Origin of the sequence: Streptomyces albiflavescens, from assembly GCF_014645835.1 — a bacterium.
In the GTDB taxonomy this organism is placed as follows: Bacteria; Actinomycetota; Actinomycetes; order Streptomycetales; family Streptomycetaceae; genus Streptomyces; species Streptomyces albiflavescens.
Window position 1 is genome coordinate 66449 of record NZ_BMMM01000022.1, and the last position, 93920, is coordinate 160368.

Annotated in this window: 98 protein-coding genes and 11 pseudogenes; 49 read left to right on the top strand and 60 right to left on the bottom strand. The window is 69.2% G+C overall.

Annotated elements, in window-relative coordinates; translation table 11 throughout:
- Positions 1–22: 22 nt before the first annotated feature.
- Positions 23–505: a VOC family protein gene (locus tag IEY95_RS41060; protein ID WP_189191349.1), complete on the bottom strand. Its 483-nt coding sequence runs from the start codon at positions 503–505 to the stop codon at positions 23–25.
- A 209-nt stretch (positions 506–714) separates the two neighbouring features.
- Between IEY95_RS41060 and IEY95_RS49705 the strand changes: the two are divergent.
- Positions 715–911: pseudogene (locus IEY95_RS49705) on the top strand (epoxide hydrolase); the annotation flags it as partial.
- Positions 912–1021: 110 nt separating this feature from the next.
- On the top strand, positions 1022–1453 hold the full coding sequence (locus tag IEY95_RS41065) for a (2Fe-2S) ferredoxin domain-containing protein (RefSeq protein WP_229703704.1): 432 nt from the start codon (positions 1022–1024) through the stop codon (positions 1451–1453).
- Positions 1454–1483: 30 nt separating this feature from the next.
- On the opposite strand, the gene IEY95_RS41070 is transcribed toward IEY95_RS41065, so the two are convergent.
- Entirely contained in the window at positions 1484–1840 is a 357-nt protein-coding gene (locus IEY95_RS41070; RefSeq protein WP_189191350.1) for a putative quinol monooxygenase, read from the bottom strand.
- 162 nt (positions 1841–2002) lie between these two features.
- Between IEY95_RS41070 and IEY95_RS41075 the strand changes: the two genes are divergently transcribed.
- Both IEY95_RS41075 and IEY95_RS41080 read left to right on the top strand, forming a co-directional pair.
- Positions 2003–2656 carry an ATP-dependent Clp protease proteolytic subunit gene (locus IEY95_RS41075; protein WP_189191351.1) on the top strand — a complete coding sequence of 218 codons (654 nt, stop codon included), beginning with the start codon at positions 2003–2005 and terminating at the stop codon, positions 2654–2656.
- A 1-nt stretch (position 2657) separates the two neighbouring features.
- Positions 2658–3260 carry a ClpP family protease gene (locus IEY95_RS41080; RefSeq protein ID WP_189191352.1) on the top strand — a complete coding sequence of 201 codons (603 nt, stop codon included), beginning with the start codon at positions 2658–2660 and terminating at the stop codon, positions 3258–3260.
- Positions 3261–3302: 42 nt separating this feature from the next.
- Here IEY95_RS41080 and IEY95_RS41085 read toward each other — a convergent pair whose 3' ends face one another.
- Positions 3303–3791, bottom strand: a complete 489-nt coding sequence (locus IEY95_RS41085) for a helix-turn-helix domain-containing protein (RefSeq protein WP_229703705.1) — start codon at positions 3789–3791, stop codon at positions 3303–3305.
- 210 nt (positions 3792–4001) lie between these two features.
- Entirely contained in the window at positions 4002–5456 is a 1455-nt protein-coding gene (locus tag IEY95_RS41090; RefSeq protein ID WP_189191353.1) for a DUF6777 domain-containing protein, read from the bottom strand.
- A gap of 162 nt (positions 5457–5618) precedes the next feature.
- Here IEY95_RS41090 and IEY95_RS41095 point away from each other — a divergent pair, with 162 nt between their 5' ends.
- Complete coding sequence (locus IEY95_RS41095; protein WP_189191354.1) at positions 5619–6926, top strand: streptophobe family protein; 1308 nt, start codon at positions 5619–5621, stop codon at positions 6924–6926.
- A 106-nt stretch (positions 6927–7032) separates the two neighbouring features.
- On the opposite strand, the gene IEY95_RS41100 is transcribed toward IEY95_RS41095, so the two are convergent.
- The 4 genes from IEY95_RS41100 to IEY95_RS41115 form a co-directional block, all read right to left on the bottom strand.
- Complete coding sequence (locus IEY95_RS41100) at positions 7033–8034, bottom strand: serine/threonine-protein kinase (protein ID WP_189191355.1); 1002 nt, start codon at positions 8032–8034, stop codon at positions 7033–7035.
- A gap of 69 nt (positions 8035–8103) precedes the next feature.
- Positions 8104–8724, bottom strand: a complete 621-nt coding sequence (locus IEY95_RS41105; RefSeq protein WP_229703706.1) for a hypothetical protein — start codon at positions 8722–8724, stop codon at positions 8104–8106.
- Positions 8725–8730: 6 nt separating this feature from the next.
- The gene (locus IEY95_RS41110; RefSeq protein ID WP_189191356.1) at positions 8731–11073 is read right to left on the bottom strand and encodes an ABC transporter ATP-binding protein/permease; all 2343 of its coding nucleotides are present in this window, start codon (positions 11071–11073) and stop codon (positions 8731–8733) included.
- Positions 11074–11183: 110 nt separating this feature from the next.
- Positions 11184–11594 (bottom strand): hypothetical protein, encoded by a 411-nt coding sequence (locus IEY95_RS41115; protein WP_189191443.1) that lies wholly within the window; start codon positions 11592–11594, stop codon positions 11184–11186.
- A 358-nt stretch (positions 11595–11952) separates the two neighbouring features.
- Here IEY95_RS41115 and IEY95_RS41120 point away from each other — a divergent pair, with 358 nt between their 5' ends.
- Positions 11953–12330 carry a nuclear transport factor 2 family protein gene (locus tag IEY95_RS41120; protein ID WP_189191357.1) on the top strand — a complete coding sequence of 126 codons (378 nt, stop codon included), beginning with the start codon at positions 11953–11955 and terminating at the stop codon, positions 12328–12330.
- An 80-nt stretch (positions 12331–12410) separates the two neighbouring features.
- Positions 12411–12698: a DUF1905 domain-containing protein gene (locus tag IEY95_RS41125; protein ID WP_189191358.1), complete on the top strand. Its 288-nt coding sequence runs from the start codon at positions 12411–12413 to the stop codon at positions 12696–12698.
- Positions 12699–12749: 51 nt separating this feature from the next.
- Here the strand turns inward: IEY95_RS41125 and IEY95_RS41130 are convergent, their stop codons facing one another.
- Complete coding sequence (locus tag IEY95_RS41130; protein WP_189191359.1) at positions 12750–13676, bottom strand: AraC family transcriptional regulator; 927 nt, start codon at positions 13674–13676, stop codon at positions 12750–12752.
- 99 nt (positions 13677–13775) lie between these two features.
- Between IEY95_RS41130 and IEY95_RS41135 the strand changes: the two genes are divergently transcribed.
- Positions 13776–14765: an oxidoreductase gene (locus IEY95_RS41135; protein WP_189191360.1), complete on the top strand. Its 990-nt coding sequence runs from the start codon at positions 13776–13778 to the stop codon at positions 14763–14765.
- A 10-nt stretch (positions 14766–14775) separates the two neighbouring features.
- On the opposite strand, the gene mgrA is transcribed toward IEY95_RS41135, so the two are convergent.
- Complete coding sequence (mgrA, locus tag IEY95_RS41140) at positions 14776–15765, bottom strand: L-glyceraldehyde 3-phosphate reductase (RefSeq protein ID WP_189191361.1); 990 nt, start codon at positions 15763–15765, stop codon at positions 14776–14778.
- Positions 15766–15890: 125 nt separating this feature from the next.
- Between mgrA and IEY95_RS41145 the strand changes: the two genes are divergently transcribed.
- The 3 genes from IEY95_RS41145 (at position 15891) to IEY95_RS41155 (ending at position 18902) form a co-directional block, all read left to right on the top strand.
- Positions 15891–16784, top strand: a complete 894-nt coding sequence (locus tag IEY95_RS41145; RefSeq protein WP_189191362.1) for a LysR family transcriptional regulator — start codon at positions 15891–15893, stop codon at positions 16782–16784.
- A gap of 99 nt (positions 16785–16883) precedes the next feature.
- Positions 16884–18374, top strand: coding sequence for a carotenoid oxygenase family protein (locus IEY95_RS41150; RefSeq protein ID WP_189191363.1), 1491 nt, complete (start codon positions 16884–16886; stop codon positions 18372–18374).
- 27 nt (positions 18375–18401) lie between these two features.
- On the top strand, positions 18402–18902 hold the full coding sequence (locus IEY95_RS41155) for a mycothiol transferase (protein ID WP_189191364.1): 501 nt from the start codon (positions 18402–18404) through the stop codon (positions 18900–18902).
- Between the two features lie 156 nt (positions 18903–19058).
- On the opposite strand, the gene IEY95_RS41160 is transcribed toward IEY95_RS41155, so the two are convergent.
- Both IEY95_RS41160 and IEY95_RS41165 read right to left on the bottom strand, forming a co-directional pair.
- Positions 19059–20129 (bottom strand): adenosine deaminase, encoded by a 1071-nt coding sequence (locus tag IEY95_RS41160; RefSeq protein ID WP_189191365.1) that lies wholly within the window; start codon positions 20127–20129, stop codon positions 19059–19061.
- Positions 20130–20183: 54 nt separating this feature from the next.
- Positions 20184–20576, bottom strand: a complete 393-nt coding sequence (locus IEY95_RS41165) for a VOC family protein (RefSeq protein WP_189191366.1) — start codon at positions 20574–20576, stop codon at positions 20184–20186.
- Positions 20577–20767: 191 nt separating this feature from the next.
- Here IEY95_RS41165 and IEY95_RS41170 point away from each other — a divergent pair, with 191 nt between their 5' ends.
- Positions 20768–21439 (top strand): dienelactone hydrolase family protein, encoded by a 672-nt coding sequence (locus IEY95_RS41170; RefSeq protein WP_189191367.1) that lies wholly within the window; start codon positions 20768–20770, stop codon positions 21437–21439.
- Between the two features lie 51 nt (positions 21440–21490).
- Here IEY95_RS41170 and IEY95_RS41175 read toward each other — a convergent pair whose 3' ends face one another.
- Positions 21491–21730 carry a hypothetical protein gene (locus IEY95_RS41175; RefSeq protein WP_189191368.1) on the bottom strand — a complete coding sequence of 80 codons (240 nt, stop codon included), beginning with the start codon at positions 21728–21730 and terminating at the stop codon, positions 21491–21493.
- Positions 21731–21780: 50 nt separating this feature from the next.
- Between IEY95_RS41175 and IEY95_RS41180 the strand changes: the two genes are divergently transcribed.
- From IEY95_RS41180 to IEY95_RS41210, 7 genes are all read left to right on the top strand, one after another.
- A complete protein-coding gene (locus IEY95_RS41180) occupies positions 21781–22365 on the top strand; it encodes a TetR/AcrR family transcriptional regulator (protein ID WP_189191369.1) in 585 nt (194 codons plus the stop codon).
- Positions 22366–22523: 158 nt separating this feature from the next.
- On the top strand, positions 22524–23510 hold the full coding sequence (sph, locus tag IEY95_RS41185) for a sphingomyelin phosphodiesterase (RefSeq protein ID WP_189191370.1): 987 nt from the start codon (positions 22524–22526) through the stop codon (positions 23508–23510).
- Between the two features lie 327 nt (positions 23511–23837).
- Positions 23838–25109, top strand: a complete 1272-nt coding sequence (locus IEY95_RS41190) for a hypothetical protein (protein ID WP_189191371.1) — start codon at positions 23838–23840, stop codon at positions 25107–25109.
- 454 nt (positions 25110–25563) lie between these two features.
- Positions 25564–26163, top strand: coding sequence for a sulfite oxidase-like oxidoreductase (locus IEY95_RS41195; RefSeq protein WP_189191372.1), 600 nt, complete (start codon positions 25564–25566; stop codon positions 26161–26163).
- The gene (locus tag IEY95_RS41200; protein ID WP_189191373.1) at positions 26133–26885 is read left to right on the top strand and encodes a ferredoxin reductase; all 753 of its coding nucleotides are present in this window, start codon (positions 26133–26135) and stop codon (positions 26883–26885) included. Before IEY95_RS41195 ends, IEY95_RS41200 begins: the two co-directional genes overlap by 31 nt.
- A gap of 106 nt (positions 26886–26991) precedes the next feature.
- Positions 26992–27264, top strand: coding sequence for a DUF6510 family protein (locus IEY95_RS41205; protein ID WP_189191374.1), 273 nt, complete (start codon positions 26992–26994; stop codon positions 27262–27264).
- A 31-nt stretch (positions 27265–27295) separates the two neighbouring features.
- Entirely contained in the window at positions 27296–27943 is a 648-nt protein-coding gene (locus tag IEY95_RS41210; RefSeq protein ID WP_189191375.1) for an RraA family protein, read from the top strand.
- A gap of 422 nt (positions 27944–28365) precedes the next feature.
- On the opposite strand, the gene IEY95_RS41215 is transcribed toward IEY95_RS41210, so the two are convergent.
- Positions 28366–29109, bottom strand: a complete 744-nt coding sequence (locus IEY95_RS41215; RefSeq protein WP_189191376.1) for an SDR family oxidoreductase — start codon at positions 29107–29109, stop codon at positions 28366–28368.
- 389 nt (positions 29110–29498) lie between these two features.
- Here IEY95_RS41215 and IEY95_RS41220 point away from each other — a divergent pair, with 389 nt between their 5' ends.
- Positions 29499–30881 (top strand): transposase, encoded by a 1383-nt coding sequence (locus IEY95_RS41220; RefSeq protein WP_189191377.1) that lies wholly within the window; start codon positions 29499–29501, stop codon positions 30879–30881.
- Positions 30882–30939: 58 nt separating this feature from the next.
- Here the strand turns inward: IEY95_RS41220 and IEY95_RS41225 are convergent, their stop codons facing one another.
- The 5 genes from IEY95_RS41225 to IEY95_RS49715 all read right to left on the bottom strand — a co-directional run bounded on the left by IEY95_RS41225 (position 30940) and on the right by IEY95_RS49715 (position 34305).
- A complete protein-coding gene (locus tag IEY95_RS41225) occupies positions 30940–31632 on the bottom strand; it encodes a lysophospholipid acyltransferase family protein (RefSeq protein ID WP_189191378.1) in 693 nt (230 codons plus the stop codon).
- Between the two features lie 140 nt (positions 31633–31772).
- Positions 31773–32426: a hypothetical protein gene (locus IEY95_RS41230; RefSeq protein ID WP_189191379.1), complete on the bottom strand. Its 654-nt coding sequence runs from the start codon at positions 32424–32426 to the stop codon at positions 31773–31775.
- 537 nt (positions 32427–32963) lie between these two features.
- A complete protein-coding gene (locus IEY95_RS41235; protein WP_189191380.1) occupies positions 32964–33857 on the bottom strand; it encodes a ClpX C4-type zinc finger protein in 894 nt (297 codons plus the stop codon).
- A 50-nt stretch (positions 33858–33907) separates the two neighbouring features.
- Positions 33908–34120 (bottom strand): MerR family DNA-binding protein, encoded by a 213-nt coding sequence (locus IEY95_RS49710; RefSeq protein ID WP_308429400.1) that lies wholly within the window; start codon positions 34118–34120, stop codon positions 33908–33910.
- Positions 34057–34305: a MerR family DNA-binding transcriptional regulator gene (locus IEY95_RS49715; protein ID WP_229703707.1), complete on the bottom strand. Its 249-nt coding sequence runs from the start codon at positions 34303–34305 to the stop codon at positions 34057–34059. Before IEY95_RS49715 ends, IEY95_RS49710 begins: the two co-directional genes overlap by 64 nt.
- A 63-nt stretch (positions 34306–34368) precedes the next feature.
- On the opposite strand from IEY95_RS49715, the gene merB reads away from it, so the two are divergent.
- Complete coding sequence (gene merB / locus IEY95_RS41245) at positions 34369–35373, top strand: organomercurial lyase (protein ID WP_229703708.1); 1005 nt, start codon at positions 34369–34371, stop codon at positions 35371–35373.
- A gap of 5 nt (positions 35374–35378) precedes the next feature.
- Positions 35379–35843 carry a DUF5990 family protein gene (locus tag IEY95_RS41250; RefSeq protein WP_229703709.1) on the top strand — a complete coding sequence of 155 codons (465 nt, stop codon included), beginning with the start codon at positions 35379–35381 and terminating at the stop codon, positions 35841–35843.
- A gap of 110 nt (positions 35844–35953) precedes the next feature.
- Here IEY95_RS41250 and IEY95_RS41255 read toward each other — a convergent pair whose 3' ends face one another.
- Positions 35954–36475: a DinB family protein gene (locus IEY95_RS41255; protein WP_189191382.1), complete on the bottom strand. Its 522-nt coding sequence runs from the start codon at positions 36473–36475 to the stop codon at positions 35954–35956.
- A 427-nt stretch (positions 36476–36902) separates the two neighbouring features.
- On the opposite strand from IEY95_RS41255, the gene IEY95_RS41260 reads away from it, so the two are divergent.
- Complete coding sequence (locus tag IEY95_RS41260; protein ID WP_189191383.1) at positions 36903–37181, top strand: SHOCT domain-containing protein; 279 nt, start codon at positions 36903–36905, stop codon at positions 37179–37181.
- A 254-nt stretch (positions 37182–37435) separates the two neighbouring features.
- On the opposite strand, the gene IEY95_RS41265 is transcribed toward IEY95_RS41260, so the two are convergent.
- From IEY95_RS41265 to IEY95_RS41315, 11 genes are all read right to left on the bottom strand, one after another.
- Positions 37436–38131 carry a DUF305 domain-containing protein gene (locus tag IEY95_RS41265; protein ID WP_373294652.1) on the bottom strand — a complete coding sequence of 232 codons (696 nt, stop codon included), beginning with the start codon at positions 38129–38131 and terminating at the stop codon, positions 37436–37438.
- Positions 38128–38784, bottom strand: coding sequence for a thioredoxin-like domain-containing protein (locus IEY95_RS41270; RefSeq protein ID WP_189191384.1), 657 nt, complete (start codon positions 38782–38784; stop codon positions 38128–38130). The genes IEY95_RS41265 and IEY95_RS41270 overlap by 4 nt, the downstream gene beginning before the upstream one ends.
- A 100-nt stretch (positions 38785–38884) precedes the next feature.
- Positions 38885–39304 carry a hypothetical protein gene (locus IEY95_RS41275; protein WP_189191385.1) on the bottom strand — a complete coding sequence of 140 codons (420 nt, stop codon included), beginning with the start codon at positions 39302–39304 and terminating at the stop codon, positions 38885–38887.
- A gap of 53 nt (positions 39305–39357) precedes the next feature.
- The gene (locus IEY95_RS41280; RefSeq protein ID WP_229703710.1) at positions 39358–41298 is read right to left on the bottom strand and encodes a copper resistance CopC/CopD family protein; all 1941 of its coding nucleotides are present in this window, start codon (positions 41296–41298) and stop codon (positions 39358–39360) included.
- Between the two features lie 150 nt (positions 41299–41448).
- Positions 41449–41670 carry a hypothetical protein gene (locus IEY95_RS41285; RefSeq protein WP_189191386.1) on the bottom strand — a complete coding sequence of 74 codons (222 nt, stop codon included), beginning with the start codon at positions 41668–41670 and terminating at the stop codon, positions 41449–41451.
- 21 nt (positions 41671–41691) lie between these two features.
- Entirely contained in the window at positions 41692–41943 is a 252-nt protein-coding gene (locus IEY95_RS41290; protein WP_189191387.1) for a glutaredoxin family protein, read from the bottom strand.
- Positions 41940–42620 (bottom strand): peroxiredoxin family protein, encoded by a 681-nt coding sequence (locus IEY95_RS41295; RefSeq protein ID WP_189191388.1) that lies wholly within the window; start codon positions 42618–42620, stop codon positions 41940–41942. The genes IEY95_RS41290 and IEY95_RS41295 overlap by 4 nt, the downstream gene beginning before the upstream one ends.
- On the bottom strand, positions 42617–43585 hold the full coding sequence (locus IEY95_RS41300; RefSeq protein WP_189191389.1) for a cytochrome c biogenesis CcdA family protein: 969 nt from the start codon (positions 43583–43585) through the stop codon (positions 42617–42619). Before IEY95_RS41300 ends, IEY95_RS41295 begins: the two co-directional genes overlap by 4 nt.
- 92 nt (positions 43586–43677) lie before the next feature.
- Positions 43678–44655 carry a M56 family metallopeptidase gene (locus IEY95_RS41305; protein WP_189191390.1) on the bottom strand — a complete coding sequence of 326 codons (978 nt, stop codon included), beginning with the start codon at positions 44653–44655 and terminating at the stop codon, positions 43678–43680.
- Complete coding sequence (locus IEY95_RS41310; RefSeq protein ID WP_189191391.1) at positions 44652–45023, bottom strand: BlaI/MecI/CopY family transcriptional regulator; 372 nt, start codon at positions 45021–45023, stop codon at positions 44652–44654. The genes IEY95_RS41305 and IEY95_RS41310 overlap by 4 nt, the downstream gene beginning before the upstream one ends.
- Positions 45024–45069: 46 nt before the next feature.
- Positions 45070–45708 carry a class I SAM-dependent methyltransferase gene (locus tag IEY95_RS41315; RefSeq protein ID WP_189191392.1) on the bottom strand — a complete coding sequence of 213 codons (639 nt, stop codon included), beginning with the start codon at positions 45706–45708 and terminating at the stop codon, positions 45070–45072.
- Positions 45709–45824: 116 nt separating this feature from the next.
- Here IEY95_RS41315 and IEY95_RS41320 point away from each other — a divergent pair, with 116 nt between their 5' ends.
- Positions 45825–46592, top strand: coding sequence for a cytochrome c biogenesis CcdA family protein (locus IEY95_RS41320; protein WP_189191447.1), 768 nt, complete (start codon positions 45825–45827; stop codon positions 46590–46592).
- 111 nt (positions 46593–46703) lie between these two features.
- Here the strand turns inward: IEY95_RS41320 and IEY95_RS50895 are convergent.
- Together IEY95_RS50895 and IEY95_RS41330 are read right to left on the bottom strand one after the other, a co-directional pair.
- Positions 46704–46871: pseudogene (locus IEY95_RS50895) on the bottom strand (tRNA-dependent cyclodipeptide synthase); the annotation flags it as partial.
- A gap of 72 nt (positions 46872–46943) precedes the next feature.
- The gene (locus IEY95_RS41330) at positions 46944–47615 is read right to left on the bottom strand and encodes a TetR/AcrR family transcriptional regulator (RefSeq protein ID WP_189191393.1); all 672 of its coding nucleotides are present in this window, start codon (positions 47613–47615) and stop codon (positions 46944–46946) included.
- A gap of 357 nt (positions 47616–47972) precedes the next feature.
- Here IEY95_RS41330 and IEY95_RS41335 point away from each other — a divergent pair, with 357 nt between their 5' ends.
- Positions 47973–49454, top strand: coding sequence for an MFS transporter (locus IEY95_RS41335; protein WP_189191394.1), 1482 nt, complete (start codon positions 47973–47975; stop codon positions 49452–49454).
- 85 nt (positions 49455–49539) lie between these two features.
- On the opposite strand, the gene IEY95_RS41340 is transcribed toward IEY95_RS41335, so the two are convergent.
- The 6 genes from IEY95_RS41340 to IEY95_RS41365 all read right to left on the bottom strand — a co-directional run bounded on the left by IEY95_RS41340 (position 49540) and on the right by IEY95_RS41365 (position 55902).
- On the bottom strand, positions 49540–50166 hold the full coding sequence (locus IEY95_RS41340; protein ID WP_189191395.1) for a TSUP family transporter: 627 nt from the start codon (positions 50164–50166) through the stop codon (positions 49540–49542).
- Positions 50167–50233: 67 nt separating this feature from the next.
- Complete coding sequence (locus IEY95_RS41345; protein WP_189191396.1) at positions 50234–52516, bottom strand: heavy metal translocating P-type ATPase; 2283 nt, start codon at positions 52514–52516, stop codon at positions 50234–50236.
- Between the two features lie 110 nt (positions 52517–52626).
- Entirely contained in the window at positions 52627–52920 is a 294-nt protein-coding gene (locus IEY95_RS41350) for a heavy-metal-associated domain-containing protein (RefSeq protein WP_189191397.1), read from the bottom strand.
- A gap of 264 nt (positions 52921–53184) precedes the next feature.
- A complete protein-coding gene (locus IEY95_RS41355) occupies positions 53185–54054 on the bottom strand; it encodes a DUF5134 domain-containing protein (protein WP_189191398.1) in 870 nt (289 codons plus the stop codon).
- A 91-nt stretch (positions 54055–54145) separates the two neighbouring features.
- The gene (locus IEY95_RS41360) at positions 54146–55360 is read right to left on the bottom strand and encodes a L,D-transpeptidase (protein WP_189191399.1); all 1215 of its coding nucleotides are present in this window, start codon (positions 55358–55360) and stop codon (positions 54146–54148) included.
- Between the two features lie 251 nt (positions 55361–55611).
- Positions 55612–55902: a BlaI/MecI/CopY family transcriptional regulator gene (locus tag IEY95_RS41365; RefSeq protein WP_229703711.1), complete on the bottom strand. Its 291-nt coding sequence runs from the start codon at positions 55900–55902 to the stop codon at positions 55612–55614.
- Between the two features lie 244 nt (positions 55903–56146).
- Between IEY95_RS41365 and IEY95_RS41370 the strand changes: the two genes are divergently transcribed.
- Both IEY95_RS41370 and IEY95_RS41375 read left to right on the top strand, forming a co-directional pair.
- Complete coding sequence (locus IEY95_RS41370) at positions 56147–56782, top strand: class I SAM-dependent methyltransferase (RefSeq protein WP_189191401.1); 636 nt, start codon at positions 56147–56149, stop codon at positions 56780–56782.
- 49 nt (positions 56783–56831) lie between these two features.
- A complete protein-coding gene (locus IEY95_RS41375; protein ID WP_189191402.1) occupies positions 56832–57482 on the top strand; it encodes a DUF2218 domain-containing protein in 651 nt (216 codons plus the stop codon).
- Between the two features lie 79 nt (positions 57483–57561).
- On the opposite strand, the pseudogene IEY95_RS41380 reads toward IEY95_RS41375, so the two are convergent.
- Both IEY95_RS41380 and IEY95_RS49720 read right to left on the bottom strand, forming a co-directional pair.
- Positions 57562–57792, bottom strand: a pseudogene (locus IEY95_RS41380) (ATP-binding protein); the annotation flags it as partial.
- Positions 57776–57925, bottom strand: a pseudogene (locus IEY95_RS49720) (helix-turn-helix domain-containing protein); the annotation flags it as partial. The pseudogenes IEY95_RS41380 and IEY95_RS49720, both read right to left, overlap by 17 nt.
- 173 nt (positions 57926–58098) lie before the next feature.
- Between IEY95_RS49720 and IEY95_RS41385 the strand changes: the two are divergent.
- On the top strand, positions 58099–59349 hold the full coding sequence (locus tag IEY95_RS41385; RefSeq protein ID WP_373294653.1) for a DUF418 domain-containing protein: 1251 nt from the start codon (positions 58099–58101) through the stop codon (positions 59347–59349).
- Between the two features lie 58 nt (positions 59350–59407).
- Here the strand turns inward: IEY95_RS41385 and nicT are convergent, their stop codons facing one another.
- From nicT to IEY95_RS41415, 6 genes are all read right to left on the bottom strand, one after another.
- Positions 59408–60529 (bottom strand): Nickel transporter NicT, encoded by a 1122-nt coding sequence (gene nicT / locus IEY95_RS41390; protein WP_189191403.1) that lies wholly within the window; start codon positions 60527–60529, stop codon positions 59408–59410.
- 174 nt (positions 60530–60703) lie between these two features.
- Positions 60704–61360 carry a TetR/AcrR family transcriptional regulator gene (locus tag IEY95_RS41395; protein ID WP_189191404.1) on the bottom strand — a complete coding sequence of 219 codons (657 nt, stop codon included), beginning with the start codon at positions 61358–61360 and terminating at the stop codon, positions 60704–60706.
- Positions 61361–61476: 116 nt separating this feature from the next.
- Positions 61477–62346, bottom strand: coding sequence for a F510_1955 family glycosylhydrolase (locus IEY95_RS41400; protein ID WP_189191405.1), 870 nt, complete (start codon positions 62344–62346; stop codon positions 61477–61479).
- 32 nt (positions 62347–62378) lie between these two features.
- Positions 62379–63404 carry a C40 family peptidase gene (locus tag IEY95_RS41405; RefSeq protein ID WP_189191406.1) on the bottom strand — a complete coding sequence of 342 codons (1026 nt, stop codon included), beginning with the start codon at positions 63402–63404 and terminating at the stop codon, positions 62379–62381.
- A 157-nt stretch (positions 63405–63561) separates the two neighbouring features.
- The gene (locus tag IEY95_RS41410) at positions 63562–64473 is read right to left on the bottom strand and encodes a M56 family metallopeptidase (protein WP_189191407.1); all 912 of its coding nucleotides are present in this window, start codon (positions 64471–64473) and stop codon (positions 63562–63564) included.
- Positions 64470–64838, bottom strand: coding sequence for a BlaI/MecI/CopY family transcriptional regulator (locus IEY95_RS41415; RefSeq protein ID WP_189191408.1), 369 nt, complete (start codon positions 64836–64838; stop codon positions 64470–64472). The genes IEY95_RS41410 and IEY95_RS41415 overlap by 4 nt, the downstream gene beginning before the upstream one ends.
- Before the next feature lie 293 nt (positions 64839–65131).
- Here IEY95_RS41415 and IEY95_RS41420 point away from each other — a divergent pair, with 293 nt between their 5' ends.
- Entirely contained in the window at positions 65132–65545 is a 414-nt protein-coding gene (locus IEY95_RS41420; protein WP_229703713.1) for a DUF6153 family protein, read from the top strand.
- Positions 65546–65633: 88 nt separating this feature from the next.
- The gene (locus tag IEY95_RS41425; RefSeq protein ID WP_189191410.1) at positions 65634–66278 is read left to right on the top strand and encodes a DUF305 domain-containing protein; all 645 of its coding nucleotides are present in this window, start codon (positions 65634–65636) and stop codon (positions 66276–66278) included.
- A 66-nt stretch (positions 66279–66344) separates the two neighbouring features.
- On the opposite strand, the pseudogene IEY95_RS41430 reads toward IEY95_RS41425, so the two are convergent.
- Both IEY95_RS41430 and IEY95_RS41435 read right to left on the bottom strand, forming a co-directional pair.
- Positions 66345–66866, bottom strand: a pseudogene (locus IEY95_RS41430) (MFS transporter); the annotation flags it as partial.
- A gap of 290 nt (positions 66867–67156) precedes the next feature.
- The gene (locus IEY95_RS41435; protein ID WP_189191411.1) at positions 67157–67561 is read right to left on the bottom strand and encodes a putative type II toxin-antitoxin system PemK/MazF family toxin; all 405 of its coding nucleotides are present in this window, start codon (positions 67559–67561) and stop codon (positions 67157–67159) included.
- 166 nt (positions 67562–67727) lie between these two features.
- On the opposite strand from IEY95_RS41435, the gene IEY95_RS41440 reads away from it, so the two are divergent.
- Positions 67728–68966, top strand: coding sequence for an IS701 family transposase (locus IEY95_RS41440; protein ID WP_189191449.1), 1239 nt, complete (start codon positions 67728–67730; stop codon positions 68964–68966).
- Here the strand turns inward: IEY95_RS41440 and IEY95_RS41445 are convergent.
- The 3 genes and pseudogenes from IEY95_RS41445 to IEY95_RS41455 form a co-directional block, all read right to left on the bottom strand.
- A pseudogene (locus IEY95_RS41445) lies at positions 68951–69730 on the bottom strand (MFS transporter); the annotation flags it as partial. The gene IEY95_RS41440 and the pseudogene IEY95_RS41445 sit on opposite strands and share 16 nt — an antisense overlap.
- Positions 69727–70881, bottom strand: a complete 1155-nt coding sequence (locus IEY95_RS41450; RefSeq protein ID WP_189191412.1) for a PLP-dependent cysteine synthase family protein — start codon at positions 70879–70881, stop codon at positions 69727–69729. The pseudogene IEY95_RS41445 and the gene IEY95_RS41450, both read right to left, overlap by 4 nt.
- Positions 70882–70997: 116 nt before the next feature.
- A complete protein-coding gene (locus IEY95_RS41455; protein WP_189191413.1) occupies positions 70998–71378 on the bottom strand; it encodes a hypothetical protein in 381 nt (126 codons plus the stop codon).
- 407 nt (positions 71379–71785) lie between these two features.
- Here IEY95_RS41455 and IEY95_RS41460 point away from each other — a divergent pair, with 407 nt between their 5' ends.
- The 3 genes and pseudogenes from IEY95_RS41460 to IEY95_RS50485 all read left to right on the top strand — a co-directional run bounded on the left by IEY95_RS41460 (position 71786) and on the right by IEY95_RS50485 (position 73640).
- On the top strand, positions 71786–72334 hold the full coding sequence (locus tag IEY95_RS41460) for a hypothetical protein (RefSeq protein WP_189191414.1): 549 nt from the start codon (positions 71786–71788) through the stop codon (positions 72332–72334).
- A gap of 123 nt (positions 72335–72457) precedes the next feature.
- Positions 72458–73024: pseudogene (locus tag IEY95_RS50480) on the top strand (NAD(P)-binding domain-containing protein); the annotation flags it as partial.
- A 250-nt stretch (positions 73025–73274) separates the two neighbouring features.
- Positions 73275–73640, top strand: a complete 366-nt coding sequence (locus tag IEY95_RS50485) for a hypothetical protein (RefSeq protein WP_308429401.1) — start codon at positions 73275–73277, stop codon at positions 73638–73640.
- Positions 73641–73946: 306 nt separating this feature from the next.
- Here the strand turns inward: IEY95_RS50485 and IEY95_RS41470 are convergent, their stop codons facing one another.
- Positions 73947–74624 (bottom strand): histidine phosphatase family protein, encoded by a 678-nt coding sequence (locus IEY95_RS41470; protein ID WP_189191415.1) that lies wholly within the window; start codon positions 74622–74624, stop codon positions 73947–73949.
- A 35-nt stretch (positions 74625–74659) separates the two neighbouring features.
- Here IEY95_RS41470 and IEY95_RS41475 point away from each other — a divergent pair, with 35 nt between their 5' ends.
- From IEY95_RS41475 to IEY95_RS41485, 4 genes and pseudogenes are all read left to right on the top strand, one after another.
- On the top strand, positions 74660–74848 hold the full coding sequence (locus IEY95_RS41475; RefSeq protein ID WP_189191416.1) for a hypothetical protein: 189 nt from the start codon (positions 74660–74662) through the stop codon (positions 74846–74848).
- Positions 74849–74965: 117 nt separating this feature from the next.
- Positions 74966–75149 (top strand): annotated as a pseudogene (locus IEY95_RS49725) (response regulator transcription factor); the annotation flags it as partial.
- A gap of 191 nt (positions 75150–75340) precedes the next feature.
- Positions 75341–75982, top strand: a complete 642-nt coding sequence (locus tag IEY95_RS41480; protein ID WP_229703714.1) for a class I SAM-dependent DNA methyltransferase — start codon at positions 75341–75343, stop codon at positions 75980–75982.
- A gap of 234 nt (positions 75983–76216) precedes the next feature.
- Positions 76217–76513 carry an ArsR/SmtB family transcription factor gene (locus IEY95_RS41485; protein WP_229703715.1) on the top strand — a complete coding sequence of 99 codons (297 nt, stop codon included), beginning with the start codon at positions 76217–76219 and terminating at the stop codon, positions 76511–76513.
- 127 nt (positions 76514–76640) lie between these two features.
- Here the strand turns inward: IEY95_RS41485 and IEY95_RS41490 are convergent, their stop codons facing one another.
- From IEY95_RS41490 to IEY95_RS41505, 4 genes are all read right to left on the bottom strand, one after another.
- A complete protein-coding gene (locus IEY95_RS41490) occupies positions 76641–78044 on the bottom strand; it encodes an FAD-dependent oxidoreductase (protein WP_189191418.1) in 1404 nt (467 codons plus the stop codon).
- Between the two features lie 89 nt (positions 78045–78133).
- The gene (gene trxB / locus IEY95_RS41495) at positions 78134–79126 is read right to left on the bottom strand and encodes a thioredoxin-disulfide reductase (protein WP_373294654.1); all 993 of its coding nucleotides are present in this window, start codon (positions 79124–79126) and stop codon (positions 78134–78136) included.
- A gap of 5 nt (positions 79127–79131) precedes the next feature.
- Positions 79132–79551, bottom strand: a complete 420-nt coding sequence (locus tag IEY95_RS41500) for an arsenate reductase ArsC (RefSeq protein ID WP_189191420.1) — start codon at positions 79549–79551, stop codon at positions 79132–79134.
- Positions 79552–79602: 51 nt separating this feature from the next.
- Positions 79603–80238 (bottom strand): arsenate-mycothiol transferase ArsC, encoded by a 636-nt coding sequence (locus IEY95_RS41505; RefSeq protein ID WP_189191421.1) that lies wholly within the window; start codon positions 80236–80238, stop codon positions 79603–79605.
- Between the two features lie 76 nt (positions 80239–80314).
- Here IEY95_RS41505 and IEY95_RS41510 point away from each other — a divergent pair, with 76 nt between their 5' ends.
- The 3 genes from IEY95_RS41510 to IEY95_RS41520 are packed head-to-tail and all read left to right on the top strand — an operon-like array spanning position 80315 to position 82540.
- Positions 80315–80629: an ArsR/SmtB family transcription factor gene (locus tag IEY95_RS41510; protein WP_189191422.1), complete on the top strand. Its 315-nt coding sequence runs from the start codon at positions 80315–80317 to the stop codon at positions 80627–80629.
- Between the two features lie 40 nt (positions 80630–80669).
- On the top strand, positions 80670–81479 hold the full coding sequence (locus IEY95_RS41515) for an aquaporin (RefSeq protein WP_189191423.1): 810 nt from the start codon (positions 80670–80672) through the stop codon (positions 81477–81479).
- Positions 81476–82540 (top strand): ArsO family NAD(P)H-dependent flavin-containing monooxygenase, encoded by a 1065-nt coding sequence (locus IEY95_RS41520; RefSeq protein WP_189191424.1) that lies wholly within the window; start codon positions 81476–81478, stop codon positions 82538–82540. The genes IEY95_RS41515 and IEY95_RS41520 overlap by 4 nt, the downstream gene beginning before the upstream one ends.
- 20 nt (positions 82541–82560) lie before the next feature.
- Here the strand turns inward: IEY95_RS41520 and pstS are convergent, their stop codons facing one another.
- The gene (gene pstS, locus IEY95_RS41525) at positions 82561–83700 is read right to left on the bottom strand and encodes a phosphate ABC transporter substrate-binding protein PstS (RefSeq protein ID WP_229703716.1); all 1140 of its coding nucleotides are present in this window, start codon (positions 83698–83700) and stop codon (positions 82561–82563) included.
- 204 nt (positions 83701–83904) lie between these two features.
- Positions 83905–84270: an ArsR/SmtB family transcription factor gene (locus IEY95_RS41530; RefSeq protein ID WP_189191425.1), complete on the bottom strand. Its 366-nt coding sequence runs from the start codon at positions 84268–84270 to the stop codon at positions 83905–83907.
- Positions 84271–84458: 188 nt separating this feature from the next.
- On the opposite strand from IEY95_RS41530, the gene IEY95_RS41535 reads away from it, so the two are divergent.
- Together IEY95_RS41535 and IEY95_RS41540 are read left to right on the top strand one after the other, a co-directional pair.
- Positions 84459–85832, top strand: coding sequence for an NAD(P)-binding domain-containing protein (locus IEY95_RS41535; protein WP_189191452.1), 1374 nt, complete (start codon positions 84459–84461; stop codon positions 85830–85832).
- A 28-nt stretch (positions 85833–85860) separates the two neighbouring features.
- Positions 85861–86316 carry an ArsI/CadI family heavy metal resistance metalloenzyme gene (locus IEY95_RS41540; RefSeq protein ID WP_189191426.1) on the top strand — a complete coding sequence of 152 codons (456 nt, stop codon included), beginning with the start codon at positions 85861–85863 and terminating at the stop codon, positions 86314–86316.
- Positions 86317–87125: 809 nt separating this feature from the next.
- Here IEY95_RS41540 and IEY95_RS41545 read toward each other — a convergent pair.
- Positions 87126–88052 (bottom strand): annotated as a pseudogene (locus tag IEY95_RS41545) (UvrD-helicase domain-containing protein); the annotation flags it as partial.
- A 2-nt stretch (positions 88053–88054) separates the two neighbouring features.
- On the opposite strand from IEY95_RS41545, the pseudogene IEY95_RS41550 reads away from it, so the two are divergent.
- The 6 genes and pseudogenes from IEY95_RS41550 to IEY95_RS41575 all read left to right on the top strand — a co-directional run.
- A pseudogene (locus IEY95_RS41550) lies at positions 88055–89008 on the top strand (FtsK/SpoIIIE domain-containing protein); the annotation flags it as partial.
- Positions 89005–89202 (top strand): hypothetical protein, encoded by a 198-nt coding sequence (locus IEY95_RS41555; RefSeq protein ID WP_189191427.1) that lies wholly within the window; start codon positions 89005–89007, stop codon positions 89200–89202. The pseudogene IEY95_RS41550 and the gene IEY95_RS41555, both read left to right, overlap by 4 nt.
- Before the next feature lie 377 nt (positions 89203–89579).
- Positions 89580–90850: pseudogene (locus IEY95_RS49730) on the top strand (replication initiator).
- Positions 90851–91035: 185 nt separating this feature from the next.
- The gene (locus IEY95_RS41565) at positions 91036–91425 is read left to right on the top strand and encodes a cupin domain-containing protein (RefSeq protein ID WP_189191429.1); all 390 of its coding nucleotides are present in this window, start codon (positions 91036–91038) and stop codon (positions 91423–91425) included.
- A 578-nt stretch (positions 91426–92003) separates the two neighbouring features.
- Positions 92004–93254 (top strand): matrixin family metalloprotease, encoded by a 1251-nt coding sequence (locus tag IEY95_RS41570; protein WP_189191430.1) that lies wholly within the window; start codon positions 92004–92006, stop codon positions 93252–93254.
- A gap of 152 nt (positions 93255–93406) precedes the next feature.
- Complete coding sequence (locus tag IEY95_RS41575; protein WP_189191431.1) at positions 93407–93781, top strand: hypothetical protein; 375 nt, start codon at positions 93407–93409, stop codon at positions 93779–93781.
- Positions 93782–93920: the final 139 nt, after the last annotated feature.

A 93920-nucleotide genomic window follows, 5' to 3' on the forward strand; every position in this document is an offset into this window, starting at 1 on the left:
GGGCCCCGCCCTGTTCGACGCGTTACTCGCCCGCGTGCACCCTCTCCAGCTCCGCGATGTCCAGCTTGGACATCTGGAACATCGCCTGGGTCGTGCGGGCCGCCTTTTCCGCGTCCGGATCGCTGATCAGGTCGATGAGCCTGCTCGGGACGACCTGCCAGGACAGGCCGTACTTGTCCTTGAGCCAGCCGCAGGGACCTGCCTCGCCGCCGTCGTCGATGAACTTGTTCCAGTAGTGGTCCACCTCTTCCTGGTCGTCGCAGTGGATCTGGAACGAGATGGCCTCGTCGAACGTGAACTGGGGGCCTCCGTTCAGGGCGACGAACTTCTGTCCGTTGGCCACGAACTCGGCGGCCAGGACGGATCCAGCGGGGCCGGGCCCTGATTCCGTGTAGCGGCCGATCCTGCCGAGCTTGGAGTTCTTGAAGATCGAGACGTAGTAGTGCGCGGCCTCTTCGGCCTGGCCGTCGAACCACAGGCACGTGGTGAATCCGTCGGCGGGCATGCGTACCTCCTCGGGCGGGAAACGTCGTCACCTCTGTCGACCGATCCTCGTCCGAAAACTCATCGGTGGCGCGCGCACCGTCTTGGTCCCCCCGGGGGGTGTGCCGCCTCTGCGGCTTCTACCAGCGGGTAGCGTGCCGCCCACGGCTCCGGACGCCGGCCGGGCGCCGGAAATTCACCGCGGACGCGGTACCGCACGGAGTTGACATCCGCATCACGCACGGCTGGCCCGGCTCGATCGTCGAATTCACCGACGTCGTGGGGCCGTTGACCGATCCCCGCGCCCACGCCGGCGACCCGTCGGACGCGCCTTTCACCTGGTCGTTCCGAGCACTCCCGGATTCGGGCTCTTCGGGCCGACGCGGGACACCGGCTGGGAATCCACCCCGGTGGCCGCCGCGTTCGCCGGGGTGATCAACACCGCCTTCGAGGCGTCTCGTACGGTGATGATCCACGCCGTCCGTGAGTACTCCGCACTCCGGCGAACGGCGCCCCGTGTGAAAGGACCCGCATCCCCGTGACCGGCGCCACGCCTCAGAGCTTTCGCACGACCTCGATCGGCGCCGCCGGTGCCCGGCCCTGCACCCTGATCGTCTGCCGGGGCTGCTGCTGCGGCAACCCGCGCAAGCACCCCGGCACCGACCACACCTGGCAGTTGGAGCGGCTGCGGGCCGGCGCCGACGCGTCCGGTGGCCGCTTCGTCGTGCGGACGACCGACTGTCTCGGCCCGTGCGACCAGGCCAACGTCCTCGTCGTGCAGCCGTCCGGTGCCGGGCGCCGGGCCGGCGGCCGGGCCACCTGGATCGGGTTCGCCATGGACGACGACTGTACGGACGAGGTGCTGCGCTGGGCGGAGGCCGGCGGACCCGGCATCGCCGAACCTCCGGTCACGCTGGAGCTGCAGTTCATCAGCCCGCCGCGCGAGACACGGTCGCGTACCCGCCGATGACTGTGCGGGGCCTTGGCCCAGTGGGGCGCTTCAGATGTCCGTGCCGCCGTGAGCGGGAAAGTCCAGGAACACGGTCACCTGAGGACGTGCCTGGGCCCATGCACGGATTTCGGGTCCGACGGTGCCGTAGATCTCCGCGTACACCAGGTCCGCGAACTGCGCTGCCCGTTCCAGCAGTTCCCCAGCGCGTTCCTGGTGGACGGCGACCGCCTCGTCGTCGGTGTACTCCTCGATGACCAGGTAGCTGCCGGCACCGGCAGAGAACCAGCGGTAGGTGAGAGTCCCCGGCTCGTCCTTCACCTGCTCCTGCAGGGCGAGTGCCAACTCCTCGAAATGCGCGTGTCGTTGGTCGTGGGCGTCGAATCGTGCGCGTACGAAAATGCTCATACCGTATTCGAACAGATCGGTGGGGCGACCGGGGCGAGCCATGCGCATACGCCCTCTGCCCTCGGCGAATCTGCCGCGGGCAGAGAAGACTGATCCATGGGCTCGGTCGGACCGAGAGTGGAGGGCGCGGCTACGGCAGCCGCGTCACGACAAGGAGGAACGATGACTCCACTCATCACCGGCTGGGACCCGGCCCGCGCGCCGCGGGCCGAGGAGGGCGACACCCCTCCCTCACGCTTCGACGACCATCTGGCCGCGCAGTTGCTCGCGCAGCGGATCGTCTTCCTCGGCACGCAGGTCGACGAGGTCTCCGCCAACCGGGTGTGCGCACAACTGCTCCTGCTGTCGGCGGAGGACGCGCGGACCGACATCAGCCTGTACATCAACAGTCCGGGCGGATCGGTGACCGCGGGCCTCGCGATCTACGACACAATGCGGCTGATCCCGAACGACGTCTCGACGCTCGCCATGGGATTCGCGGCGAGCATGGGCCAGTTCCTGCTCAGTGTGGGCGCGCACGGGAAGCGTTTCGCGCTGCCGAACGCGCGGATCATGATGCACCAGCCGTCGGCCGGCATCGGCGGCACCACCGCGGACATCGAAATCCAGGCGCAGAACCTGGAGTTCACGAAGAAGGCCATCGAACGGATCACCGCGGAGCACACCGGCCAGAGCGAGGAGACGATCTCCCGGGACGGCGACAGGGACCGCTGGTTCACGGCCGAACAGGCCAAGGAGTACGGCATGGTGGACCGGGTCGTGGAGTCGCTCGACGACGTCCGCCCGGCCGCGTCACGGCGACGGATGGGGCTCTGACATGGGTACGTACACGATTCCGAACGTCGTCGAGCGGACCCCGCAGGGCGAGCGGTCGTACGACGTCTTCAGCCGGCTGCTGTCCGAGCGGATCATCTTTCTCGGCACGGAGATCGACGACGGGGTGGCGAACGTCGTCATCGCGCAACTCCTCCATCTGGAGTCGTCGAGCCCGGAGAGCGAGATCGCGATCTACATCAACTCGCCGGGTGGTTCCTTCACTTCGCTCATGGCGATCTACGACACGATGACGTTCGTCCAGGCGCCCATCTCGACGTTCTGTGTCGGGCAGGCGGCCTCGACGGCGGCGGTGCTGCTGGCCGGGGGCGACCCCGGGCGGCGGTTCGTGCTGGAGCACGCGCGTGTGCTGCTCGGGCAGCCGGCGAGCGGCGGACGGCAGGGCACGGTCTCGGACCTGACCCTCCAGGCCAAGGAGATGCTCCGGATCCGCTCCCAGGTCGAGGAGGTGCTCTCCCGCCACACGCACCACGACATCGCCACGCTCCGCGCGGACATGGACCGCGACAAGGTCTTCACCGCGCAGGAGGCCGTGGCGTACGGGCTCGCCGACGACGTGCTGAGCCGACGGCTCGCGGTGGTCTGACCTCCAGGGCCGCGTGACGTACGTCGGACCGCCGCGGACCGGTCAGGCGGCCAGGCACATGCCGTCGTACCTGGAGGTCGTTGTCGTCGGGCTGGTCGAGGTCGTCGACGTGGTGCGCCCTCGGCCCGCTCCGGCCCGGGCGAGCCGCGTGAGCTCGTCCTGGGTCAGCGACAGCAGGTCGCCGAGGCCGAGGCCGAGGGCGCGAGCGGCGGCCGCGAGGACTTCGGAGGAAGCCTCCTTGCGGCCGCGCTCCAGCTCGGAGAGGTACGGCATGGAGATCCGGGCCGCGTCGGCCACGTCCTTGAGCGTCCGCTCCTGAGCGAGGCGCTCGCGTCGCAGAACGTCGCCCACGAGGTCGCGCCACAGGGGCTCCTTGCTCGCGGGGGCCGGTGGCGTCTGCCTGGGCGCGAGGACCGGCCGGGACCGTTGAGGCCCTCGTGCCGGGACGTCGGCCGGGGCCGGGGCCGGACGCGACGTGGCCGCCGGGCGCAGAGGGATGACGCGGGCTTCGTTCGGCGCTTGGTTGCTCACCCCTTCAGCCTAGAAGCGCTGAGCTGCACGGGAAGGCATCGGCGTTCCGCTCTCGGTGGAATCCGGGGTGGGGGCGGCCGCGGCAGAAAATGGTCGCCGGACTCCGGTCGGACGCTCTCGGCCATACGCACGAGCATCGACCGTCGCGACGAGTTCCGCCACACACGCCGGCCGCCGTGGAGACCGGTGGTGTGGCTTCGGCGGTCGCCCTCACTGGGCCGAGGACTCTTCAGGGCCCTGGGAATTCGCGGGCTGTTCCGGGCCGCTGTTGGGAGCGGAGGAGGGCTGCTCCGGCGCGGACTCCGTCTGCGCGGGCGAGGACGCCGTCGTCCGCTCGGCGGACGCGGAGCCGGACGCCGGCGCCGACGTGGACGTTGGCGACGGAGCCTTCGAGGACGGGTACTCGGAGGACGGGGACTCCTTGGACGGGGACTCCTTGGACGGGGACTCGGATGCCGACGGCGAAGACGGTTTCGGCGAGGTTGACGAAGGCGACGAGGACTCGGACGAGGGTGACTTCGAGGTCGACGAAGGCGACGACGACTCGGGCGACGGGGACTTCGAGGACGGTGAAGCCGACGAGGACGTCGACGACGGCGAGGGGGACTTCGGCGAGGGGGACTTCGGCGACGGGGACTTCGGCGACGGTGAGGAGACGCTCACCGACGGGAAGGGCAGGCGCGTCGGCGGATGTGTCTTCTTGTCGTGGTGGACGTTGTCGCCCCTGGTCCGGGCGATCCACTCGTCGTTGTGGGGGTCGAAGATGACGAACACGTTGATGACCGTGACCGAGGGCGCGACGACCACGACGTTCTGGGGCCGGAACGCGGGCCACGAGTCGCCGGTCGGCTTGGGTGTGGTCTTCTGTTGGACCGGCTCCGCCACCGGGTTGCCGCACGCGCACCGTACGCGGGGCACGCCTCGGGAGTCGACGAGGACGGAGGTGCCCGCCTGGAAGATCGCCTGGTAGCTGGTGGAGGCGCCGTTGCGGTAGCCGTGATTGGTGACGCGGGTGTCCACGCGCAGCTGGACGGGGGTGAGCGAGCGCAGATACGCCGGAACCCCGGACGGCTGGATGCCCTGCACCGAGGCGAACGCCCGGCTCTTCGCCGGGTCCGCCTGCAAGGAGCTGATCTGCTTCTCCACGTTGCAACTGGCGACATTGCGGGTGCCGCTGTAGAGGCCGGGCGCGGAACCGTTCACGCCGCGCGTCACATTGGCGGGTGCCGACCCGGTCGACACCGTGGGGGTCTCGGGCGCGGCGGAACTGTCGTTCGCCGTCGACTCGGTGTAGGGGTCGGGGCCGGCCGCCCCCGCGGCCTGGAGGAAGACCTCACCGCCGGCGTTCTTCCCGCCGCCGGAGTTGGTGTTGCTGAAGACGAGACCCAGGATCACCGCGGCCGCCACGGCACCGGATATCAGCGCGACGCGGGGCGCCGAGTTCCACCAGTGCCGCTCAGGCCCCTTCCCCGGCTCCTCCGGGCCACCCGGACCACGGCCACCCGAGCCGCCCTCGCCACCGCCCCCACCGCTCGGCGGTTCCGTGGGTATGCGGCCGCCCGGCTGGGTCGGGGTCGGTCGGGACGGGCTCGGCTGCGACGGACCCTGCAGGGGGCCCGAAGGTGGTCCGGTGGGTCGGCCTGAGGGCGGCGGTTCGGCGCTCACGAGCTCTTCTTCCCGGCGTAGGAATTCCGCGGCACTTAACACATTTCATTCCGCTTTTTCCATAACGAACCTATTGTGTGCTCCGATCTGGTATTGCCCGCAAGCCGACGCGGTCGGACCTCCCGAGGGGCGGACCGCGTCGGCGGTGCATAGCGTGGCAGGGTGAGCCCCCACACACCGTCCGACCAGGCAGTTGCCCGCAACGGTGAGCGGACGGCCGCCCGCCACGGCTGGGTCCAGGCCGTCATGGCCGTGCTGGCCGGGCTGATCGTCATGGGGGCGGTCGCCGCAATCGGATTGTGGGCGGCGGGTGCCACGGACCTACCCGACAACGCGTACCCGCGGGTCGTCGCGGCCACCGTCGTGACAGCGGTCGGCGGCACCGTCGAGTTCGCGGGTGACGCCGGAGTCATCGCCGAGACCCAGGCGGGCCTGACGGTGATTCCGCTCTCGGTCACGCTGGCCGGAGCCCTGGTGATCGCGGCCGGTTTCCTGCGGCCGCTGCGGCACCGGGCCGTCGCCGGCGCCGCCGAACTGACCGGGTGGGCCGCCCGGTTCGCCGTCCTGTGGGTGCTGGCCCTGGTCGGACTCGCGCTCTTCGCCCGCCAGAACTTCGAGATCTCCCTCGGGAACGGGACCATCTCCGATATCGGTGAACTGTTCGGTGCCACGCCCAAGGTGGGCTTCACGACCGACGTGCCGCGGACCGTCGGCTTCGGGGTGCTGTGGCTGGCGGGTGTGTTCGTCCTCGCCCTGCTGGTCTCGCCCGGAGCGCCGCTTCCCGCGCGGCTGCTGCGTTTCCAGGAGTCGGTGCGTCCGGCCGCCTTCGCCATGGTCGCACTGCTGCTCACGTACGTCGCGCTGGGCGTGGTCATCGGGCTGGTGGCGGCGGCGACCCGTGATCACGCCTCCGCGACGTTCGCCCTGATCCTCCTGGGGCTCCCGAACCTCGTCTGGCTCAGCCTCACGATCGGCCTGGGCGCCACCTGGAACGGCCGGGTCGACGGCCCCTTCGGGCTGCCGATGCCGCGTCTGCTCGACGAGGTGCTGCGCACTCCGGACGTCTCCACACTCAACATCCACACCCTCGCCGAGCACGACGCCCGGGTGTGGTGGCTGGTGGTTGTCGACGCGGTGCTGCTCCTCGCCGCCGCATTCCTGATGGCGGCCCGTTCACCGGCTCGGATGCGGACCTGGCAGCACGCCGTGCACATGGCGGTCGCGCTCGTGCTCACGGTGCTGATGATCTGTCTCGTCGGCCGGATCTCGGCGCACTACGGCCTGTCGGTCCTCGGCATCGGCGACATCGGCGGCGGTCTGCAGGGCGAACTCTTCCTGAAGCCGCAGGTGTGGACCGCGCTCGGGTTCGCCGCGCTGTGGGGGTTGGTCACCGGGTTCCTGGGCGGCCTGCTGGCGAAGCGCGTCCACCGGAAGGGCGAGGTCGAGACAGCCACCCCTGACAGAGGTTGACGCCTAGGGGGTTTCTGATGGATCTCCGCGGCGTCGCGACGCCCGGCACGCCGCGAACACGCACCGAACGCCGCTCCTTCTTCCACGGAGATCCATCAGAAACCCCCTAGCGCGGGAAGACCGGCCGGGCCCAGCTCGGCGGTTCCGGTGGCGGACCGGAATGCCCGGGTGTCCCTACGGCCTCGGCGTCGGCCCGGGCCGGCTTCCCGCCCGCGCCCGTGGCGCCTCGCGCCGCCGCTCGCAGCGAGGCCATGAAGGCGAGGCAGGAGTCGTACCGGTCTTCGGGGCTCTTCGCGAGCGCCTTCGCCAGTACGGCGTCGACGTCGGCCGCGATGTCGGGGCGCTTCCCGGTCAGGGCCGGCGGCTGGTCGTACTGGTGGGCCCACAGCAGCGCCATGTCGTCCTCGCGCTGGAAGGGCGGATTCCCGGCCATCGTCTCGTAGACGACGCAGGCGAGGCTGTAGACGTCGCACCGGCCGTCCACCGGCTTCCCCGAGATCTGCTCCGGTGCGACGTAGTCGAGCGTGCCGACGAACTCGCCGACGTTGGTGAACCCGGTCAGCGACAGCGACTTCTTCGTCAGGCCGAAGTCCGTGAGGTAGACATGCTCGGGGTGGTCGCTGTCGGTGCCCCGCGCCACCAGGATGTTGCCGGGTTTCACGTCCCGGTGCACCAGGCCGTGGTCGTGGGCCGCGTCCAGCGCCGAGGCGACCTGGACGCCGATCCGGGCGGCCACCGCGACCGGGAGCGGCCCCTCGCGGTCGAGCAGCTGGCGCAGGTCGCGCCCGACGACGAACCGCATGGCAATGTAGAGGACGCCGTCCGCCTCGCCCGCGTCGAAGACCGGCACGATGTTCGGGTGCTCGATCGCGGCGGCCACCCGCGACTCATGGGTGAAGCGGCCGCGGAAGGTGTCGTTGCGGGCGAGCCCCGGCGCGAGCAGCTTGAGGGCGACCGTGCGGTCCAGACGCAGGTCAATGGCACGATAGACCACGGCCATCCCGCCTCGGCCGATCTCATCCACGATCCGGTAGCCCGCGATGGTCCGACCGATCAGATCGGACGGGTTCCCCGAGAACAGGCTGGTGCCGTGCCGGGAGCCGTTCATCAGCCATCGCCCCCATCGTGTCGCGCACTGCCCATCAGCCGTCCCCCCGGTCGACCCGCGCGCCGTCCATCAGCCGTCACCCTGGTCGTCTCCGTCGTACGTCACCAGGCGGGTGGCTTCGCGGCTCTCGGCAGCCGATTCCTGTACACCCTTGGCCTGCCCCTGCGCCTCGGGCGCCACACCGGTCGGCTCCGGTCTCGCCGATGCCGGGTCCCCCTCGGCCGCGAAGGTGCTCAGCCGGGTCCCGTCGCAGTACACCCACCGCTCGTGCTCACCGTCGTACAGCCACACGGACTCGCCATCGACGACCACCCCGATCCGCTGTCCCTGGGTGCGGTCGCGGAAGGACTCCCCGTCGAGCTGCCCGGCCGCGAGTTCCTCGGCGGCGCTGCGGTAGTTCGTGAGCGCCTCCTCGACGCGGGCGAGCAGCGGGCGCGGGTCCGCGGTGCGGGTGAGCGGGCTGCTCGCGGCGGGCGGGGCCTGCGGTACGGCGATCAGGAGGCGGCCGTCGACCCACGCCGACCAGCCGTTGGCGCACACGATCCGGCCCCAGTCCCCGAACCGGTCGACGAGCTGGACCGGCAACAGCGCGTCGAGCGGAACGGTGGGCCGGGACGGGTCCGGGGTCTCCCAGGCCGCCAGGCCGTCCTTGGGGACGACATGTGTGGGGCGGAAGTCGGGGGTCGTCATCGGCGCCTACTTCCGCATGACCGCGGGTTCGTACCGCCGCAGCAGTCGGTCCACGGCGTACCCGAAGACCACGGACAGCACGACCATCATCGACACGTTGAGCAACCAGACACCGGCGTCGTGCCGGAACAGCGAGTAGGACGTCAGGTCGCCGGGCACGATCCGGGCCAGGTCGATGGTCCCGGCCATCGCACCCAGAGCCCAGCGCGAGGGCACCAGCCACGACAGCTGCTCGATGGCGGGCACTCCGTTCACGTTCAACAGCGCGCCGCAGAAGACCACCTGGACGATGGCCAGCAGCACCAGCAGCGGCATGGTGACCTCCTCCTTGGACACCAGGGCGGAGACGAGGAGGCCGAGCATCATCGCGGTGAAGGCGAGCAGGGCCACGGCCACCGTGATCTCCACGAGCGGCGGCATGAGGACCCCTTCCCCACGGGGTGCGTTGAGGTCGACGCCGAGCAGGGCGACCAGGGTGAGGACGATCGCCTGCAGCACGCTGACGGTGCCGAGGACCACGACCTTGGACATGAGGTACGCCGATCTGGACAGTCCGACCGAGCGCTCGCGCTGGTAGATCACCCGCTCCTTGACCAGTTCGCGCACGGCGTTGGCCGCGCCCGTCAGGACTGCGCCGACGCAGAGGATGAGCAGTGCGTTCATCGCCGTCCCCAGAGTCAGCTCGCTGCCGGCCAGGGCTCGGGCCATCACGCCCATCACGAACGGGAGCGCGATCATGACAGCCAGGAAGGTCCGGTCGGCGGCGAGCGTGGCCGCGTAGCGGCGGACGAGAGTACCGAGCTGGGATCCCCAGCTCTGGGCCTTGGGCGGGGGTACGACGACCGCGTCCGGGGCGGGCCGCGGCAGATGCGGCTGCGTGCTGGAGTTGTCGATGTACTCGTCGTGGAACGGCGAGTCGCGGTACTCCGCCGCCCAGTCCCGTCCCTGGTCCCGCTCGAAGGCCTCGAAGGCCTCGGGCCACTGCCGGTGACCGAAGAAGGCGAGGGCGTCGTCGGGCGGGCCGTAGTAGGCGACCGTGCCGCCGGGCGCGAGCACGAGGAGCCGGTCGCAGACGTCGAGGCTGAGCACGCTGTGGGTGACCACGACGACCGTACGGCCGTCGTCGGCGAGACCGCGCAGCATGTGCATCACCGAGCGGTCCATACCGGGGTCCAGACCCGAGGTCGGCTCGTCGAGGAACAGCAACGACGGCTTGGTCAGCAGTTCCAGTGCCACGCTGACCCGCTTGCGCTGGCCGCCGGACAGACTGTGGATGGGCTGGCCGACGCGCTGCGCCAGGCCCAGCTCGCCGATCACCTCGTCGACCCGCGCGCGGCGCTCCGCCTTCGCGGTGTCCTGCGGGAAACGCAGCTTGGCGGCGTACCCGAGGGCCCGGTGCACGGTGAGCTGAGTGTGCAGGATGTCGTCCTGCGGGACCAGGCCGATGCGTTGGCGCAGTTCTGCGTAGTCGCGGTAGAGATCCCGGCCGTCGTAGAGGACGGTGCCGCGGTCGGCGGGGCGCTGCCCGGTCAGGGCATTGAGGAGGGTGGACTTTCCTGCGCCGCTCGGGCCCACGACGGCGAGCAGGCATTTCTCGCCGACGGGAAAGGACACCTGGTCCAGGAGCTTCTTGCGGCCCTGGTCCACCTCGACGGTGAGGTCCTGGACATCCAGGGAGACCTCGCCCGTGTCGATGTACTCCTGCAACTGGTCGCCGACGAGACAGAACGCGGCGTGGCCGATGCCGACGATGTCACCCGGCGTGACCGGAGCGCACGCGACGGGCACGCCGTTGAGGAAGGTGCCGTTGTGGCTTCCGAGGTCGACGATTTCGTACGTCCCGTCCGGGCAGATGTGCAGCTCCGCGTGTTGCCGGGAGACCACCAGCTCGTCGACGACCAGGTCGTTGTCGCCGCCGCGGCCGATCCGGACGGTACGTGCCGGTAGCGGCAGTACGACCGAAGGCCGGCGGAAGGTGCCGGTGGCTGCGGGCATGGAGACGGCGGAGAGACGCTCCGTGGCGGGCGGAGGGCGTCCGAGGAGGACGGCACGCGGGCCGTCGGAGGGGTTGGCGAAGCGGATGACGCTGCCCGGCCCCACGTCCCATTCGTGGACGCGCCGGCCGTCTGCGTAGGTGCCGTTCCTGCTGTTCTCGTCCTCGAGCGTCCAGTGATCGGCCTCGGGCCGCAGTACGGCGTGGTGCCACGAGACCCGGTCGTCGTCGAGGACCACATCGCTCAAGGGATCACGCCCGACGTGATATTCGCGGCTCGGGCTCATCACCGTGGAGCCCGTCTCGGTCTCGATGACGAGTTCGGGCGCAGTCGAGGCGACCGGCCGCTCTCGCATGCCAGAATTCTAGCTATTCGTCCACATGTGCGCCTGATCACTACGCCGGGCGTGGCAGGGCCGCCGAGCCACTGCTCCGGGGGTGACACCAACGGGACGACGGGGCGATGTCAGGCTGCGGAAATGCCCAGGACGGCGGCGGTCCGCTGCATGCGCAGCGCGTCCACGGATTCGGCGAGCAATTCGTATTCGGTGGTGTCGTCACTGGTGGCGATCCGAACGAGCTTTCCCGCGGCCAATTCCTCGGCCACCAGTTCCTGCTGGACCGAATCGCCGCACCAGGCGCGCAGCATGCTCGGCACGTCCGGGACGGTGTCCGCCACGGGCGAGATCGAGTGCGGCGGAAAGGTCGGGTCGTCGGGCTGGGGGTCGAGCCGCTCGGCCATCCACGCCGCACGGTCCCGCATCCACCACAGGGCCAGCGCCAGGGTCGGCGCGCGATACGTCCCCAGGGGGACGCCGACGCGCTGACCACCACATATTCCATACGCGGTGACATGGCACAGGAATTCGTCGTGCACGATCGCTCCCCCATCGGCGTCGCTCGCTGCCGGTCCGGCCTCGCTTTCCCCGCGGCTCATGTGCTGTGCACGATGCTGCTGTCCGGGCATGGCTGAATTGCCCTAGGAATTGAGTATCGCCACTCCTGACACTCTGTCACCATGCCATTCCAGCCAGTCTCTTGGCATATTCACAGCTTCGTTTGGCCGAAACGGAGCGGACAGCGCCGATGCCCCTCGCCCAGGCCCTTTACCCGTGGGGTAATCGACGCCCCCCGCGGCGCCCGGCATGGTGGTCGTACCGGATCCCGACGGGGCACAACACATCGGGATTCGGCCCCTGACCAGCAGGTACGACCTCGATGGAGGCTGATTCACCATGTCCGCGAACAACGACCGTTACGAGACCGCCGTCGCCCGTTACTTCGAGGCCTGGAACGCGGGCGAACAGGACGCGCTGGCGAAGGCGGTCGCCGCCGCCTGGACCGCCGACGGCAGCTATACAGACCCGCTGGCGGACGTCCACGGGCACCAGCAGATCGCGGCCGTGATCGCGGCGGCGCACGAGCAGTTCCCGGGGTTCGCGTTCCGGCTGCTGGGCACGGTCGACGGCCACCACGACATCGCCCGCTTCGGCTGGGAGCTGGTCAACGAGGCGGACGGCTCGGCACCCGTCGCCGGGTTCGACGTGATCACGCTGGACGGCGAGGGCCGTATCCGGAGCGTGCACGGGTTCCTGGACCGCGTCCCGGCCTAGGCCGGGACGACGGGCCGCGATGAGTTTTCCCGCTCCGGATGGTCTCTTGAGTAGGAGAACCACCGGACCGGGAGGATCGAATGAGCACGGTGAGCAAGATGGACGCGGAGTTCACCGCGGTACTGCGGAAGAGCCCCGAGAAGGGTGGCTGGACCTATGTCGTCTGGCCGGAGTCCGTCGCGTTATTCGGAACCCGCGGACTGGTCAAGGTCAGCGGCACGATCGACGGCCGGCCCTTCCGCAGTTCGTTCATGGCCCTCGGTGACGGCACGCACAAGCTGCCGGTCAAGGCCGACGTACGCAAGGCGATCGGGAAGGAGGAGGGAGACACGGTGACCGTCCGCCTGGAGGAGCGACTCAACGTATAGCGCCGTCGCAGGGGACCACTCGGCACGTGGCCCCTGCCCCGAGGGGTCCGCTCAACTCGTGGCCGCCGCCCGCACCGCGTCCCGGTAGCGCCTCGGCGCGATGCCGGTCGTGCGCTTGAAGGCATTGCTGAACGCACTCTCGGACGTGTATCCGACCTTCTGGGCGAGGGCCGACACGGATGCGTCCCCGTCGCGCAGCGCACGCCGGGCCACGCTCATGCGCCAGTAGAGCAGATAGGTCAGCGGCGGTACACCTGCGACGGCGCGGAACCGCTGGGCGAAGGTGGTGCGGGACATGGCCGCCGCCCTGGCGAGTTCCTCCAGCTGCCAGGGGTGGCCGGGCTCGGCGTGCATGAGGCGCAGGGCCGGGGCGATGCGGTCGTCGGCGAGGGCGCGCAGCCGGCCGGCCGGCAGCGCCTCGGCATCCGCCAGGTAGGCGCGCAGGACCTGGACGAACATGAGCTGGGCCAGTTGGTCCGCCGCGAAGTCCGCACCGGCCCGCCCGGCCGTCAGTTCGCGCAGCAGCTGGTCGAGCAGCCAGCGCAGCACGGGCGCCTCCGCCGCGTCGGCGCGGACGTGCATCAGCGGCGGCAGCGCGTGCAGCAGCAACTCCTCTCCCGAGCGCCCCAGTTCGACATGGCCGCCGACAGAGACGACGTCCTCGCCCTCGCCCAGGTGGACCATGGGCCCTGGCGAGTCCGCGAAGAGCCTCGATGCGTCCACCGGCTCCAGTGCCGGATCGCTGGAGACCACGAAGGGGCGGCTGCCGTCGAAGACGGCCGCATCGCCGGGCTCCAGCAGCACGGCCGGCATGCCGTCGAGGGCCACCCAGAAGGTGCCCCTGACGACGGCGGTGATCTTGAGCCGGTTCGGCCGGGGGAACCGCAGCGCCCAGGGCCCCCCGGCGGTGAACCCCCCGGAGATCACACAGCGTGCGTCGGTGAGCGCAAGGGTGTCGGACAGTGGGTCGACTGACATGTCCGTACTATCGCGCAAGTAATGCGGACTATCAAGCATTCATCGTACGGATCGCCGGTCTTACGGTGGCTCCAAGGCACACATGAGGAGATCCGAGCCATGACCACCGTCCAACAGCCCCTCCACTCCGGTTTCGACGCCGGTTCCACCGCCGAGGACGTCATCAAGGGCGTCGACCTGACCGGCAAGGTCGCCATCGTCACCGGCGGATACTCCGGCATCGGTCTGGAGTCGGCCCGCGTGCTGCGTTCCGCCGGCGCCGAGGTCGTCGTACCCGCACGCGACATCGAGAAGGCCCGGGCCGCGCTCAAAGGGATCGACGGCATCGAGATCGAGACCCTGGATCTGCTGGATCCCGCCTCGATCGACGCCTTCGCCGAACGCTTTCTCGCCTCCGGCCGGCCGCTGCACATCCTGATCAACAGCGCGGGCGTCATGGCGACGCCGCTGACGCGCGACGCACGGGGATACGAGGTGCAGTTCGCCACCAACCACCTCGGCCACTTCCAGCTGGCCGCACGCCTGAGGCCCGCACTGCGCCGGGCGCACGGGGCCCGGGTCGTCTCGGTGTCCTCGTGGGGGCACCGGTTCTCGCCCGTCCTGTTCGACGATCCGCACTTCGAGCACCGCGAGTACGACCGCTGGGTCGCCTACGGTCAGTCGAAGACGGCCAACATCCTCTTCGCCCTCGCGCTCGACGAGCGCGGCAGGGCGGACGGCATCCGCGCCTTCTCCCTGCACCCGGGGAGCATCGTCGACACCGGCCTGAAGCGGTACCTCGCGGAGGAGGACCTGAAGGCCGTCGGTGTCCTCGACGACGACGGCGAGCCGATCCTGGACCCGGACCGGCAGCTCAAGAACGTCGAGCAGGGGGCGGCCACCAGCGTGTGGTGCGCCACCAGCCCCCTGCTCGACGGAATGGGCGGGCTCTACTGCGAGAACAGCGACGTCGCACCCCGGATGACACTGGAGGAGGGACGTGACTGGACCCTCATGAACAGGTCATGGAAGGCCGGGGTGCTGCCCTACGCCATCGACGCCGAGGCGGCCGACCGGCTGTGGGAGCTCAGCGAGCGCCTCACCGCCTGACCAGGGGGCGTCACGGCTTGATGATCGCGTCGATCCGGGCGAGCTCGTCCGGATCGAACTCCAGGTTGCCGACGGCCGCGACGCTGTCCTCCACCTGCCGCGGGCTGCTCGCGCCGATCAACGCGGAGGTCACCCGGCCGCCGCGCAGCACCCAGGCCAGCGCCAGCTGCGCCAGGGACTGCCCACGCGACTTGGCGATCTCGTCGAGGGCACGCAGCTGCTGTACGAGATCCTCGGTGACCGTGTCGGCGCTGAGGAAGGGGCTGTCGCTCGCTGCGCGCGAACCTTCCGGGATGCCGTCGAGGTAGCGGCCGGTCAACAGGCCCTGCTCCAGCGGCGAGTAGGCGATGGAGCCCACCTGAAGCTCGTCCAGCGCGTCCAGGAGCGCTTCCTCAGGGCGGCGGTCGAGCATCGAGTAGCGCGGCTGGTGGATGAGCAGGGGGGTGCCCAGCTCGCCGAGGATACGGGCGGCTTCACGGGTCTGCTCCGGCGAGTAGTTGGAGACGCCCACGTACAGCGCCTTGCCCTGCTGGACCGCCGAATGCAGGGCGCCCATCGTCTCCTCCAGAGGAGTCTCCGGGTCGGGGCGGTGCGAGTAGAAGATGTCCACATAGTCCAGGCCCATCCGGCCGAGGCTCTGGTCGAGCGAGGACAGCAGGTACTTGCGCGAGCCCCATTCGCCGTACGGGCCCGGCCACATCAGGTATCCCGCCTTGGTGGAGATGACCAGCTCGTCGCGGTAGGACGCGAAGTCGGCCTTCAGGGCGTCGCCGAGGGCCGACTCGGCGGCGCCGGGCGGCGGCCCGTAGTTGTTCGCGAGGTCGAAGTGCGTGACGCCGAGGTCGAAGGCGCGGCGGAGGATCGCGCGCTGGGTCTCCACCGGCCGGTCGGGGCCGAAGTTGTGCCACAGGCCGAGCGACAGCGCGGGGAGCTTCAGACCGCTGCGTCCGGTGCGCCGGTAGGGCATGTCCGCGTAACGGTCGGGGTGTGCGGTGTACAACGCGTACTCCTGAAGGCCGGGAAAACAGGTCTCCACTCTCGCGCGCGCCCGGGCAGCGGTCCAACGGGAGAATCGGATGGGATTCAGCGATGGCGCTTCTCAATCAGCGATTACTCTTGCCCCTTATGGAACTGCGCCACCTACAGCACTTCGTCGCGGTCGCCGAGGACCAGCACTTCACCCGGGCGGCGGAACGGCTCATGGTGTCGCAGTCCGGCCTGTCGTCGTCGATCCGCGCCCTGGAGCGGGAGCTGCAGGCCCCGCTGTTCGTCCGCACCACCCGTCGCGTCACCCTCACGGAGGCCGGTCGCGCGCTGCTGGGCGAGGCGGAGCGGATCCTCGCCCAGGTCCGCTCGGCGCACGACGCGGTGGCCGCCGTGCAGGGCGTGCTGCGCGGCACGCTCTCCCTGGGCACCGAACAGTGCATCGCCGGAGTGCATGTGGCGAGGCTGCTCGCCGCGTTCCGACGGCGCCACCCCGATGTCGAGATCCGGCTGCGGCAGGCGGGTTCCGGAGCGCTGGCCGAGGAGGTCGCCGCGGGCCGTCTCGACCTGGCCTTCGCCGTCAAGACGCAGGCCGACACCGACCAGCTGCGTTCGGTCCCGCTGACCCGTGAGTCGATGACCGTGCTCTGCCATCCCACGCACCACCTCGCGACCGCCGCCGGGCTCACGCCCGAGGAGCTGGGCGGCGAGGCCTTCGTCGACTTCCACCCCGACTGGGGGCCGCGCCGCACCACGGACGCGGCCTTCGCGGCGGCGGGCGTGCAGCGGACCGTGACCCTGGAGGTCAACGACGTGCACAGCCTTCTGGAGCTCGTCCACGAGGGCCTCGGCATCGCCGTCGTACCACGGCACTTCGGCCTCAAGCGCGAGGCCGGCGATCTCACCGCGCTCCCCCTCAAGGGGGCCGCCGACGCGTCGTACGAGACCGTCGCCATGCTGCCGCCGCCGGAGGCCACCAGCCCGGCGGCGCGGGCGCTGATGAGTCTTCTCGACACCTCGGAAGAGGGGGGCTGACACCACCCCCGAAAGGGCCCCAGCACTCCTGACCAGGCCGGTTCTCCGCCGCAGACTCGTGAACGTCCAGCACGAGAACTGCGAGGCGGGAGTACCGAGATGACGGATCACACACGACGGACGGTCCTGCGAGGCGCGGCGGTCGCGGCGGCCGGAGGGCTGGTCGGCGGCATCGGCGGCCGACCGGCGGCGGCAGCTCCACCCCGGACACCGGACGCCAGGCATTACCCCTTCCTCGAGGGGGCGTTCAAGCCCGTCACCGAGGAACTGACGGCGTTCGACCTGCCGGTCACCGGACGGATTCCGCGCGACCTGAACGGCCGATTCCTGCGAAACGGCCCCAATGTCCTGGGACTTGAGGACCCTCGCGCCCACCACTGGATGCTCGGCGAGGGCATGGTGCACGGCGTGCGGCTGCGCGACGGCCGCGCCGAGTGGTACCGCAACCGCTGGGTCCGCTCGTCGTCGGTGGCCACGAAGCTGGGCGAGCCCTACCCCGGGCCCGTGCCGCCGGACGACTTCCCGTGCAACACCCATGTGATCGGCCTGGGCGGCCGGATCCTGACGCTCCAGGAGAGCGGACCCCTTCCGTACGAACTCGACCACGAGCTCAACACCGTGGGCACGTACGACTTCCGGGGCACCCTCAAGGGGGCGTTCACCGCGCACACCAAGTTCGACGCGGCGGCCGGCGAACTGCACGCCATCGCCTATTACCCGACCTGGGACCACGTCCGGCACCACGTCATCGATCACACGGGCCGGGTCGTGCGGACCACGAGGATCCCGGTCGCGGACGGGCCGATGATGCACGACTTCGCGCTCACCGAGAAATACGTCGTGATCTTCGACCTGCCCATCACCTTCGACCCCGCGGCCGCGGAGCGGGGCGACCTGGTCCCGTACATCTGGAACGAGAAGCACCCGATGCGCGTCGGCCTGCTGCCGCGCGCGGGCGGCAGGGTGCGCTGGTTCGAGGTCGAGCCGGTCTACTACTCGCACACCCTGAACGCGTACGACGAGGGCTCGTCCGTGGTCATCGACATGACGACCTATCCGGCACCCTTCCATGTCGCGGGCCGCGGCTCCGACGGACCCTACGGAGCGGGCACCGCCTCGCTCGAACGCTGGACCGTCGACCTGGCCCATGGCCACGTAAGCACCCGGACCATCGACGACCGCCCACAGGAATTCCCGCGCGTCCACGAGGCGTTGGTGAGCCGGCGGCACCGGTACGCCTACACCGCGGCCGCCGCCGACATGACGCTGGCGTACATGACGGCCGACGGAAATCCGCCCGACCGCGCCTTCAGCAACGCGCTCATCAAGCACGACCTGTTCCGGGGGACCACCCAGGTGCACCGGCTGCCGCGGGACGCCGCCGCGGGGGAAGCCGTCTTCGTCCCCTCGGCGGGGGCGCGGGCCGAGGACGACGGCTACGCGATCGCGTACGTGCACAACCCCGATCGTGGGGCCGCCGACCTGGTGGTCCTGGCCGCCCAGGACTTCACGGGTGAACCGGTCGCCCGGATCCATCTGCCCGGCCGGGTGCCGCTGGGCTTCCACGGGAGCTGGATTCCGGACGCGTGAGGCGCCGCTGTGCGCGATGGTGGACCCATGCATGCCAAGGACATCCTCATCGACGCGTACAGCCGCATCCAGGAAGAAGTCCATGCCGCCGTCGAGGGTCTGGACCCGGACGACCTCAACGCCCGGCCCGCCGAGACCGCCAACTCCATCTCATGGCTGATCTGGCATCTCACCCGGATCCAGGACGACCATGTCGCCGATGCCGCGGAGCTCGACCAGGTCTGGCCGGCGCAAGGCTGGGAGAAGCGCTTCGGACTCGATCTGCCCCGCCGGGACACCGGGTACGGTCACACCCCGGCGCAGGTGGCCAAGGTGCGGGTGGATTCGGGTGCCCTGCTCATCGGCTACTACGACGCCGTGCACGAGCAGAGCCTGGGATTCTTGCGCGGGCTGGCCGCCAAGGACCTGGAGCGCGTCGTGGACGAGCGCTGGACCCCGGCGGTCACCCTCGGCGTACGGCTGGTGAGCGTCCTGGCCGACGATCTGCAGCACGTCGGCCAGGCGGCGTACGTACGCGGGCTGCTCTAGGCACGGCCCGCGGACACGGGATTCCCCGGTGCGCGGCCCATGCGGGATTGCCTGGAGCGCGGCCCGCACCTGGGTTTCCCTGGAACCCGGCCCGCTCGTGGGATGCCTGGAGCGCCACGTGGGTTTCCCTGGAACCCGGCCCGCTCGTGGGATTCCCTAGCGCGCGGCCTCGTAGCCCGGCAGCACCACATCGCGGATGAGGGCGTTGCGCTCGTCGAACGGGATGAACGCGCTCTTGATCGCGTTCACCGTGACCGTGCGCAGGTCCTCGACACCCCAGTCGGCCTCCTCGACCAGCAGCGACATCTCGCGGGTCATCGTCGTGCCCGACACCAGACGGTTGTCGGTGTTGAGGGTGACCCGGAAGCCCAGGTCGCGCAGGGCGGTGATGGGGTGCTCGGCGATGGAGATGGCCGCGCCCGTCTGGAGGTTGGACGTCGGGCACATCTCCAGGGCGATGCGGCGGTCGCGCACCCAGCCCGCGAGGCGGCCGAGCTTGCCGTCGACGATGTCCTCGGTGATCCGGACGCCGTGGCCGATGCGCTGGGCGCCGCAGACCTGGAGGGCCTGGTGGATGCTGGGCAGGCCATGGGCCTCGCCGGCGTGGATGGTGAACGGAACGCTCTCGCCGCGCAGGTGCTCGAAGGCGGCGAGGTGGTCGGCGGGCGGGAAGCCGTCCTCCGCGCCCGCGATGTCGAAGCCGACGACGCCGCCGTCCCGGAACGCCACCGCGAGGTCGGCGATCTCGCGGGTGCGGTCGAACATGCGCATGCCGCACAGCAGGGTGCCGACGCGCACGGGAGTGCCGGCGGCGGCCGCCTTGGCCATGCCCGCCGCGAGGCCCTCCTGCACGGTCTCGACGACCTCGGGCAGGGTGAGCCCGCCGTTCACCATCAGCTCGGGCGCGTACCGGACCTCGCCGTAGACGACGCCGTCCTCGGCCAGGTCGAGGACGTACTCCTCGGCGGTGCGCAGCAGGCCCTCGCGGGACTGCATCACGGCGAGGGTGTGCTCGAAGGTGGCTATGTAGCGCACCAGGTCACCGGAGTTGGCGGCCTCGTAGTACCAGTCGGCCAGCGCCTGCGGGTCGGTGGTGGGCAGGGTGTGGCCGACCGTCTCCGCGAGCTCCACGAGGGTGGCGGGGCGCAGACCGCCGTCGAGGTGGTCGTGGAGTACGGCCTTGGGGAGGCGGCGGATGGTGTCGGCGTCGATGCGGGGCGCGGTCATGCGTGTCTTTCCTCGGCAGGTTCGGCAGGTGGTGTGCGGCGGGTTCTCGGGGGCTCAGGCGGCGGGCTGGAGCAGGTCCCAGCGGTTTCCGTACAGGTCCTGGAAGACGACGACGGAGCCGTACGGCTCGTGGCGCGGCTCCTCCAGGAAGGTCACACCGGCGGCCCGCATCCGGGCATGGTCGCGGGCGAAGTCGTCGGTGTGCAGGAAGAAGCCCACGCGTCCGCCGGTCTGGTCACCGACTCGGCCGCGCTGCGCCTCGTTCTTGGCCCGGGCCAGCAGCAACCCAATGCCGCCGCCCTCGGTGCCCGGTTCGACGACGACCCAGCGGGAGCCGTCGGGGCGCGGCGTGTCATCGACGAGCCGGAATCCGAGTGCTTCGGTGTAGTGGCGGATTGCCTCGTCGTAGTCGTCGACGACGAGGGTGACCAGGGCGATGCGTCTCATCGGGACCTCTCCGGAGTTATACGTAACACGTAGCGTACGGCATCAGGTCGAATGCTCCGGGAACGCACCCCACCCCTTAATCGTCTACAGTTGCGTAGATCGTCTACAGGATTGTAGTCAGCGCGGGGTGCGGTCTCCTGCCCTGTCCGCGTGACCACCATGCGTGACCACCATGGAAGGGGGCCGCTCCGATGGCCGCAGCCCGGCGCATCGCACCGTCCCGGGAGGACGCCACGGACCTCGCCGGTTCGACGGCGGTGGGGAGCGCGGTCGCGTTCGTGCTGCTGACACTGATCGTCATCGGCCGGGACGGCGCGGCGCTGTTCGGCGACGAGGACCTCACCTCCTGGTCGGTCGGACACCGCCCGGATGTGGCCCTCGCCGTGGCACGCGGAGTGACGTACACCGGCACGGGGATCGTTCCGTACGCCCTGGCCGCCGTGGCCGGCCTCGTCCTCGGTCGTACGACGCGGCAGCGGATCCTCGCCGTTGTCGGCTGTCTCGGCTGCCTGGCCGCCGCGCAAGCCGTGCGGTACGAAGTGATCTACCAGGCGGCGGCCGACCCGCGAGTAAGCGCGGCAGTGCCGTTCTACGGCGTGATCCAGGGCGAGCTGCCCGACTTCTCCGGTCTGAAGGCGCAGATCCTGGGCCACTACGGGGAACTCGACACCACCATCCCGAAGGAGAGCCTGGAGCAGCTGAGCGCGGCGATCCAGCAGCAGTCGGGCATCACACCCGACTTCCGGCTCTACCCCGCCCAGCACGCCTTCTTCAACGACGGCCGCCCCGAGGCGTACGCCCCCGAGTCGGCCGCACAGGCCTGGGAGAGCACGGTGGCCTTCCTGCACGAACAGTTGGGCTGAGCCCTCGGACGGCCGCCCGCCCCGCGACGATCCCTCGCGGGCGAGCGGCCGCTACGCCGCCCCCTGGGCAGCAAGGCCGTTGATCCCCACGCTGGTGAGCACGCGCGGTCCTCGCCCTTGACGTCGCGTCACCGCGAGCATGGCCCGGCCCACCGTGTCCGTCGTGGTCGTGTGCCGCGGGAACAGGCGGCGCAACACCGGGTAGAGCCAGGAGGTGGAGGCGTTCAGCAGGCGGTAGGGGCGGGTTGCGGCGCGGGCGCCCCGCGTGGGCCGGAGGTCTCCGGTAAGCAAGTCACCCCGATAGGAGCAAGCGGTCCACGGCGAGAGGACGGAGCGGCAGCATGGCCGAGCGGAGCAGCGAGCCCGTGCGGGCGGACGCGCGGCAGAACCGCGCCCGCATCATCGAGGTCGCACGGGACGCGTTCACCGAATCCAGCGATGCGTCGCTGAACTCCATCGCCAAGAGGGCGGGCGTTGGGCCCGGGACGTTGTACCGGCACTTCCCCACCCGCGAGGCCCTGATCCTCGCGGTCTACCGCCACGAAGTCGACCAACTCGCGGCGTACGCGCCGGAGCTACTGAAGGAGCACCCCCCGCTGGAAGCGCTGCGCCTCTGGTTCGACCGCCTCGCGTACTACGGGCGGATCAAGCACGGCCTGTCGGACGTCCTGCACTCCCTCACCGACGACAGCCTTGCGGGCGAGATCTACGCCTCGGTCATCGGCGCCATCACCCTGCTGTTGCGCGCCTGCGAGGACGACGGCAGCATCCGGCCCGGTGTCGACCCGGACGACGTACTGCTGATGGTGGGCTTCCTGTGGAGGATTGGCCCGGGCGAGGAGGGCGAGGCGCGCGTCGCCCGGCTCCTCGACCTGGTCATCGACGGCTTGCGCCTCGGGGCACCGGCCGCGGCGGCGGGCTCCTGACGCAGGTGCCTGGGGACGCACCGCGGGCACGCCCTTGGGCCGGCCGCTGGACGTACTTCTGGGAGACATCCTTTCCGTGCACGGGAGTTACCTGGCAGTAATCACCGGTGATTTGATGTGCGGCGCCACCCAACCCCCTTCACCCACAGGGAGATCCAGTGCCGCTCTCCTCACTGCGCCGCGCTCAGGGCGCAGCCACCCTCGTCCTCTCGCTCACCGCCGCGTGCCTCGTCGGAGCCGCGCCCGCGTCGGCGGACACCGCGACGACTCCTTCGCTGAGGGTGCTGACGTACAACGTCTTCCTCATGAGCAAGAACCTGTACCCGAACTGGGGGCAGGACCACCGCGCGGCGGAGATACCGAAGACCTCGTTCTTCCGCGGGAACGACGTCGTCGTGCTGCAGGAGGCGTTCGACAACTCCTCGTCGGACGCCCTCAAGAGCGCGGCGGCGGGCGAGTACCCGTACCAGACGCCGGTGGTCGGCCGGAGCAAGAGCGGCTGGGACGCGACCGGTGGTGCGTACTCGTCGACCACACCCGAGGACGGCGGCGTGACCGTACTCAGCAAGTGGCCCATCCTGCACAAGGAGCAGTACGTCTACAAGGACGCGTGCGGCGCGGACTGGTGGTCCAACAAGGGGTTCGCCTATGTGGTGCTGAATGTGAACGGCACCAAGGTTCATGTGGTGGGCACCCATGCGCAGTCGACGGACCCGGGATGCAGCGCGGGTGAGGCCGCCTCCATGCGCAGCCGGCAGTTCAAGGCGATCGACGCGTTCCTGGACGCCAGGAACATCCCGGCGGACGAACAGGTCCTGGTCGCCGGTGACTTCAATGTCGACTCGCGCAGCCCGGAGTACGCGTCGATGCTCGCGGACGCCGGCCTGGTCGGAGCCGACGCACGGACCGGGCACCCGTACTCCTTCGACACACAGGAGAACTCCATCGCGCACGACCGCTATCCGACCGACCCCCGTGAGGACCTCGACTACGTCCTCCACCGCGCCGGTCACGCCCGCCCCACGGTGTGGAAGAACGAGGTCGTCAAGGAGCAGTCCGCGCCCTGGACGGTGTCCAGTTGGGGCACCGACTACACGTATACGAACCTCTCGGACCACTATCCGCTGAGCGCGTACACGGGCTGAGCGCCGCGGGCCCCTGCCGCAGGCCGGCAGGGGCCACTCAGCGATCGGGCGACCTGGTGTGACCGCCCTCGGGCCCGACTGAGTCTCAGGCGGTGCGGCAGAGCACCGCCGGGCTGGCGGGTGCCGCGGCGCGGGCCACGGTCGCGATTCCGGCCGCAGCGGCGCCTCGCACACACGGTCGCCCCGGGCGGAGATCGATCCGGCCTGCCGGCGCGGCCGGAATTCGCTTACGCGTCATCTCCAGGCCGCTATTGATGCCATGTCGCGCTTCCTGAGGGTCCAGTTCACTGGGAGCGCCCCCCTCAACCGGACCTGAAAGAGCAACGCATGTTGAGACGCACGCTAAAGGGCAGCCTGATCACGCTCGTCGCCGTCAGCCTTGCCTCTTCCGTGGGGTCGGTCGCCACGGCATCGGCGGCCGGCAGCCCACTGACGCTCGCCGTCTTCGGCGACTCGCCGTACGGCAAGTCGGCGTACGCGCCTGGGGGCCAGACCGCCGACACCTCGCAGTTCCAAAAGACTCCGGCGTTCATCGGCACCATTAACAGTGACCCGACGATCAGCGACGTCATCCAGGTGGGCGACATCCACTCGGGCAAGGAGTTCTGCACCGAGGACTACGACTCCTCGGTCGCGTCCGTGTGGCAGACCTTCACGAAGCCGCTCGTCTACACGCCGGGCGACAACGAGTGGGCCGACTGCCACAAGGCGTCGAGTCTCACCTCGCCCGGTCAGGGCGGTGGCTTCTACAACTCGGCCTCCGGTGCGATCAACTACATCGGCACGAGCGGCCTGTCGACCAACACGGCGGACTGCGTCAGCTACCACTGTGGCAACCCGCTCGACAACCTCGCAAAAGTCCGGCAGGACTTCTTCGCGCAGCCCGGTCACACCCTGGGCAGCGGGACGCTGAACGTGGTGTCCCAGGCCACCGCCTACGACCCGAGCCACCCGGGCGACGCGCAGTACGTCGAGAACGTGAGGTGGGCGCAGAACGACATCGTCTTCGTGACCATAAACGTGCCGGGTGGCTCGAACAACGACGGCGACCCCTGGTACAAGGTGCCGACCGCGACTCAGGCGCAGACCGACGAGCGGACCAACCGGACCGCGGCCGACGTCCGCTGGCTCGATGCCGCCTTCGCCGACGCGCGGGCCAATCACGCCAAGGCGGTGGTGATCACGGCCCAGGCGGACATGTGGGACCTCGACGGCAAGACCAAGGACCACCTGACGAACTACGAGCCGATCATCAGCGAGGTCGCGGCGAAGACGACCGAGTTCGGCCGTCCGGTGCTGATGCTCAACGGTGACTCGCACCTGTACCGCTCGGACAACCCACTTTCGCCGACGGCGACGTGCACCGGCGAGACGGACCCGGCCACCGGCGCCAGCGTGTGCGCCCACGACCCGGGTAACAACGCGTGGAACGAGCACCCGTACTACAACGTCTCGAACTTCCACCGGATCGTCGTGCACGGCAGCACCACCCCGCTGGAATGGCTGAAGCTGACCGCAGACCCGAACGCCAACTACGCCGTCACCGACACAACCTACGGCCCGTTCAGCTGGCAACGGATGCCGCAGCCACAGCTGTAAACCCGCTGAGCGCACAACCTGGTCGGGCCTCTGCTCACCCGTGACGAGACCTGGATGGCACTGCTGGAGCACGCGGTGCCATCTGCTCTGACCGGCATCGGTGCTGCCGCTGAGGAAATAGGGAAGACCGAGTGGGCACTCCAGGCCTGGAGCCTCGCCGCCGGCCATGATGCCCGAGCCATGGTCTGGGTGGGTTGGTTCCACGCCGATCGCGGAGTCCACGGCGTCCGCGGTGATAGGGCCAGCTTCCGAGCCTGGCGGTGCACCGCCGTGATCGTGCTTCCCTGATTGCGCTGCCCTTGCTGAGCCATACACGGACATCCGCAGGATCGGGGGCGGAGGACAAGCCAGATTGATGCCCAGAACGACACCGCGCCGGCTCGTCTCGAGATGCTGTGCTGCGCGATGTCCTGGAGAATGGAAACCGCATTGTGCGGAGAATGGGGGCCAGTCCATGCCCATCGTTTCACGCGGGTTCCACGGCCGAGCACGGGATGCACGGCACAGACTTCCTCCTGGGCAGTACGAGACCGCCGACTTCCCCGTTCTGTCGGCAGGACCCACCCCTGCGGTGGACCTCGACCAGTGGGAATTCACCATCCGCGCAGAGACCGGCGCACGGCACATCTGGGACTGGGCAAAGTTCATGGCGTTGCCCAGCCAAACGCAAACCGTTGACTTGCACTGTGTCACCAAGTGGTCGAAGTTCGAGACGGAGTGGCAGGGAGTCTCCTTGGACGTCCTTCTGGAGGACGTGGAGACCAGTGCCGATTACGCGCTCGTTCACTCCTACGGCGACTACACCACCAACGTCCCCCTGGAGGACCTCCTCGACGGGCAGGCATGGATCGCTTACCGATACGACGGCGAGGAACTCGCGCCGGAGCACGGCGGCCCCGCCAGGTTGCTGATTCCGCACCTGTACTTCTGGAAGTCCGCGAAGTGGGTGCGCGGCATCCAGCTGCTCGACGAGGAAGAGCGGGGCTTCTGGGAGAACATCGGCTACCACGACTATGGGGACCCATGGCGCGAGCAGCGGTATCAAGGCGACTGAGCGACCGGCTGCGCTGGAAGGCTGCCCGTTTGACCGATCGGCGCGTCGAGTCCCAAACTGCGCGCACCCTCGTCTTCGAGGTGCCCGACTGGCCGGGGCATCTGGCGGGACAGCATGTCGATGTACGGCTCACGGCGGAGGACGGCTACAGCACACAGCGCAGCTACTCACTGGCGTCGGCACCCGACGGCGAGAGCGTCGAGCTGACCGTTCAGCGCGTGGATGACGGCGAGGTCTCCCCGTACCTGACGGACGAACTCGCCGTGGGCGACGTGGTGGAGCTGCGCGGACCGGTCGGCGGATGGTTTGTGTGGCGTCCCGAGCAGAAGGAGCCGATTCTGCTCGTGGCCGGCGGCTCCGGCCTGGTGCCACTGATGGCGATGATCCGCATGCGCCGCGCGATCGGCAGCCGTACGCCCTTCCGATTGGTGTACTCCGTGCGCAGCCCCGAGTACCAGCTCTTCGTATCGGAGTTGAGACGGGACGACCCGGGCCTCGACAAGACGTACCTCTACTCCCGCTCCACCCCACCACAGTGGCCACGGCCCCCCGGGCGGTTCACCGCTCCTGACCTGTCAGGCGCCGGGTGGCCACCGGATTTCGAACCCACTTGCTACGTCTGCGGTTCTACCGGCTTCGTCGAAAAGGCCGCCGGACTGCTGGTGGCTCTCGGCCACCACCCTGGCCGTATCCGAACCGAGCGTTTTGGACCCAGCAGATGACGCGAGGCAGGTGGCGTGCGCGGCCATGGGTGGTACCCCGCCAGTGGCCGGGCTCACCAGTGGCGACGACTCTCCAGGTGCATCGGCACAAAGCGAGGTGAATTCCATGACCCTGACGCCTGACTTCCTTGACGGCAACGCCGCCGCCGGGGACCTCGAGTCTCTGTTCGGAACCGACATGACCATGGCTTCCGGACGGTGCCGTGGCTGCGGCGAGCAGATGATGCTTGCCCAAACGCACGCCTACCTCGGTGGTCCCGGGATGGTGCTGCGCTGTCCCGGCTGCGACAGCGTCCTGCTTCGCCTGGTCCGCTCCCCCACCCAGATGTGGCTCGACGCCGGCGGACTGGATTACGTCAAGATCCCCACACCGGCCTGACGTACGACTGTACGACCGGACGGGAGGCCTCATGGCACGCGAGAACGACCGCCTGCAAGGTCTCGCCTCGCGAGTACGTACCCCAGACGTCGCCGATGCCATGGGACGGATGCACCGCCACCGGTGTCACATCAACGACCTGGTGACCCCAACCCCGGGCCGTATCCTCCTGGGCCCCGCGATAACGATCTCGTTCCTCCCCTCGTGCGAGGAAGCACTCCCACTCGAGCATTACAACTTCTCCCAGCTGTTCCATGACGCCATCGAAAACGGTGCGCAGGGGCGGGTGCTGGTCCTGGCCGGCAACGGGCATCCCGGGGTATCGCTCGGAGGCGGATCAAAGCTCTCGTTGGTGGCGGCACACGGTCTTGCGGGCGTCCTGGCCGACGGGCGTCTCCGGGACTTCACCGAAATCGCGACCTACGACTTCGCCGCCTATTGCTTGGGGCAGACAACCAAGTGGGGCGGCGATGTCGTGACACCCTTCGAGGCCAACCGGCCGGTCGTCGTGTCTGGCGTGACCGTCCGCCCAGGTGATTACGTGTTCGCGGACGCATCCGGCGCTGTCGTCATCCCCGCCGCACAGGTCCTCGGCGTGCTCGAAGAAGCCAACCGCATCGCACAGGTCGAGGCAGCCTTCGTCGACAGGATCCGTAACGAAGCCCCCGCCGCCGAGTAACCGCATCGCGGCGATCTGCCGTCGACGGGCGCGCTGCCCGCGATCGTCGGCGATGTCATGACGGGCTTGGCTGCTGCCGGTCCCGGCCGGAGGGTGCACTGCCTGACGGCCTGGTCATGGAGCAGAGGAGCGACGGATTCCGTGCGATCGTCTTTGCCCAGCCTGGGCGCGTGCTGGTGCAGTCTCGCCACGGCGCGGACCTTACGCGGCGTTCTCGGAAATCGCCTCAGCGGTCTCCACGCTGATCACGGAGCCGCGACACTCTGTGCTCTTCGGGGAGATCCGTGCCTCCTGCGCTGCGATCATGGCCAGAAGGTCGTCGACGACGCCGCACCTTCACCGACAACCCAGCCGTCTTTCAGGCTCTGCCCCCTTACCAGCGCCGTGATCGCGGCAGCGAAGGGTGCTGGGCCGGGGTGACGCTATTGCGGCTTTGCGAGCCACTCGTCGAAGGTGGTTGGCGCGATGCGGGCGCCCTCGCCGGGCAGGAGTACGTCACCAGCCCACTCCGGGCCGAGCAGCGATTGCCACGTCGGCACGAGCTTGACCGCGTGTCCGCGCGTGTCGTTGGTGCGCCGGGCCATGTCCACCAGGTCCTGCGGCTCCGGGCCGGCGACATCGCGGTAACGCCCCTGCGGTGCGCTCGTGGCGATCTCGGTGAGGATGTCGGCCACGTCCGCGGGCGCGATCGGCTGTACGAGCAGCGGTGCGATCGTGGCGACGCCGTCCTGCTCGGTCCAACTTGTCAACGTTGCGGCGAAGTCGTGGAACTGCGTGAAAGGAACGATCGTCCATGGCACCGGGCCCTCGGTCACGAGGCGCTCCTGCTCGCGCTTTCCGGCGTAGTGCGGGTTGCCTTCAATACGATCGACACCGACGATCGAGAGCAGCACATGGTGACGGACACCGGCCCGTTCCTCGGCGGCGAGCAAGTTCCGGGTGGTCGTGCCGAAGTACGCCACCGCCTGGTCCCGGTCGTCCGCCTCGTAGCTCGTGGCGTCCACGACGGCGTCGACGCCGGTCAGCGCGGCGTCCAGACCGTCCCCGGTGGTCAGATCCACGCCGAGTGACCGGCTGATGCGCACGACTTCGTGTCCGGCCTGTTCCAGGGCGGCGACGGTGCGGGCCCCGATGTTCCCGGTTGCTCCGGCGACGGCGATGCGCATGGTGTTCTCTCCTCTGCCACTCCGGCTGCCGCTCATCTTTCCCCCGCTGTCGGCATCCGTGGGGTGGGCGGTCACAGGTGCAGGCCTCCCTCAGCGTCGCCCTCAGCGGCCGCGATCGCATCCCGTGACTGCACAGAGTTCAAAATGACCCGCTGCCGTTCGGTTTGCCGTCCGTCGACGACCAGCCGAACGGCAAGTCAGATCACGACCGCACTTCATGACGCCGTGAGCTGCGGAAAGAGGATGTGACACAGGTCCTTAGCTTGTTCCTTAACCTCGGGCCCGGTCGAGTGGTCACTCTTTGCAGTGATCTCAGGGTATGAGGGCGGCCTTCCTCGTGATCCTGAACTCTGCGACGAGATCCAGGGGTTCACGAGGAAGGCCGTGGGATGAGTGTGCTGCAACGGGCCGGCGAACGGGATGTGTTCGCCGAGCTGTCCCGCTTTCGGAGGGCCTTCTACGGGTGTCTGTCCGCGCGGGCGGATGCGTTCTTCGAGCTGACCGACGCGCTGCTGTGCGCGGACGGCCCGACCCGGACACCGGTCGAGCTGTCCCTGCTCGCCGAGCACCAGCGTGGATACGGCTCGCTGTACGGTGCGTTGAACCATGGCCGCCTGGACGTGGACCGGCTGCGGGATCTCCTGGTGTCGATGCCACTACCGTGTTTCGGCGGACGGATCGTGCTCACCGTGGACGTCTCCCCGTGGCTGCGCTCGGACGCCGCGTGCTCGCCGGAGCGGCTGTACTCCTTCGTCGCCGCGCTGACGCCGGACCGTACCTCGTGGACCGTGGTGCTGGACACGGTCCGCCTCGGGCCCACCGACGACGCGGCGGCCGTCACCGCCAGCCAGCTCCGGCAGGTGGTTGAGAGGCTGATCGCGGCCGGTCAATGGCAATGCGGCGACCGGAACATCCTGGTGGTGATGGACGCCGGCTACGACGTGATGCGCCTGGCCTGGCTGCTGCGCGACCTTCCCGTCGAGCTGGTCGGCCGCCTGCGCTCGGACCGTAACCTGCGGCTCCCGGCCCCGCCCCGCATCTACCAGCCCAAGGGCGGCCGGCCGCCCAGGCACGGCCCGGAGTTCAGCCTCGCGAGGCCGCAAACCTGGACGGAACCGTCGGTCGTGACGGTGAACGACACATCCCGCTACGGCAAGGCCGAAGCCCGGGCGTGGGACCGGCTCCACCCGGAACTCCAGCAGCGCTCCGCCTGGATCGACCACGACGGTGAACTCCCCATCATCGAGGGCACGTTGATCCGCCTCAAGGTCGATCACCTGCCCGGCGACCGCGACGCGCCACCGGTATGGCTGTGGTCCTCGGCCACCGGCGCCAGCCCGGCCGGCGTCGACTTCGTCTGGTCGTGCCATCTGCGAAGATTCGACCTCGAGCATACGTTTCGCCTGTTCAAACAGTCCCTGGGCTGGACCCGGCCGCGGCTACGTGAACCGGAGGCGGCGGACCGCTGGACCTGGCTCGTGATCATCGCGCACACCCAGCTCCGCCTCGCCGCCCCGCTCGCCACCGACCAGCGCAAGCCCTGGGAGAAGACCACCCGCCCCGGCGTCGCTCTCACCCCCACTCGCGTCCGGCGCGGGTTCCGACACCTCCGGCCTCACCTGGCCTGCCCGGCCCGCGTGCCCAAACCCAGCCGCCCCGGCCCCGGACGCCCGCCAGGCTCCAAGAACCGGCACCCCGCCACCCGTCACGACGTGGGTAAAACCGTCAAACGCCCGAGCACCCTCTACGAACGAGACCAAGCTAGACATTAAGGATCAAGCTAGCGGGACGGCCATCCGGACCGGATCGCAGCCAAAGGGCGGCGGAACCTCAGCCGCGCCGCCCCTTCGCTTGTCCGGCCTTCACGTCGGCCGCGTACCGGTCCACGTACTCCTGGCCTGAAAGCCGCAAGATCGCGTACGTGATCTCGTCGGTGACGGCCCGCAGCACCGCCTTCTGGTGCGCCCTACCCGTAAAGCGCGAGAAGTCCAGCGGTTCCCCGAAACGGATCGCGACCGGCCGGATCCTGGGCAGGACACGTCCCGGGGGCCAGATCTCGAAGGTCCCCACCATCGCGCACGGAATCACCGGAACCTGCGCGGCCAGCGCCATCACTGCCACTCCGACCTTGCCCTTGTACAGCTGGCCGTCGGGGGAACGCGTGCCTTCCGGGTAGATCGCGAGTAGCTCTCCCTTCGCCAGTACCCCCAGCCCCTCCCGGATCGCCGCCTGCCCTGCGGCCCTGCCCGACCTGTCGACCGAAATCTGCCCGGCACCGCGGAGAACGAGCGCGGTCAGTCGGCCCGTGAGGCCCGGCGCCGTGAAGTACTCCGCCTTGGCCAGGAACGTGATGCGCCGTTTCAGGACCGCGGGCATGAGGAGGGGGTCCGCGAAGGACAGGTGATTCCCGGCAACGATCGCCGCGCCCTTGGCCGGAACGTGCTCCAACCCCTCGGCCCGCGGCCGGAACAGCAGCCGCAGCATCGGCCCCAGCAGGACGAACTTGAGTACGTAATAGAACATGGGCAGCTCCCAACTGCCAATCGGCCCCGGCTCGCGAGGTCAGTCACAGCGGGTCCGGGGCGCGCCCGCGTATCCGCGAGCGCCTCGGATGTTCCGTGCGAAAGGACGGAAATCGAGTCCGTGAGCCGAATGGCGGTGGCTCAGGAGTCGGCACCCGTGGGTGCCGACTCCTGCCTGGGCAGCGCCCGCCAGGGGGCCTGACGCGCGCGCAGGTCGGCACGGATGCGCCGGGCGAGCCTTGTGGTGTCGTAGTGGTTCAGCCCGGCACCGATGGCCGCGCCGACCATGAAGGGCATCAGCATGGGGATCTTGCGGACGGCGAGCGTGAGCAGCCGTCGGCGCAGCTCCTTCCTCACCCGGACGCTGAGCATGAGACTGACCGCGGAGGTCGGCTTCGTGGTGTTCAGGCCGCGCCTTCGCGTCCACTCCGCGAGATACAGTGCGGCACGCTGTCGAGCGGCTCCAAGCGCAGGCAGACCGTACACCTCGTGGAGTTCGGCGATGAGCTTGAACTCGACGGATGCCGTCCCGAGGATGCCGGTGGCCAGCTCGACGGGCATGGCCGGAGGAGTGGGCAACGCCGCGGCAGAACCCACGCCCGCTCCGACGGCCTCAGTGCCCCGCACCGCCCCGGTGACCGGGTGATCGGCGATCTCCTCCGGGCCCAGACCGAGGAAGTGCCGACGCAACGTGTCCAGATCGCCGACCCGGATATGCGAAACCGCCTCAATCAGCTGCTCCGCGAGAGCAGGGGAGGTCAGCGACCATTCATGGGCCCGCACCTCGGGCGACATGGCACACCTCCCGTTCGGCGGCGCTGTTCGACGGCCCCTTCCACCCCGTACCCGGTGGTACTTCATCGATTCGCGCGGGCGACGGCATGAGCGCTTCTGGTCGGAATGCGCTGGTCAGCGGCTAATCAGAACCAGCAGAGATTATTTCCCGGGAAGGGATTGATCGTTTCCCACCGCGCACGTCGCTGCGGTTCCCGGTCAGCCAGGAGGCCTGCTGTCGCGGGGGTAAGCGTGCGCGCACGACATCTGCTGATGTCGGCGACTCCCAGCGGACGATCTCCCATCATGAAGAAGCTCAAGGAGGCCGGTCTGCTCACCTCCCAGCGACGCGGCACCCGACTGCCCCCGCATCCGTGCACACCCCAGAGGAGCCAGTACCCGCACAGCAGCCTCATCCGGTCGAGTTTGGCTTTCGTTCCATGGACCGCCGAGCACGCCGAGGCGTCATGACGAGCTCAGCCCCGTCCTCTGCTGCGACGCGGCCAGGCTGGCCCTATACCAGCTCGCTCCCTGCACGACAGCGCGCGGTGACGACCGTCATGCTCTCGAGTCGGCGGGCTGGGCGAGGATTGCGCCACACAGGGCAACGCATTCGGAGCAGATCCACACGTCGGGCCCGGCGACCAGGCGGCGCTCCTCGCTGCGGGCGTGACCGCAAAACGAGCAGCGATCAGCCTGCTTCTTTCCCGGGCGCCCGCGCCGGGAGCGCCGGCCGAAGGGGGTGCGTGGGACGTTGATGTAGCAGTGCAGCAGGCGCTTGATGTCGGCCACGTCCACGCCGAGGTCATTGAGGACGCGGCGGGCGCGGGAGCCGGGGTTGGTGGCGATAACGGCGAGCAGTTGCGGTGTGGTGACGGCGACCGGGGCGCAGGTCGGGGTGCGTTCGGTGGCCAGCTGCTCGGCGCCGGCCAGGGCTGCCTGGGCCTCAGCGGAGAAGACCGGTCGGCCTGCGCGGCTGGACTCGGCGGGATAGTCGAAGAGGCGGTGGCTGGATTCCCGGATCTTGTCGCGGCTGACGCCGAGCTGTTCCAGGGTGGCTGCGGCGACCCCGTCGGTAAGCAGGCCCAGCAGGATGTGCTCGGTGCCTGCCTCGGCCAGCCCGTCGGCCTCAGCGGCGGCCAGCGCGGCGGCCAGACCGGCCTCGAGATCGCGACCGCGGATCAGTCCTGCGGTCGCGGGTGTCTGGGCGACGCGGTCGGCGTAACGCTGGCGGGCGGCTTGGCGGGAGACACCGAGGCGTTCACCGATGACGGTCCAGGAGTATCCGGCGTCACGGGCCCGCCGTACGACCTGGTCGACGGCGGCGTCGGCCCGGCCGGACAGGTCGCCGGTGAGGGCGAGGACGGCTTCGAGCAGGTCGAGCGGGTCGTCACTCATTGCACGGGTATGGGCCGCCTGGATGAGCTGGTCCACCGTGGGCTCTGGGCTCATGCGACAACCGTAAGTTGTCAGCCGTACGGTGACAATCCCTTGTTGCCACTTCACTGGCTGCCAATGATCCGGCAGATGTCCGCCTCCGTGCAGGTGCTCGGGTCCGTGGCGGCGGCCCGTTCGGACAGAACCCCAAGAGCGTTGCGGGTCTTGCGCAGTTCGGCCATACGGCGCTCAACGTCCGCGAGACGCTGCTTGATCAGGTTCGCGACGTGGGAGCAGGGCGCTTCGCCGGAATCGCGCAGGGCCAGGACGGAGCGGATCTCGGCGAGGTGAGCCCGGCCGCCTGCGCCTCGCGGATGAAGGCCAGCCGTTGCGTGGCCTGCGGCGGGTAGTCGCGGTAGCCGCCCGAGGTGCGCGGCGGCTCAGGCAGCAGCCCCGCCTGCTCGTAGAAGCGGATGGTCTTGGCCGTCAGTCCGCTGGCGGCGGCCAGTTCTCCAGTGCGCATGCCACCGAGGCTATGCCTTGACCTTCCAGCGCGCTGGAAGGTCTACGGTCGGGTGCAGACGCTGTGAACTGGGAGGACGACGCCATGCGGATCACCGTGCTGACCGTGCCCGACTGCCCCAATGGGCCAGTGGTTGAGGAACGGCTGGCCTGTGCGCTTGAGGGCCGCGGCGCGGAGGTGGGACTGGTCGAGGTCGGCGATGCCGAGCAGGCCGTCCGCCTAGGGATGACCGGGTCCCCCACGGTGCTGATCGACGGCGTGGATCCCTTCGCCGTGTCGGGCGCGCCTGCATCCTTGTCGTGCCGCCTGTACCGGGGGTCTGACGGCCGGGCCGAGGGTGCGCCGAGCGTCGCTGACCTGCGGCGCGCACTGGACGCGGCGGACACCACCGCGGACTGTGCCTGCCCGCCGATCGATGCGGCCGGCCGCGCGGGCCGGGGGCGCCTCGCTCCGGTTGCCGGAGGACTGCGCGCTGTCGAGCAAGCCGTGCTCCGCCACTTCGCGGCCACCGGACACGCCCCCGTGATCGGGGAACTGGAAGCTGCAGCCGCCGCGCATGGCCGTACCGCCGCCGAGGTTGTGGCTGACCTGGGCGGCGACGACTTCCTCGTCCTCGATGACCACGGCCGTATCCGGGCGGCGTACCCGTTCTCCGCCGGGCCCACCACCCATCGCGTCCGGCTCGCCAGCGGGATAGAGGTGTGGGCGATGTGCGCGATCGACGCGCTGGGCGTCGCGGACATGCTCGGCAGCGATGCCGTGATCACCTCCGCCGACCCGGTCACCAGCGAGACCATCACGGACACCTGCGCCGGCGGGCACATGACTTGGCAGCCATCCACGGCCGTGGTCTACGTCGGCCAACGCTCCTGCACCGGCCCCGCCGCCGATGTCGCCTGCGGTGCCTTGAACTTCTTCACCAGCCGCCGGACGGCCTGTACCTGGGCGCGACGGCACCCCGACTACACCGGTCAGGCCGTCGAACAGAGCCAGGCCGAGGCCCTGGGACGGTCCATCTTCGGATCTCTGCTGCTCGCGGCGGAGCCCGTCGAAGGGCGAGGATGCTGACCGGCATGCACATCCGCATCGACGCCGACAACCTGCCCGGCCTCACCTGCCCACCTGCCGACGGCAGTGACCCGGCGTACCGCAACATCCACGTCGCCGTGCAACGCCGCGACCGCCCAGCCGAACTCCTCGACCCCCAGCCTGGTAACGCCTCCTCCGCGAGCTGGACCCTGGAGTGCACCACGACCGCGTCGCCGACTGGCACCGATGTGAAAGGCCCGCACGTGCAGGGCCGCCCGGGCGGCCGGTTCATCTACCTGTCGTGGGTCACCGTCGACGAGGCGGGCAGCTTCACCATGTTCCGCCGTGCCAAGCTCATGCTCGACGCCGTCCCCGCCGAGATCCTCACCGCGGCCACGCAATCCGGCCTGCTCGTCGGACGCCTCGGCCTGACCGACGCATGCGGCAACCCCTTGTGCGCACGGGTCATACCCCCGGCCATCACGTGGACCGCGGCAAACGGCGACTAGAAGCGGATACCACGGGGCGGCCCACGTCGGCCGCCCACGGGTCGCACGGCCATCGCCGGCATGGGTCGCCGAACGCGGCCGCGTTCGGCTTGGGACGGCCGCAGTGCACGTCACGCCTTAGCAGCCAGGGTGAGCTGGGCGCGGTGGAAGTCGAAGTGCTGGGTCGGGTATAGGTACACCTCTTCGAGGGTCATCACGTCCCTGAAGAACGGATCCCACCGAGTCGGAAAGCCCATCGTCCGCGCCAACACCGCGTCCGGCTCGGCCTCCAGACGACGATGAAGGGCCGCAAGCGTGCGATCGAGCTTCGCTCCCATGCGTCGCCGGTTGTAGACCCGGGCGCCGCCCACGGCACCGAGGTAGTTGATCACATCGAACGGTCGGGTGGCGGCGTTCAGCAAACGTGCCCAAGCACCGCTTGCACCCGGCGGAAGGCGACCGAACAGGCGCACCATCGGAAGCAACGCCCGCACGACCATGTAGCCGAACAGCATGTGGTAGAGGAGCTGCTCGTTGGTCCAGCGGGTTCCATCGCTCCGGCGACGCAAGTCCTCGGCAGTGGCCGAGTCCAGAAGCTGGTGGAACGTGGCACTGGCCCACCGCAGCTCTGCGTGGATGAGTTCCCTGTCCATTCATCCCTCCTGGTCACGAGCGTTGAGGTCGCTGCCTCATGATGAGGCTCGCCCCATGACTCGGCACCAGTCCCGCACGGGGATTCTTTGCGGACAACGGACAGCATCAGCCCCGTCCATGAGCCAAGCTCATACTCGACGCCGTCCCCGCCGAGACTTCGACGCCGACGCATGCGGCGGCCGGTTGGTCGGACGCCTCGGCCTCACCAATGCGCGCGGACCTCTGTGCCCTGCTGATGGGCTGGCAGTTCACCGCTGCGCGGGCGTCGGCGGCTTAGCCGCCCGTCACCCGGGCGGGCAGACGGGCGAGCGCTTCGGTGCGGGAACCGGTCACGGCGTCAGCGTGCCCCTCGTCAACAGCGGCATCGCCGATGACGCATTCTGGAGGTAGGGCACGTTTGCCCGCCAGCCGAAGAAGGTGATCGGCATGATGTGGTACGACGGCGGCTGGGGCTGGGGCGGCTGGTTCGCCATGGCCATCTTCCCGGTGCTGTTCTTGGTGCTGCTGATCGCCGGTGTCGTCATGCTCGTCCGTTACGTCACGGGCAGCCGGCACAGCCACCAGGGCGGCCCACCCCCCTCTCCCGGTGAGCCCGGGTGGGGAAGCAAGCGAGCTGAGGACCTGCTCGCCGAGCGGTTCGCCCGCGGAGAGATCGACGAGGACGAGTACAAACGCCGGCTGACGCTGCTGCGGGAGCACCAGTGACCGCGAGCCGTCCGCGCGCGGTGTGTGCCGCCCCGGAGGATGGCCCTATCGGTCTCCGATGAGCGGCGGCCCTCGTCAGCGACCGCCCGAGCCGCACGCTGTGCTCGCGGGTCGCCCGCGCCCGCACCTCGCTGATCGCGTGGATGAACGAGGCCGAGCACTCCGCGCCGGTGGCCGCAGCCGCCCTGACGGCACGTACGGCGACGGGCCCGGAGCGCCAAGCGATCCGGGCCCTCAGTGGCCGGCGGCGTACGTCATCGCGGTGCCGAGCCACGCTCCCGGAGCAGATCGGCCATGACCTTCATCTCCGACTGCTGGCCGTCGACCATGCCCTGGGCCAGCTTCCGTTCCTGAGGCACCGTGCACTGCTGGGTACAGGCGCGGGCCATGTCGATGCCTCCCATGTGGTGGTCGTACATGAGCTGGAGGTAGAGGATCTCTGCCTGTTTTCCCTCGAGCTTGCCGAGCCGGCCCAGCTCCGTGTTGGCGGCCATGCCGGGCATGAGCGAGCCGTCCTTCATCTGGTGGCCCATGTGCCCGCCATCCGTCATCCAGGTCATGTAGCCGTCGGCGGATGTCTTGGGAAGGTTCCACAGGTCGAGCCAGCCGAGCAGCATGCCGCGCTGGTTGGCCTGGGTCTGGGCTATGTCGTACGCGAGGCGGCGGACATCCTCGTCAGTGGTTCGGTCCCGGACGATGTAGGCCATCTCCACAGCCTGTTGATGGTGGACGGCCATGTCGCGAGCGAAGCCCGCATCGGCGGAATCCGCGGTGGGCACGTTGGCTGCCTTGCCGTCCTCGCTGCTGACGGTGGCCAGAAGCCAGAGCGCCAGGACGAGGGCGAGCAGTACCGCCGCAGCGGCGATCATCCAGCGCCTGAGCGCCGGACGGTGGCCGTGGGTGTCGCCGGTGTCCGTCACATCTGATGCTGTGGTGGTCGTGCCGGTCATGAGGCCGTCAGGCCGTTCGTGCAGGCTGCGCCCGGCTCGGGGGTCTGCGGGCCCTGGACGTACTTGGTGAGGAACTGCTCGACCCTGGGATCGGAGGCGGTGTTCACGCTGAGCTGGTGGCCCCAGGCGCTCAACATGATGCTTCCGGCTTCGTCGTTGACCGGGCTCATCAGGGTGTAGGGCGTCTTGGAGACCTTGTCGGCGAGGGTCTTGATGTCGGCCTTGGTGGCCTTGGTGTTGTAGGTGACCCAGACCGCGCCGTGTTCGAGGGAGTGGACGGCGTTTTCCTTCGCGATGGGCTTGGTGTAGACGTTGCCGTCGCAGGTCATCCACACCGGGTTGTGGTCGCCGCCGACGGGCGGGTTCATCGGGTAGTTGACCTGGCCCTTGACGTGGTTGCGGGTCAGCTTCTTGGCGTCCCAGACCTCCTCGCCGCGTATGGGCGCCTTGGCCGCGGCGGCCTTCTGGTCCTGCTTCTCGTTGGCACTGTTGATGGCGTACACGCCCCAGCCGACCAGTCCGGCCACGATGACCGTGCTGACGGTGATGGTGATGATCCGCCTGCGGCGCTCGCGGGCCCGCTCGGCGCGGCGCATCGCCTCGATGCGTGCCTTGCGGTCGGCTGCGGCCTGCTTCTTGCTGGTCCTGCTCATGGATACGTCCTTGTCCCGCCGCGAAGGTGTGGTCGGGCGGCGGTGGGTGCGGAGATGAATGGAGGGATGTCCGTTGTGCGCGCATGCACGGGCATCCGTCCTACGTTCGTTGCACCTGCAGGACGTGGAGATCTGGAGCGCCGCCGGTGGGCGGCGAGTGGGCGGAGCACGAGGTGTCGTGCGGCCGCGGGAGGCTCGGTATGCAAGGCAGGGTCGCGGGCAGCGGCTGGGCGGGCGCGACCGGTACGGCCCGTACGGCGTGGATGGCCAAGCCGCAGCACACGTCGCCGACAGGGCAGTCGGCCTGGTGCGTGACTGCCACGGTCTGCTTCTGGGCCGGCTGCTCGGTGGTGGACATGGTGGCCATGGGCGCCGCGGCGGTCCCGGCGACGCCGGTGTGCGCCATGGGGCCCAGGCACAGCACAACTGCCGCGAACAGCACGGTCAGGGCAGCACAGAAGACCGTGAGCGGCGTGTTCTGCCGCGCGCCACGGGGTCTGTGCTGCGTCCAGCGGCTCATGGTGATGATGCTAAGCGGTGCTTGTGAACATTCTTTCGGTCGGGCCTAGGAGGTCAGTGCTCATGACCCTGCTCCTCGTCCGGCTCGGGGTAGACGAAGGTGCGGGTGACCAGGTGGTTGGGGGCGGTCAGGGTCTCGTGCACAATCCGCCCCTCCTCGTCGACGGTGAGGTCGAGCTGGGTGTGTTCAGCCGGGTAGGCGAGGGCGAGGCGGCGGTGGCCGTTCTCGTCGGGCAGCCGCGTGGTGACCGGCGCAGTGCCACTGCCATACGGCTCGGCAGCCAGGAACTCCTTGCCCGTGATGGGCAGTTCCTTGAGGTCGCCGAGGCCGCGCGCGGTGTTGCTGGTGACCAGCTCGTGCAGGCTGAAGAGGGGCGCCGTCTTCATCGCGGCCACGGTCTCGCGCAGCAGCGCCGTGTCGGGCCGGGACGGCCAGGTAATGGCGAGGCCTGCGCGGCCGCCCGCCCATTCCTCGCCCGCCGAGGCGGTCAGGGTGAGGTGGCTGGTGCCCTTGCGCCAGGTCAGCGGGGTGTAGAAGCAGCCGGTGCCGCAGCCGCGGAGCTTCAGGGCTCGGCGCGTGCCACGCGGGTCGGCGAGGGTGGCGGACAGGCCGTACGTCTGCTTCGAGGTGTCGCCGACCTGGGGTGCCGTCAGCTCGATGATGAGCTGGCCGGTACTGGCACGGGCGCTGACGCCGATCTCCCCGGCGCGGGTGCCGGCGGGCACGACCCGGCCGGTGGTCGGAGGTGCGAAGGCCAGCGGACGGTTGGTGTCCGCGGGCGCGCGCATGATGGTGAGCGTGGCGGACAGGGCGAGGACCACGGCCAGCACGGAGGCTTCGAGACGCGCCGGGCGGTACGGGAGCCTGCCGGTCGTACGGTGCAGGCGACGGCGTGCTGTGTAGGCGAGAGCGGCGACCAGCGCGACCACGCCGATCTTGACGACGAGGACCTGGCCGTACGCGGTGGTGAAGACGTCGTCCAGTGGGACCAGCAGCAGGGCGGCGATGACGCCGGTGGTGACGACGGCCGCGAACAGCCATGCGGCGAGCCGGGCGTACGCGAGCAGCAGCTTGCGGGAGGCGCCACGCTCGCCCCGCCAGGCCACCATCGTGCGCAACACCTGCACCAGCGCGCCCACCCACAGCGCGGCGGCCGCGAGATGGACGAAGGTCAGCACCGGTCCGGCGACAGCCTGTTCCGCCTGCGGGTGCGCGCGCAACGCCTCCGCGACCACCACGGCGGTCAGCGGGACGACAGCCCAGGCCCGCCAGCGACGTACTCCAACGGCCAGGGCCGCCAGGGAGAAGCCGGCCACGTCGATCAGCGAAAGCACGCCGGGGCGGGTGTCGATCACGGACCGCAGTGAGCCGTCGCCGATCACCAGCGCAGCCAGGCCGAGCGCCGCCGCGCACCCGACGATAGCGGCGGGCAGCGCCCAGGAGCGCGGCCGTCGCGACGGGGCGTCGGGGACACGGGCGGCGAGTCGGCTGAGCGCGGCCTCGCCGAGGAGCAGGGCCAGGGCGGTGAACAGCAGCCAGCGCAGAATCGTGGTGGGGACGGGATCCTTGGCGGTGGTGCTCTGGCCGGAGGTGAGGGCGACGGAGCGCGGGCCGATGGCGAAGCGGTAGCTGCCGGTCATGATGTCGCCGTCTTGGGCGGTGACCTGCCAGTTCACGGTGTGCACGCCCTCGGCGAGCTTGCCCTGCACAGGAAGGGTGACCGTCCGTCCGCCCTGGCTTCGTGTCGGCTTGCCGAGCCCGGCTGCGGGCGCGAGGCGTACGGCGGAGCTGCCGACGCCGACCGGCTGGTCGAAGACGAGGACCAGCGAGGCCGGGGAATCCGGGACCGTGGCGTCCGCGGCCGGGCTGGTGAACAGCAGCGTGGCGTGCGCGGAGGCGGGGGCACCGGTGCCCAGCAGGAGGGCCATGACGAGCGATGCCACGGTGAGGAGCGCGGCGGCGGGGCGCCGGAGGGTGGATGCGAGGGCGGTCACAGGTCGAGGATCTCCGGTCGGTCTGGTTGTACGGCAGGCGGGGTGGCCTGCAGGTGCTGACGTTCATCGCGGACACGCCCCGGCTCCACCGCGGGCGCGGGACGGAAACGGCGGTATGCGCGGTCGTTGTGAGCTGGAGCCGTATGTCGGTCAGGCCGGGCGGTCCTGTGGGGGGTTGATTCCGGTGTGCTGGGCGTCCTGCTCGGCGCGCAGGGCTTCCACTTCCTTGCGCAGCCGGATCAGCTCCTGGTGGCTTGCGGAGGTTCCGTTCTCGGGCTGTGCCTCGTGCTTGGGGCGCATCATGAGCCACATCATCAGGCCCATGCCGACCGGGCAGGCGAGGGCGGGGAGCAGGTAGAGCAGCTTGTCCATGACGGGGACTCCTTCGGTGGGTCAGCTTTTGGGGATGCGATCGAGTTCGCGGCGTATGGCGCGCTTGGAGATCCGCCCGTACGCGATGAGCCGGTCGCCGTGGACGAGGCCCGGGGCGAACAACAGGCGGTGACGGGCGGCCAGTTCACGGCCTTCATCGGTGTCGAGGGACACCTCGGTGACCTCGACGTCCTCATCGGTCTCGGCCAGGAGCTTCTTCGCCCGCTCGCACCAGGTGCAGTCGGCCTGGGTGAGCAGGGTCAGCGTGATCACGACTTCACTCCGGCCTTGAGGTCGGCGAGAAGCTTGTCGACGGCGACGTACATCGTGTAGTCGGGGGCGCCGCCGTAGTCTGCGCGCCAGCGGACGGTGCCGTCCGGGCCGACCAGCAGGAAGCTGTGCCCGTCACGCGAGCTGCCCATCATTCCGTATTGGTTGGCCCCGTACTCCTTGGAGACCTTCAGGACCGGGTCGGACAGCACCGGGGTGGTCAGGCTCATGTCCTCGGTCTTGCGGGTGATCAGGTCAGCCGGGTCAGTGGTGATCGACACGATGTCGTCGACGCCGGCGGCCTTGACCTTGGTCGCGGACTTCTCCAGAGCGGTGAGCTGGTCCCAGCAGGGCTGGCAGGTCAGGCCCTCCTGGAAGTAGAGCAGGACGGTCTTGCCGCGGTAGTCGCTGAGGCTGACCTGCTTGCCGGTCGAGCCGGCGAGGGTGAAGGCGGGGGCCGTCTTACCGATGCCGGGGCTGCCGACGTCGTACGACGTCCCGCTGCTGGAGGTGTTCTTGGCGGGCGAGGTGGAGAAGACCGCGTACAGCACGACCAGCGCCACCACGGCGACCGCCGAGCTGATGATCAACGTCAGGCGGCGCCGGTTGGCCTGCTGCTCGGCGGCGATCACGGCGTCGGGACGCCACAGCGGTGGCCTCTTCTTGCTGATGGTGCTCATGCGGGGCGGTCCTCTCCGGCGGAGACGGTGGTGACGGGTGGTTGCGGCTCGGATGTGTCGCAGCAGTCGGTGGGGGAAGCCCCCGCCGTGGCGTCGGGGGAACGCCGGGCGGGGGCGGTCAGGTGGGCGCGCGCCTGCCGGATCAGGAAGGCGGCGAGCGCCAGCAGGATGAGGGCAAGCGCCCAGCCGGGCAGCCAGCCAAGGGCCTTGGTGATCAGGGACGCGGCGTGCTGCAGGTCGGCGGCGACGCGGACACGCCAGCCGTCCGAGGCCATGTCGGGGCCGCGTACGGCCTGGACGAGGGTGAGCGCGCCCATGGCGATGAGCAGGATTCCGGAGGCGGCACTGCCCAGCGGCATCCGTCGCCGCAACCGGCCGAGGCGCAGGGTGACTTGGCGGCCCTGGAGGAGACGGCCGGCGCTCCAGTCGCGGCGGTCCCAGATCAGGGCTATCAGGCACAGCGGAGCGACCATCCCGGCTACGTACGTCAGTGAGACGGCGAGGGCGGCAGGGAAGGAGGCGGCGGCGCCGGAGAGAACGGCGACCCCGGCTAGCACCGGGGCGCAGCAGGAGCTTGCCGCGCCGGAGAACACGCCGAGCCCGTAGACCGAGCCGAAGCCGTGTCCGGACGGGGCGCGGCCCCCGACCATCGGCAGCTGCGGCTTCCAGCCGACCAGCAGCGCGATCCCGCCCACCGCCATCGCCGCACCACCGATCGAGAAGACCAGCAGGTGATGGCCGGAGATCAGCGAGACGAGGGCAGTGGCGCCGAGCCCGATCGGCACGATCACCGTGGCCACCCCGGCAGCGAAGACCAGCGTGGCGGCCAGAATCCCGGTGCGGCGGCGGAAGCCGGTCGCGAGGTACGCGGGCAGCATCACGGAGACGCAGCAGGGTGCGAGCAGCGCCACCATTCCGCCGAGGAACGACGCCAGCAGCGTCGTGCCGAACAGAAGATCTCCCATGCGGACGACGCCTTTCCCTTACCTGAAACCTGAACTCCTAAGGAGATTAGGTCAAAGGTGGTGGCGGCGTCCAGTGGCGCGCAGGGAGATGGTCAGCGCGTGGTGGTGACCTGGGCGGAGGGCGTGCCGTCAGGGCAGTAGTTCAACTGCGTCGCGGCCGCTGCGGGACCGCCGACGACCAGCAGCGGCAGGGCGAGCGCGACAGCAGCGGTCAGAGAACCGGCGGCGATCCGCATGCGGCTGAGCGGCCGGCGCGGCTCGATGAGGCGGTGTACGCGCTGCGCGGCGGTGGAGCCTCCCGCCGCCAGTGCCACCGCCGGGGTGCGTCCGCCTGCGACCGCGAGCAGAGCGGCGGCTGTGGTCAGCCGTCCGGAGCGGGCGGCGGCTACGTCGTCGGCACGCATCTCCACCAAGCGCGCGATCTCCGCCTCGGCGGTACGGAACAGGGGGATGCGGGGGAAGGCGTGGGCGAGTGTCTGCGCCCAGGTCAGGACCGCGTCGTGCCGCTCGGCCTGGTGGGCATGCTCGTGGGCGAGGACCGCTTCAAGCTGGTCGTCGTCGAGGGTACGCAGGGCACCGGTGGTGATCACCGTGCGGCGGTGGCGGCCGGGCAGGCAGTAGGCGGCGGGTTCCTCGTGGTCGAGGACGACCACGCCACGGGTCGTGTCCGGCCGCCCGACCATGTCGAGGATCTCGCGGTGCTCGCTGCGCTCGCGGCGGATCCGCGTCAGAGCGGTACCCGCACACCAGGCCGTACGCCCCAGCACCGCCAGGGCGAGCACCGCTCCGGCCGCGCCCGCTGCTGCGCCACCCGGCGAGGCGTACTGCGCGGTCAGCGCCATCACGCACGCCTGCAGCAACTGTGCGAGGTCGGCGCTGACACGAACCGTGGGCACGGTCAGGGCAAGGCCGGCCAGAACGGCGGCGGTGAGCGCCGAGGCGCCCAGCACCTGCCAGACCACGATGCCGAGTCGGGGTGCGCGCTGGGTCCAGTGCGCTCCGCGCAGCAGCCGCGGCGCAAGGGTGCACAGCAGCAGTGCGTACGTGAACAGGATGGCGGCGACGATCACTCGGACGCCTCCTTGGCCACGGCCTGTCCGAGCAGCCGGTGCAGTTCCTCGGCCTCGCCGGGCTGCATCTGCTGTACGAAGCGGGCGAGCGTCGCGGTGCGGTTCCCGGCCACGGACAGGGCCTCGTCCATCAGTCCGGCGACGTACTCCTCGCGGCTCTTGGTGGCGCCGTACTTGTAGGCGCGGCCGTCCTTCTCCTTCGACAGCCAGCCCTTGCGGTAGAGGATCTCGGTGACGGTGTGCACGGTGTTGTACGCGGGCTCCGGGTCACGGTCGAGACGCTCGAGGACCTCGCGGACGCGCAGCGACTTGCCCGCGTCCCACACCGCGTCCATGATCGCGGCCTCCAGCTCACCGAACTGCGTCATGCGCCCTCCTCCCGGACCGGAATGCCCTTCAGACATCCTAAGCGGCCTAGGTGGACAGCCGGGCGGTTCCGATGATCGACGGGGAGGCGGGGTTGGCCCGGCCGTTGATCAGGAAGTCGAAGCGGCGGATCTCCGTCACCGTGAAGCCCGCCTCCTGGATGGCCCGTTCAGTGTCGCAGGTGAGGCGACAGCCGCCGCCGAGCAAGCCCCACAGTGGGTTCAGCAGTCGCTGCATCCGGAAGAAACGGGGGCGCTCGGACCGTACGTGCTCGTAGAAGCGCAGCTCTCCGCCCGGCTTGAGGACCCGCTTGGCCTCGGTGAGCGCGCCCGGCACATCGGCGATGGTGCACAGCACGAGCGAGTACACCGCCACGTCGAAGCTGTCGTCGTCCAGGGGCAACTCTTCGGCGCGGCCCGCCCAGACCTCCACCGGCACCGCGGCCTCCGTGGCCGCCTGCTCGGCGAGTGCGCGCAGCCTGGGCTCCGGCTCCACGGCGACGACCTGCTCAACTTCGGGCGGGTAGTGGGTGAAGTTCGCGCCGGTTCCGGCGCCGATCTCGACCACCCGGCCGTGCGCGCCCGCGAGCATCTCTCGGCGGTGCTCGATCGAGCCGTGCGCCTCGGCGAAGGCGTTGATGCGCGGGTAGATCCGGGCGAACAGCGGGTGCGACACGGCTTTGGCCATGACGTCCTCCTCAGAGGCGGAGAAGGGGGACCTCTCCACTTCACCTAATCAGGTTAGGAGTATTGTCGCGGGGGCGTCCAGGCCGGCGCACCGTTCCCTCGTGCCCGTTCTGGAGGCTGTCCTTGAGTGCCGCCATACCCCACCTCGTCGCCGACGGGCCGCTGCTGCTGGCCGCGCCACTCGCGCTGCTGGCCGGCGCGGTGTCGTTCTTCTCGCCCTGCTGCCTGCCGCTGGTGCCCGGCTACCTCTCGTACGCCACCGGCATGTCGGCCGCCGACGTGCAGGCGGGTCGGGAGAGCCGGGGCCGGATGGTCGCCGGGACGGCGCTCTTCATCCTCGGCTTCTCCGTCCTCTTCGCGAGCTACGGCGCGGCACTCGGCTATGTCGGCAACACCCTGCTCGCCCACCAGGACCTCATCACCCGCGTCCTCGGCGTGTTGACCATCCTGCTCGGCCTGCTCTTCCTCGGCGCCTTCGAGCGGATCCCGTTCGCCGGACGCACCTTCCGCGTCGGCTACCACCCACGCGCGGGCCTGGCCGGAGCCCCGCTGCTCGGGGTGATGTTCGGGCTGGGCTGGACCCCCTGCATCGGCCCCACACTCGCCGCCGTAATGAGCCTGTCCTTCACCACCGGCAGCGCCGGACGGGGCGCCCTGCTCGCCTTCGTCTACAGCGTCGGCCTGGGCCTGCCCTTCCTCATCGCCGCCCTCGGCTTCCGCCGCGCCCTGCACGCATTCGGGTTCGCCCGCCGCAACGCCCGGACGGTCATGCGGTCCGGCGGCGCGATGCTGGTGATCGTCGGCATTCTGCAGGTCAGCGGCCTGTGGACGTACTTCACCGGACTGCTGCGCTACTGGGTGGCCGGCTTCCAACCGGCGCTGTGAACACCACGAAAGCGGGGCTGGAGCGCCAGTGCGGGCTAGCATCCCGTGCCATGGCCAGGACACCTGTGCAGTTGCCCGCGGCCCGGCGGTGGGCCGGGCTGCGAACCAGGCCAGTCCCCACGCCGCCAGTTCCCGGATCCGCATCGGGGAGAAGTAGCCGTTGAACGGGCTGATCCCGAAGCACGCGCGCTCAGCCCTCTCCATCAGGTTCGCGCAGCGACTGCTCAACGGAGTCACCGACATCCGGACCGCGGAGCCATGGCACTGATCTGAACTCATGGCCGGACGCTATGCCCTTCCCCCAACAGCAACAGCAAGCAATTACCCGGCCGACTCACTCGAAGGGAGTGCTCAATGACCGCCGTCCGGCGCAGGGTCGGTCGGGGCGTAGTAGTGCAGGAACATCTCCACATCGTGCGAGATGAGTCGGTCGGACAGGTCGGAATCGAGTTCGGTGCCGTACGCGCTAAACACCAGGTGCGGATAGAGCATCAGTGAGTAGAGCTGGATGATCGCCACTTCCAGGTCGGGGATGGCGAGTCGGCCCTTGTCCACGAGTTTCTGCAGCGCGCCTGCCACGGCCGGGTGGTGGCGCCCCGGGGCTTGGTTCTGCCAGGCGGCGCCAAGGTCGGGGAAGCGGTGCAGTTCGCGGGTAACGAGGTTGCGCATGGCCAGGACGTCGGAGTTGTCCCGGACCCCCTTGACCCAGGCCTGGGCCGCGTCAGTGAGGGCCTTGTGCAGGTCGTCCGCGTCGGCGAGCTGGTCGATCGCGGCGACCAGGGACCCGCCGAGCGGGGCGTCGAGCGCGTCCGCGATCACGGCGGTGAACAGGGCTTCTTTGCTGCCGAAGTGGTTGTAGATCGTCACTTTGGACACGCCCGCATTGGTGGCGATGAGGTCGATTCCCGCCGAGAAACCCTCCTTGAGGAAAGTCTCGCGAGCGGCCGTGATGATCGCCGCTCGCTTCTGCTCCGCGCGCGCTCCGGACGGTGGCTGCTTGACGGGGGCCGCCTCGTGATCCATGGCCGCATCTTAGTCCAAGTGAACTGAACAGTTGAGTTCAGTTGATATGAACTGTACTGTTCAGTTCATGAATGCAGTTCCTGTCCGCGCACCGGCGGAGTCCCTCTTCCTGCAGTGGCGCCGCCCCTGACTGGCCCTAGCCGTGCTCAGCGTGAGCCCTCTGGTGGTGGGGCTGGACACCACCGTCCTACTGCCCGGACAGGCGGGAGCCGCTGTCGCCCACACGGCCCGTGAGGCATTCGCTACAGGGCTCGGCCCGGCCAAGTTCACCGGAGCCGCGATCGCCGCTGCTGGCGTCGACACCGCTCTCACTCTTGCACCTCGCCGTATCGAATCCGACGACTCGGGAGACCAGTCATGCGCCACGTACCGGAAACCGCCCATCCCGATCCGCACGGGCACGGGACAGCTGCCCCTGCTGAACACCCACACCGATGGCGACTGTTGGCCCTGCTCTGCCTCGCCCAGTTCATGCTGATCGCGGACGTGACCGTCATCAACGTCGCCCTGCCGACTATCGGTGAGGACCTCGGCCTCGACGGCTCGGGACTCACCTGGGTCGTCACCGCGTACACCCTCTTCTTCGGCAGCCTGCTGCTGCTCGGCGGGCGGCTCGCGGACGCCCTCGGCAAGCTGCGCGCCTTCCTCGCCGGGTTGACGGTGTTCACTGCGGCGTCCATAGCCTCCGGGCTCGCAGTCGGTGGCGGAATGCTCATCGCCGCCCGCTCAGCCCAGGGCGTCGGCGCGGCCCTGATGTCACCGGCCGCGATGGCCCTCGTTACGGCCCTCTTCCACGGACCCGATCGCAACAAGGCCCTCGGAGTCTGGGCCGCGATCGGCGGCGCCGGATCTGCCGTGGGTGTGCTGCTCGGGGGCGTGTTCGTCTCCGGGCCCGGCTGGGAGTGGGTGTTCTTCATCAACGTCCCAGTGGGCCTCGTCGCTCTCTTCGCGGTCCCGGCGCTTCTCGGCAACTCCCCCGAACTTGTGCGTCGTTCGGGCGCCGGGGGCTCCGTCGATCTAGCGGGCGCTCTCACCCTCACCGCCGCGCCCGGCCTGCTGGTCTACGGGCTGGTGCAGACCCGCGACCACGGTTTCGACACGCCGGGTTTCTGGCTGCCGGTGATCGGCGCCTTGCTGTCGGCGGTCGTCTTTGTCGCGGTCGAGCGCCGGGTGCGCGAACCCCTCGTAAGGCTCGCGCTCTTCACGCGCCGCTCGCTCGTCGGCGGCAGCACCGTCATGCTGGCCGCCTCCGGGCTGCTCATCTCGAGCTTCTTCCTCAGCTCGTTCTACGTCCAACACATCCTCGGATTCAGCGCGTTGAAGACGGGGCTCGTCTTCCTTCCGGTCGCCGTGGCCATCACCCTCGGAGCGCATGCCGCCTCCCACCTCGTGGATCGGTTGGGCTGGCGCCCCGCCGGTGCGATCGCCTTCGCCCTGACCGCCGTAGGTGCCGCGCTGCTCACGCGTCTGGACGCGAGCAGCGACGTCTGGACCGACCTCGTCCCTGGCTTCACACTGCTGTCACTCGCCCTCGGTACCGCCTTCGTCTGCGCCACTACCGCGGCCATGAACGGATTGCCGCACCAGGACATGGGGCTCGCCTCCGGGCTGGTGAGCACATCGCACGAACTCGGAGCGGCGCTCGGCGTCGCCGTGATCTCGACCATCGCCGGGGCAAGCCTTGAAGGTGGCGGCCCGGGGGCAGCGGCCGGAACGAGCGGCTTCGACCACGCCTTCACCGCGTGCGCGATCATCGCTGCCGTGGTCGCCGCCGTTGGTGCGCTGTTGCTGCCGGCGGGGCGCCCGGATCCGGCGCAGGGGCCGGTCATGCCACACTGACGGCGCCGTCGATCTTGGGTTCGGGCATGAGGGTACGCAGTTCCCGGAGGCTGGCGCTGCAACCGCCACGTGTGGCTGAGCAGCGTCAGCGCAGGGACTGCACGGCGTAGAAGACGCCGAGGGCCGCGGCCAGTGCGCCGAGCAGCAGGCGCAGCGCGGTCTCCGGCAAGCGGGGCTGCAGGTGCGCGCCGAGATAGCCGCCGATCAGCCCACCAAGACCGCAGGCAAAGCCGAGGTACCAGTCGGGAGCGATGTCACCGGAGCCGGTGAGGGACAGCAGCGCGAAGGACGCAGCGCCGGCCACGGAGGTGGCGAAGGTGGAGGCCAGGGCGGCCCGGGCAACCTGGGTGACGGGCATGCCCTGGCCGACCAGGACGGGTCCGAGGATGGAGCCGCCGCCGATCCCGTAGACCCCGCCGACGATCCCAACGAGCAGAGCCAGGCCTGTAATAGTGCGGGGCGAAGGTTCCGCCGCCGGTGTGGCCCGGGCAGGTCGGATGGTGCGGATGACAAGCCATAGACCGAGCGGCGTGAGCAGAACGGCGACGAGGAGGCGGAAGACATTAGCCCCCGGGACAGCGAACACCCGCACCACGGCGCCGATGACCACACCGGGCAGGGTGCCGACCACCAGGCGGCGGGTCAGCGGGCTGTTCAACAGGCCCTCGCGGCGGTAGCGCAGCAGGGCGCCCCGGTGGCCGCGGACTGTCATCGCCCTGAGAACCGGCGGGGCGCCCGGCCGGTGACCGGGCGCCCCAGATCGGATGTTGCCGCTCCGGCTACCTGAAGCGACGCAGTCGCAGGCTGTTGGTGACGACGAAGACTGAGGAGAAGGCCATCGCGGCGCCCGCGATCATCGGGTTCAGCATGCCGAAGGCGGCCAGCGGCAGGGCCGCGACGTTGTAGCCGAAGGCCCAGAAAAGGTTGCCCTTGATGGTGGCGAGGGTCCTGCGGGAGAGCCGGATCGCGTCGGCGGCCACGCGCAGGTCGCCGCGCACGAGGGTCAGGTCGGCCGCCTCGATGGCCGCGTCCGTACCGGTGCCCATCGCCAGGCCCAGGTCGGCGGTGGCGAGGGCGGCCGCGTCGTTGACGCCGTCGCCGACCATCGCGACGGTACGACCATCCCCCTGCAGCCGCTTGACGACATCCACCTTGTCCTGGGGCAGGACCTCGGCGATCACCTCGTCGATGCCGACGGTCTTGGCCACGGACTCGGCGACGAGCTGGTTGTCGCCGGTCAGCAGGACCGGCTTCAGACCCAGCCTACGCAGCTCGGCCACCGCTTCGGCACTGGTCTCCTTGACCGCGTCGGCGACGGTGAGGACGCCGCGCGCCTCGCCGTTCCAGGCGACGGCGACAGCCGTACGCCCCTCGGCCTCCGCTGCGGCCTTGGCCTCGGCCAGCTCCTGAGGAAGGTCGATGACCCACTCCGCCAGGAGCTTCTCGCGTCCGACGAGGACCGCGTGACCGTCGACGACGCCCTGGACGCCGAGGCCGGCGACGTTCTCGAAGTTCTCCGGCACCGGCAGGCTTCCGGCCCGCTGGATCGCACCGGCCGCGATGGCCTGGGCGATGGGGTGCTCCGAGGCGTGCTCCAACGCGCCCGCCAGCCGCAGCAGTTCGTTCTCGTCCACACCAGGTGCGGTGAAGACGTCCTGGAGCTGCATCCGGCCGGTGGTGACCGTGCCGGTCTTGTCCAGGACGACGGTGTCGACGCGGCGCGTGGACTCCAGCACCTCGGGGCCCTTGATGAGGATGCCCAGCTGCGCCCCGCGCCCGGTCCCGACCATCAGGGCGGTCGGCGTGGCGAGCCCCAGCGCGCACGGGCAGGCGATGATCAGGACCGCGACGGCCGCGGTGAACGCGGCGACCGAGTCGCCGGTGACACCGAGCCACACCCCGAACGTACCAGCTGCGATCAGCAGCACCACCGGAACAAAGATCCCGGAGATCCGGTCGGCAAGCCGCTGCACTTCGGCCTTGCCGTTCTGCGCGTCCTCCACCAGCTTCGCCATGCGCGCGAGCTGAGTGTCGGAGCCGACCCGGGCGGCCTCGACGACGAGCCGCCCACCGGCGTTGACGGTGGCGCCGGTGACGGAGTCGCCCACGGTCACGTCCACCGGCACCGACTCACCAGTCAGCATCGAGGCGTCCACCGCGGAGGCACCCTCGACGACAGTGCCGTCGGTCGCGACCTTCTCCCCGGGCCGTACGACGAAACGGTCACCGACGGCCAACTGCGCGACTGGGATACGTACTTCCTTGCCGCCTCGCAGCACGAAGACGTCCTTCGCTCCGAGCTCCAGCAGCGCCCGCAGCGCCGCGCCCGCCTTGCGCTTGGACTTCGCCTCCAGGTAGCGCCCGGCGAGGATGAACGTCGTCACGCCGGCCGCGGCCTCCAGATATATGGAGGAGGAGCCGGCGCCGCGGGAAATGGTGAACTCGAAGCCGTGCCGCATGCCCGGCATCCCGGCGTCGCCCCAGAACAGGGCCCACACCGACCAGCCGAGCGCGGCGAGCGTGCCGATGGACACCAGGGTGTCCATGGTCGCGGCGCCGTGCCGGGCGTTCGTCCAGGCGGCCTTGTGGAAGGGGAAGGCGCCCCAGACCACGACCGGTGCGGCCAGCGTCAGCGACAGCCACTGCCAGTTGTCGAACTGCAGGGACGGCACCATCGCCATCAGGACGACGGGCACCGTGAGCACGAGTGATATGTACAGACGCTGCCGCAGCGACAGCAGCTCACCATCAGCCGCCGGGGCGGTCTGTGCTTCTCCCTCGGTCGCGGCCGCGGTGACGGGCGGGGGCGGCTCTTCGGCGATGTAGCCGGTCTTCTCGACGGTGGCGATGAGGTCGGCCACCTCGGTACCGTCCGGGTACGCGACCTTCGCCTTCTCGGTGGCGAAGTTGACGGTCGCGGTGACGCCGTCCAGGCGGTTGAGCTTCTTCTCGATGCGGGCGGCGCACGAGGCGCAGGTCATCCCGCCGATGGAGAGCTCGACCTCATGGGCGGGCGCGGGTCGCGCCTCGGGGACTGCCTTCTCGGGAGCCGTGCTGGTCATGGGCGTATCTCCTGGGTAGGCCAGGACGTACGGCGTCCGTATCAGCGGAGCGGCACGCCCCGGCGCGGGGAGGGTTCTCGCGTTGCCGGGGACTGACCCCGGCGGAGCTGTCAGGCCTGGCCGACGAGCTCGTAGCCGGCCTCGTCGACGGCGGCCCGGACGGCCTCCTCGTCGAGCGGGGCGGCGGATATGACGGTCACCTCGCCGGTCGTGGCGACGGCCTTGACTGCGGTGACGCCGTCGAGCGCGGAGATCTCCTGGGAGACCGCGCCCTCGCAGTGGCCGCAGGTCATGCCGGAGACCTTGTAGACGGTGGTGACGCCGACGCCCTGGACGTCGGCCGTGGCGCCGGAGCCGCAGGAACCTGTGCCGCAGCAGGAGCCGGAGTTCGTCTCAGTGGTCATGGCTTCTTCCTCAGGGTGTGAATGCGCGGGTCGCCCTTGAAGAGGGGCATCGTTGCCGGCCCCTCCCGAACGCGACAACACTATACCCCCCAGGGGTATTCCATCACCCTGTGGCACCGTTCACACGGCAACGGTCGAGCCAAGGCGCCGCTCGCGATATCGAAGGCCCTTCCCCCGCTCCCACGGCGACCGCAATTCCGCCTCGCCATGAAGGCGGCGCCAAACCGGACCCTGGTCACCGCGCCGGTCAGCGGCACCCGGCGGTCACGCGGCCATCATCAACAGCATCGCGGACATGGTCCCGCCCATGCCGATGTGCGCCGCCAGCGCGGCATCCGGCGCGGCTCCGAGTTTGCGCCGCCGACCATGGCCCGGCCGCTGCGCCGTCCTGGCCCTGTCCCACACCGCGAGCGTCAGTGACGTCAGGAAGACGAGCACCGTGTCCAGCATGGCAAGCAGCCAGCGGCCCCAGCTGAACCGCGAGCCGACACCCCGCCGACCCTGACCCGTGCCACGGACCCTCGCCCACACGGACGCGCCGATCGACAGCAAGAAGTACGCGGCGAGCCCCGCGATCACGAATCGCCACCCGGTGACGGGCCCCGCGGAGGCACTGGTGTCGGCGGCGGCCTTCCCCATGCCCGGCATGTCCATCCCGGACATGGAGCCCATCCCGTGCATCGACTCCATGTCAGCCGCGTGACCCGCGCCCGGCATGCTCGCCATGTGCTTCATGCCCGGCATACGCGCCATGGAGGAGCCGCTGAGCGCGAGCACCGGTCCGGACGACGTACTCGTCATGGCCAGCGTCATGATCACCATGCTGGCGCTGCCGACGATGAGGTGCACCCAGTGACGGCCCTGTTCCCACCCGCACTCCCGCGTGCGCTTGACCGCCATCACCACACCGCCGAGTCCGAGCAGGCCGAATACCAGCGCCCACCACATGCCATAGCCCGCGTACCAGCCGACCGTCGCCGGCAGGGCCATGGCGGCCATACACACACCCATCAGCAGGTCACCGCCCGCCGCGAACCGGATCTCGCCGCCGGTGGTCACCACCCGAACCGCACTCACGGCGGCCACCAAAGCGGCGACCACCGCCACGGCCCAACTGAGCGCCATAGTTCCCATGTTCACCATCCCGATGGACCGGTAATTACTAGTGCCCTTAGTACGTCCCGGGATCGGAAGGTGTTCAGGAAGCCTTTGGCGAACCGGCGCGTCAGTGGAGGGCGCTGGCCTTCTTCCAGCTCTCCCAGTCGACGTTCCAGTCGCCGTAGCCGTTGTTGACCGCCACGGTGTCGACGGAGTTGACCACGGTGACCGGGTCACCGAGGTGGACCTGCTGGTAGAACCACTTGGCGTCCGCCGTGCTCATGCCGATGCACCCGTGACTGCCGTTGATCACGCCGAACTTGCCCTCGTTCCAGGGCGCTGCGTGCGCGTACGTGCCGGACGGGGTGAGCTGGACGTCCCACTTCACCGAGCCAAGGTCGTACGCCTCGGGGCCGAAGATGCCGACGGTGTCGGAATTCATGCGGATGGTCGGCACCTTGCTCAGGACGACCATCGTGCCGTTCCAGGTCTCGAAGCCCTTCTTTCCGGTGGAGACCTTCAGGGTCCGCAGGGTCTTGCCATTCTTCGCGACCGTCATGGTCTTCTTCTTGACGTCGACGGTGCTGGTCACGGCGTCGCCGATGGTGAAGTTCACGACTCGCTGCTGGGTGCCGTACACGCCACCGCCCGCGTTGACGCCCGCGAGGTCCATGCGCAGGGTGACGTTGGTGCCGGGCTTCCAGTACTTCTCGGGGCGGTAGTCGATGCGGTCCTTGCCGTTGCGGTCCTTCATCCAGCTCCAGGCGCCCTCGACCGCGGGGGAAGCTGCGACCTTGAGCTTGCGCTCGATCGCCGCCTTGTCGGGGATCGGCTTGTTGAACGTGATCGAGACCGGCATCGCGACGCCGACCTTCGCGCCCTTGTCGGGGTAGTACTCGCCGACGAAGGTGTTCGTCGCCGCCTCCGTAGTGAACGAGGCGGTCTTGTTGAGGGCCGATCCGCCGGATGCCTCGCCTGTGGCAGTCACCGTGTAGATGGCACCCGGGGCGAGGGGTGTCGTGGAGGTCCACAGGGACTTGCCCTTCGACCAGGTGCCGGCAAGTGCGCCCGGACCAGGTGAGCTGACCTCGACGGACGAGAGTGATCCACCCTGGGCGCGCACCGTCACCTTCCGACTGACCGGAACCTTGGCTTTCGCGTCGCCGGGCTCCACCACTATCGCGGCCGGTGCGCCGTTGTCGCCATCGCCCCCCGCCTTGCCCGAGTCGCCGTCCGCCTTACCACCGGTGCTGCACGCGGCGAGGACGACGACGGCAGCCGAGGCGAACGCGAGCGGCTGCGCGATCCGGCGGCCGAGCCGCGATGTCAGGCGCTGTCGCATGAGGCTCCCCCTCCCATTCCCTATTAACCTAAGTACCTTAGTAGACGATTAGCGAGACTTCCGGGTTCCCCTCACGCTCGCCACCCCGCTCGGATCCCGAGTGCCCAGGAAGGGCAACGGCCTGCCCGGCGGAAGGGGCTGCATCGAACGTCCAGGTACCCCCTAGGTGCAAGATGCCGATCTGGTCATCACGGCACAGGTGGAGCGCCGTCGTCGGCATTGCGCGCCGCGATCCAGCGCCGCAGCGACATTCACAGCGATTCCTCCAGCAAGCGCCACAGTTGGTCACGGTGACCGGGATCGAGGGCAGCTTCAATTGCGAAGTGCACGACGGCGGCGCCCCCGTGCATGCACAGGACCTCCCGTACGGTGAGGGCCGCCTCGTCCGGCACGGCAGAGGTGTACGCGTAGCCGCGGCCCTGCGGGGCACGATCGAGCACGCCCTCCTCCGCGAGCCGACTCATCACCGTCATCACGGTCGTGCACGCCAGCGGCTGGGCACGGTCCGCGTTCAGCACGCCCAAGACCTGACGGACCGTCACCGAACGTTCCGCGCCCATCACACCCGCATGCCCTCTCCCTCGAGCGGCCCCAGAAGCACCGCCAGCGCCCCTTGAGCCCATTCCTACTACGCGAACGCAGTACGCCGAGCGTCCGTCGCCTACGCGACGCCAGGATCGAGACAACATGGATTGACATAGACAGTGTGTCTCGATAAAGCTTGTGGTCGTCACCAGCACCCGGACAAGGAACCGGAACACCGGACGCAACGGGAAGGACACCGGCATGGCCGGCTCACTCCGCCACCCCCACCCGCACCACCATCCCGATTCCGCAGGACCGTCAGCGCCCGACGACCTGTACGCCAGCCCACCGCCCTGGGACATCGGTCGGCCACAACCGGCCTTCCTCGCCCTCGCCGAAGCGGGCGCCATCCAGGGCCGGGTACTGGACGCCGGCTGCGGAACCGGCGAGCACGTGCTCATGTGCGCAGGTCTCGGCCTGGACGCCACGGGCGTCGACCTTGCCTCCCGGGCCTTGCGAAACGCCGAGGGGAAGGCGCGCGAGCAGGGCCGCACGGCGAGGTTCCTCCACTGGGACGCCCTGAAGCTGGCCGATCTCCGGGAAACCTTCGACACCGTGCTCGACTGCGGGCTCTTCCACATCTTCGGCGGCGCCGACCGCGCCACTTACGTCGACAACCTCCGAGCCGTGATCCGGCCGGGCGGCCGCTACCTCATGCTGTGCTTCAGCGACCGACAGCCCGGCGAGTGGGGACGGGTGCACAAGCTCGCACGGGACGAGATTGAGGCCTCGTTCACCGAGGGATGGCGCGTCGACTCCGTCGCACCCAGCACGATCGACATCACCACCGACCCGGGCGGCATCCGGGCTTGGCTCGTCGCCCTCACCAGGGTCTGAACATCTCAACTCCCCCCGATCGAACGGGAGGAGCTCGGAAAGGAACACCATGCCGATCGCGGAAGCCCGTGTCGAGACCGATCGTGCGAGCCGCTACCTCGCCCAGCTCGCCCGGCACGCCCAGCAAATGGGCCGCCACGCGAACCACCGCTCGCGCTCCCACGCCGGCGGGAACAGTCACACACCCCCAGAGGTGCAGCACGCCGAATGGACGGACACCCACGGGATCGTCCGCCTGAGCCTGGGCCAGTGGACCATGCAGGCCGCCACCGACACCCTGACGCTGCGAGCCGAGGCCGACAACGAGGAAGACCTGCAACGGATGCAGAAGCTCCTTGCGCTACGCCTCGAAAAGATCGGCAGGCGTGACCACCTCACCGTGACCTGGCAACGGCTTGAGGCGACCGGTCTTCAACCGGGCGAGCCCGCCCCGGCGGAAATCCCCCAGCCGAAGAACGAGCCACAGGACACCACGGGCGGCAAACGGCGCTGGCCCGTGGGGGCGGTTGGCGGAGTGGTTGCGCTGCTCATCCTCGCGCACCTGGTGCTCGGCGGGTCCGTACTGGCAGTTTCGCGGTGGCTTGGCTGGGGCGCTGGTGCCGTTGTCCTCGTGATCGTCGTTGCGAAGGTCATCGGGATCGGAGCTCTGGCCGCCCGCCACGGGCACCTGCACTCCCGAAAGCGCAAAGACACGGCATGAGGAGCGCCCTGTTGCTCGACATCCGGAAGCCGGCCAACGGAGCTGACCCCTCAACCATCCCTCGCCGACCTCCAGCAGCTCACGGCTCACCCGAGACAGGGAGTTCCAGGCGGAGTTCGTAACCACCGTCTGCTGTGGTGCCGGAAGGGACCGTACCACCGAGGAGTTCGGCCCGCTGACGCAGGCCGACGAGGCCCTGGTGGGCGCCAGGAAGGGGGAGGGCGGGTCGAGTGGGAGCGGTGTTGGTGACGAGGGCGTGGACGGTGCCGTCCTTGTAGTGGACGCGGATGGTGTACGACGTCGGGGCGTGACTCTCGCACCGTGCGGACCGCCTGACCACCGCTGACGGCCGCCACGACCTCGATCTCGTGCGCGCAGTCGAGGATGTGCTGGAAACCCGTACGGATCAGGGCCTCATCGTCGACCACCAGTTCCCGGATCACCTGCTCTCCCCTCGTCATGGGGCCTTTGTCGAATTCCTACCGCCCCGAAGGCTGCCCTCTGGCTCGGTCGTGCCGGTTCCCGCCACGGGGCGCTGTGGCTCCATCCGGTCGGCGGGGCTCTTCAGCCATGTGAGGGATGGGCTGCCGCCTGTGACTGCGCAACCCTGAAGAACGTGACACATAGCGCACCAGCGTCCTTGTCTTCTGTATCCCCCTTGTCCCCGGCGTCTGCCACAGAGGTCGGTGCCAATTCCCCCGTCTCCCGTACGCCGTCGACAGGACGGCTGATCGGCATCGACCTGGCCCGCGGGCTCGCAGTCTTTGGCATGTACGCCGCCCATGTCGGCCCGGAACCGTCGGTGGGCGGGCCGCTGGGCTTCGTCATGGAGCTGGCGCGCGGTCGCTCGTCCGCACTCTTCGCCCTGCTCGCCGGTTTCTCACTCGTGCTCATCACCGGCCGCCCGCACCCGCGGACCGGCCGTGCGGGCCGACAGGCGGTGGGCAGGATCCTCATCCGCTCCGTCGTCCTGATCGCGCTGGGCTTCGCCCTGACCGCCGTGGGCACCGACGTCGATGTGATCATCGCTTACTACGGGTTGACCTTCCTCGTCGTCCTGCCGCTGTACCGGTTGAGTGCCGGGGCGCTCGCGGTCATCGCCGCCACGGGCGCAATGGTGCTGCCCCAAGTCCGTTACCTGATCAATCGGTCGATCGACGGGGGAAGCTGGGCGGACACCGTCATCGGCTGGGACCCGCTGGCCCGGATCAGCGACACGGACGGCTTCCTCGACTTGCTGTTCACCGGCGAGTACCCGGTGCTGACTTGGATGTCGTTCGTGATCGCCGGCATGGCGATCGCCCGGCTCGACCTCACCGTCGGCAAGACCCGTGCCCGGCTGGCCCTGGCCGGAAGCGCGCTGGCCGTGCTCGGCTACGGCGGCTCATGGCTGGCCCTGCGCCTTGTTCCGCACGCGCTCACCTCCGTCGCTGCCGCCACGGACGGCGGTTCGGCGTCATCAGCTTGGTGGTCCGACACCGTCGGCGATCTCACCGGTGACACCCCGGCCTGGCTGCTGGTAGCCGCGCCGCACAGCCAGACGACCTTCTCCATCCTCGGCAATACAGGCGCCGCGCTTGTCGTCGTGGCCGCGTGCGTCGCCGCCACCGAACGGATGCCGCGCTTCACGCGTCTGGCCACGCCGATCTCCGCGGTCGGCATGGTCTCGCTGACCGCCTACGTCCTGCACATCCTCGCCATCCGCGCGGTCGGCATGGAGGAGGAGACCTTCCCGGCGCTGGTCGCGCTGCTCGCCTTCATCGTGACCGCCATGCTGCTGGCGACTGCCTGGACGCGACGGTTCCGGCGCGGCCCACTGGAGTACCTGCTCCACTCCGCCACCCAAGTCAGCCGTCACATCAAGTGACCTCTGACCAGCGGTGGCCTTGGCGCCGTTGTGCGCGCCCTGCTCTGGCCGACGCCGCTCACTCCTCCGCGGGCGCCAAGGCCCACTTCTCCTCGATACGGCCGTACCGCCAGATCACCAGCGCGGCCGCCCAGGTGACGACGAAAAGGAGGACGACGGCGTAACCGACACTGTTGAGGTCGATGCCGCCGACCCACTCCCAGAAGGCGCCGTGCAGGGAGAGCTTCTCCGCAGCGATCGACAGGAGCTCGACCGTGCCGATGATGAGCGCGGCTGCGACGGACAGGCCCGTGATGGTGATGTTGTAGAAGACCTTGCGGACCGGGTTGGAGAAGGCCCAGGAGTACGCGAAGTTCATGAATGAGCCGTCGATCGTGTCGAGCAGGCTCATTCCGGCCGCGAACAGCACTGGCAGGCACAGGATCGCGTACCAGGGGATGCCCGCCCCCGCGGCGCCGGCGGCGAGAAAGAGCAGGGAGACTTCGGTAGCGGTGTCGAATCCGAGGCCGAACAGGAAGCCCAGCGGGTACATGTGCCAGGGCTTGCCGACGGCCCGGGTCGCCCGGCTCAGGATCCGCGTCATTACTCCGCCGCCGGCGTTGAGTTGTGCCTCCAGGTCCGCCTCGGTGTGGCCGCCGGTGCGCATCCGCCGGAAGACCTTGAGGATGCCGACCAGGGCCACGAGGTTGAAGGCGGCGATGACGTACAGGAAGACGCCGGAGACCGAGGTGCCGATGAAGCCGAGCGTGGCGTGCAGGCTCGAACCGTCGTCCTGCACCGGTCCGGCGAGCGAGCGCACGCCGAGCGCGAAGAGCAGGGCCAGGAGGAAGACGACGCTCGAGTGACCGAGGGAGAAGAAGAACCCGACGGACAGCGGGCGCTGTCCGTCGGAGATCAGTTTGCGGGTGGTGTTGTCGATTGCGGCGATGTGGTCCGCGTCGAAGGCGTGCCGCATGCCGAGCACGTACGCAGTCACGCCGAGCCCGATACCAAAGGCTCCCTGGCCGCCGCCGAGCTCGAAGTGCTGGGGGACGACGATGAGCAGCAATGTGCCCCAGCCGATGACGTGCAGAGCGAGGATCGCGGCGGCCAGTCCGCCGGCCCGAGCCCATTCGCGCGGGGTGAGTGCTCCGCGTATCCGCCGGAGGAGGCCCGGCTGGGACTGGGCCGTAACGGTCATGGTGTGTCCTTGATCCCTGGTGGTGCTTGACGTCGTCGTCCATCCTGCATGGCGTTCGATACTCAGATGCAAAAGGATTGCAATAACTTCGCATGAGCTGCTGCCGGAGCAGCGCGAAGTGCCGAGAGGAGTGCGGCGGACTGGGTAAATGAGCAGGTCGGAGCCTTCTTGAGGTCAGTGCTCCAGATGCCGAGTGTGGTGGCCGTGGTGCGGGGGCCGATGCGCCGCTGCACGACTCCGGCTTTCCGGTACCCAATGCGCGCCACGAAGGCCGGACAGAGTGAGCGCGGCAAGGCGGCGCACAGCGGCTTTTGACGGCAGGCTTCCGGCGGCCGACAGGGCGTGGAGGCAATAGGTCGCCAGCTCGTCGGGCGTGACGTCGTCGCGGAATTCGCCGGCCTGCACCCCCTCGGCCAGCAGGTCCCGGAACATGTCGTGGAGCTGCTGCTGCGCCCGTGCGACCCGCTCGTCCTGATGCAGGAATGCTGCCATTTCGGTGCCGTGGTGCCCGTGGGACTGGTGAGAGATGAGGGCGAAGGCCTCGAGAACTGCCTCCAGCCGTTCGCCGGCGCCGTCCACTTGGTCCCGGACTTCCTTGAGGTATTCCAGGTGCCCTGTGATCTGGCGGTCGTGCCAGGCGATCAGGATCGTCTCGACGTCCGGGAAGTACTTGTAGAGCGTGGCCCGTCCGATGCCGACCTGCTCGGCGATCTGCGACATAGTCACAGATCGCACTCCGCGCTCGGAGGCCAGTTCCGCTGTGGTGTTCAGGATCGCGTCGCGCACCGTACGTCGGTGCTCTTCGATCGTCTCGGTCCACAGCTTCGGCACCGGAACAGTTTACGCGGCGGCGTTGTCGATACGCCCTGCTTGGAGCCGTAACACAGTGTCTTGAAACAGCAAGACGTGGGGCGCCGGGTCCACATGGTGAATTTCGACTTACTGATTCAGGAAGCGAGCGGCGCGAGCTCGGTGAAGGTCTTGCCGCCGTCGCGCGACTCGTACACCCCCTCCGTCGTCGCGGCGAGGATGTGCTTGGCGTCCACAGCGGTCAGCGCCTGAGGCTGTCCACCGGGCACGGCCGTGAGCTGCCTCCATGTCTCGCCGCCGTCCGCGCTGCTACTCAGCTTCCCGGAGCTGTCGATGCCGAACAGCGCCTTCTGCGTGGGCCAGGACACGAACGCCTGGACCGGCCCGGCGCCCTTGCCGAAGGTGCGGCCGCCGTCGCTGCCGGCCACCACGCCCTCGGACGTGGTGGCCAGCAGCTTGTTGCCGGAAGGCCCCGCCGCGAGGTCGAGGGCCTCCAGCGTGGCCCGGTCGTCCCAGTTCTTGAGATCGGCACTGACCCGGATCCGCCCGCCCTCGTAGCCGTAGGCGATGCCCTTCGCCGAGTCCAGGGAGTGGAAGTCGGCTGCTCCGGACAGCGATCGGGACGTCCACGCGCGGCCGGAGTTCGTGGTCTCTATCAGACCGAGGTTCCCGGGGCGGTCGCTTCCTTCGGCGCCGTGTCCGCTGGCGATGAACGTGTTCTTGCCGGTCACTGTGAAGCCCATGAAGTCGTCCTTGCGGTCGCCGACGAGCTTGGGATTCTGCCCCTTGGCAATCGTGTACAGGCCGTCGTGGGTCGCGACGTAGACGCGTCCGTCGGCCGGGTCGACGCCAAGGCCGTGTACGTGTGAGAGCTCCGACGCCGAGGTCGACGCCGCCGCTTTCTCGCCCGTGTCGGAGGTCCCGTCCCCGCAGGCGGCGAGGACCAGGGAGGCGAGCGCCGCCCCCGCGACGGTGTGCAGGGCGCGGGTGGTCGGGCGTGGGGTCACGGAAGTTCCTTGGGTGGTGCGGAGGTTGGTGCTCAGGGCCTGGACGCGGCGTAGAACGGCATGTAGCTGACCTGGGTGATCTCGATGTTCTTACCCGTGCGCGGGGCGTGGATCGCCTTGCCGTCGCCGATGTAGATGCCGTTGTGCTGGCTGTCGTTGTACCAGTAGATGATGTCGCCGGGTTGCAGGTCCGACTGCGCCACCTTGCGGCCGGCGTCGTACATCTGCTTGACGGTGCGCGGCAGCGATACGCCCGCCGAGCGCCAGGCCGCGCCCACGAGGCCCGAGCAGTCGTAGGAGTCGGGGCCGGTCGAGCCCCACTCGTAGGGCTTGCCGAGCTGGGCGTACGCGAAGTCGATGGCGGTCTTGGCGCGACCGCTGGCGGGACCGTTGTAGCTCGCTGGTGCGTCGCTGGAGCCGGAGGCGGCGTCCTCGCGCCCCTGGGCGGCCTCCATCCTGGCGCGCTGCTCGGCGGTCAGGCTGTTCAGGAGCTTGCGCGCCTTGGTGAGCTTGCCCTGGACCTCGTCCTTCTTCTTCGCGGCCTCGTTCCGTGCCTCGTTCAGGGCCTTCAGGCGCTTCGCGGCGTCCGCGCGTTCCTGAGCGAGTTCCCGCTGCTTGCCCTCCAGAGCCCGCAGCGCGGCGGTCTGCCGGTCTCCCGTACGGCCGAGCGCCTCGGCCTTGTCGAGGTAGTCGTCCGGGTCGCTGGAGAGAAAGAGCTGCACACTCGGGTCGATGGCCCCGCTGCGGTACTGCGACGCCGCCAAAGGGCCTATCTTTTCGCGCAGTTCGTTGATCTCGTGCTGCTTCCGGGCCAGCCGGTCCTGTGCCCCGTCCACCTCACGCTGCAACTTCTGCTGCTGCTCGCGGATGCCGTTGTACTCCTCAGTGGGAGCCTCGGCCTCCTCGTAGAGCTTCTCCACCTGCTTGCGCACTTCGTCGGCCGTGGGCTTCGGGGCCGCCTGGCTCTGCGTCGGCAGGAGACTCACCGCGCCGGCTGCTACGCCGAGGGTGGCTATCCGGGCACGGCTGGGCGGCTTCGGCCGACGGTGGGTTCCCATCGCGAGGTGACTCCTCTGCACGTCTGTGGACCGATCGACGGGCTACGGCAGCCGGGTTGGCGCCGCGCATCGGCCAGGGCAAGTTCGCTAGAACTTAGTAGGTTAGTAGTTTGAGTCGCAAGTGAGCCCGAGTCACAATGGCCTGACCTGGTGTCGGTCAGCTGAGGCCGGGCGGGCAAGCGACCAGCAGCGGCAACAGCGGAACCGCCGCGGCTATGGCGGCCACGGACCCCCAGAACGCGGGGTGAGGGGCTTTACGCGGGCCGAGAACCCGCTTCAGACGGATAAGGACCGTGTGCCCGCCCGCCGCGAACGCGCCCTTCGGGGTGCGGGCCGCCGCCATCTCGTACATCGCCGTGGCCAGCGCCTCACTGGAGTGACGGCGCAGAGCGCGGTCATCGGCGACCATCTCCAGGAGGAGCGGCATCCGTTCCCGGGCATGGCGGGCCAGTGGCAGCAGGCGGAACACCGAGTGGAACGCCTCCCCGGCGGCCAGGACCAGGTGGTGACGCCCTGCGATGTGGCCCTGCTCGTGTTCCAGTACGGCGTTGAGCTGCTCTGACGTGAGCTCGCGTACGGCCGCGTCGCTGATCACGACCCGGGCGTGGCGGCCGGGCAGGCAGTAAGCGGCGGGGATGCCGTACGGCAGGACGGTGGCGCGCAACTGGGCGGAGTGGCGGCCCACCAGGTCCACGGCCTCGCGGTGTCGTGTCCGCGTCCGGCGGGCCCGTACTACGTGGAAGACGAAACTCGAGACCAGGACGATACCGATGGCGGCGGGCAGGGCGACGGCGAGCCGATGCGCCGCGCCGGGGTCGGGCTCGCCCGGGCCGACACGCATTCCACAGGAGTGCAGCAGGCCCACCAGCCCCGCATGCAGATGCTCGGCCGGCATGGCCAAGTTGTACGCGGCGAGAGCGACACCGATCGAGAACGAGACCATCAGCGCGTGCCACACCGCCGCAGCCAGGGCCGGGGCCCGGTACGGCCAGCCCGCGCACAGGAGCAGACGCGGAGCGACGAAACCCACCGCCGCCGTATAGCCGACCAGCACGGGGGCCGCGTTCACGACTTCGCCTGTCGTCCCACGTTCCGCAGAGCCTTGCGCAGGGCAGCCACTTCTTCCTCGGACATTTTCTCGACGAAGTGGACCAGCGCGGCCGGGCGGTCCCTGCTCTCTCCCAAGCCGTCCTCCATCAGTGCGGCGGCGTATGCCTCGCGGCTGCGGACCGGCGAATACAGCCAAGCCCGTCCCTGCTTGCCCCGCAGCAGCCAGCCCTTGTTGTAGAGAATGTTGGTGACGGTCATCACCGTGGTGTACGCGATGGGGCGGGTCTTGTTGATGTCGTCGACGACCTCACGAACCGTCGCCGGACGGTTCCACGTCCAGAGGCGATCCATGATCTCCGCCTCGAGATCCCCCAGCCGCCGCATGGCCCCGACATCCTTTCGCCACCGAATACGCAAGCGAGTACGCAGCGCCATAGTAGACGGCTGACCTGTCAGGCCTCCGGGGCGTAAGGCCAGGGTCACAACCGCCCAGTGAGCCCGTAACCCGCTTCGTCGAACGCCTCGCGCACCTGAGCGTCGCCGAAACCTCCTGCTTCACGGCGTCTCACAGTGTCCACATGCCTGCTGCTATACCCTCGGTGGGTATTACGTGTCCGTGTCCACTCCGGTGATACCCGGGATGCAAGGGGCCGATGATCCATGCCTACGATGGGGCCGTGACAGGCCCCGGACAGCTCGCCCGACCGCAATTGGCGTTGCGGTCCTGCGTGCTGCTCGTGTGCACCCTGCTGCTGGGCCTGCTCGGCATGCACGGTCTCGGACCGGTTCCCGGCGCCCACGCTGACTCCGGGCACCACCGGATGGCGGTTACTGCGCACACGGATGTCACGGCCTCGATGCCGGGCGAATGCGATCACGGTGACGGCGGCTGCAAAGATCACGTCGCCCATGCAGACCCGACCTGCGCCTCCGCGTCCGTCGCCGGGACTCCCGTCGTGGTACCCGTGCTGCTGCCCGATGTGGTGACCTGCGGCGAGCAAGTGCAGGCAGGTACCTCTCCATTCGGCAGCGGCCCTGACGGCGGTCGCGCCCCACCCTCACTCTCCGAACTCCAGCTCCTGCGGATCTAGAGCCGCCCGCACCTCGCCGCGCTTCCTCACGGATGCGGCGCTGTACTCCGGCATGCCCTTCACCAGATCCGAACGCAGGAGCTCAACCATGACTGCACACCGCAAACTCATCCGTCGCACCGCCCTCGCCGTCACCGCCGGTGCGGCCGCGCTCGTACTGGCCGCCTGTGGCAGCGACAGCGGCGGTCACGACATGGGGTCGATGAACTCCGGCTCCAGCCCGTCCGCGACCGCGTCGGCCAAGGCCGGCGCACACAACGACGCGGACATCTCGTTTGCCGAGGAGATGATCGAGCACCACCGTCAGGCCGTCGACATGGCCGAGCTGGCCGCCGACCGCGCCTCCTCTCAGGAGGTCAAGGACCTCGCCACGACGATCAAGGCGGCGCAGGACCCGGAGATCAAGACGATGTCCGGCTGGCTCACCGCGTGGGGCGAGGACGTCCCCGAGGACATGTCGTCCTCCATGCCCGGGATGGACCACGACATGTCGTCCTCCATGCCCGGCATGATGAGCAGCGAGGACATGAACAAGCTGGAGAAGGCCTCCGGCACCGAGTTCGACAAGATGTTCCTCGAGATGATGGTTGAGCACCACGAGGGTGCCATCAAGATGGCCAAGACCGAGAAGGCCAACGGCAAGTACGGTCCCACCGTCAAGCTCGCGGACGACGTGATAACGGCCCAGACGGCTGAGATCGAGCAGATGAACAAGATGCTGGGCAAGAGCTGACACATCGCCAGACGGCTGGCAGGGGGGGGAGAAGGCCGAAACCGGTCGGCCTCCTCCCCCACTCCGTCAGACGGGAGCGAGTCGCGGTTCCTCCCGCGCAGCCAGCCGTCCGCTGCGAGCGAGCCCCGCGACGGAGCCCGCACACGCGAAACCTGTCGCAGCCAGGGCCCACCAGGTCAGCCAGAGGGCGTCGTGTTGATCGGCGAAGTCCCACAGCACCCCGGTGGCCAGGTTGCCGAGGGTGATGCCGAGGCCGGAGAGGGTGTTGTACAGGCCGTAGTGGGTGGCGACGAGCCGGTTGCCGGAAAGAGAGACGACCGTGTCCATCTCAAACGGGTAGACCACCGCGCTGCCAGCCGCGAGCAGCGCCACCGCCACTACCAAGGCGATGAGTACGGCAGCGGCGGCGTCAGGCGGGGTAAGGGCGAGGGGCAGGAAGGCCAGGCCCATCGCGGCCAGTCCGCGCACCAGGGCCTGGACGGGGCTCCAACGTTGCTTGGCCCAGCCCGTCAGCCGCAGTTGCCCAACGACGGCGACTGCGGCCGAGATGACGAACAGACCGCTCGTCACCCAAGTCCCCCTAGGTCCTGTCGTCAAATTCCCGTAGTCCGCCCGGAGGGCGGGCCCTGCGGCGTCAGGTGCGTGCTCTCGGCGTGCCGGGCACAGGCCCTCGTACTGGATGTACTTGGGTCTGTGCCCGGTGCGGCGAGAGTGCGTGCATGGCGTCGCGGGGCAGACGGGAATTTGACGACAGGGCCTAGTACTCCAGCCGTAGATCGTGATCTCGGTGGTGAGGGGCGCCGAGGCAGCAGGTGGCCAGCGTCGATCATCTCGCCCGAGATCGCCCACGCCGTCGCGGGCGTCGGCTCCTTCTCCGTCTACCCGAGTTCACCGAGACGGAGGACATCCCTTATCTCGCTGAGCTTCGCGGTCGTGGCCGGGGTCCGCTCCTGCGCTTGTTCAGCGAGTCGGAGGGCGTCGTCAATCTCGCTGAGCTTCACGGAGGACAGGACGGCCGCCCGCTCTATCAGGTCGTCCCGGGACACAGTGGTCAGCCACGTGCACGGGGTGAAGCCTGGACGCGGGAACGCGAGCCGCAGCACGCCTTCGAACGGCAGTCCTTCACCGGCGCCGACCGTCACTTCGATGCCCAGACCGCTGATGTCGACGCCCGCCGGAGCGACGACCTGCATCACCCGGATCCCGGACGTGTCGTCTCCCGACAGCAGTACGACCAACCTCCGCTCGTCGAACTGGACCCACCAGACTTCGCCACGTTGCACAAGTCCTCCAGACACATGACGGCAGACAGACGCTGCGCGACCCTGACGCGCTGTGGAGACGGGTGCGGCCACCGTTGATCATCGGTGTGTGAAGACTGAAGATCATGCGGTGGCCGCAGGTCACAGCGTAGACCCTGCCCGCTGGCAGGAGGCGTTCGAGGGCCTGATGGCCCGGATCGCGGGCCGGTTCGCACGGGTCGAACCCCGACGTCGGGTCGGGCGGTTGGTGCTCGGGCTGCTGTCGGACCTGCCGCGCAAAAACTGCTGGACCATCGCAGAGTGGGCCGGAGAGAGCACCCCGGACGGCATGCAGCACCTGCTCGGGCGGGCCAAGTGGGACGCCGACCAGGTCCGCGACGACGTGCGGGCCTACGTGGTGGAGCATCTGCGGGACGACCAGGCGGTTCTGGTGGTCGACGAGACCGGCGACGTGAAGAAGGGCACCGACACCGTCGGTGTCCAGCGCCAGTACACCGGCACCGCGGGCAGGATCGAGAACGCGCAGGTCGCCGTCTATCTCGTCTACGCCGGCCGCCGCGGACACGCCGCGGTAGACCGGGAACTGTACGTTCCGCGTTCCTGGACCTCGGACCCCGACCGCTGCCGGGCCGCCGGACTCGGTGACAAGACCGAATTCGCGACCAAACCGCAGTTTGCCGCCCGCATGGTCACCCGATTCCTGGACGCCGGCCACCGGGCCGCCTGGGTCGCGGGAGACGAGGTCTACGGCGGCAACCCGACGCTACGCGCCGCGCTGGAAGAACGCGGCACCGACTACGTCCTCGCGGTGGCCTGCTCGCACGAAGTCACCACAGGCGCCGGGAAGTTCCGCGCGGACACGCTGGCCAGGAAGGTGCCCAAGAGGGCCTGGCAGAAGCTGTCCGCAGGGAGCGGAGCCAAGGGCCACCGCTTCTACGACTGGGCCGTCATCGACCTCACCGACCCCCGGCCCGGGAGCCGGCAGTTGCTGATCCGCCGCAACCGCAGTACCGGCGAACTCGCGTACTACCGCTGCTACTCGCCGGCCGCCGCAGTGCCGCTAACCACCCTGGTGCGCGTCGCTGGATCAAGGTGGCGGGTCGAGGAGTTTTTCCAGTCCGGCAAGGGCCTGGCGGCCTTGGACGAGCACCAGGTCCGCCGCTACCCGTCCTGGTCCCGCTGGGTCACCCTGGCCATGCTCGCGCACGCCTTCCTCGCCGTCGTCCGCGCGAACGAACACGACCGCGATCCCGCACCAGACGCCCTCATACCGCTCACCTGCAACGAGATCCAACGGCTGTTCATCACGCTCGTCATCCGGCCCGCCTTTGACCCGGTCCACCGGCTCGGCTGGTCCGACTGGCGACGCCGCCACCAGGCCCGATCCCAGACCAGCCACTACCGGCGGCAAGCCGCTCGAACGTGAAGATCACGATTTACGGCTGGAGTACTAGAACCCAGGACGTTCGTGGCGGCCAAGGGCAGGGCCAGGTAGACCTGGAACGTCAGGACGTACGAGCCGATCATCGTTGTGGCGAAGAGCAGGAAGGGCCGGTTGGCCACGACCGTGCGCCATTGGGCCACAACGTTGCCTGGCTCGGAGCCGGCCGTATCGCTCCGACGCGAGGGCAGGGCCCGCGCCTGCAGCACGGTCAGAACGGCGAAGATCGCGGCGGCGACTGTGCAGACGAGCCGGAAGTCGGCGGCCATCAGGGCGAGCCCGACCAGCGGGCCCAGCAGCATGCCGGCCTGGTAGTAGACGTTGAAGGCAGCGAAGGCGTCCACACGCCGATCCCCGGCCTCGACAGCCAGGTAGGCGCGTACGGCCGGGTTGAACAGGGCGCCCGCGAAACCGGTAGCCGCCGAGGCGGCGATCAAAGCGGGCAGGTTGTCGACCCAGCCGAGCAGGCCGAAGCCGACCGTGCGCAGCAGACAGCCCGCCATGATCGGGGCCTTGTAGCCGAAGCGGTCGGCGATGGTGCCGCCGATGAGGAACATGCCCTGCTGGGAAAAGTTGCGTACGCCCAGGACGAGTCCGACCGCCCAGGCCGCCAGGCCGAGCCCGCCGGAGAGGTGGGCGGCAAGGTAGGGCATGAGCATGTAGAAGGCGAGGTTGATGGCGAACTGGTTGGCCATCAACAGCCGTGCGGCGGAAGGGAAGGAGCGGGTCTGTCGCCACAAGGTGATCATTGGGCGCCTCCCGCGTGGGCGTACTCAGCGGCGTTCCGCTCGTCGGCCGCGGCGAGGGGATCGGTGATGTGGGTACAGCGGGTCCAGCGGGTGACGATCCGCTCGCCGGAGTGAGCGATCTGATCCGGTTCGTCGGCGGGCAGCTGGCCCAGGAGGCCGTGCTCGTGGCAGTAGGTGTCGTCGAAGACCGTGCCAACGTACCGCTGGGGTCCATCGGGGAAGACAGCGACGATCCGTTCCTCGACGGGCAGGATGCGCGCCAGCCACCGGGCGACGAGCGCGACGGCACCGACGCTCCAGCCGCCGGAGGCGTAGTGATGGCGGGCCAGCTGACGGGCCGCCCACACCGCTTCCGGGGCCGCGACCCAGTGGACCTCGTCGAACAGGTCGTAGGCGACGTTGCGGGGGTAGATGCTGCTGCCCAGACCACGCATCAAGCGCGGGGCAGCGGGCTGGCCAAAGATGGTCGACCCGGTGGTGTCCACGCCCACGACCCGCAGGTGGGGGAACCAGCCGCGCAGGACCGAGGCGATACCGGCGGAGTGGCCGCCGGTGCCGACGGAGACGACGAGGGTGTCGATCCGGCCGAGCTGGGCGATGAGTTCATGGGCAAGAGGGGCGTAGGCGGCTACGTTGTCGGGGTTGTTGTACTGGTCGGGACACCAGGCGTCTGGATGGACGGCAAGGAGTTCCTCGACGCGTCGGCGGCGGGCCTCCTGCCAGCCCCCGGTGGGATGCGGCGTGTGGATGAGGTCGACTTCGGCGCCGTATGCGGCGAGCAGGCCGGTCATCAGGGGTTCCATGCCGGGGTCGGAGACAACGGTGACCGGATGACCGTAGGCGGCGCCGGCGAGGGCCAGGCCGAGACCGAGGGTGCCGGAAGTGGACTCTACGATCCGGGCGCCTGGCAGCAACTGCTCGCGGTCGCGCGCGGCGCGCACCATGTACAGGGCAGTGCGGTCCTTGATGCCGCCGGGGTTCAGGCCTTCGAGCTTGGCCCAGAAGCCGCGCCCGAGGGCCGTGAAGGGCGCTCCGATCCACAGGACGGGCGTGTCGCCGACGAGCCCGGCCGGGGTGTGCATCGGGCACTTGGCATCTGCAAGGAGCTGGGCGGGTGAGGTCGGCATGGTGATGCGGGTGGGGTGGTTCATGGCGTGCTTCTCCTGCGGCCGGTGCCGTGAACGGCGACCGGCCGTGCGTAGGGGGAAGAGGCGGTGGTGATCGGCTGCCGCGCCGTGGCCATGGGCGAGAGCGCGGCACGGGTCGATCAGGTCCGCCACACGCCAAGACGGGCCCGCGCGTGCCCGGCAGAGGACTCGCCCGGTTTGCGGGGTGATGGCTGAAGGGCCGGTGGTGCGAGCGCCGACCGGTCGCCGAGGTGTTCGGCCGACAGGGCCTCGTGGACCACGTGCACAGCCAGGCCGGTATCGCGCGAGGCCTGAACCGTCGGTTCGTCCATGCCCGAGCAATGCGTGTCGTTGTCCTGCGCGGGCCCACCCTGGTCCAGGACCGGGCTGTCGTCTGCCGGTCTGGCTGCCTGCCCGGCGGTCACGGTGGCGGTCAGGACGGCGTCCGCTCGTCCCATCTCGTTCGGCGTTGGGCCATGGGCGCAAACCAGCAGGTGTACCAGCGCGGAGAGCAGCACCAAGAGGGCCGCCCCGGTCCGTGGCACGGGGCGGCTGCTGCTGGGAAGGACTGATCGAGCCATCAGTGCAGAATGTAATCAAACATGCGCATATTGCCCTGGCGAGGAATTGCTGCTCGACCACCGTCGAAGGTCCCTTGGACCTGCGGAAGGTTGGGATACCGCTGATGGCAATGGCTCCGAAGCGAGCCGCAGTCCCCGGGCACCTCAATGCCGACGTTCACCGGATCCGGTGAATCCGACGTCTGAATGCCCTCCCCTCGGCACCGGCTTCGATAGTGACACGGGCACGGCTCCGGCCTCATGATGGGTGGGTTATGGGGGGTTGGGTGCGTGTGTCCCGTGCGTGCCATCGCGGCCGGGTGCCGCGTGTGGTGCCGGTGGCGGCTGTCCGGGCCGGGCTGTTTTCCATGCTGGGTACGGCGGTAGCCGTCACGGTCCACCATCTGGCGTTCGACTCCGGGCCCTCATGGGGGATGCGCGTTCTCGCTGCGTGTCTCCTCTTCGGTGTCGCGTTGCCGGGCGCTGGTCAGGACAAGCCGCTGTCGCGGCAGTTGATGCTCGCGATCGGGACCCAGGCAGTCGTGGGCTACTGGTTCGTACGAACCGATGACGCGGTCACCGTCCCGGCACACGCCATGTGGCCGACCTCCGTCCACGCGGGCTGGCCCGTGGTTGTCGCCCATGTCGCGCTGACCGTGCTGTGCGCCGTGCTGCTGCACGGCGTCGACACCTGCCGACGGCGTGTGCTGTACGCGGCCGGACGCGAATGGGAGCACCTGCACGAGCTGGTGTGCAGGCTGTTCACGCCGGTCCGCACCCCCCTCGACCTCAGCATGGCCGGTACCGGGCGGCGCCCACACCCCGCGCCGACTCCCGGTTGCCCGGTTCAGGTTCTCCTCTCGGACGCGGTCGTCCGGCGCGGCCCGCCCCTCTCCCCTCTGCCGCTCGCGGTCTGACAGCTGTCGGCGCCCCGCTTTGCGCCACAGCTGTGACGTGTGGCGGCGTACGGCGCGCATCCGAGGTTCTGACCTGCCATGCCGGAGCGCGGCTACTCAAGGGCGCCGCGCCAGGGGGAATTGATGTCCAAGACCGTGGTTGTCATCGGGGCGGGCCCGTACGGCCTGTCCACCGCCGCGCACCTGAAGGCGCGCGGCCTGAGTGTCAGGGTGTTCGGCTCGCCGATGGCGAGCTGGGCCGAGAACATGCCGGCGGGCATGCTGCTGAAGTCACCGCCGAGCGCCTCTGTACTGTCCGCTCCCAAGCCGGGGTTCACGCTGGACGAATACGCCTGCCAATCGGGTGAGGCCCGACTGGCCGGCCACGACCAGGTTCCGGTCGAGATGTTCGTACGGTACGGGCGGTGGTTCGCCGAGGAGTTGGTGCCCGAGGTGGAGGACGTCCGGGTACTGGCGGTTGACCGGCAGCCCGACGGGTTCCGGCTGAAGCTCGCCTCCGGGGAGGAGGTGCGGGCGAAGGTCGTGGTGGTGGCCAGCGGCATGGATGGTTTCGCCTACGTGCCGGGGCCGCTCGCCGGGCTCTTCCCCGAGGGGCTGGTCTCGCACAGCTCGCAACGCGCCGACCTCGGAAAGTTCGCGGGCCGAGATGTGGTCGTGGTGGGTGCCGGGCAGTCGGCGCAGGAGAGCGCGGCGCTGTTGCACGAAATCGGTGCCAAGGTCCAACTACTCGCGCGCACTGAGAAGTTGGTGTTCGGGGGGGCCCACGCCGGGACCGCACTGGCAGCCGGACACCCCACTGGGGCGCTCCTGGGCACTGTATGCGGTCGTCCACCAGGCAGCGGCCTTCCGCCTCCTGCCCGCATCCGCCCGGCTGCACCTCGTGCGGCGGGTACTCGGTCCGTTCGGTTCATGGTGGCTCAAGCCACGGCTCGACGGGGTTGTGACCGTACATCTCGGTCAACGCCTCACCGGCGCCCGGCGGGAGGGCGACCGGGTCGTTCTGACCACGCGCGACAGTCACGGCCGTACGCACATGCTGGAGACGGATCACGTGCTGGCCGCCACCGGCTATCGCGTCCGCCTGGACGCGCTGGACTTCCTGAGCCCGGAACTGCGCGCCCAGTTGGCCCATACCGGGGGCTTCCCGCGCCTCGACCTGGGGCTGCAGTCGTCCGTGCCCGGCCTGTACTTCACCGGCATCCAGGCGGCGGCGACCTTCGGTCCGCTGCTGCGGTTCACCTGTGGCACCGAGTTCGCGGCACCGCGGTTGGCGGGAGCAGTCGCGCAGCGCACCGCCAGCGGGTAGAAGCCGGCGGAAGGCGGAGTACAAGATCCGCGACCGGCTCTGACCCACAGGGGGTGGGCCTTCGTATCTGCGAGGGCCCACCCCTGCCTACGCTCCTCCACCGGAAGGCTGGCCCGTAGGTGCCGTGCTGCACGCCGCCCTGTCCATCACCGGGTCCATGGCCTGGGAGATCTCCTGGGCCCTGATCCTCAGAGCGGCGAGACCGTGCTCATCGCCTTTGTCCTCGCTGACGGGGCTTCTGCGTGGCCTTTTCTCCAGGCCGCTCAGGCTGTTCGCCGCACTTGTTCGGCTGGTGGGGCCAGCGGGTCACACCCGGGCGAAGAGGCCGTACCCCTCGTCGCTCACCGTCTCGCCCCACAGGAGCACCCTCCGATCCTGTGCGGCGGTGCAGGGCATAGGAACAGCGCGAGTGGTGCCGGCTATTTCAGGGGAGATGTGGCCGGGCCGAAGGTGCCAGCGGCCACCACGCGAGGTGAGGGAGACCGGGGACAAGGGGGGCACATCGAAGTGCCAGAAGGCTGTTGCTGGTGCGGACAGGGCATGGACGAGCGCGGCCCGGACGACGGCTGGTTCGGTGATGGCCAATGTGCGGCCCGCATCATGCGGCAGGCTGCTCAGCCAGTGGGCGGTTCGACGGCAGAGCTGGCGTACGGACTCGCCTCCGGGCGGCGCGGCATCCGGGTCCGTAAGCCAGGCGGCGTACGTGTAGGGGTCGTCCATGACGACGTCGCCCACTGTGCGGCCACGCCACATGCCGTAGTCGAAGTCGCGCAGTGCGGGCTCGACGGTGGCCTCCAGGCCGAGATCGCCGACAGTCTCCGCGCAGCGGATCGACGGTGCCCGGATCGCCAGCGAATACGGAGGGAGTGCTGCGCGGGCGGCGCGTGCCTCACGCAGGCCGTGCTCACTGAGCAGACCGTCACCGAAGACCGCATCCCTGGTGTCCCCGACGGGCGCGCACATGAATGTCAGGCTGACCGACATCGGCTTACCTCCGTCCTGGCCCGGCATGACGCCGTATGGCCCATGGCCTGCTGCCCCGCACGCCCGGTCCGCGGCTGCGGCCGACCGGCGAGAAGGACCGGCGAGAACCCGGCAAGCAGAGCGAACAGAGCAAGGACCGGCGTCGTGCCTCATTTAATCCAGGGTCGAAGACCCTGCCGGTCAAAACCATCCGGCAGACGGCCGGAACCACTCCCGCCGAATGACTGGCGCAGCCCCCGCCACCCGGCCGGATTGGGTGTCGGAAGCCCGCAGGCTACCCCTCGGCGAGATCCGAATCGGACTCTGTTCCGCCAACGAGTGGAGCACGCGCGATCCTGGCACTGGTGTTCGACGACGAGGCCCTCATCCGTACGGTCTTCAACACATCCTCGACATGGCGGACGATGTCGAGGTCGTGCCGCGCTTCCCGGCGGCCAGACGCTTCAGACGACGCAGGAGACACGTCCTGACGTCGTGCTGCTGGACATCCGGATGCCGGACGTCGACGACCTCACCGTCCTGGCAGGCCCCGTCGGACCATGCCGACCACAGCAGACACGGGCATGGCTCCTCACACCACCACCAAGAAGCCCGGGGTCCCGGCCCGCACGAGGGCCACCACTGATGAGGCACACGCCTCTCCACCCGAGGATGCACCCACTGCTCCACCCCCGGGCCGATCCATCACACACCCCTCCCGTGCTCAACTGGCCTACGTGACCACGACCTTGCCGCGCATCACGCCCAGCCCCCACGGCAAACCCCTCCCGCCCAAGGAATCGTCAGACCTCTTCCGCACCTTCGCGCGTGACCTGGCCGCAGGCCGACGCCCCTGGACAGCTGAGACAGCCCGCTTCCTCTCCGACCTGTTCGACGAGCTCGCCGACTCCTGGGACACCGCCCAAGCCACCGGCCGCGACGATCCCGTGCGCGACGCCCTCACCCGAGGCGGCCCCTTCCCTCACGGCCCCTGCCTGGAACTCGGCTCCGGCACGGGCCTGTTCACCCCGCAGCTCGCCGCCTCCTTCCCCACAGTTGTCAGCATCGACCTGTCCGAGGAGATGCTGCGTCACGCCGCCGTCCGCTCACCAGTCCGGGTCCGTGCTGACGCCAGCGCCCTGCCCTCCGCCGACGCCTCGGCCGCGGTCATCGTCGCCATCGACATGCTCCTCTTCCCCCAGGAGACCGCCCGCGTCTTGGCCCCGGACGGGGTGCTGCTGTGGATCAACCAGCTCGGCGAGGACGGGCCCCTGCACCTTCCGGCTCAAGACGTCGCAGACAACCTTCCGGGCCAGTGGACCTCTGTGGAAGCCGCCGCAGGCTGGGGGAGCTGGGCCGCCCTACGGCGCACCCACTGATCACATCCATGGCACGGCAGAAACATTCGAGCAGCGCACTCAGCTGCGCCTGAGCCCAGAGGTCGTCTCGTTTGCTCGGTGAACTCGAAGCGAACACATGACACATGAAGCCCTTCGACCATGCTTTCGTTCGAGGGGTCTTCGTATGCTGAATAGATGGTCGTCTCTGCCGTGAACCCGGATTCGGGTGAGGAAAGTGCTGGGCCGTGCGCTCCGGCCCTGAGTGAACCGCTGATGGAGCGTGATCTCGCGGAGCGCGTCGCGCACGTCCTCAAGGCGGTTGCCGACCCCACACGTCTGCAGCTTCTCCACCTCATACAGACGGCACCCGGTGGCGAGGCGTGCGTGTGCAGCCTGACCGACCGCCTCGGGCTGCGGCAGCCCACCATCAGCCACCATCTGAAGACCATGACCACCGCCGGCCTGCTCACGCGCGAGAAGCGCGGTACCTGGGTCTGGTACGCGGTTGACCCGGAGGGCATGGAGGCGGTGCAGGACATCCTGCGGTCGCCCGTGCGCGCCGCGGCGTAAGACCGTCCGCAGGTGTCCGCCGCACCGACCGAGATCTTTCCCCTGCTCCAACACCGTGTCAGACCTGGCGAGATGGGCGGCGGACGCCTCACCGTCGGCGACAGCGAACTCGACCCGGCCGGCATGTCTAGGGTCGGTGCTCGCGCTCCCAAGCCTGCGCGGCAACCTGAATGGCATCCCACGGGGATCCGAGCGGTGGCGTATAGGACAGGTCGAGGTCACTGATGTCCGCCACGTTCATCCCTTGGAAGAGCGCGGTCGCGTAGGTGTCGACGCGCTTGGAGATCTCCGCGCCGCGCCGTCCGACGAGTTGGGCGCCGAGCAGCAATCCACTGGTGGCGTCGCCGGTGACGCGGATCGCTATCGGGGTCGCGCCCGGGTAGTACGCCTTGTGGTCGTCGGGTCGGCTCGCGGTGGTGGCCGGGGTCCAGCCCCGCTGGGCGGTGATCGCCTCGTGTTCGCGCAGGCCCGTGCGGGCGGCGACGAGGTCGAAGACCTTCACGACCTGGGTGCCCAGGCTGCCCGCGAACTGGCGTTGCCCGCCCAGCGCGTTCTCGCCCGCGACGCGGCCCTGCTTGTGTGCGGTGGTGCCCAGCGGCAGCCAAGTCGTGCCGAGGAGCCGGTGGTGGGTGACCACGCAGTCCCCGGCCGCATACACGTCGGGCAGCGAGGTGCGCATGTACTCGTCGACCTCGATCGCCCCCTTCGCGCCGAGCCGGGCTCCTGCATCAGCGGCGAGCGCGGTGTCGGGGCGTACGCCGACGACCACCAGGACGAGGTCGGCGCCGCGGATGAGGGTCTGGCCGTCCGGCCGCTGGGCGTGCACGCGGAGCGGGGAGCCGGAGTCCCCGCGCGTGATGGCGGTGACCTGGGTGCCGGTGACGACCTCGACGCCGTGGGAGTCGAGTTCGGAGTGCACAAGCGCGCCGAGTTCCAGGTCGACGGTCGGCAGGACCTCGGGCAGCGCCTCGATCTGGGTGACGTGGAGGCCGCGGGTGGTGAGGGCTTCGGCCATCTCCAGGCCGATGTATCCGGCGCCGATGACGACGGCCGTACTGGGGCGGCGTTCGGTGAGGGTGCGCATCACCTCGAAGGTGTCGCCCATGCTGTGCAGCAGGTGAACGCCGTCCTCCGGGCCGAGCGCGCCGGGGCCGGTGAGGCCGTCGATCGGCGGGCGGGCGCTGACAGCACCCGTGCCCACGATCAGGGCGTCGTAGGGCAGTTGTTCTTCCCGGCCGTTCTCGTCGCGGACGGTCAGGCGCCTGTCGGCCACGTCGATGGAGGTGGCCAGGGTGTTCGTGCGGACCTGCATGCCGGTGGCCTTGAGGTCTTCGGCCGTGCGGTGGGCCAGGTTGGTCCAGTGCGTGACCTCGCCCGAGACGTAGTACGGGATCCCGCAGATGGAGAAGTTGGGGTACGCGTCGGCCACGACGACGGTGACGTCGCTGTCGGGGTCCAGCTCCCGGGCACGGAGCGCGGCGCTGATTCCGGCATCGCTTCCGCCGACGGCGACGATGCGCTTGCTGGTCACCGGGGACCTCCATGCGGGGTGTCGTGCTCAGGGACAGGGCAACGCGCGCCCCGGCAGAGTGCGGTTTCTGCCGGGTGGCAGGTCGGTGATCAGCCGGTTACGGCTTGGAGAGCGTCTTCGCGAGCGGTGGTGTTCGTGCCGTCCGCGAGGGCGGCGAGGTACCGCTCGGCGTCCAGGGCGGCCGCGCAGCCCGAGGCGGCGGCGGTGATCGCCTGACGGTAGGTGTGGTCGACGACGTCGCCCGCGCCGAAGACACCGGCGATGTTCGTACGGGTCGAGGGTGCTTCGACCTTGAGGTAGCCGGCGTCGTCCAACTCCAGCTGGTCCTTGAACAGTTCGGTACGCGGATCGTGGCCGATCGCGATGAACAGGCCCGTCACGTCCAGGTCGCGGGTCTTGCCGGTGAAGACGTCGCGCAGCACGACCCCGGCGAGCTTGCCGTCCGCTGCCTTGATCTCGGCGATCTCGCTGTCGAAGGCGAAGGAGATCTTGTCGTCGGAGAAGGCGCGGTTCTGCATGACCTGGGAGGCGCGCAGGGTGGAGCGGCGGTGGACGACAGTGACCGACTTGGCGAAGCGGGTAAGGAAGGTGGCTTCCTCCATCGCGGTGTCGCCGCCGCCGACGACCACGATGTCGCGGTCGCGGAAGAAGAAGCCGTCACAGGTCGCGCACCAGGACACCCCGCGGCCGGAGAGCTCGTCCTCCTTGGGGAGGTCGAGCTTGCGGTAGCCGGAGCCGGTCGCGATGATCACAGCCTTGGCCCGATGCACGGTACCTGCCGTGTCGGTGACGGTCTTGATGTCGCCCGTCAGGTCGACCTCGACGATGTCGTCGTCGATCATCTCGGCGCCGAAGCGCACCGCCTGGGCCCGCATGTTCTCCATGAGGACCGGGCCGTCGATCCCCTCGGGGAAGCCGGGGAAGTTCTCGACCTCGGTGGTCGTGGTGAGCGCGCCGCCGACGAAGATAGCGCCGCCGAAGACGAGCGGCTTGAGTTCGGCGCGGGCGGTGTAGAGGGCAGCGGTGTATCCGGCGGGGCCGGAGCCTATGACGATGACCTCCCGGACGCCGGAATCGGTCACGCGGCTCACGCCTCCTGCTGGGCGTCGATCTCGGCGATCAGGGCTTCGATGCGGGTCTTGATCTCGTCGCGGATCGGGCGGACGGACTCGACGCCCTTGCCCGCCGGGTCCTCCAGCGCCCAGTCCAGGTACTTCTTGCCCGGGAAGATCGGGCACGCGTCGCCGCAGCCCATCGTGATGACGTAGTCCGACGCCTGCACGGCCTCAGTGGTGAGGATCTTCGGCTTCTGGCCGGAGATGTCGATGTCGAGTTCCTTCATCGCCTCGACCGCGGACGGGTTGACCTGGTCACCCGGGATGGATCCGGCGGAGCGGACCTCGATCCGGTCGCCCGCGAGGTGGTTGAGGAATCCGGCGGCCATCTGCGAGCGCCCGGCGTTGTGGACGCAGACGAACAGCACGGAGGCGAGCGGGCTGGAGGACATGGGTTCTTCCTTCACGATGTGGATCAAGCAGGTGATGCGGGATACGGGGTTTCAGGTGCCCGGCAGGGAGTCGAGCAGTTCGGTGATGTGGGCGTCGATCTCGTCGCGGATCTTCCGTACGACGGGGACCGGGGCGCCCTCAGGGTCGGCGACCGGCCAGTCCAGGTAACGGCGGCCGGGCACGATAGCGCAGGCGTCGCCGCAGCCCATCGTGATCACGATGTCGGCAGCCTGGACGACTTCGTCTGTCAGCGGCTTGGGGAAGGCGTCGGGGGCATGCACGCCGACCTCGGTCAGCACCAGCGCGACGAGCGGCTCGACCGTCTCGGCCGGATGCGTCCCCGCGGAGGAGACGACCACATGACCTGCCGCCCGGTGGGCGAGCAGCGCGGCGGCCATCTGCGAGCGCCCGGCGTTGTGGCTGCACACGAACAGCACCCGCGGCAGCCCGACGCCCGGCGCGCCTTTGACGTGCACGAGCGCCTCCAGGCGTTCGGCCGCCAGGTGTTCGGCCAGGACGACGAGATGGGTACGGACGTGAGCGTGCTCGGCGAGACGTTCGTACGAGTCGACGATGAGCCGTTGTACGGTCTCGGGCGAGAAGAGTCCCTGGTAGCGGACGGCGAGTCGGGCCGCCCCGGTCACCAGGCGTTCGTCCGGCAGGGCAGGGGGTGGGGACGCGGTCATGAGAACCCCCTTCAGCGGGTCCCAACGATTCACTCCGGGCTGGTATCAGCTCCGAGTGATGTGACAGTATCAGCCCATGATGACGTCAGTCGACACTGATCTGATCCGGGTTCTCGCAGACCCGCTGCGGCTGCGGATTGTCACCTTGCTGGCTCAGGAGACTCTCTGCAGCACGCACCTGATCGAGGAGACGGGGGCCAAGCAGACCAACCTCTCCAACCATCTGAAGGTGCTGCGCGAGGCTGGGGTCGTGGAGACGGAGCCATGCGGTCGGTTCACCTACTACCGACTCAAGCCCGACGTCATCGCCTCGCTTGCCGGTCAATTCGCCGACCTCGCGGAGACCGCGCGCGCCACCGCGGAGAACAACGTCAAGCGGTCCTGTCCTTGATCCGGCGCCTGTCGCCCTTCGTACGCACCGAGGAGTCCTGTTGACCGCCACCGAGGCCGCCGAGCACGACAGCGCAGGGGAGTTCGCCATAGCCTCTGCCGCGCCCGGCACCGAGCCGCAGCCCGCCCCGGGCGCCACCCCGCCCCAAATTCCTCCGCTGACCGCCAGGGCCGCGGCGGAACTGGTCGGCACGGCGGCGCTCGTCGCGGTCGTGGTCGGCTCCGGCATCCAGGCCACCGAACTGACGAAGGACGTCGGCCTGCAGCTGCTGGCCAACTCCCTGGCCACCGTCTTCGGCCTCGGCGTCCTGATCACCCTGCTCGGCCCGGTCTCCGGGGCGCACTTCAACCCCGCCGTCACCCTCGCCGAGTGGTGGACCGCCCGCCGCGGCGGCCCCGGAGTCACCCTCCGGGAGGCGGCCGTGTACGTCCCCGCCCAGATCGTCGGCGCGATCGCGGGCGCGATCCTGGCCGACGCGATGTTCGGCGAGCCGCTGGTGAAGTGGTCCACCCACGACCGATCCGCCGGCCACCTCCTCCTCGGTGAGGTCGTCGCGACCGCCGGCCTCATCCTGCTGATCTTCGGCCTGGCCCGCACCGACCGGCTGCGGTTCGCTCCCGTCGCGGTCGCCTCGTACATCGGCGCGGCGTACTGGTTCACCTCGTCCACGTCCTTCGCCAACCCGGCGGTGACGATCGGCCGCGCCTTCACCGACACCTTCGCGGGCATCGCGCCTGGATCTGTCGCGGCCTTCATCGGCATGCAACTCGTGGGCGCCGTGGTCGGACTGGCGCTGGTGGCCCTCATCTTCATGCCCGGCCGGACGACTGAAGACCAGCCGACCGTATGACGCACACCGCGCAGGCGGTGGTGATCGGCGGCGGCCAGGCCGGACTCGCCGCCGGTTACCACCTGCGCCGCCTCGGCGTGGACTTCGTCATCCTCGATGCCCAGGCCGAGGCCGGCGGCGCCTGGCAACACACCTGGGACTCCCTGCATTTGTTCTCCCCGGCCGCGTACTCGTCGCTGCCGGGGCGGCCGATGCCCATACAGGTAGGAGAGACGTACCCGGATGCCGGTCACGTGGTCGGCTACCTCACCGAGTACGAGCGGCGATACGAGCTTCCCGTGCACCGCCCCGTACGCGTGGACGGCGTGCACCGCGAGGGCGAGTTCCTGCGCGTCGAGACGAACTCCGGTGCCTGGCGCGCCCGGGCCGTCATCAGCGCCACCGGCACCTGGTGGCGCCCCTTCCTGCCGGCCGTCCCCGGCCAGTCGGACTTCCGCGGACACCAGCTGCACACGGTCGAATACCGCAGCCCGAGTGACTTCGCCGGGCAACGCGTCATCATCGTCGGCGGCGGCAACTCCGGCGCCCAGATCGCCGCCGACCTGGCCTACGACACCGAGCTGACCTGGGTCACCCAGCGCCCGCCCCGCTTCCTCGCCGATGACATCGACGGCCGCGCCCTGTTCGACGCGGCCACCGCCCGCCGCCGCGCCCTGGACGAACGCCGCACCGACACCGGCGGCGTCGCGTCCCTCGGCGACATCGTCGCCGTACCACCCGTGCGCGAGGCCCGCGACGCCGGACTGCTCAAGGCATCACCCATGTTCGTACGCCTCGAAGCCGACGGCGTCGTCTGGGCCGACGGCACCCGGGCTCATGCAGACACGGTCATCTGGTGCACGGGCTTCCGCCCGGCGCTCGCCCATCTGGCCCCCTTGGGACTGCGAGGACGGCGCGGCCACATCGCCACGGAAGGCACCCGGGCTGTGGACGAACCCCGCATTCACTTCCTCGGCTACGGGGACTGGACCGGCCCCGCCTCCGCCACCCTCATCGGCGTGGGCCGCCCCGCCCGGGACGCGGCCCGCGACATCGCCGAACTGCTCACGAATGACCGGTGACTTGATGTGCGCCCGGCCGCTCAGCTCAGCGTGCTGACGACCTTGCGCACCTCGGCGGCGATGGACTCCGGCAGCGGCGCGTAGTGAATCTCGGACAGCGCCTCCTGTCCCTGTTCGCTGGCGGTGTAGGCGAGGAAGGACTTGAGAGCGGGCAGGCTGTCGGGAAGGTTGCCCTTGTCGCACACGATCTCGTACGTGACCAGGACGATCGGGTACGTACCGTCGGCGGAGGTCCGGTAGTCGAATTTCAAGGTCATGTCCTTGCCCGTGCCGACCAGCTTGGCGGCGGCGATGCCCGCGGACGCCGTCTTCGTGGTGGCCGTAACGGGGGCGGAGGCGCCGGTGTCGATGCGGACGGTGTTGATGCTGAGCCGGCTTGCGAAGGACAGCTCGAAGTAGCCGATCGAACCGGTGGTGGAGTTCACCGTCGAAGCGACGGCATCGGACCCCGCGGCGGAGTCTCCCGTGTGCCCCTGCCACGCCTTTTCCGCCGGATACGGCCAGACTTTGGGAGCCGCGCCAGCGAGGTACGCCTGGAAGTTCTGAGTGGTGCCCGAGTCGTCGGACCGGTGGACTGCCCGGATGGGCAGGGACGGCAGTTCGGCGTCGGAGTTCAGCTTTCGGATGGCGGGGTCGTCCCAGGTGGTGATCCGCGCGTCAAAGATCTTGGCCAGGGTCTGCGCGTCCAGTACCAGGTCATTCACACCGGGCACGTTGTAGCCGATGGCGATGGAGCCGCCCACCATGGGCAGGTTGATGGCTCGGCCGCCCGAGCACACGCGGCCCAATCCTTTGGCGTTCTCTGGCTTGACGGGGCTGTCGGAGCCGCCGAATGAGGTGTCCCCGCGCAGGAACTGGGCGACTCCTGCACCGGAACCCACCGGGTTGTACGCGATCTGCACCGGCGAGCAAGCCTGCTGGTACTGCTTGATCCAGTACTTCATCACGTTCTGCTGAGCGGTCGACCCCGAACCGGGGACCTGCCCCTTCTTCGTACAGCCGGACCGCAAGAGAGTGGGTGTCACCGATGGTTTGTCCTGCGCGGCGCCGAAGCCGCTGACTCCCCACACCCAGATCAGTGCTCCGCCTGTCGCCGCCGCAACGGCCGCGGCCGCGCCGAGCGGCAGGAAAAGGCTTCGGCTCTTGCTCCGATGCTGCACCCCTAGCCCCTTTCGGAAGGCATACGGGTGGCAGGCCGAATGTCGTCGCCATGGTCTGGCCGTTGATTCGCGCCCCCACTCGCCCGGACATAGATGGTTACCTATGTGGGACTTGTGGTGGCGACGTGCACGCGAACGTCTGTTGACGCGCTTGTGTCAGGCAGGGGGTTTCGACGTGTCTTGAGCAACACGAGTGCGTGTGGGCTATCTAGCGGTGAGCATCTGCCCCATGGCAGCCACGACCGACGGCTCGACCCGGTAGTAAACCCAGGTGCCGCGCCGCTCGGACGTAAGCAGCCCTGCCTCCTTGAGCTTCTTCAGGTGATGGGAGACGGTCGGCTGCGAGACACCGACGTCGGAGATGTCGCACACGCACGCCTCGCCACCCGCATGCGAGGCGACCAGCGAGAACAGGCGAAGTCGCACCGGATCCCCCAGCGCCTTGAACATCCGCGCGGTCCGCTCGGCCTCCTCGGCGCTCAGGGGGCGCTCGGTCAGCGGCGGGCAGCACGGGACCACGGCCTCGGCGGCCTCGGGTTCCAGCAGCGGCAGCGCGTTGACGTTCGACATCTGTCTATGTTGACACATGTCGAACCAAGCTGGCCAGGCGCCGGGGTCCGCGACCCCGACCGTCACTGCATCTAGCAGCTCACCATCTAGATTCGATAAGTGTCTATGTTGACGCTTATCGAATCAGGTGGGATGCTGGGCGCCGCAAGAGATCGACGGATGTCGAAGCAAAGGGGAATCTCGTGGCTGTGTCCATCAACAGCGTGCCCACCACCGACCAACTGCCCGTCGTGGTCATCGGAGCCGGCCCGATCGGCCTGGCCGCCGCTGCCCACCTCGTCGAGCGCGGCATCGAACCCCTGGTCCTGGAAGCCGGTCCGGCTGCGGGCAGCGCCGTCCGGGACTGGTCGCACGTGCGGCTGTTCTCGACCTGGGGAGAGGTCATCGACCCCTCCGCCGAGAAGCTCCTGGCCCCCACCGGGTGGGTCCGCCCCGACGGCGCGACGTATCCGACCGGCGGTGACTGGGCCGACAAGTACCTGCAGCCGCTCGCCGATGTCCTCGACGACAAGGTCCGCTTCGGTGCGCAGGTGACGGGCGTCGCCCGAGCGGGCCGCGACCGGATCGTCGACTCCGGGCGCGACGAGCAGCCCTTCACCGTGCACGTCACCACCGCGGACGGCCAGGAGGAGCGGATCACCGCCCGCGCCGTCATCGACGCCTCCGGCACCTGGTCCGTCCCCAGTCCGATCGGCGCAGACGGCCTGCCCGCCCTCGGTGAGAAGGCGGCCGCCGAGCAGATCTCCTACCGCGTTCCCGACCTCAAGGACCCGGCCGTACGAGCCCGTTTCGCCGGTAGGCGCACGGCTGTCGTCGGCTCCGGCGCCTCCGCCTTCACCGCCCTCGCCTACCTCGCCGAGCTCGCGAAGGAGGAGCCCGGCACGCACGCGGTCTGGATCCTGCGCCGGGGCATCGGCGCGAGCACGTACGGCGGCGGCGAGGCCGACCAGCTCCCCGCTCGCGGCGCGCTGGGCCTGCGTGCCAAGGCCGCCGTGGAGGACGGATACGCGAGCGCGGCCACCGGCTTCCGCACCGAGGCCGTCGAGCGCGGGGCCGACGGCCGCCTGGTCCTGGTTGCCGAGGACGGCCGCCGCCTCGACCCGGTCGATGAGGTCATCGTGCTGACCGGATTCCGCCCGGACCTCTCCTTCCTCTCGGAGGTCCGCCTCGGTCTGGACGAGCGTCTTGAGGCGCCGACCGCGCTGGCCCCGCTGATCGACCCGAACGTGCACTCCTGCGGCACCGTCTACCCGCACGGTGTGAACGAGCTCTCCCACCCGGAGAAGGACGTCTACCTGGTCGGCATGAAGTCCTACGGTCGCGCCCCCACGTTCCTCGCGATGACCGGCTACGAGCAGGTCCGCTCCATCGCCGCCGCGATCGCCGGAGACCAGGAAGCCGCCGAGCGCATCGAGCTGACCCTCCCGGAGACCGGCGTGTGCGGCGGCGCAGGATTGTTCGACGAGCCGGAGAACGCGGAGCAGTCCGGCGGTGGCTGCTGCGCCGCTCCCTCCACTCTCCAGATCGGCATCGGCGCCCCGGCATCATCCGGCGGTTGCTGAACTCCACACCCATACAAGGAGGTTCGCCATGTCCCGCGTACAGCTCGCCCTCCGCGTCCCCGACCTCGCCGCGTCCATCGCCTTCTACACGAAGCTGTTCGGCACCGAGCCCGCCAAACTCCGCGACGGCTACGCCAACTTCGCCATCGCCGAGCCGCCGCTCAAGCTCGTCCTCGTCGAAGGCACCGCAGGCGAGGCGACCCGTATGGACCATCTCGGCGTCGAGGTCGACAGCACCGAGGCCGTCCACGCCGCCACCGCCCGCCTGGGCGACGCGGGCCTGGCCACCGACGTGGAGAACGACACCACCTGCTGCTACGCCCTCCAGGACAAGGTCTGGGTCCATAGCCCCGGCCAGGAACCCTGGGAGGTCTACTTCGTCAAAGCCGACGCCGACACCCTCGCCAAGCAGCAAGGAAGCACGTGCTGCGCAGGCCCTGCCGAGGATGCGCAGGAAACGGTCGTCGCGGGCGGCTGCTGCTGATCCGCCGATGACCAACCTCCACCCCAGCCAGGCCGCGACCGGAACGGGGAACCGGTCGCGGCCTCGCGCCGCCGTGACCGCCCTCTGCGCCACCCAGATCACCAGTTGGGGAATCGTCCACTGCGCCTAATCCGTAGCTAAGGGCAGGCCCGGACGGATTGAGGTTGCTATGGGCCAGCCTCCGGTCGAGGAAGTATTGCTGCAGATCGACGGCGTTCGGCCTCGCGGCAAGTGGCTGAAGAGGAGCGCAGTGAAGTCCGGCTATCCGTGTCTGCGCGTCTTGGAGGTCCGGATCGTCCGGCCTCGTCGAGCTTGTGGAATCTGCCAGTACGACGACCGGATGGGAGGGGAGAGACCTGGATGGCCCTTGCCCTCGGTGGCCTACTGATCGCAGCCCGGCCGCTGAAGGCCACTCGTTGATGCCGGGTTGTCTGCCGCACGATGACGACGGGCAGCAGACAGCAGGGCCACAGACGGCTCGAACAACATGGCTGCTGGCCCCATGTGGTGATGTGCTTGGACGGCGCCGGACAGACGCCTTTTACGCACGGCGTATACGCCTCTGGGAAGAGCGGCAGCGTCCGGCGTCCCCTCAGCACACCACGACCCGCGCCGCCACGGCCGGACGTCATCACCAGCAGGCTGATAGCTCGTTGGTGTTGGCGGCGCGAGCCCGCCGCACGGTGACCTCTTGATACGTCCCTCTCGCTAGCACTGGAGAACACCAGGGTTTCAGCTCCCACCCTGCAAACGGAGACGACGAACCGGCAGACATCCCTCGCTGAGACCAGTGGCAGTCTTCGGAATCGTCACGAGGGCTCCGAGGCGGCTGGAAGGTCATCGATCCAGGCAAGACCACCGAGGTCAAGCCGACTGCGGGCGCGTGTCACGGCAACGTAGGCGAGGCGAGCGTCCGATTCGCTCACCGGCTCCGGGATCGGACGACCACAGTCGTCGTGTTGGTCACTGTCTGGGGGCGGGGGGAAGTCATCGGCGACCCTGACGGTGGGCCATTCCCGGCCTTTGGCCTTGTGAGCCGTGGAGACCGTGACGTCGGCCTTGTTCTCATCGGTCAGCGCGTGGACCGCGGTGATGATGGCCTCGGGTCCGTGCTGGTCGACAAGTTTTACGAAAGGCTGCAGATCACGGCCGGCGGGGTCGTGATCCGCGTACTCCTGCAACTCGCCCCAGGAAGCGAAGAGAACGAGTTCGGGGTGGGCGGTGCGGCGGCCTTCTTTGAGGTCCTGCGCAGCCAGCGCCAGCGCGACGAGCGTTTGTCCTCCCCGCGTCAGTGCGACGCGGTGGCCGGCGGCCAGCAGTCTCATGACCTCGGTCATGGCCCCGATGTTCGTGCGGCACAGCACCGCGTCCGGGGAGGTGACGAGGCCGACCTTCGTTGGGATCTCATTGGTGCCGGTCAGACGGATGGGCGCGTCGGTGAACGCGAGCCAGCGGTTGGCTTGTTCAGCGAGGAGGGGGCCAAAGCGGAAGGAGCGGGTCAGGGTGAGGTGATTGGCGTCGAAGCCTGTCATGACGTCCCGGGCTCCGCGCCAGCCGTAGATCGCCTGGGCGGAGTCGCCGACCATGACCAGCTGGGTGTGGGCGCGTTGAGCGGCGAAGACCTGTTCCAGGACCGGGTTGGTGTCCTGTGCCTCGTCCAGGAAGAGGAAGTCGGCGTCGATCTTTGGTTCGGTCAGGGCCCACATCTTCAGGTAGTGGTCATGCTCGAAACGCACCGCTTGTGCACGCTTGGAAGGTGCACGCGGTACGTGTCACCTCGCCGGAGCGCGGCCTCGTGCTTCTGACCGCAACCGCCAGTGACCCGCTGGCCCGGCCCGGCTTAGCCTCGGCGCCTGCCGCACTCCTGTCCGCACTCATCGGCGTACTGGAGAACGGCGGCGCCTGGGTCATGGATCTACGGCTCGTGCCGCACTGGCTCATCGCCGGCGCCACGCGGTCCGGCAAGTCCACCCTGCTCGCCCGGCTGATCACTCAACTCGCACCGCAACAGGTCGCCCTGGTCGGCATCGACTGCAAGGGCGGCATGGAACTCGGCCTGTTCGCCGGGCGGTTGAGCGCCCTCACCACGTGCAGGCGCGAGGCGGTCGCGGTACTCGCCGCACTTGTCCTCGACATGCAGGACCGCATGCGCGCCTGCCGCACGGCAGGGTTCCGATCCATCTGGGAACTGCCCGACAAGCTGCGTCCGATACCCGTCGTCGTGATCGTCGACGAACTCGCGGAGCTGTACCTGTCCGACGGCAGACGAGAGAGCAAGGCGGAGGCGGAGCAGTGCTCGACGCTCCTCCTACGCCTGGCCCAACTCGGCGTCGCGCTCGGCATGCACCTGGTCGTCGCCGGGCAACGCGTCGGCTCGGATCTCGGCCCCGGCGTCACCGCACTGCGGGCTCAACTCGGCGGCCGTATCTGCCACCGAGTCAACGACCCCGGCACGGCAGAAATAACCTTGGGCGACCTCAACAAGGACGCCGTCGTCGTCGCGCAGTCGATCACCCAGGACGAGAAAGGCGTGGCCGTCTGCACCGGGCCTGAGGGCGGCTGGAGCCGCGCCCGGTCGCACCTCACATCGACCGAAGAGGCCTCGGCAACGGCCAGGAAGTACGCGGCCATGACCCCCGAACTGCCCGCCATAGACCTCGCTCTCGCGGCGCTCGAAGGAGGCGCGGAGTGATCAGCGCAGGTACCGCCGTGTCCCTCGTGGTGGTCTTCGGGATCATCACCCTCCTCCTCGTGCGATCCCGGGACGTACGCGCCTGGGAGGCCGTCTGCATCGCCCTCTTCGGCATGTACCTCGGCCAGACCCCGGTCAGCCTCACGATCAACGGCTTCCTCACCTGGGTGCTCAGCGGCTTCTCCCACTTCTAAGCAGGAAGGACGTACGCCATGCCCATGAACCGCGTGAGGTGCCCCAACTGCAAGGGCGAGGGCGCCCGTACCACCTGGACCGGACGGCGTCGGCGCTGCCGCGTCTGCCGGGGCACCGGAACCATCCGCTGACTCACACGCACCACCACACCTGACCACCGAAGGAGCGATCCCATGACCGATAGCGCGCCACCAACCATCACCCGTGCCGCTTCGGCGGCCCACCCTGGAAGGCCACCACCATCACACCCGAGTTCACCTCGGCTGACAGGCGCGCAGCCCTCGACCGCGCGGCGCGCCTGCGTCAGCTCCCCGAAGCAGACCGCGACGCAATCCGCATCGCCCAAGATCCGAAGTTCGCCCGTTGGCTCGACCAGATCGTCGCCACGGGAGGCTGTGCTCGCCCGGTCCACCTCTCCGGCTCGACCACCACGCATGACGCGGGAACCGGCGAGATCCTCCAGCACTACGACACCCGCAGCGAACCCGACGAACGGCTCCTCATACGCTGCCGCAACCGGCGCGCAACCGTCTGCGCGCCCTGCTCCCGACTCCACGCAGGCGACACCTATCACCTCGTCCGCGCCGGACTCCTCGGCGGCAAGAACGTCCCGGCAACGGTCCGCGACCGACCCCGGCTCTTCATCACCCTCACCGCCCCATCATTCGGGCTCGTGCATCGCGCCGGCCAGATCTGCCACCCTCGTCGCGACCGCGGACAATGCGAGCACGGTCGGCCCCTCGGCTGCGGCGCCGTCCATGACGCGAGCTATGCCGTCGTCGGCCAACCTCTCTGCACAGACTGTTACGACTACCCGGCCCACATCCTCTGGCACGCGCATGTGGGCAAGCTCTGGGACCGCTTCGCCATCGGCGTCCGGCGTCAACTCGCCTCGGCAGTTGGCCTCACACAGTCGCTCTTCTCGTCGCACGCCCGGCTGTCCATCGCCCGTGTTGCGGAGTACCAGAAGCGGGCGGCCGTCCACATACACGCGGTCGTACGCCTCGACGGCCCGGCCGGACCGCACGACGAACCCCCGGCCTGGGGCAGCACAGACCGGCTCACCGATGCCGTGCGCGCCTCCGCCCGGCGGGTCCTGGTGCGCACTCCCCACAGTCCCGCCGTCGGCGAACTCGATCTCCGCTGGGGTGTCCAGATCGATGCCCGCCCTCTGCGCGCCGACGGCCTCGGCCCGGACGACGATGCCGTAGCCGCGTACGTCGCGAAATACGTCACCAAGGGAACTCAGGAGACGGGCGCCGGTACCGACTACAGACTCACCACCTGGGACGACATCGGCGCAGTCCCCGTCACCGCCCACGTGCGGGCGCTCATGTGCACCTGCTGGCCCCTCGGCGGCCTTCCCGACTACGCACCCCTCCACCTGCAGGCTGGGCCCACACCCTCGGCTACCGCGGTCACATCCTCACCAAGTCCCGTGCCTACTCGACCACGTACGCGGCGCTACGCGCCGAACGCGCTCGTCATGTGGGTCACGACGACATTCCCGACGCAGTCACCGAACGGCACTGGCGCTACGTCGGCTCCGGGCACACCCCAGGCGCCGCACTCGTGGCCGCCGGCGTCGCCGAAGACATCGCCACGAGCCGCGAGATCATTCGGGAAGCACATGAGATGCCCCGGTGACGAGACGCAACGACGAGAGGTGGGCTCGGGCGGTCGCACGCCAGGCAGCCAAGTTCCCTAGGCGGATGGGGCCAAAGAGCGCTGAGCGACTCGCGCGGCTCCTCGGGCCTGCTCAGAAGGATTCCTAGTATCCGTCGCGGATGGGTTGATCATGCTCACGCAGCCCGCTGCTAGTGTCCGGGTGCGTGAATGACAGCGTGTACGTGGGGAACGCCGGCAAGGACGCCGCACTCGACCGGGGTTGGCTCCTGGGGCACTTCAAAGGTGCTGGCGACCCTCGGCACAGTTCGGCCGTGGAGATCAAATGGGGCGTTCACCCGTGCGGTGATGAGCGAGCAGAGTGGGTGACGGGCGAGGAACGAACAGCTCTCCTGGTCCTCATCAGCGGGCGCTTCCGCGTTGAATTCCGCGGCCGCAGTGTCCTCTTGGAACAGCAGGGTGACTACGTCGTGTGGGGGCACGGAATCGATCACTCCTGGTTCGCCGAGGAAGAATCAGTCGTGTTGACAGTTCGGTGGCCCTCCGTGGCCGGTTATGCGGTGTCGCAGACGGATCCGGCACCAGGGCACGGCTGACCTCAATCACTGGGAACAGTCACACGCGAAGCAAGATTTTTTCGACGTTCGCGGATCTACCTGCGATGCGCTTCCTAGCCTCGGGCTTTCATGAAGCTTGATGTCCGACGGGTGGTCAGACAAACGAAGAGTGCCTATGACCAGCAAGAATGAGGATTGTCGAGGTCCTTGTTCCTGCCACCGTCGGAGGCACTTCCCAGGTGAAGAAGCGTATCGGGTCCTACCCGCGTGTCCACGTCGAGGGCGGTGGCCGGGCAGTGGTCTCGCAGGCGGGAGGCGTCCTGCTGGCGGAGACGGCCCGTAAGACCGGGCTGGACTAGGCGATATCGGCGGCTCTGGCGCCGTGGTGCAAGTCGCGGGCGGTGCACGATTCCGGGGATGCAGCCAACCGTGCGGAGGTGCCGTGGCTGGAGGGACGGGACATTTTCGACCAGTCACAGCAACACCACCGTTAACCGGCATTTTCAGCCAAAAGCAGGTGAGGTCTCTCGGCCTCTTTACGCCATCTGTGGCCCAGAGGACTGTAATGGGCGTCACAGCCCCTTCGGTGGGGGTGAGCTAGCAGGAAGAGGGGGACCATGACCAGTGCGCAGAAGGGCCCTGTCAGCTTCATCCAGTCGGTCGACGTGGGGAAACCTGGAGAACACATCAACGGCCTCGAACGGGTGCAGGTCTACCTGAATCGCTACGGCTACCTGGAGGAGAGTGGCTACGAGCCCGACACGCTCGACGGCGCGACCTCCTCCGCGCTCCAGAGGTACCAGCAATTCTTCGAACTGCCCGACACCGGGGCGTTCGACGAGACAACCAAGGAGCGGATGACCCAGTCGCGATGCGCGATGCCCGACCTATGGCAGGGCGTGGCGTTCGCCCGCACGTGCGCGTGGGACAGGTGGAGCCTCACCTACACGATGGACGTTGGGACTGAGGACACCTTCGGGGAATTCCAGGCCGTCCGGAACGCCTTCGGGACCTGGGCAGCCGCCACACCGCTGACATTCACTGAAGTCGGGGCCGACCAGACACCCGACATCCGTATCGGCTGGCGTCCGGCCAACGACCCTGACCACAGCATGGTCGGCGGAATCCTCGCACACGCCGACTTCCCGCCGAACTGTTCGATCGTCACCACTACGCTGCCCAAGCCGGTGCACTTCGACGACACCGAGCACGCCTGGTCGGTCGGTGCAGTGGCGGGTGCGTTCGACGTGGAGACGGTTGCCCTCCATGAACTGGGCCACATCCTCGGACTGGGGCACTCCAGCGTTGCTGGTGCGGTGATGCAGCCGACCATCGCCCCTGGCACCACCAAGCGCTCGCTGACCAACGACGACATCGATGGTGTGACGGGCAACTATCCGACGCAGAGCGGCTGGCGCTGGTGCAACAAGTGTCAGGGCCTGTACTTCGGCCCGCAGGTGTCCGCGTCCAGCTGCCCGGCCGGCAGTACGCACACGCCGCCCGCCCAGTCCGGGAGCGGCAACTACCTACTTGCGCACAACCTCCCGGTCACCACCGGATGGCAGAGCGAGTGGCGTTGGTGCAACAAGTGTCAGGGGTTGTTCTTCGGCCCGCAGGTGTCCGCGTCGAGCTGCCCGGCCGGCAGTACGCACACGCCGCCCGCCCAGTCCGGGAGCGGCAACTACAGCTTGATGCACAATGCCGGCACAGCCCCGGGCCAACAGAGCAATTGGCGCTGGTGCAACAAGTGCATGGGGCTCTACTTCGAGGACAATGTCGCCTCGCCCCCATGCCCAGCGGGCGGTGGTCACGCACGACCCAGCCAGAGCGGAAGCGGTAACTACGCCTTGGTCCACCGTGCCTCATAAAGCCCGCCGTCACATACGCCCGTAATCCTGGCCGGGGGCGTCGTTCACGGCCGGCCTACGGCGGCGGAGTGGAGCCGCGTCGCCGCCGGGACGCAAAGTGAGACGGAACATGTCGAAGGGCCCCACCGCGAACGGCGGGGCCCTTCGACATCGTGCCCGGCGCACCCCAAACGCCGATCTGGGACCGCGCCCACTCCGTTGACACGGTCATCTCCGCGTTCGCGCGCAGCGGCACACTCCTCGACCGTGACGGCGTCGACGTCCATCTCGCCGAGCTCGATGACAAGGCCGCGTGCTCGCTGCTCCGCGACCGATGGAAGGACGACTTCCCGGTCGCCGCGTACGGCGAACTGCTCTGCACGGTCGCTGCCCTGCGCGGCCTCCTCGGCTACTCCCCCACGCCCACGTCCGTCGAGGTCTTCGACTGGGCCCGTGAGCTGAAGCGGAAGGCCGCCGAGGCGATCGACGGCCCCGTGGAGGACTTCGTCGTCCAGTTGAGCCACACCCAACAGCTCGCCCCTACCTAACGAAGTACTACTAGTGACCTGAGTCGGAGACTCTTCGGCAGTATGCGGCGACTTTGTCGAGGATCTCGTCGGCGGTCTTGGTCCAGATGAAGGGTCTGGGGTGCTCGTTCCAGTCCGCGAGCCATGACCGGATGTCACG

What these genes read in the sequence shown, in the direction of transcription:
- IEY95_RS41500 (WP_189191420.1), bottom strand. Translation starts at nt 79,551, where the DNA reads ATGTCCTCCAGCCCGCTCGCCTCCGTGCTGTTCGTCTGCGTCCACAAC.
- IEY95_RS41300 (WP_189191389.1), bottom strand. Translation starts at nt 43,585, where the DNA reads ATGGGAGATCTTCTGTTCGGCACGACGCTGCTGGCGTCGTTCCTCGGC.
- IEY95_RS41360 (WP_189191399.1), bottom strand. Translation starts at nt 55,360, where the DNA reads ATGCGACAGCGCCTGACATCGCGGCTCGGCCGCCGGATCGCGCAGCCG.
- IEY95_RS41355 (WP_189191398.1), bottom strand. Translation starts at nt 54,054, where the DNA reads ATGGGAACTATGGCGCTCAGTTGGGCCGTGGCGGTGGTCGCCGCTTTG.
- IEY95_RS41310 (WP_189191391.1), bottom strand. Translation starts at nt 45,023, where the DNA reads ATGACGCAGTTCGGTGAGCTGGAGGCCGCGATCATGGACGCGGTGTGG.
- IEY95_RS41235 (WP_189191380.1), bottom strand. Translation starts at nt 33,857, where the DNA reads ATGAGCCCAGAGCCCACGGTGGACCAGCTCATCCAGGCGGCCCATACC.
- IEY95_RS41375 (WP_189191402.1), top strand. Translation starts at nt 56,832, where the DNA reads ATGCCGATCGCGGAAGCCCGTGTCGAGACCGATCGTGCGAGCCGCTAC.
- IEY95_RS41070 (WP_189191350.1), bottom strand. Translation starts at nt 1,840, where the DNA reads ATGAGCATTTTCGTACGCGCACGATTCGACGCCCACGACCAACGACAC.
- IEY95_RS41145 (WP_189191362.1), top strand. Translation starts at nt 15,891, where the DNA reads ATGGAACTGCGCCACCTACAGCACTTCGTCGCGGTCGCCGAGGACCAG.
- IEY95_RS41405 (WP_189191406.1), bottom strand. Translation starts at nt 63,404, where the DNA reads ATGGGAACCCACCGTCGGCCGAAGCCGCCCAGCCGTGCCCGGATAGCC.
- IEY95_RS41470 (WP_189191415.1), bottom strand. Translation starts at nt 74,624, where the DNA reads ATGTCGGTCAGCCTGACATTCATGTGCGCGCCCGTCGGGGACACCAGG.
- IEY95_RS41350 (WP_189191397.1), bottom strand. Translation starts at nt 52,920, where the DNA reads ATGACCACTGAGACGAACTCCGGCTCCTGCTGCGGCACAGGTTCCTGC.
- IEY95_RS41340 (WP_189191395.1), bottom strand. Translation starts at nt 50,166, where the DNA reads ATGACAGTCCGCGGCCACCGGGGCGCCCTGCTGCGCTACCGCCGCGAG.
- IEY95_RS41260 (WP_189191383.1), top strand. Translation starts at nt 36,903, where the DNA reads ATGATGTGGTACGACGGCGGCTGGGGCTGGGGCGGCTGGTTCGCCATG.
- IEY95_RS41510 (WP_189191422.1), top strand. Translation starts at nt 80,315, where the DNA reads ATGATGACGTCAGTCGACACTGATCTGATCCGGGTTCTCGCAGACCCG.
- IEY95_RS41195 (WP_189191372.1), top strand. Translation starts at nt 25,564, where the DNA reads ATGCCCATCGTTTCACGCGGGTTCCACGGCCGAGCACGGGATGCACGG.
- IEY95_RS41105 (WP_229703706.1), bottom strand. Translation starts at nt 8,724, where the DNA reads ATGACGACCCCCGACTTCCGCCCCACACATGTCGTCCCCAAGGACGGC.
- IEY95_RS41425 (WP_189191410.1), top strand. Translation starts at nt 65,634, where the DNA reads ATGACTGCACACCGCAAACTCATCCGTCGCACCGCCCTCGCCGTCACC.
- IEY95_RS41275 (WP_189191385.1), bottom strand. Translation starts at nt 39,304, where the DNA reads ATGAGCCGCTGGACGCAGCACAGACCCCGTGGCGCGCGGCAGAACACG.
- nicT (WP_189191403.1), bottom strand. Translation starts at nt 60,529, where the DNA reads ATGACCGTTACGGCCCAGTCCCAGCCGGGCCTCCTCCGGCGGATACGC.
- IEY95_RS41250 (WP_229703709.1), top strand. Translation starts at nt 35,379, where the DNA reads ATGCACATCCGCATCGACGCCGACAACCTGCCCGGCCTCACCTGCCCA.
- IEY95_RS41135 (WP_189191360.1), top strand. Translation starts at nt 13,776, where the DNA reads ATGACCACCGTCCAACAGCCCCTCCACTCCGGTTTCGACGCCGGTTCC.
- IEY95_RS41130 (WP_189191359.1), bottom strand. Translation starts at nt 13,676, where the DNA reads ATGTCAGTCGACCCACTGTCCGACACCCTTGCGCTCACCGACGCACGC.
- IEY95_RS41060 (WP_189191349.1), bottom strand. Translation starts at nt 505, where the DNA reads ATGCCCGCCGACGGATTCACCACGTGCCTGTGGTTCGACGGCCAGGCC.
- IEY95_RS41270 (WP_189191384.1), bottom strand. Translation starts at nt 38,784, where the DNA reads ATGAGCAGGACCAGCAAGAAGCAGGCCGCAGCCGACCGCAAGGCACGC.
- IEY95_RS41160 (WP_189191365.1), bottom strand. Translation starts at nt 20,129, where the DNA reads ATGACCGCGCCCCGCATCGACGCCGACACCATCCGCCGCCTCCCCAAG.
- IEY95_RS41570 (WP_189191430.1), top strand. Translation starts at nt 92,004, where the DNA reads ATGACCAGTGCGCAGAAGGGCCCTGTCAGCTTCATCCAGTCGGTCGAC.
- IEY95_RS41255 (WP_189191382.1), bottom strand. Translation starts at nt 36,475, where the DNA reads ATGGACAGGGAACTCATCCACGCAGAGCTGCGGTGGGCCAGTGCCACG.
- IEY95_RS41080 (WP_189191352.1), top strand. Translation starts at nt 2,658, where the DNA reads ATGGGTACGTACACGATTCCGAACGTCGTCGAGCGGACCCCGCAGGGC.
- IEY95_RS41180 (WP_189191369.1), top strand. Translation starts at nt 21,781, where the DNA reads ATGGCCGAGCGGAGCAGCGAGCCCGTGCGGGCGGACGCGCGGCAGAAC.
- IEY95_RS41190 (WP_189191371.1), top strand. Translation starts at nt 23,838, where the DNA reads ATGTTGAGACGCACGCTAAAGGGCAGCCTGATCACGCTCGTCGCCGTC.
- IEY95_RS41415 (WP_189191408.1), bottom strand. Translation starts at nt 64,838, where the DNA reads ATGCGGCGGCTGGGGGATCTCGAGGCGGAGATCATGGATCGCCTCTGG.
- IEY95_RS41200 (WP_189191373.1), top strand. Translation starts at nt 26,133, where the DNA reads ATGGCGCGAGCAGCGGTATCAAGGCGACTGAGCGACCGGCTGCGCTGG.
- IEY95_RS41225 (WP_189191378.1), bottom strand. Translation starts at nt 31,632, where the DNA reads ATGTTCTATTACGTACTCAAGTTCGTCCTGCTGGGGCCGATGCTGCGG.
- IEY95_RS41295 (WP_189191388.1), bottom strand. Translation starts at nt 42,620, where the DNA reads ATGAGCACCATCAGCAAGAAGAGGCCACCGCTGTGGCGTCCCGACGCC.
- IEY95_RS41100 (WP_189191355.1), bottom strand. Translation starts at nt 8,034, where the DNA reads ATGAACGGCTCCCGGCACGGCACCAGCCTGTTCTCGGGGAACCCGTCC.
- IEY95_RS41170 (WP_189191367.1), top strand. Translation starts at nt 20,768, where the DNA reads ATGGCCGCAGCCCGGCGCATCGCACCGTCCCGGGAGGACGCCACGGAC.
- IEY95_RS41440 (WP_189191449.1), top strand. Translation starts at nt 67,728, where the DNA reads ATGGCCCGGATCGCGGGCCGGTTCGCACGGGTCGAACCCCGACGTCGG.
- IEY95_RS41165 (WP_189191366.1), bottom strand. Translation starts at nt 20,576, where the DNA reads ATGAGACGCATCGCCCTGGTCACCCTCGTCGTCGACGACTACGACGAG.
- IEY95_RS41540 (WP_189191426.1), top strand. Translation starts at nt 85,861, where the DNA reads ATGTCCCGCGTACAGCTCGCCCTCCGCGTCCCCGACCTCGCCGCGTCC.
- IEY95_RS41205 (WP_189191374.1), top strand. Translation starts at nt 26,992, where the DNA reads ATGACCCTGACGCCTGACTTCCTTGACGGCAACGCCGCCGCCGGGGAC.
- IEY95_RS41125 (WP_189191358.1), top strand. Translation starts at nt 12,411, where the DNA reads ATGAGCACGGTGAGCAAGATGGACGCGGAGTTCACCGCGGTACTGCGG.
- IEY95_RS41230 (WP_189191379.1), bottom strand. Translation starts at nt 32,426, where the DNA reads ATGTCGCCCGAGGTGCGGGCCCATGAATGGTCGCTGACCTCCCCTGCT.
- IEY95_RS41450 (WP_189191412.1), bottom strand. Translation starts at nt 70,881, where the DNA reads ATGAACCACCCCACCCGCATCACCATGCCGACCTCACCCGCCCAGCTC.
- IEY95_RS41370 (WP_189191401.1), top strand. Translation starts at nt 56,147, where the DNA reads ATGGCCGGCTCACTCCGCCACCCCCACCCGCACCACCATCCCGATTCC.
- IEY95_RS41215 (WP_189191376.1), bottom strand. Translation starts at nt 29,109, where the DNA reads ATGCGCATCGCCGTCGCCGGAGCAACCGGGAACATCGGGGCCCGCACC.
- IEY95_RS41150 (WP_189191363.1), top strand. Translation starts at nt 16,884, where the DNA reads ATGACGGATCACACACGACGGACGGTCCTGCGAGGCGCGGCGGTCGCG.
- IEY95_RS41460 (WP_189191414.1), top strand. Translation starts at nt 71,786, where the DNA reads ATGCTGGGTACGGCGGTAGCCGTCACGGTCCACCATCTGGCGTTCGAC.
- IEY95_RS41335 (WP_189191394.1), top strand. Translation starts at nt 47,973, where the DNA reads ATGCGCCACGTACCGGAAACCGCCCATCCCGATCCGCACGGGCACGGG.
- IEY95_RS41210 (WP_189191375.1), top strand. Translation starts at nt 27,296, where the DNA reads ATGGCACGCGAGAACGACCGCCTGCAAGGTCTCGCCTCGCGAGTACGT.
- IEY95_RS41530 (WP_189191425.1), bottom strand. Translation starts at nt 84,270, where the DNA reads ATGTCGAACGTCAACGCGCTGCCGCTGCTGGAACCCGAGGCCGCCGAG.
- IEY95_RS41345 (WP_189191396.1), bottom strand. Translation starts at nt 52,516, where the DNA reads ATGACCAGCACGGCTCCCGAGAAGGCAGTCCCCGAGGCGCGACCCGCG.
- IEY95_RS41265 (WP_373294652.1), bottom strand. Translation starts at nt 38,131, where the DNA reads ATGACCGGCACGACCACCACAGCATCAGATGTGACGGACACCGGCGAC.
- IEY95_RS41120 (WP_189191357.1), top strand. Translation starts at nt 11,953, where the DNA reads ATGTCCGCGAACAACGACCGTTACGAGACCGCCGTCGCCCGTTACTTC.
- IEY95_RS41475 (WP_189191416.1), top strand. Translation starts at nt 74,660, where the DNA reads ATGGCCCATGGCCTGCTGCCCCGCACGCCCGGTCCGCGGCTGCGGCCG.
- IEY95_RS49715 (WP_229703707.1), bottom strand. Translation starts at nt 34,305, where the DNA reads ATGCGCACTGGAGAACTGGCCGCCGCCAGCGGACTGACGGCCAAGACC.
- IEY95_RS41315 (WP_189191392.1), bottom strand. Translation starts at nt 45,708, where the DNA reads ATGGCCAAAGCCGTGTCGCACCCGCTGTTCGCCCGGATCTACCCGCGC.
- IEY95_RS41220 (WP_189191377.1), top strand. Translation starts at nt 29,499, where the DNA reads ATGAGTGTGCTGCAACGGGCCGGCGAACGGGATGTGTTCGCCGAGCTG.
- IEY95_RS41285 (WP_189191386.1), bottom strand. Translation starts at nt 41,670, where the DNA reads ATGGACAAGCTGCTCTACCTGCTCCCCGCCCTCGCCTGCCCGGTCGGC.
- IEY95_RS41505 (WP_189191421.1), bottom strand. Translation starts at nt 80,238, where the DNA reads ATGACCGCGTCCCCACCCCCTGCCCTGCCGGACGAACGCCTGGTGACC.
- IEY95_RS41075 (WP_189191351.1), top strand. Translation starts at nt 2,003, where the DNA reads ATGACTCCACTCATCACCGGCTGGGACCCGGCCCGCGCGCCGCGGGCC.
- IEY95_RS41520 (WP_189191424.1), top strand. Translation starts at nt 81,476, where the DNA reads ATGACGCACACCGCGCAGGCGGTGGTGATCGGCGGCGGCCAGGCCGGA.
- IEY95_RS41155 (WP_189191364.1), top strand. Translation starts at nt 18,402, where the DNA reads ATGCATGCCAAGGACATCCTCATCGACGCGTACAGCCGCATCCAGGAA.
- IEY95_RS41330 (WP_189191393.1), bottom strand. Translation starts at nt 47,615, where the DNA reads ATGGATCACGAGGCGGCCCCCGTCAAGCAGCCACCGTCCGGAGCGCGC.
- IEY95_RS41485 (WP_229703715.1), top strand. Translation starts at nt 76,217, where the DNA reads ATGGAGCGTGATCTCGCGGAGCGCGTCGCGCACGTCCTCAAGGCGGTT.
- IEY95_RS41110 (WP_189191356.1), bottom strand. Translation starts at nt 11,073, where the DNA reads ATGCGAGAGCGGCCGGTCGCCTCGACTGCGCCCGAACTCGTCATCGAG.